Annotated in this window: 92 protein-coding genes, 1 pseudogene and 1 other annotated feature (1 of these 94 cut by a window edge); of the genes and pseudogenes, 59 read left to right on the forward strand and 34 right to left on the reverse strand. The window is 51.3% G+C overall.

All coding sequences use genetic code 11. The features are described from left to right. Positions 1–1,540: the 5' portion of a phosphoethanolamine transferase gene (locus D6029_RS00575; protein ID WP_120062886.1), read on the reverse strand. Its footprint begins 80 nt before the window's first position; the window shows 1,540 of its 1,620 coding nt (coding positions 1–1,540); the start codon lies at positions 1,538–1,540; its stop codon lies beyond the left edge, outside the window. 320 nt (positions 1,541–1,860) lie between these two features. Here D6029_RS00575 and arnB point away from each other — a divergent pair, with 320 nt between their 5' ends. The 8 genes from arnB (at position 1,861) to ompW (ending at position 10,278) form a co-directional block, all read left to right on the forward strand. Then, on the forward strand, positions 1,861–3,000 hold the full coding sequence (gene arnB / locus D6029_RS00580; RefSeq protein WP_120062887.1) for a UDP-4-amino-4-deoxy-L-arabinose aminotransferase: 1,140 nt from the start codon (positions 1,861–1,863) through the stop codon (positions 2,998–3,000). Between the two features lies 1 nt (position 3,001). Continuing rightward, the gene (gene arnC / locus D6029_RS00585) at positions 3,002–3,985 is read left to right on the forward strand and encodes an undecaprenyl-phosphate 4-deoxy-4-formamido-L-arabinose transferase (protein ID WP_120062888.1); all 984 of its coding nucleotides are present in this window, start codon (positions 3,002–3,004) and stop codon (positions 3,983–3,985) included. Beyond that, positions 3,982–5,964 carry a bifunctional UDP-4-amino-4-deoxy-L-arabinose formyltransferase/UDP-glucuronic acid oxidase ArnA gene (gene arnA, locus D6029_RS00590; protein WP_120062889.1) on the forward strand — a complete coding sequence of 661 codons (1,983 nt, stop codon included), beginning with the start codon at positions 3,982–3,984 and terminating at the stop codon, positions 5,962–5,964. Before arnC ends, arnA begins: the two co-directional genes overlap by 4 nt. Next, entirely contained in the window at positions 5,961–6,857 is an 897-nt protein-coding gene (arnD, locus tag D6029_RS00595) for a 4-deoxy-4-formamido-L-arabinose-phosphoundecaprenol deformylase (RefSeq protein WP_120062890.1), read from the forward strand. Before arnA ends, arnD begins: the two co-directional genes overlap by 4 nt. A gap of 4 nt (positions 6,858–6,861) precedes the next feature. Beyond that, positions 6,862–8,523: a lipid IV(A) 4-amino-4-deoxy-L-arabinosyltransferase gene (arnT, locus tag D6029_RS00600; RefSeq protein WP_120062891.1), complete on the forward strand. Its 1,662-nt coding sequence runs from the start codon at positions 6,862–6,864 to the stop codon at positions 8,521–8,523. Positions 8,524–8,633: 110 nt separating this feature from the next. After that, positions 8,634–8,957 carry a 4-amino-4-deoxy-L-arabinose-phosphoundecaprenol flippase subunit ArnE gene (arnE, locus tag D6029_RS00605; protein ID WP_120062892.1) on the forward strand — a complete coding sequence of 108 codons (324 nt, stop codon included), beginning with the start codon at positions 8,634–8,636 and terminating at the stop codon, positions 8,955–8,957. Next, positions 8,957–9,337 carry a 4-amino-4-deoxy-L-arabinose-phosphoundecaprenol flippase subunit ArnF gene (arnF, locus tag D6029_RS00610; protein WP_167455950.1) on the forward strand — a complete coding sequence of 127 codons (381 nt, stop codon included), beginning with the start codon at positions 8,957–8,959 and terminating at the stop codon, positions 9,335–9,337. The genes arnE and arnF overlap by 1 nt, the downstream gene beginning before the upstream one ends. A 308-nt stretch (positions 9,338–9,645) precedes the next feature. Continuing rightward, positions 9,646–10,278 carry an outer membrane protein OmpW gene (ompW, locus tag D6029_RS00615; protein ID WP_120062893.1) on the forward strand — a complete coding sequence of 211 codons (633 nt, stop codon included), beginning with the start codon at positions 9,646–9,648 and terminating at the stop codon, positions 10,276–10,278. Positions 10,279–10,324: 46 nt separating this feature from the next. Here the strand turns inward: ompW and trpA are convergent, their stop codons facing one another. The 5 genes from trpA to D6029_RS00640 are packed head-to-tail and all read right to left on the reverse strand — an operon-like array spanning position 10,325 to position 16,857. Further along, on the reverse strand, positions 10,325–11,134 hold the full coding sequence (gene trpA / locus D6029_RS00620; protein WP_120062894.1) for a tryptophan synthase subunit alpha: 810 nt from the start codon (positions 11,132–11,134) through the stop codon (positions 10,325–10,327). Continuing rightward, positions 11,134–12,327: a tryptophan synthase subunit beta gene (trpB, locus tag D6029_RS00625; RefSeq protein ID WP_120062972.1), complete on the reverse strand. Its 1,194-nt coding sequence runs from the start codon at positions 12,325–12,327 to the stop codon at positions 11,134–11,136. The genes trpA and trpB overlap by 1 nt, the downstream gene beginning before the upstream one ends. A 7-nt stretch (positions 12,328–12,334) precedes the next feature. After that, positions 12,335–13,696, reverse strand: a complete 1,362-nt coding sequence (gene trpCF / locus D6029_RS00630) for a bifunctional indole-3-glycerol-phosphate synthase TrpC/phosphoribosylanthranilate isomerase TrpF (protein ID WP_120062895.1) — start codon at positions 13,694–13,696, stop codon at positions 12,335–12,337. Positions 13,697–13,699: 3 nt separating this feature from the next. Then, a complete protein-coding gene (gene trpD / locus D6029_RS00635) occupies positions 13,700–15,295 on the reverse strand; it encodes a bifunctional anthranilate synthase glutamate amidotransferase component TrpG/anthranilate phosphoribosyltransferase TrpD (protein ID WP_120062896.1) in 1,596 nt (531 codons plus the stop codon). After that, positions 15,295–16,857 carry an anthranilate synthase component 1 gene (locus tag D6029_RS00640; RefSeq protein WP_120062897.1) on the reverse strand — a complete coding sequence of 521 codons (1,563 nt, stop codon included), beginning with the start codon at positions 16,855–16,857 and terminating at the stop codon, positions 15,295–15,297. Before D6029_RS00640 ends, trpD begins: the two co-directional genes overlap by 1 nt. Before the next feature lie 22 nt (positions 16,858–16,879). After that, positions 16,880–16,977: a sequence feature (Trp leader region), on the reverse strand. A gap of 118 nt (positions 16,978–17,095) precedes the next feature. Between D6029_RS00640 and rnm the strand changes: the two genes are divergently transcribed. From rnm to rluB, 3 genes are all read left to right on the forward strand, one after another. Further along, a complete protein-coding gene (gene rnm / locus D6029_RS00645) occupies positions 17,096–18,016 on the forward strand; it encodes an RNase RNM (RefSeq protein WP_418230215.1) in 921 nt (306 codons plus the stop codon). Between the two features lies 1 nt (position 18,017). After that, the gene (locus D6029_RS00650) at positions 18,018–18,638 is read left to right on the forward strand and encodes an L-threonylcarbamoyladenylate synthase (protein ID WP_120062898.1); all 621 of its coding nucleotides are present in this window, start codon (positions 18,018–18,020) and stop codon (positions 18,636–18,638) included. Positions 18,639–18,734: 96 nt separating this feature from the next. Then, positions 18,735–19,616 (forward strand): 23S rRNA pseudouridine(2605) synthase RluB, encoded by an 882-nt coding sequence (gene rluB / locus D6029_RS00655; protein ID WP_120062899.1) that lies wholly within the window; start codon positions 18,735–18,737, stop codon positions 19,614–19,616. Positions 19,617–19,651: 35 nt separating this feature from the next. Here the strand turns inward: rluB and cobO are convergent, their stop codons facing one another. Together cobO and D6029_RS00665 are read right to left on the reverse strand one after the other, a co-directional pair. Continuing rightward, entirely contained in the window at positions 19,652–20,242 is a 591-nt protein-coding gene (cobO, locus tag D6029_RS00660; RefSeq protein ID WP_120062900.1) for a cob(I)yrinic acid a,c-diamide adenosyltransferase, read from the reverse strand. Further along, the gene (locus D6029_RS00665; RefSeq protein ID WP_120062901.1) at positions 20,239–21,000 is read right to left on the reverse strand and encodes a YciK family oxidoreductase; all 762 of its coding nucleotides are present in this window, start codon (positions 20,998–21,000) and stop codon (positions 20,239–20,241) included. The genes cobO and D6029_RS00665 overlap by 4 nt, the downstream gene beginning before the upstream one ends. A gap of 260 nt (positions 21,001–21,260) precedes the next feature. On the opposite strand from D6029_RS00665, the gene sohB reads away from it, so the two are divergent. Beyond that, positions 21,261–22,310 (forward strand): protease SohB, encoded by a 1,050-nt coding sequence (sohB, locus tag D6029_RS00670; protein WP_120062902.1) that lies wholly within the window; start codon positions 21,261–21,263, stop codon positions 22,308–22,310. A 51-nt stretch (positions 22,311–22,361) separates the two neighbouring features. Here sohB and D6029_RS00675 read toward each other — a convergent pair whose 3' ends face one another. Beyond that, positions 22,362–22,613 carry a YciN family protein gene (locus tag D6029_RS00675; protein WP_120062903.1) on the reverse strand — a complete coding sequence of 84 codons (252 nt, stop codon included), beginning with the start codon at positions 22,611–22,613 and terminating at the stop codon, positions 22,362–22,364. A 401-nt stretch (positions 22,614–23,014) separates the two neighbouring features. On the opposite strand from D6029_RS00675, the gene topA reads away from it, so the two are divergent. The 6 genes from topA to acnA all read left to right on the forward strand — a co-directional run bounded on the left by topA (position 23,015) and on the right by acnA (position 30,547). Then, positions 23,015–25,612, forward strand: a complete 2,598-nt coding sequence (gene topA, locus D6029_RS00680; protein WP_120062904.1) for a type I DNA topoisomerase — start codon at positions 23,015–23,017, stop codon at positions 25,610–25,612. 190 nt (positions 25,613–25,802) lie between these two features. Further along, entirely contained in the window at positions 25,803–26,777 is a 975-nt protein-coding gene (cysB, locus tag D6029_RS00685; RefSeq protein ID WP_034495664.1) for an HTH-type transcriptional regulator CysB, read from the forward strand. A 317-nt stretch (positions 26,778–27,094) separates the two neighbouring features. Then, on the forward strand, positions 27,095–27,256 hold the full coding sequence (locus D6029_RS00690) for a YmiA family putative membrane protein (protein WP_120062905.1): 162 nt from the start codon (positions 27,095–27,097) through the stop codon (positions 27,254–27,256). Between the two features lie 2 nt (positions 27,257–27,258). Continuing rightward, on the forward strand, positions 27,259–27,429 hold the full coding sequence (locus tag D6029_RS22455; protein ID WP_167455951.1) for a hypothetical protein: 171 nt from the start codon (positions 27,259–27,261) through the stop codon (positions 27,427–27,429). 161 nt (positions 27,430–27,590) lie between these two features. Continuing rightward, positions 27,591–27,689, forward strand: a complete 99-nt coding sequence (gene ymiC, locus D6029_RS22750; protein WP_272482830.1) for a small membrane protein YmiC — start codon at positions 27,591–27,593, stop codon at positions 27,687–27,689. 182 nt (positions 27,690–27,871) lie between these two features. Beyond that, the gene (acnA, locus tag D6029_RS00695; protein WP_120062906.1) at positions 27,872–30,547 is read left to right on the forward strand and encodes an aconitate hydratase AcnA; all 2,676 of its coding nucleotides are present in this window, start codon (positions 27,872–27,874) and stop codon (positions 30,545–30,547) included. Positions 30,548–30,583: 36 nt separating this feature from the next. On the opposite strand, the gene ribA is transcribed toward acnA, so the two are convergent. After that, positions 30,584–31,177: a GTP cyclohydrolase II gene (ribA, locus tag D6029_RS00700; protein WP_120062907.1), complete on the reverse strand. Its 594-nt coding sequence runs from the start codon at positions 31,175–31,177 to the stop codon at positions 30,584–30,586. Positions 31,178–31,399: 222 nt separating this feature from the next. On the opposite strand from ribA, the gene pgpB reads away from it, so the two are divergent. From pgpB to yciH, 5 genes are all read left to right on the forward strand, one after another. After that, the gene (pgpB, locus tag D6029_RS00705) at positions 31,400–32,164 is read left to right on the forward strand and encodes a phosphatidylglycerophosphatase B (RefSeq protein WP_120062908.1); all 765 of its coding nucleotides are present in this window, start codon (positions 31,400–31,402) and stop codon (positions 32,162–32,164) included. 140 nt (positions 32,165–32,304) lie between these two features. Further along, the gene (locus D6029_RS00710) at positions 32,305–32,610 is read left to right on the forward strand and encodes a LapA family protein (RefSeq protein ID WP_120062909.1); all 306 of its coding nucleotides are present in this window, start codon (positions 32,305–32,307) and stop codon (positions 32,608–32,610) included. Between the two features lie 6 nt (positions 32,611–32,616). Continuing rightward, a complete protein-coding gene (lapB, locus tag D6029_RS00715) occupies positions 32,617–33,786 on the forward strand; it encodes a lipopolysaccharide assembly protein LapB (RefSeq protein ID WP_120062910.1) in 1,170 nt (389 codons plus the stop codon). Between the two features lie 204 nt (positions 33,787–33,990). Then, positions 33,991–34,728, forward strand: coding sequence for an orotidine-5'-phosphate decarboxylase (pyrF, locus tag D6029_RS00720; protein WP_120062974.1), 738 nt, complete (start codon positions 33,991–33,993; stop codon positions 34,726–34,728). Then, positions 34,728–35,054, forward strand: coding sequence for a stress response translation initiation inhibitor YciH (gene yciH, locus D6029_RS00725; RefSeq protein WP_120062911.1), 327 nt, complete (start codon positions 34,728–34,730; stop codon positions 35,052–35,054). The genes pyrF and yciH overlap by 1 nt, the downstream gene beginning before the upstream one ends. Before the next feature lie 153 nt (positions 35,055–35,207). Here yciH and osmB read toward each other — a convergent pair whose 3' ends face one another. The 4 genes from osmB to D6029_RS00745 all read right to left on the reverse strand — a co-directional run bounded on the left by osmB (position 35,208) and on the right by D6029_RS00745 (position 39,857). Then, on the reverse strand, positions 35,208–35,426 hold the full coding sequence (osmB, locus tag D6029_RS00730) for an osmotically-inducible lipoprotein OsmB (protein WP_120062912.1): 219 nt from the start codon (positions 35,424–35,426) through the stop codon (positions 35,208–35,210). A gap of 266 nt (positions 35,427–35,692) precedes the next feature. Further along, the gene (yciT, locus tag D6029_RS00735; protein ID WP_120062913.1) at positions 35,693–36,478 is read right to left on the reverse strand and encodes a DNA-binding transcriptional regulator YciT; all 786 of its coding nucleotides are present in this window, start codon (positions 36,476–36,478) and stop codon (positions 35,693–35,695) included. Between the two features lie 42 nt (positions 36,479–36,520). Beyond that, the gene (locus D6029_RS00740) at positions 36,521–38,953 is read right to left on the reverse strand and encodes a formate C-acetyltransferase/glycerol dehydratase family glycyl radical enzyme (protein WP_120062914.1); all 2,433 of its coding nucleotides are present in this window, start codon (positions 38,951–38,953) and stop codon (positions 36,521–36,523) included. Positions 38,954–38,957: 4 nt separating this feature from the next. Further along, the gene (locus tag D6029_RS00745; protein ID WP_120062915.1) at positions 38,958–39,857 is read right to left on the reverse strand and encodes a glycyl-radical enzyme activating protein; all 900 of its coding nucleotides are present in this window, start codon (positions 39,855–39,857) and stop codon (positions 38,958–38,960) included. Between the two features lie 133 nt (positions 39,858–39,990). Here D6029_RS00745 and fsa point away from each other — a divergent pair, with 133 nt between their 5' ends. Further along, positions 39,991–40,653: a fructose-6-phosphate aldolase gene (gene fsa, locus D6029_RS00750; RefSeq protein ID WP_120062916.1), complete on the forward strand. Its 663-nt coding sequence runs from the start codon at positions 39,991–39,993 to the stop codon at positions 40,651–40,653. A 29-nt stretch (positions 40,654–40,682) separates the two neighbouring features. Here the strand turns inward: fsa and yciZ are convergent, their stop codons facing one another. Continuing rightward, entirely contained in the window at positions 40,683–40,865 is a 183-nt protein-coding gene (yciZ, locus tag D6029_RS00755; RefSeq protein ID WP_120062917.1) for a protein YciZ/DeoL, read from the reverse strand. Between the two features lie 218 nt (positions 40,866–41,083). Between yciZ and D6029_RS00760 the strand changes: the two genes are divergently transcribed. After that, on the forward strand, positions 41,084–41,953 hold the full coding sequence (locus D6029_RS00760; protein WP_120062918.1) for a crotonase/enoyl-CoA hydratase family protein: 870 nt from the start codon (positions 41,084–41,086) through the stop codon (positions 41,951–41,953). A 56-nt stretch (positions 41,954–42,009) separates the two neighbouring features. Here D6029_RS00760 and D6029_RS00765 read toward each other — a convergent pair whose 3' ends face one another. After that, the gene (locus D6029_RS00765) at positions 42,010–42,900 is read right to left on the reverse strand and encodes a LysR family transcriptional regulator (RefSeq protein ID WP_120062919.1); all 891 of its coding nucleotides are present in this window, start codon (positions 42,898–42,900) and stop codon (positions 42,010–42,012) included. 86 nt (positions 42,901–42,986) lie between these two features. Here D6029_RS00765 and D6029_RS00770 point away from each other — a divergent pair, with 86 nt between their 5' ends. Continuing rightward, positions 42,987–43,361 (forward strand): carboxymuconolactone decarboxylase family protein, encoded by a 375-nt coding sequence (locus D6029_RS00770; protein ID WP_120062920.1) that lies wholly within the window; start codon positions 42,987–42,989, stop codon positions 43,359–43,361. A 22-nt stretch (positions 43,362–43,383) separates the two neighbouring features. On the opposite strand, the gene pdeR is transcribed toward D6029_RS00770, so the two are convergent. The 4 genes from pdeR to fabI form a co-directional block, all read right to left on the reverse strand. Next, the gene (gene pdeR / locus D6029_RS00775; RefSeq protein ID WP_120062921.1) at positions 43,384–45,375 is read right to left on the reverse strand and encodes a cyclic di-GMP phosphodiesterase; all 1,992 of its coding nucleotides are present in this window, start codon (positions 45,373–45,375) and stop codon (positions 43,384–43,386) included. 298 nt (positions 45,376–45,673) lie between these two features. Next, positions 45,674–47,608: an exoribonuclease II gene (locus tag D6029_RS00780; RefSeq protein WP_120062922.1), complete on the reverse strand. Its 1,935-nt coding sequence runs from the start codon at positions 47,606–47,608 to the stop codon at positions 45,674–45,676. Positions 47,609–47,709: 101 nt separating this feature from the next. Continuing rightward, on the reverse strand, positions 47,710–48,870 hold the full coding sequence (locus D6029_RS00785; RefSeq protein WP_120062923.1) for a CMD domain-containing protein: 1,161 nt from the start codon (positions 48,868–48,870) through the stop codon (positions 47,710–47,712). Positions 48,871–49,057: 187 nt separating this feature from the next. After that, entirely contained in the window at positions 49,058–49,849 is a 792-nt protein-coding gene (gene fabI, locus D6029_RS00790; RefSeq protein ID WP_034495629.1) for an enoyl-ACP reductase FabI, read from the reverse strand. Positions 49,850–50,107: 258 nt separating this feature from the next. Between fabI and D6029_RS00795 the strand changes: the two genes are divergently transcribed. Continuing rightward, a complete protein-coding gene (locus tag D6029_RS00795) occupies positions 50,108–50,515 on the forward strand; it encodes an SRPBCC family protein (RefSeq protein ID WP_120062924.1) in 408 nt (135 codons plus the stop codon). 46 nt (positions 50,516–50,561) lie between these two features. On the opposite strand, the gene sapF is transcribed toward D6029_RS00795, so the two are convergent. The 6 genes from sapF to pspF all read right to left on the reverse strand — a co-directional run bounded on the left by sapF (position 50,562) and on the right by pspF (position 56,968). Then, positions 50,562–51,368, reverse strand: coding sequence for a putrescine export ABC transporter ATP-binding protein SapF (gene sapF / locus D6029_RS00800; protein WP_120062925.1), 807 nt, complete (start codon positions 51,366–51,368; stop codon positions 50,562–50,564). After that, positions 51,368–52,360 carry a putrescine export ABC transporter ATP-binding protein SapD gene (sapD, locus tag D6029_RS00805; protein WP_120062926.1) on the reverse strand — a complete coding sequence of 331 codons (993 nt, stop codon included), beginning with the start codon at positions 52,358–52,360 and terminating at the stop codon, positions 51,368–51,370. Before sapD ends, sapF begins: the two co-directional genes overlap by 1 nt. Continuing rightward, positions 52,360–53,250, reverse strand: coding sequence for a putrescine export ABC transporter permease SapC (sapC, locus tag D6029_RS00810; protein WP_120062927.1), 891 nt, complete (start codon positions 53,248–53,250; stop codon positions 52,360–52,362). Before sapC ends, sapD begins: the two co-directional genes overlap by 1 nt. Further along, entirely contained in the window at positions 53,237–54,202 is a 966-nt protein-coding gene (sapB, locus tag D6029_RS00815) for a putrescine export ABC transporter permease SapB (RefSeq protein WP_120062928.1), read from the reverse strand. The genes sapC and sapB overlap by 14 nt, the downstream gene beginning before the upstream one ends. Then, positions 54,199–55,839 (reverse strand): ABC transporter substrate-binding protein SapA, encoded by a 1,641-nt coding sequence (gene sapA, locus D6029_RS00820; RefSeq protein WP_120062929.1) that lies wholly within the window; start codon positions 55,837–55,839, stop codon positions 54,199–54,201. The genes sapB and sapA overlap by 4 nt, the downstream gene beginning before the upstream one ends. Before the next feature lie 127 nt (positions 55,840–55,966). Next, entirely contained in the window at positions 55,967–56,968 is a 1,002-nt protein-coding gene (gene pspF / locus D6029_RS00825) for a phage shock protein operon transcriptional activator (RefSeq protein WP_120062930.1), read from the reverse strand. Between the two features lie 158 nt (positions 56,969–57,126). On the opposite strand from pspF, the gene pspA reads away from it, so the two are divergent. The 15 genes from pspA (at position 57,127) to D6029_RS00900 (ending at position 71,737) form a co-directional block, all read left to right on the forward strand. Next, positions 57,127–57,798, forward strand: a complete 672-nt coding sequence (pspA, locus tag D6029_RS00830) for a phage shock protein PspA (protein ID WP_120062931.1) — start codon at positions 57,127–57,129, stop codon at positions 57,796–57,798. Positions 57,799–57,861: 63 nt separating this feature from the next. Next, positions 57,862–58,089: an envelope stress response membrane protein PspB gene (pspB, locus tag D6029_RS00835; RefSeq protein ID WP_120062932.1), complete on the forward strand. Its 228-nt coding sequence runs from the start codon at positions 57,862–57,864 to the stop codon at positions 58,087–58,089. Beyond that, positions 58,089–58,448, forward strand: coding sequence for an envelope stress response membrane protein PspC (gene pspC / locus D6029_RS00840; RefSeq protein ID WP_120062933.1), 360 nt, complete (start codon positions 58,089–58,091; stop codon positions 58,446–58,448). Before pspB ends, pspC begins: the two co-directional genes overlap by 1 nt. 89 nt (positions 58,449–58,537) lie before the next feature. After that, positions 58,538–58,768: a phage shock protein PspD gene (pspD, locus tag D6029_RS00845; RefSeq protein ID WP_120062975.1), complete on the forward strand. Its 231-nt coding sequence runs from the start codon at positions 58,538–58,540 to the stop codon at positions 58,766–58,768. Positions 58,769–58,957: 189 nt separating this feature from the next. Next, on the forward strand, positions 58,958–60,643 hold the full coding sequence (locus tag D6029_RS00850) for a sugar phosphorylase (protein ID WP_120062934.1): 1,686 nt from the start codon (positions 58,958–58,960) through the stop codon (positions 60,641–60,643). Between the two features lie 15 nt (positions 60,644–60,658). Continuing rightward, complete coding sequence (locus tag D6029_RS00855; protein WP_120062935.1) at positions 60,659–61,951, forward strand: ABC transporter substrate-binding protein; 1,293 nt, start codon at positions 60,659–60,661, stop codon at positions 61,949–61,951. Positions 61,952–61,969: 18 nt separating this feature from the next. Continuing rightward, on the forward strand, positions 61,970–62,842 hold the full coding sequence (locus tag D6029_RS00860) for a carbohydrate ABC transporter permease (protein WP_120062976.1): 873 nt from the start codon (positions 61,970–61,972) through the stop codon (positions 62,840–62,842). After that, the gene (locus D6029_RS00865; protein WP_120062936.1) at positions 62,839–63,684 is read left to right on the forward strand and encodes a carbohydrate ABC transporter permease; all 846 of its coding nucleotides are present in this window, start codon (positions 62,839–62,841) and stop codon (positions 63,682–63,684) included. The genes D6029_RS00860 and D6029_RS00865 overlap by 4 nt, the downstream gene beginning before the upstream one ends. Before the next feature lie 116 nt (positions 63,685–63,800). Then, positions 63,801–64,850, forward strand: a complete 1,050-nt coding sequence (locus D6029_RS00870; RefSeq protein ID WP_120062937.1) for a zinc-dependent alcohol dehydrogenase — start codon at positions 63,801–63,803, stop codon at positions 64,848–64,850. Positions 64,851–64,865: 15 nt separating this feature from the next. After that, positions 64,866–65,654, forward strand: a complete 789-nt coding sequence (locus D6029_RS00875; protein ID WP_120062938.1) for a sugar phosphate isomerase/epimerase family protein — start codon at positions 64,866–64,868, stop codon at positions 65,652–65,654. 13 nt (positions 65,655–65,667) lie between these two features. Further along, on the forward strand, positions 65,668–66,708 hold the full coding sequence (locus D6029_RS00880; RefSeq protein ID WP_120062939.1) for a Gfo/Idh/MocA family protein: 1,041 nt from the start codon (positions 65,668–65,670) through the stop codon (positions 66,706–66,708). Beyond that, entirely contained in the window at positions 66,705–68,987 is a 2,283-nt protein-coding gene (locus D6029_RS00885) for a glycoside hydrolase family 65 protein (RefSeq protein WP_120062940.1), read from the forward strand. Before D6029_RS00880 ends, D6029_RS00885 begins: the two co-directional genes overlap by 4 nt. Then, positions 68,984–69,661, forward strand: coding sequence for a beta-phosphoglucomutase (pgmB, locus tag D6029_RS00890; RefSeq protein ID WP_120062941.1), 678 nt, complete (start codon positions 68,984–68,986; stop codon positions 69,659–69,661). The genes D6029_RS00885 and pgmB overlap by 4 nt, the downstream gene beginning before the upstream one ends. Positions 69,662–69,676: 15 nt before the next feature. Then, positions 69,677–70,756, forward strand: coding sequence for an ABC transporter ATP-binding protein (locus D6029_RS00895; RefSeq protein ID WP_120062942.1), 1,080 nt, complete (start codon positions 69,677–69,679; stop codon positions 70,754–70,756). Between the two features lie 69 nt (positions 70,757–70,825). Beyond that, positions 70,826–71,737, forward strand: coding sequence for an OmpG family monomeric porin (locus D6029_RS00900; protein WP_120062943.1), 912 nt, complete (start codon positions 70,826–70,828; stop codon positions 71,735–71,737). Between the two features lie 74 nt (positions 71,738–71,811). On the opposite strand, the gene D6029_RS22805 is transcribed toward D6029_RS00900, so the two are convergent. The 4 genes from D6029_RS22805 to D6029_RS00920 all read right to left on the reverse strand — a co-directional run bounded on the left by D6029_RS22805 (position 71,812) and on the right by D6029_RS00920 (position 74,640). Continuing rightward, complete coding sequence (locus D6029_RS22805) at positions 71,812–72,147, reverse strand: DUF2645 family protein (protein WP_120062944.1); 336 nt, start codon at positions 72,145–72,147, stop codon at positions 71,812–71,814. Continuing rightward, positions 72,144–72,857, reverse strand: coding sequence for a hypothetical protein (locus tag D6029_RS00910; protein WP_120062945.1), 714 nt, complete (start codon positions 72,855–72,857; stop codon positions 72,144–72,146). The genes D6029_RS22805 and D6029_RS00910 overlap by 4 nt, the downstream gene beginning before the upstream one ends. Before the next feature lie 31 nt (positions 72,858–72,888). Beyond that, a complete protein-coding gene (locus tag D6029_RS00915) occupies positions 72,889–73,368 on the reverse strand; it encodes an Hcp family type VI secretion system effector (protein WP_120062946.1) in 480 nt (159 codons plus the stop codon). A 261-nt stretch (positions 73,369–73,629) separates the two neighbouring features. Then, positions 73,630–74,640 carry a LacI family DNA-binding transcriptional regulator gene (locus D6029_RS00920; protein WP_120062947.1) on the reverse strand — a complete coding sequence of 337 codons (1,011 nt, stop codon included), beginning with the start codon at positions 74,638–74,640 and terminating at the stop codon, positions 73,630–73,632. A gap of 182 nt (positions 74,641–74,822) precedes the next feature. On the opposite strand from D6029_RS00920, the gene D6029_RS00925 reads away from it, so the two are divergent. The 14 genes and pseudogenes from D6029_RS00925 to tyrR all read left to right on the forward strand — a co-directional run bounded on the left by D6029_RS00925 (position 74,823) and on the right by tyrR (position 86,730). Next, positions 74,823–76,220, forward strand: a complete 1,398-nt coding sequence (locus tag D6029_RS00925; RefSeq protein WP_120062948.1) for a YcjX family GTP-binding protein — start codon at positions 74,823–74,825, stop codon at positions 76,218–76,220. Beyond that, positions 76,217–77,275 (forward strand): YcjF family protein, encoded by a 1,059-nt coding sequence (locus D6029_RS00930; protein WP_120062949.1) that lies wholly within the window; start codon positions 76,217–76,219, stop codon positions 77,273–77,275. Before D6029_RS00925 ends, D6029_RS00930 begins: the two co-directional genes overlap by 4 nt. A 103-nt stretch (positions 77,276–77,378) precedes the next feature. Beyond that, positions 77,379–77,504 (forward strand): hypothetical protein, encoded by a 126-nt coding sequence (locus tag D6029_RS22755; RefSeq protein WP_272482831.1) that lies wholly within the window; start codon positions 77,379–77,381, stop codon positions 77,502–77,504. After that, positions 77,504–77,687 (forward strand): annotated as a pseudogene (locus tag D6029_RS22635) (MFS transporter); the annotation flags it as partial. The gene D6029_RS22755 and the pseudogene D6029_RS22635, both read left to right, overlap by 1 nt. A gap of 164 nt (positions 77,688–77,851) precedes the next feature. After that, on the forward strand, positions 77,852–78,967 hold the full coding sequence (hybO, locus tag D6029_RS00935; protein ID WP_120062950.1) for a hydrogenase 2 small subunit: 1,116 nt from the start codon (positions 77,852–77,854) through the stop codon (positions 78,965–78,967). A gap of 3 nt (positions 78,968–78,970) precedes the next feature. Then, the gene (gene hybA, locus D6029_RS00940; protein WP_120062951.1) at positions 78,971–79,975 is read left to right on the forward strand and encodes a hydrogenase 2 operon protein HybA; all 1,005 of its coding nucleotides are present in this window, start codon (positions 78,971–78,973) and stop codon (positions 79,973–79,975) included. After that, positions 79,968–81,161, forward strand: coding sequence for a Ni/Fe-hydrogenase cytochrome b subunit (gene hybB / locus D6029_RS00945; RefSeq protein WP_120062977.1), 1,194 nt, complete (start codon positions 79,968–79,970; stop codon positions 81,159–81,161). Before hybA ends, hybB begins: the two co-directional genes overlap by 8 nt. After that, positions 81,139–82,833, forward strand: coding sequence for a hydrogenase 2 large subunit (gene hybC / locus D6029_RS00950; RefSeq protein WP_120062952.1), 1,695 nt, complete (start codon positions 81,139–81,141; stop codon positions 82,831–82,833). The genes hybB and hybC overlap by 23 nt, the downstream gene beginning before the upstream one ends. Further along, positions 82,833–83,330 carry a HyaD/HybD family hydrogenase maturation endopeptidase gene (locus D6029_RS00955; protein WP_120062953.1) on the forward strand — a complete coding sequence of 166 codons (498 nt, stop codon included), beginning with the start codon at positions 82,833–82,835 and terminating at the stop codon, positions 83,328–83,330. The genes hybC and D6029_RS00955 overlap by 1 nt, the downstream gene beginning before the upstream one ends. Beyond that, the gene (hybE, locus tag D6029_RS00960) at positions 83,317–83,793 is read left to right on the forward strand and encodes a hydrogenase-2 assembly chaperone (protein ID WP_120062954.1); all 477 of its coding nucleotides are present in this window, start codon (positions 83,317–83,319) and stop codon (positions 83,791–83,793) included. The genes D6029_RS00955 and hybE overlap by 14 nt, the downstream gene beginning before the upstream one ends. Further along, positions 83,786–84,127: a hydrogenase maturation nickel metallochaperone HypA gene (hypA, locus tag D6029_RS00965; RefSeq protein WP_120062955.1), complete on the forward strand. Its 342-nt coding sequence runs from the start codon at positions 83,786–83,788 to the stop codon at positions 84,125–84,127. Before hybE ends, hypA begins: the two co-directional genes overlap by 8 nt. Before the next feature lie 20 nt (positions 84,128–84,147). Further along, positions 84,148–84,384: a hydrogenase maturation factor HybG gene (gene hybG, locus D6029_RS00970; RefSeq protein ID WP_120062956.1), complete on the forward strand. Its 237-nt coding sequence runs from the start codon at positions 84,148–84,150 to the stop codon at positions 84,382–84,384. 33 nt (positions 84,385–84,417) lie between these two features. Further along, a complete protein-coding gene (locus tag D6029_RS00975) occupies positions 84,418–85,008 on the forward strand; it encodes a HupE/UreJ family protein (RefSeq protein WP_120062957.1) in 591 nt (196 codons plus the stop codon). 159 nt (positions 85,009–85,167) lie between these two features. Next, a complete protein-coding gene (tyrR, locus tag D6029_RS00980; RefSeq protein ID WP_120062958.1) occupies positions 85,168–86,730 on the forward strand; it encodes a transcriptional regulator TyrR in 1,563 nt (520 codons plus the stop codon). A 96-nt stretch (positions 86,731–86,826) separates the two neighbouring features. On the opposite strand, the gene tpx is transcribed toward tyrR, so the two are convergent. Then, the gene (tpx, locus tag D6029_RS00985; protein WP_120062959.1) at positions 86,827–87,333 is read right to left on the reverse strand and encodes a thiol peroxidase; all 507 of its coding nucleotides are present in this window, start codon (positions 87,331–87,333) and stop codon (positions 86,827–86,829) included. 150 nt (positions 87,334–87,483) lie between these two features. Here tpx and ycjG point away from each other — a divergent pair, with 150 nt between their 5' ends. Further along, on the forward strand, positions 87,484–88,449 hold the full coding sequence (gene ycjG / locus D6029_RS00990) for an L-Ala-D/L-Glu epimerase (RefSeq protein WP_120062960.1): 966 nt from the start codon (positions 87,484–87,486) through the stop codon (positions 88,447–88,449). Between the two features lie 7 nt (positions 88,450–88,456). On the opposite strand, the gene mpaA is transcribed toward ycjG, so the two are convergent. Continuing rightward, positions 88,457–89,164, reverse strand: coding sequence for a murein tripeptide amidase MpaA (gene mpaA / locus D6029_RS00995; protein ID WP_120062961.1), 708 nt, complete (start codon positions 89,162–89,164; stop codon positions 88,457–88,459). Between the two features lie 276 nt (positions 89,165–89,440). On the opposite strand from mpaA, the gene D6029_RS01000 reads away from it, so the two are divergent. Further along, positions 89,441–91,063 carry a peptide ABC transporter substrate-binding protein gene (locus D6029_RS01000; protein WP_120062962.1) on the forward strand — a complete coding sequence of 541 codons (1,623 nt, stop codon included), beginning with the start codon at positions 89,441–89,443 and terminating at the stop codon, positions 91,061–91,063. A gap of 78 nt (positions 91,064–91,141) precedes the next feature. On the opposite strand, the gene D6029_RS22380 is transcribed toward D6029_RS01000, so the two are convergent. Then, positions 91,142–91,240: a YoaK family small membrane protein gene (locus D6029_RS22380; protein ID WP_147365209.1), complete on the reverse strand. Its 99-nt coding sequence runs from the start codon at positions 91,238–91,240 to the stop codon at positions 91,142–91,144. A gap of 7 nt (positions 91,241–91,247) precedes the next feature. Continuing rightward, positions 91,248–92,342 (reverse strand): GGDEF domain-containing protein, encoded by a 1,095-nt coding sequence (locus D6029_RS01005; protein ID WP_120062963.1) that lies wholly within the window; start codon positions 92,340–92,342, stop codon positions 91,248–91,250. Positions 92,343–92,558: 216 nt separating this feature from the next. Between D6029_RS01005 and zntB the strand changes: the two genes are divergently transcribed. Continuing rightward, the coding region (zntB, locus tag D6029_RS01010) for a zinc transporter ZntB (protein ID WP_120062964.1) at positions 92,559–93,399 on the forward strand (841 nt) is incomplete at its 3' end.

The following is a 93,399-nucleotide window of genomic DNA, read 5'->3' on the forward strand; positions in this document are numbered from 1 at the left end:
AGAACAGATTGTCATGGGAATATTCATTCTTAAGGGCATTATTTTTCAGGCACGTCATATCGATGTGTTTATCGGCAATAAAGCCAGGTGACATCCACACTTGCATCGGAATATGCGTTTGTTCCTGAGGGGCAATTTTGTATGGCGTACCGTGCAGGTACAAACCGTCTTCACCCAGCGACTCGCCATGGTCAGAAACATACAGCAGCACGGTGTTGTAACGGTCGCTATATTGTTTGAGCTTCTCAATTGTTTGTGCCAATACACGATCGGTATTACGAATGGTGTTGTCGTAGGAATTGACTAACTGTTCATGGGTACAGTTTTCAATATCGCTACGGGCGCACTCTGGCATGTAATGGCGTTGATCCGCTGGATAACGCTGGAAATACGTTGGGCCATGGCTGCCGATAAGATGGAAAGTCAGCATTTTATCGCCCGTCATTTTGGCAATATCCTCGTCGATATTGTCCAGCATCACCTCGTCAAAACAGGTTTCGCCATCACAAAGTTTTGGGTCTGCTGTGGGTTTTATATCGATTGTCGGAATGCGAGTGCACGCCCCTTTACAGCCGCCATCATTATCCTTCCAGAGCATTGAAACGCCCGTTTTCTGCACCACATCAAGCAGACCTTCGCTGTTCGCGGCTTTTTTGTGGTCATAGTCGGTGCGATTCATATCCGAGAACATGCACGGCACAGAAATCGCGGTGGCGGTGCCACAAGAATGCACATTCGCAAACGAGATAACGTCGCCTACCTGGCTGGTAAAGGCGTTGGTGTCGCGTGGATAGCCGTTCATCGAGAAGTTTTGGCTACGCGCCGTTTCACCAATCACCAGGATCATCAGCGTCGGTTTTTCTTTATTGGCGACACGTTTAGCGTCATCACCCAACGTCTGGAACGGTTCTTTGGTCGTAAAGTAAGTGTCTTTCACATATCCAAAGGTGCTGTAGACGTAGTTCGACGGAATAATTTCTTTGTTCAACGTGGAGTTATTACGGCCTACGGAGGCGTAATCCTGGTAATACAGCGCCGCAACGCCTGCGATAAGTACCAGTGACGCCGCCATTGAAAGCAGGCGGTATGCGATGCCTTTATACCATTTTGCCGGGTATTCTATTTTTATTAAAAACAGCAAGATAGCCGGGAGAACACCGGTCAGCAGCAACCATAAAATGATGGAGCCGTTCAGGTAGGAATGGGCTTCTTGCGGATTGGTTTCAACGATGTTTTGGATCATCGACTGATCAAACATCACTTTATATTTGAGCGTCGAGTAACTGACCATCGACCCGGTAATCAGCAACAGCGCAAAGAAAGGCTTGAGCAGAAAACGGATTGAGAAGGGCATAAACACGAAGTTGAGCGCCGCGACCAGCACAAACGGGATAGAGATGACGAAACCGGCTTTGACGTGCTCAAGATGCGACAAAATGTCGTAAAAATGCAGCAGCACAGGCCAGTTGAGTAAAAAGGCAAATACCACTGCCAATAGCAAAACCAGAGGGACAACCTTCATCCTGAAAAGTACAGGCATTAACATCTCCAGGGATATTGATTCTGAGAGCAATTAAAGGGAATTAACAAATTTTCATACTCGTTCACTAATGTGATTTTTTCATCTGCAAACCACACTGTGTATTATTAACCATAAACCTTAATTTAACCTTAATCCTCCCAAACTAAATTTCCTCCCTGATTACAGCTGTCTTAATATTGCGCTAAGGAATCTCTGTTAGGTTGGTTTTGTTTTAATCCGGTTTAATTTGAAAGGCTGTTACGCGATCGTGTTGCGCTTTCATTTAATTAAACTGTCTCATGATTAAAAAAGCGACTTAATAATTACAGGGATATCCGATGAGTGAATTTCTGCCTTTCTCACGTCCTGCGATGGGACAAGAAGAAATCGACGCAGTGAGCGAAGTTTTGCAGTCAGGATGGATAACAACGGGCCCCAAAAATCAGGCACTTGAACAAGCATTTTGCGAGTTAACCGGCAATAAGCACGCTATTGCGGTGAGTTCTGCAACGGCCGGTATGCACGTAGCGTTGATGGCGTTGGGAATTGGGGCGGGCGATGAAGTGATTACTCCTTCGCTGACCTGGGTTTCCACCCTCAATATGATTGTGTTACTGGGCGCTGAGCCAGTGATGATTGACGTTGACCGCGACACATTGATGGTCACCGCGCAGGCGATTGAAGCCGCGATCACACCTCGCACCCGCGCCATTATTCCCGTGCATTACGCGGGAGCTCCGGTCGATATCGATGCCATCCGTGCGGTTGGCGAACGCCACGCAATCCCTGTTATTGAAGACGCTGCGCACGCCGCGGGAACCCACTACAAGGGCAAACATGTCGGCGATAAAGGAACGGCCATTTTCTCCTTCCACGCCATCAAAAACATGACCTGCGCAGAAGGCGGATTGATTGTTACCGACGATGAGCAACTGGCGAATAAAATGCGCAGCCTGAAGTTTCACGGCCTGGGCGTTGATGCGTTTGACCGCCAGACGTTGGGACGTGCTCCGCAGGCAGAAGTGATTTCACCTGGGTACAAATACAATCTCGCGGATATCAATGCGGCCATTGCTCTGGTGCAGTTAAAAAAACTTGAGCAAAACAACGCGCGTCGCAAGGAAATAGCCGACCGTTATTTAGACGAATTAGTGAGTATGCCGTATTTACCGCTCATTCAGCCGAGTTGGGCGCATAAACATGCCTGGCATCTTTTTATTTTGCGCATAGACGAAACTCGCTGCGGAATTTCCCGTAATGAATTTATGGATGCTTTAAAAGCAAAAGGTATTGGAACCGGTCTGCATTTCAGAGCCGCACATACGCAAAAATATTACCGCGAGCGTTATCCCGCACTTTCTTTACCCGATACCGAATGGAACAGCGAGCGTATTTGTTCCATTCCTTTATTCCCAACGATGACCGATGAAAATGTCACTCACGTTATTACCGCATTGCGTGAAGTGGCCGGAAAATAATATGACCAAACCAGAAGCAATCCACAAAGTTTCTGTCGTTATCCCGGTTTATAACGAACAGGAAAGTTTGCCCGAGCTTATCAGGCGAACCACTGCCGCTTGCGAAACGCTGGGCAAAGATTACGAAATTCTGCTGGTGGATGACGGCAGTAGCGATGAATCCGCCGCCATGTTAAGCGACGCTGCTGAAGCGCCTGGCAGCCATGTTGTCGCGGTTTTGCTCAACCGAAATTACGGGCAACACAACGCGATTATGGCCGGTTTTAGCCACGTCACCGGAGATTTAATCGTCACGCTGGACGCCGATTTGCAAAATCCGCCTGAAGAAATTCCGCGTCTGGTCGCTAAAGCCGATGAAGGCTACGACGTGGTCGGCACCGTGCGCCAGAATCGCCAGGACACCTGGTTTCGCAAACGGGCTTCCCGCCTGATCAACCGCCTGATTCAAAGCACCACAGGTAAAGCGATGGGTGATTATGGCTGCATGCTGCGCGCCTATCGTCGCCACATTATCGACGCCATGCTGCACTGCCACGAACGCAGCACCTTTATTCCGATTCTGGCGAATACCTTCGCCCGTAAAGCGATTGAGATCCCCGTTCATCACGCCGAGCGTGAATTTGGCGAGTCGAAATACAGCTTTATGCGCCTGATTAATTTGATGTACGACCTGGTCACCTGCCTGACTACCACGCCGCTGCGTATGTTGAGCGTGTTCGGCAGCATTATCGCGGTACTGGGTTTTACGCTGTCGGTATTGCTGGTGGTTTTACGTTTTGCCTTTGGGCCGCAATGGGCGGCGGAAGGGGTCTTCATGCTGTTTGCGGTGCTGTTTATGTTTATCGGCGCGCAGTTTGTCGGCATGGGCCTGTTAGGAGAATACATCGGGCGAATTTACACCGATGTCCGCGCTCGCCCTCGTTACTTTATTCAGCGCGTAGTTAGCCGCGACTCAGTTTCAACTTCAGAGGAAAATCAGCAATGAAAGCTGTCGTATTTGCTTATCACGATATGGGTTGTGCGGGCGTTAACGCCCTGGTCGCTGCCGGTTATGACATCACCGCAATTTATACCCATCCCGATTCACCTGCTGAAAATCAGTTCTTTGGCTCAGTAGCACGCACCGCTGCGGAACACGGTATTCCGGTTTATGCCCCAGACGATGTGAATCACCCGCTATGGGTTGAACGTATTAAGTCAGCGCAGCCCGATGTCATTTTCTCTTTTTATTATCGCAACTTGCTGAGCGAAGAAATTCTAAATAGCGCATCCGTCGGCGCATTCAACCTGCATGGGTCCTTGCTGCCAGCATACCGTGGCCGCGCGCCGCTGAACTGGGCGTTGGTGAACGGCGAAACTGAAACGGGCGTGACGATTCATCGCATGGTTAAACGTGCGGATGCCGGTGCGGTTGTAGCGCAGCTTTCGGTGGCGATTGCTTCGGATGACACGGCGTTAACGTTGCATCACAAACTGACCGAAGCCGCGTCTGACCTGCTGGAAGATATGCTACCGGTGATCAAAACCGGGCATTTCCCGCAGACTGAACAGGATCACAGCAAAGCCACTGTTTTTGGACGCCGTACCCCGCAAGATGGCTGCATTAACTGGCAATCAAGCGCACGTGAAATCAATAACCTGGTGCGCGCGGTGACTGACCCATGGCCGGGTGCGTTTGGCTATGTTGGCGGCAGCAAGTTTATCGTCTGGAAATCTCGCGTGCTGCAAGGCTTGCAGGCAGCGAAAGCGGGAACCGTGTTGTCTGTCAGCCCGCTGGTGATTGCGACCGGCGATGGTGCGCTGGAAATCCTCACCGGGCAAACCGAAAACGGCGTTTACATGCAAGGTTCGCAACTGGCGCAAAGTCTGGGCTTAGTAGCGGGCGCGTTGCTCAGTAGCAAACCTGTTTGTGCTATTAAGCGTCGTACCCGCGTATTAATTCTTGGGGTGAACGGTTTTATCGGCAACCACCTGACCGAGCGCCTGTTGCAGGACGACAATTTTGAAGTGTACGGGCTGGATATCGGCTCTGACGCTATCAGCCGCTTCATCGGCAACGACCGTTTCCACTTTGTGGAAGGGGATATCAGTATTCACTCCGAATGGATTGAATATCACATCAAAAAATGTGACGTGGTGCTGCCGCTGGTGGCGATTGCGACGCCGATTGAATACACCCGCAACCCGCTGCGCGTATTTGAGCTGGACTTTGAAGAGAACCTGAAAATTATTCGCGACTGTGTGAAATACCAGAAACGTATTATTTTTCCTTCTACGTCAGAAGTTTATGGCATGTGCTCCGACAAAGTATTCGATGAAGATAACTCGAACCTGGTTGTCGGGCCAATCAACAAACAGCGCTGGATTTACTCGGTATCCAAGCAATTACTCGACCGCGTTATCTGGGCTTATGGCGAGAAAGAGGGTTTGCGCTTCACGCTGTTCCGTCCGTTTAACTGGATGGGGCCGCGCCTCGATAACCTGAATGCCGCGCGTATCGGCAGCTCTCGTGCGATCACCCAGTTGATTCTCAACCTGGTGGAAGGCTCGCCGATCAAGCTGATTGATGGTGGCCGTCAAAAACGTTGCTTCACCGATATCAGCGACGGTATCGAAGCGCTGTTCCGCGTTATCGAGAATAAAGATAACAATTGTGACGGGCAAATCATCAACATCGGCAACCCGGATAACGAAGCGAGCATCAAAGAGCTGGCTGAAATGCTGCTGGTGAGCTTTGAAAAACACCCGCTGCGCCACCATTTCCCGCCGTTTGCTGGTTTCCGCGAAGTGGAAAGCAGCACTTACTACGGCAAAGGTTATCAGGATGTTGAGCACCGTAAGCCTAGCATCCGTAATGCTCAGCGCTTGCTAAACTGGACGCCAACGGTGGAGATGGACAAAACCATCGACGAAACCCTGGATTTCTTCCTTAAAACAGTTGAACTGACGGAACCTCAGGCATGAGAAAAGTTGGCCTGCGCATTGATGTAGATACCTGGCGGGGCACCCAGCAAGGGGTTCCGCATCTTCTTGAGATCTTAAGTTTGCACGGTATTCAGGCCACATTTTTCTTCAGCGTTGGCCCGGATAACATGGGCCGCCATTTGTGGCGGCTGATGAAACCGAAATTCCTGTGGAAGATGCTGCGCTCAAATGCGGCATCGCTCTACGGCTGGGATATTCTGCTGGCGGGAACCGCATGGCCGGGCCGAAAAATCGGCGAAGGTAATGCGGAAATCATTTCGGCGGCGGCGGATCACCATGAGGTCGGCCTGCACGCCTGGGATCACTTTGCCTGGCAAACCTGGGCTGGCGTCTGGGATAACAAACAGCTTGAGAAGCAAATTCGTCTTGGGATGGCGTCGTTAAGCCAGATTATCGAACAGCCGGTGACTTGCTCAGCGGTTGCCGGTTGGCGTGCCGATCAGCGCGTTGTGCGGGCAAAAGAGTCGTTTGGTTTTAGCTACAACAGCGACTGCCGTGGCAGCGCGCCATTTCGCCCGCTTTTAGCCGATGGCAGCAGCGGAACGGTACAAATTCCGGTGACGCTCCCAACCTGGGATGAAGTGATTGGCGATGGCGTCAGTCGTGAAAGCTATAACCGTTTTATTCTCGACCGCATCAAACAAGATACCGGGACACCGGTTTATACCATCCACGCGGAAGTGGAAGGGATCGTGATGCATAAAGGTTTTAGTGAATTGCTGACTATGGCCGCGCAGGAGGGTATCCAGTTTTGCCCATTGAGCAAACTGTTACCGGAAGATTTATCCACGCTGCCCTTGGGCAAAGTGGTGCGCGGTTACATTCCTGGCCGCGAAGGGTGGTTAGGATGCCAACAATTAATCGAGCGTTAAACAGATGAAATCAGCAAAGTATCCGCTAGTTTTGTTATTAGGTTTTGTTCTGCTTTACCTGCTTCCTATTGAATTTAGAGCGCTCTGGCAGCCAGATGAAACCCGTTATGCGGAGATCAGCCGTGAAATGCTGGCGGCGGGAAACTGGATTGTCCCGCATTTTCTGGATGTGCGTTATTTTGAAAAACCGGTCGCCGGATACTGGATTAATAATCTCAGTCAATTGATCTTCGGTCATAACAACTTTGCGGTGCGGTTTGGCTCGGTATTTTCCATCACGCTAAGTGCCTTGTTAGTCACCTGGCTGGCATTTCGTTTGTGGCGTGATAAACGCGTTGCGGTGCTTTCAGGTGTGATTTTCCTCACCTGTTTGCTGGTTTACGGCGTCGGCACTTATGCGGTTCTCGACCCGATGATCACGCTGTGGCTGGTGGCGGCCATGTGCAGCTTCTGGCTGGCGTCACAGGCGCAAACCACGGCGGGGAAAGTGGGCGGATATGTGCTGCTCGGCCTGGCTTGCGGCATGGGCGTGATGACCAAAGGTTTCCTGGCGCTGGCCGTGCCGGTATTGGGCGTGTTGCCGTGGGTGATTGCACAGAAACGCTGGAAAGAAGTGCTGCTGTTCGGGCCGCTGGCGGTGATTAGCGCCACGCTGATCACGCTGCCGTGGGCGCTGGCGATTGCCAAAGCGGAACCGACATTCTGGCACTACTTCTTCTGGGTCGAACATATTCAGCGTTTCGCTGAAAAAGACGCCCAGCACAAAGCGCCTTTCTGGTATTACATTCCGTTCCTGATTGCCGGATGTTTGCCGTGGGTGGGGTTATTGCCGGGGGCGTTAAAACGCGGCTGGCAAGAGCGCAAAGTCGAAAGCGGTTCGCTCTATTTACTCGGTTGGGTGGTGATGCCGCTGCTGTTTTTCAGTATCGCAAAAGGCAAGTTGCCGACCTACATTTTGCCGTGTTTTGCGCCGTTGGCGATTCTTCTGTCGCGCCATGCGACGCAGTTGCTGGCATCGTCGCGCACGCTGAAAATTAACGGCTGGATTAACGTCATTTTTGGCGGCATCTGTACGTTAGTGGTGCTGATTGCACTGGCTCCGTGGGGTGTGGCGAAACATCCGGTTTATGCCAATGATGAAGTGCTAAAAGTCGTGCAGGCGGCGGTGGCATTTTTGGTGTGGTCGCTGGTGGGTTATCTGACCACGCGTAGTAACGCCCGGCAATGGCAGTGGGCGGCGATATGCCCGTTGGGTATCGCGTTGCTGGTCGGCGGTGTGATCCCTGACAAAGTGATCAACTCTAAGCATCCACAAGCGTTTATTGATGTGGTGCGTCCTGAGCTAGAAAACAGTCGCTATATTCTTGCCGATAGCGTTGGCGTCGGGGCTGGCGTTGCATGGGAATTAAAGCGTGCAGATATTACGCTATATGCCCAACCCGGCGAGCTGAGTTATGGCCTGACGAATTTCGATGACGCGAAAGATAACTTCGTCTCACGAGAAGATTTTGCGCAATGGCTGGCGGTTCATCGGAAAGAAGGAAATGTTTCTTTGGTGATGTTGTTGTCGAAAGACAAAGTGCCAGAAGACCACGATGTGCCAACGCCTGATGACCTTTATCGCAAAGGGCGGTTCGTGCTCTTCTTCTATGAAAAAACGCCATGAGTTTTTCGTTTTGTAGGGTGGAGATGCGTTAGCGACATCCACCATTTGCAGCGCTTTGTCGGATGACGCTGACGCTTATCCGACCTACGAAAAGGTTTGTCATCAGTCTCATGAGTTATCTGTTGATCGTGTTGGCAAGTTTACTGAGTTGTGGGGGCCAGCTTTGCCAGAAGCAGGCCACCTGGCGACCAGGGCGTCGCCATTTAATCTTCTGGCTGGCTTTCAGCGTGTTGCTACTGGGCTGTGCGATGCTGCTGTGGTTACTGGTTTTACAGCGCATCCCGGTCAGCGTGGCGTACCCGATGCTCAGCCTGAATTTTATCTTTATTACCTTCGCTGCCCGCTTCATCTGGCATGAGCGCGTTTCCCTGCGCCATTGGCTCGGCGTAGTGCTGATCATTGCAGGTATTTCTATCCTTGGAGGTGCCGCCTGATGGGCTACTTCTTGGCGTTGATGAGCGTGCTATTGGTCAGTGGTGCGCAGTTGATTATGAAATGGGCGATGGTTGAACTGCCTCTGGTGAACCGACCTTATGAGCTGATAACCGCAGTGATAACACTCACTCCAGGCGCTATTGCGTTGCTGGCTGGGCTGTTTGCTTACGTCTGTTCGATGGGCTGCTGGTTTCTGGCTTTGCGCCGCATGGCACTGAGTAAAGCATATCCGTTGCTCAGTTTAAGCTACGTGCTGGTGTGGGCTGCCGCTATCTGGCTGCCGTGGCTGCATGAAAGTTTTAGCATGGGGAAGTTAGTCGGCGTGTGCGTGATTTTTATCGGCCTGTTATTTGTCTGCATCCCTGGCAAGAAACGGTAAGGCAACCGCTCAACACGGTTGCCTCTTGTTTTTAAGATTTTGGGAAAATCCAGCCATGCTTTCAGGTAGCGCCAGATGCTGGAGCGGGTCACGCATCTCATCGGCAAATGAAGGCGCTCCGGTGATTCCGCCTTTATCCTGCTAATAGGGGACTAACCCGGTTTTAGGGTTTTTAGCAAAATGACGAAAAATTAATCTAGATCATTAAATGTTAAATTAGCCAGCGAAGTGTGATCGGTGTTAAATCAATTTGTACTCCAAAATGAGTATATTCAGCCCGCTTATAAAACCATAACAAGGAGAGGGCTATGAAAAAATTGTCTGTGGCATTACTCGCGTTAACCTGTTTGTCTGGCGAGGTTCTGGCGCATCAACAAGGTGAATTCTTCATACGTGCGGGTTCTGCGACCGTTCGTCCAACGGAAGGCTCTGATAATGTGCTTGGCATGGGCGGTTTTAACGTCAGCAACAATACTCAACTGGGGCTGACATTTGATTATATGGTGACGGATAACATTGGTATCGAGCTGCTGGCTGCGACAGCGTTCCGTCACAAAGTCGGCTTAGGCCCGACGGGCAACCTGGCAACAGTTCGCCAGTTGCCACCCACTTTAATGGCGCAGTGGTACTTTGGTGATTCGAAGAGCAAAGTGCGCCCTTACGTTGGTGTGGGTATTAACTACACCACTTTCTTTGATACCGATTTTAATCAGAACGGCAAAGATAAAGGTTTAAGCGATCTTAGCGTGAAAGATTCCTGGGGCGCGGCTGGGCAGGTTGGCCTGGATTATATGATTAACCCAAACTGGCTGTTGAACATGTCCGTCTGGTACATGGATATCGACACCGAAGTGAAGTTTAAAGCCGGTGGCGAGCAGCAGAATATCAACACACGCATCGATCCGTGGGTGTTTATGTTCTCGGCGGGTTATCGTTTCTAATGTGTTGGTGATGAAAAGAGGCCGGAGTTGCTCCGGCCTTTTTGATTTACGCAGTGAGGGTTGCGGCTTTCAGACTCTGCACAAAGGCTTTCAGCTCACTCAGCATCACGTCAGGCTTATCAAGGTTCTTCTCAATAATCTTCACGATGGCAGAGCCAGAAATTGCTCCCGCAGCGCCAGCATCAATGGCATCTTTCACCTGCGACGGTTCAGAAATCCCGAAGCCTTGCAATGACGGTGCCGCACCAAACTCAGTCAGTTTTTCTACCAGATGATGCAACGGCAATTGCGCGCGCGTTTCTGCACCCGTCACACCAGCACGAGAAAGCAGGTACGTATAACCCCGTCCATGGGTCGCGATTTCACGCAGCAGCGCATCATCAGCATTTGGCGGGCAGATAAAGATTGGCGCGACATTATGGCGCATCGCCGCCTGGCGGAATGGCGCAGACTCTTCAATCGGCACGTCAGCAATCAGCACGGAATCGACACCGACTTTTGCGCACAGTGCGTAGAACTCATCAATGCCCCGGTTAAACACCAGGTTGGCGTACATCAGCAGACCGATTGGGATCGTCGGGTGCTTCTGGCGAATCGCCGCCAGCATTTCAAAACACTGAGTCGGCGTCACACCTGCTGCGAATGCGCGCAGTGCCGCATTCTGAATCGTCGGGCCATCGGCCAGCGGGTCAGAGAAAGGAATGCCTAGTTCTAGCGCGTCGGCACCGGCTTCAATCAGCGTGTCGATAATTTTCAGCGATTGCTCAGGTGACGGATCGCCCAGCGTGACGAAGGGAACAAATGCGCCTTCTTTACGCGCTTGCAGCTTTTCAAAAGCGTGTTGATAACGTTCCATTAAATTTCCCCTCGTGCTTTCAAAATGTCGTGAACGGTAAAGATGTCTTTGTCACCACGGCCAGAGAGGTTCACCACCAACAGCTGTTCTTTTTCCGGGTTTTCTTTGATCATTTTCAGCGCGTGAGCCAGCGCGTGAGAAGATTCCAGCGCCGGGATAATCCCTTCGCTGCGGCACAGTGTTTTGAAGGCTTCGAGCGCTTCGTCATCGGTAATCGACACATAATCGGCACGACCGATGCTGTTCAGGTGCGCGTGCTGCGGCCCAACAGACGGGAAGTCCAGACCGGCAGAGATTGAATAAGATTCTTCAATCTGACCCTCATCGGTTTGCATCATCGGCGATTTCATGCCGAAGTAGATGCCGACGCGACCATGTTTAAGTGGCGCACCGTGTTCGCCGCTTTCAATGCCGTGCCCGGCTGGCTCAACGCCAATCAAACCGACTTTAGAATCGTTGATGAAATCAGCAAACATGCCGATGGCGTTGGAGCCACCGCCAACGCAGGCGATAACGGCATCCGGCAGACGGCCTTCTTTTTCCAGAATTTGCGCTTTGGTTTCTTCGCCGATCATGCGCTGGAATTCACGCACGATAGTCGGGAACGGGTGCGGGCCAGCGGCGGTGCCGAGCATGTAGTGCGCGGTGTCGTAGCTGCCAGACCAGTCGCGCAGCGCTTCGTTACAGGCATCTTTCAACGTTGCAGAACCGCTGTGCACAGGAATCACTTCTGCACCCATCAGGCGCATACGGAACACGTTTGGCGACTGGCGCTCAACGTCTTTGGCACCCATATAAATGCGGCATTTCAGGCCGAGCAGGGCGCTGGCTAATGCAGAGGCTACACCGTGTTGACCGGCACCGGTTTCAGCGATGATTTCAGTTTTGCCCATTTTCTTGGCAAGCAATGCCTGGCCGAGAACCTGGTTGGTTTTGTGTGCGCCGCCGTGCAGCAAATCTTCACGCTTTAAATACAGCGTAGTTTTGGTGCCCGCCGTCAGGTTGCGGCATTTGGTCAGCGCCGTTGGGCGACCGGCATAGTTCTTCAGTAAATCGTTAAATTCAGCCTGGAACTCCGCATCGCTTTGCGCGGCTACAAACGCTTCTTCCAACTGACGCAGCGCAGGCATCAGGATTTGCGGCACATACATGCCACCGAACTCGCCAAAATAGGGATTAAGTAAAGTCATGATATTTTCCTTAGTAAGCCCGCAGCGTCTGGAAGACGGCAGCCAGCTTGTTAGCATCTTTAATACCCGGTGCGCTTTCGACACCTGAGTTGAAATCTAAACCGATGCAGCCCGTTTTCGCTGCTTCTATGCAATTATCTGCGCCCAGTCCGCCAGCCAGAATCACGTTTTCCAGATTCTGACCTGCAAGGAGTGACCAATCGAAACGTTGGCCGCTGCCGCCCTGGCCGTTGTCGAACAGGTATTTATCGACGTGGTTTAAATCACGGGCAGGCAAGCTCTCTTTCACGCTCAACGCTTTCCAGATTTGCACCTTTTCTGGAAGGGCAGCGCGCAGTTCGTCGATATACGCCTGGTTTTCATCGCCATGCAGTTGAACGGCATTCAGCGAAAACGTCTCTGTTTTTTGCACGACTTCATTAACCGGAGTATTGCGGAACACGCCGGCATATTTCAGCGGTGCGCCAGCAATCACCGCGGCGGCGGTTTCATCGCTGACAAAACGCGGTGAGGTTGTCACAAAAATCAGTCCGCCATAAATCGCACCCGCTTCATAAGCGGCGCGAGCATCCTGGGCACGCGTCAGGCCGCAAACTTTGTTGTTGCCTAGCGTGACGCGGCGAACCGCAGCATTAAGATCGTCTTCGCCCATTAACGCGGAGCCAATCAGGAAGCCGTTGGCAAAATGGCTCAGTTCACGAATCTGGCCGTAATTGCTGATGCCTGATTCGCTGATGACCGTCACACCGTGGCCTAAACGCGGCGCTAGCTGGCGCGTGCGGTTGAGGTCGATGGATAAATCACGCAGGTCACGGTTGTTGATACCAACCACTTTTGCTTTCAGCTCAATCGCGCGTTCCAGCTCTTCTTCATTACTCACTTCGGTCAGCACGCCCATATTCAGGCTGTGCGCAACGGCGGCGAGCTGGCGATATTGCTCGTCGTCGAGCACTGAAAGCATCAGCAAGCAGGCATCGGCCTGGTAAAAACGCGCCAGATGAATCTGATAAGCGTCGATAATAAAGTCTTTGCACAGCACCGGCTGCGTGACAATGTCACTAACAATCGGCAGGAAATCAAAACTGCCCTGGAAATACTTCTCGTCAGTCAGTACTGAAATCGCCGAAGCGTAGTGCTTATAAACGTTTGCAATGCGCGCTGGGTCGAAATCATCACGAATCACGCCTTTGGACGGAGAGGCTTTTTTGCACTCCAGAATAAAGGCGGTACGGGCACCTTGCAGCGCGTGATAAAAGTTACGTGTAGCCGGAACAATCTTGTTCTGGAAACTGGCCAAGGGTTGTTGTTGTTTGCGTGCTTCAACCCAAATCGCCTTATCGTCGACGATCTTCTTTAATACGGTTTCCTGCATGACTTATCCTCTTCCTGCAAGTGCTGTGACGCGGTCGTAGGCTGCACCGCTGCGCAACACTTCCAGCACTCGTTGTGCGTTCGCTTTGAGATCTTCTTGCCCATGCAGACGCATTAACATCGCGACGTTTGCCGCCACCGCAGACTCATGAGCTGTCTCTCCTTTACCTTGTAACAGGCGGGTGAGAATGTCACGGTTTTCTTCTGGCGTGCCGCCTGCAAGCTGGTCCTGGTGATAAGCGGGCAGGCCGAAATCGGTGGCTTCGAGCTGATAGCTTTTGATTTCACCTTCGTTCAGTTCCGCCACTTGGGTGGTGGCATGCAGAGACACTTCATCCATTCCACCGCTATGTACCACCGCCGCACGTTTGTAACCCAAGACGCGCAGGGTTTCGGCAATCGGCAACACCAGTTCCGCACTGTAAACGCCAATCAGCGCCATTTGCGGGTGAGCCGGGTTGATCAACGGCCCCAGCACGTTAAACAAGGTGCGGGTTTTTAACTGCTGGCGCACAGGCATCGCGTGGCGGAAACCGGTGTGGTATTTCGGTGCGAACAGGAAACACACACCTAAATCATCGAGCGCTTTACGGGAAGCATCAGCACTCATTTCCAGATTAATGCCGAAAGCGGCCAGTAAGTCCGATGAACCGGATTTACTGGAAACGCTGCGATTACCGTGTTTCGCGACTTTCAGGCCCACAGCGGCGGCCACAAAGGCGCTGGCGGTGGAAATATTAATGCTGTTGCTGCCATCACCGCCTGTGCCAACGATATCGGCAAATGGATAATCCGGGCTTGGGAATGGCGCGGCGGCTTCGAGCATCGCTGTCGCCGCACCGGCAATTTCATTCGGATGCTCACCGCGCACTTTCATGCTCACCAGCGCCGCAGCCAGTTGTTCTGGTTTCAGCTCGCCGCGCACAATCGCAGCAAATAGCTGGTGGCTTTCTTCACGGCTCAGCGTCTGCGCTTTGTACAGCTTGTCGAGAATCGGTTGCAGCGTGTTGGCTTGTTTCAACTTCAACAGCGCCCAATCGAGCGTTTGTTCCAGCAGACGCGCACCGTGCGTGGTCAGAATCGATTCCGGGTGGAACTGGAAACCACACACGCGGTCAGCGTCGTGACGAACCGCCATCACCATGCCATCGAAATGCGCGTTAATCGTCAAACCTGCTGGAATGTTGCTGCCAACCAGAGAATGGTAACGGGCAACCGGCAACGGATTCGGTAAACCGGCAAACATCGCTTCGCCATCGTGGGAAATAATCGACGCTTTACCATGCAGGATTTCACCCGCCTGGCCGACATAACCGCCATACGCTTCCACAATCGCCTGGTGACCGAGGCAGATACCGATAATCGGTAATTTACCGCGCAGACGCGTCAGCAATTCAGGCATACAGCCCGCTTCGCTTGGCGCTCCTGGGCCTGGGGAAAGCATCAGCACCGGGTTGTCCATGGTTTCCAGACGCTCAATTAAGGTTTGCGCCGGAACATGGTTGCGATAGATGACGACGTTGTGTCCGTTGGCACGCAGCTGATCGGCCAGGTTATAAGTAAACGAGTCGATGTTATCGAGCAGCAGAATGTCAGCCATCAGAAAATCTCCTGTGCGTGATGCGCGGTGGCGATAGCGCGCAGTACAGCGCGGGCTTTATTGCGGGTTTCGTCGGCTTCGGATTGCGGCACAGAGTCCAGCACCACGCCAGCGCCAGCCTGAACGGTCGCGATGCCGTTTTCGACGTAGGCGGAGCGGATAACGATGCAGGTGTCTAAATCACCGTGCGCGGTGAAGTAGCCCACAGCACCGCCGTAGCTGCCACGGCGCACACCTTCGGCTTTGGCAATCAACTGCATGGCGCGAACTTTTGGCGCACCGCTCAGGGTGCCCATGTTCATACAGGCGCGGTAAGCGTGCAGCACGTCCAAATCTTTATGCAGCTCGCCAACCACGCGGGAAACCAGGTGCATCACAAAGGAATAACGGTCGACTTTGGTCAGGTCGGCAACATAACGGCTGCCAGGGGTGCAAATGCGCGCCAGGTCGTTACGGGCCAGATCAACCAGCATTAAATGTTCGGACATCTCTTTATGGTCGGTGCGCATTTCCAGCTCGATGCGGCTGTCGAGGTCACGATCTAAAGAACCATCGGCACGGCGACCGCGTGGACGCGTTCCGGCAATCGGGTAGATTTCAATCTGGCGCGAATCGGCATCGTATTTCAGCGAGCTTTCCGGGGATGCGCCAAACAGGGTGAAATCATTGTCCTGCATAAAGAACATGTACGGGCTTGGATTGCTCTTTTTCAGCGTCTGGTAAGCGGCCAGTGGAGAAGGGCACGGCAGCGAGAAACGGCGCGATGGAACCACCTGGAAGATTTCACCGATGCGAATGGCTTTCTGCATTTTGCGCACTACATCGCCAAACTCTTCATCGCTCTGGTTGCATTCGCAGGTCATACGCTCGACTTTTTGTACTGGCAGCGGCGCAGGTTCCTGCTCCATTTGTTTGCTCAATTGCGCGGTGCGCTGAATCAAACGCTGTTTTTCTGCTGCTGACGGAGTGAACAAGCTCGCCTGAATACGGGTGTGCTTTTTCTGGTGGTCGATCACCAGCAGCGTTTCAGCGAGGTAGAAACAGTAATCAGGGCAGTTGTTGTCTTGCTTGAGAGCCGGCAAATCTTCAAATCCTGCTACCAGGTCGTAAGCAAACAGGCCGCCGAAGAACATCGCTTCGCGCTCGTTTTCCGGCGCTGTGACTAATTCCTGCATAATGCGGAAGGCGTCAAAAACGGAAAGTGAACACAGGCGCGCGTCTTCATCCAGCAGGGAACTCACCGCCGGGAACCGCAGCACGCGGCCTTGCGGCGAGTGTTGATTCTCAACACCTGATGGCAGCGCGGCATCCAGCAAGGGAAGTAACGACGCACCGTTTTCAGAAAGCGCATGAATCGTGACGGTGTCACCTAAGGCGGTAATGCGCAGCGCGCTGTCGACTAACAGCAGGCTTTTTAAATCGTTTTTGCTGTCGATATCGGCTGATTCGAGCAACAAGGTCGCCGGGCGAGCGCCGCATAACTGATGGAAAACCGCTGTTGGGTTATCACGATAAGGCGCGTCACTGGTCAGTAATTCGAGCGCTGGTTTTTGTGTTTGCATTTTCTGCTCTCATATTTTGTTCAAAAAAAAGCCCGCTTCATTGGCGGGCCTGGTATCTGGGCTGAATTTCAGCCATAGCGATGACACTGCCCGTTATCAGGAAGTACGCCACCAGCTGTGCATGCGGATTATCGCTTTCATTTTCAGATACCTTTCTCGTGTGAACTTGCGTACTAGTTAACTAGTTCGATGAATCAAAGTCAATAGCGATTTTTAGTTATTGCCGAATATCGTTATCATGAGCGGCGTTTTTCTATTTATTAACCTATCCGGAGCCATTTTGACTGAACCGACACTTGCGGTGATTTACGACTTACATAGCCATACCACCGCGTCAGATGGCCTGCTAACGCCCGAGGCGTTGGTGCAACGTGCTGTAGATATGCGTGTTGGGATTCTGGCAATCACCGACCATGACACAGTAGCCGGAATTGCCGCCGTAAGGGAAGCAGTATCACGCCTGCAATTGCCATTGCGTGTGATAAGCGGTGTCGAGATCTCCACCGTTTGGGAAAACCATGAAATTCATATCGTTGGTCTCGGTGTTGATGAGCATCATCCCGTTCTGACAGAATTTTTAGCACAGCAAAGCGAAAGACGCATTCAGCGTGCGGCGTTGATCGCAGAACGACTGGAAAAAGCGCATATCCCTGACGCGCTGGAAGGGGCGATGCGCCATGCCAACGGCGGTGAAGTCACGCGCGGGCATTTCGCCCGTTACCTCGTTGAATGTGGCAAAGCCAAAAACATGGCGGATGTGTTTAAGAAATATCTGGCAAAAGGGAAAACCGGTTACGTTCCGCCACAGTGGTGTACAATAGAACAAGCTATTGATGTGATTCATCATTCTGGCGGGCAAGCGGTTCTGGCGCATCCAGGCCGCTATGACCTGACCGCTAAATGGCTGAAAAGATTGCTGGCGCAGTTTGCCGAGAGTGGTGGCGATGCCATGGAAGTCGCGCAGTGCCAGCAAGCCCCCAATGAGCGCACCCAGCTTGCCAGCTATGCAAAGCAGTTTAATTTGCTGGCTTCGCAAGGCTCAGATTTCCATATGCCGTGTGCGTGGATTGAGCTTGGTCGCAAGCTCTGGCTGCCCGGCGGTGTGGAACCTGTCTGGCAGAATTGGGGCGAAGGCCATACAGTAAAAGAGAGAGGGTAGAATGAGTCAATTTTTCTATATTCATCCAGATAATCCGCAGCAGCGCCTGATCAATCAGGCGGTGGAAATTGTTCGCAAGGGCGGCGTGATTGTTTATCCAACCGACTCGGGTTACGCGCTGGGCTGTAAGATTGAAGATAAATCGGCGATGGAACGTATTTGCCGGATTCGCCAGTTACCTGACGGCCACAATTTCACCCTGATGTGCCGTGATTTGTCTGAGCTTTCGACCTACGCATTTGTCGATAACGTGGCGTTTCGTTTAATCAAAAATAACACGCCGGGCAATTACACCTTTATTCTCAAAGGCACCAAAGAAGTTCCGCGTCGTTTATTGCAGGAAAAGCGCAAAACGATTGGTTTGCGTGTGCCTTCAAACCCGATTGCGTTGGCATTGCTGGAAGTGCTGAACGAGCCGATGTTATCGACGTCGTTAATGCTGCCGGGCAATGAATTTACCGAGTCCGACCCGGAAGAAATTAAAGACCGCCTCGAGAAGGTTGTCGATTTAGTGATCCACGGCGGCTATCTGGGCCAACAACCTACGACGGTGGTGGATTTGACCGAGGATTCACCCGTTGTTATCCGCGAAGGCGCGGGCGATGCAAAACCTTTCTTATAAGTGCGTCTGCGGCTATACTGTCCGGCCTAAAATGGGGCTAGCAAGTCCCATTACCCCCTATTCGACGCCTGTGAAGGCGACACCCGAGGAAGCTCAATGAGCGATAAGAGCGAAAAGTTACAAAAAGTTTTAGCCCGTGCTGGTCATGGTTCCCGTCGTGAGATTGAAACAATTATCTCCGCAGGCCGTGTCAGTGTGGATGGCAAAATTGCCAAACTAGGCGACCGTGTTGAAGTGACACAGGCGCTGAAACTCCGTATTGATGGTCACCTGATTTCCATTAAAGAATCCGCTGAACAGATTTGCCGCGTGTTGGCTTACTACAAGCCAGAAGGCGAATTGTGTACGCGTAACGACCCGGAAGGCCGTCCAACCGTATTCGACCGTTTACCAAAACTGCGCGGCGCGCGCTGGATTGCGGTCGGTCGTCTGGATGTGAACACCTGTGGTCTGCTGCTTTTCACCACCGATGGTGAACTGGCAAACCGCCTGATGCACCCAAGTCGTGAAGTTGAGCGTGAATACGCGGTTCGTGTATTTGGCGAAGTTGACGACGTTAAAGTGAAGCAGTTAGGTCGTGGCGTGCAGCTCGAAGATGGCCCTGCGGCATTCAAAACCATCAAGTTTACCGGTGGTGAAGGGATCAACCAGTGGTACAACGTCACCCTCACTGAAGGCCGTAACCGTGAAGTGCGTCGCCTGTGGGAAGCTGTGGGTGTGCAGGTTAGCCGTCTGATTCGTGTGCGTTACGGTGACATTCAGTTACCGAAAGGCCTGCCGCGTGGCGGCTATACTGAACTTGATCTGGCGAAAACTAACTACCTGCGTCAATTGGTAGAATTGCCAGAAGAGACAGAAAGCAAAGTGGCGGTTGAAAAAGATCGTCGTCGTATGAAGGCGAACCAGATTCGTCGTGCGGTTAAACGCCATACGCAAACTACGACTGGCGGCGGTCGTCGCGGTGGACGTAGTAGCTAAAATTAAAAACCCCTCAGCTGAGGGGTTTTTGTTATCTAGTAATCAATGCCGATTTGCGCTTTAACGCCCGCATCAAACGCGTGCTTCACTGGTCGTAATTCACTGACCGTATCTGCGACTTCCAGAATATCCCGATGACACCCACGCCCGGTAATGATCACCGTCTGGCTTTCTGGACGCTGTGTCAGCGCCGTGAGCACTTCTTCCAGCGGTAAGTAGTCGTAGGCCACCATGTAGGTGATTTCGTCGAGAATAACCATATCCAGCGAGCTATCCGCCAGCATACGTTTTGCATGTTCCCAGACTTCGACACAGGCGGCGGTATCCGTTTCGCGGTTTTGCGTATCCCAGGTAAAACCGGTCGCCATTACCTGAAACTCAACGCCCAAAGGTTCGAGTAAATTACGCTCGCCGTTCGGCCACTGGCCTTTGATAAACTGGATGACACCGACTTTTTTACCGTGCCCGACGGCGCGAGTGGCGGTGCCGAAAGCGGCTGTTGTCTTACCTTTACCGTTTCCGGTAAAGACAATCAAAATACCGCGTTCTTCTTGTGCTGCCGCGACGCGGGCATCGACTTTTTCTTTCTGGCGCTGCTGGCGTTGCTGGTAACGATCTTCACTCATTCGGAAATTCCTGGTTTACGATTGGGTTGAGCATCAAAGCTCATGCCTGTTTTACGGCGGCTGTCATCGCCCATTAGCCAAAGATAGAGCGGCATTAAATCACGTGGCGTTTTCAGTTTATCTGGGTCTTCAGTCGGGAATGCGCTGGCGCGCATGGCGGTGCGCGTGCCGCCTGGGTTGATGCAATTAACGCGTAAATTATGCTGTTTATATTCTTCTGCGAGCACTTGCATCATGCCCTCAGTGGCGAATTTTGATACCGCATAAGCGCCCCAACCGGCACGACCCTGGCGGCCAACACTTGAGCTGGTAAATACCAGTGAACCCGAGTCGGATTGCAGTAATAAAGGAAGAAGTGCCTGGGTCAGGAAGAAGGTGACATTCACATTTACCTGCATCACGGCTTGCCACGTTTGCGGATCTTGTTCGTCCATTGGCCGAATATCGCCGAGGATCCCGGCATTGTGCAGCACTCCGTCGAGGCGAGGTATCAGCCCTGAAAGTTTGTGCGCAAGACTTTGGCAGTCTTCAGGTGTCGCACTAGCGAAGTCGAGAGTAAACCAGTGGGGAAGACTGCCGCGAAGGGCATTAATTTCATGGGCTACGCTGCGTAGTTTTTCTTCGTTACGACCCAATAATATGACGCTGGCGCCATAGCGCGCATAGGTTAACGCGGCTTCACGGCCGATGCCATCGCTGGCCCCGGTGACTAAAATGATGCGGTTTTGCAGTAAATCCATCTTCGGTTGATAGTGCACGTCCAACTCCTCGCGTGATGCTCAGGCTCACGTCTTATTTCTCGGATATATGATCTTTAGGCTTTATGCCTGAAAGCCATCATGATTTCAATCAGGCAACAGGAGACAATACCTTTGATTAACATTTTGCAAAAGTTTCATTTTATTAAAAGCATTCAGGAAGCAGGCTCGCAGCATTTATAGTTGCATGCAGACGCGGAATCAGCGCTCGGGTACACTGAGCGACAGATATTTAATGCACTGAACGGAAGGCGGAAAGCGTGGATTTGATTGCAAACTATGGGCTTTTTTTAGCGAAAATCGTGACGGTCGTTGCGGCTATTGGCATTCTTATTACCATTATTGTGAATGTGGCCGGGCGTAAAAGACATCAGCGCGGGGAACTGCGTCTCACCAATTTAAGCGAACAATACCAGGAAATGCAGGAAGAAATGCAGGTCGCAAGGCTTGATGATCACCAGCAGAAACTCTGGCATAAAACCCAAAAGAAAAAACATAAGCTGGAAGCTAAACAAGCCAAAGCACGCGCTAAACGTGGCGAAACGGTTATTTCTGACAAGCCGACGCTTTATGTTCTGGATTTTAAAGGCAGTATGGATGCCCACGAAGTCACTTCTCTACGCGAAGAAATCACCGCCGTGCTGGCGGTAGTCAAACCCGAAGATGAAGTTTTACTGCGTCTGGAAAGCCCTGGCGGCGTGGTTCATGGTTATGGCCTTGCAGCGTCACAGTTGCAGCGTCTGCGTGAAAGCAAAGTGCGCCTGACGGTAGCTGTCGATAAAGTTGCGGCCAGCGGCGGTTATATGATGGCGTGTGTGGCAGACAAAATCGTTGCCGCGCCGTTTTCTATTATTGGTTCAATTGGCGTGGTGGCACAGGTGCCAAACTTCCATCGCCTTCTGAAACGCAATGATATCGACGTCGAACTGCATACTGCCGGGCAGTACAAACGCACGTTGACTTTGTTTGGTGAAAACACCGAACAGGGGCGTGAGAAATTCCGTGAAGACCTCAATGAAACGCATCTGCTATTTAAGCAGTTTGTGCATGACATGCGCCCATCGCTGGATATTGATTCAGTCGCAACGGGTGAACACTGGTACGGCACGCAGGCACTGGAAAAAGGCCTGATTGATGCAGTCAGCACCAGCGATGATTTGCTCATTAATCTGATGAAAAATCACGAAGTGATTAATGTGCATTACACGCGTCGCAAAAAAATGATGGACCGTTTCACCGGGAGTGCGGCTAACAGCGTCGATAACCTGTTGATGCGCTGGTGGCAACGCGGCGAAAAACCGCTGTTGTAAAAATATTAAGCACGAAATTAAAAACGAGGCCTGATGGCCTCGTTTTTTTACTTAGTCTTGCAGGTGATATTTATCTGCAAACACATGTGCAAGATGCTTAAACATATTAAATATCGCGGTGCTTTTCCCGGTCGGTAAGCCTTGCTCATCAAGGAAGTATTCACCTTTGAACACCAACACTCCGTTTTTTTGCTCGACATCCGTTGCTTCCATGCCATGCATGAAGTCTTCATGTGCGCGGATGACCTTGTTGGCTTCAACGAGTAGCGACTGTTTATCGATCGGTTGAGTGGTTTCTTGCATGATTTCCTCCTATAAAAACCGGCGCTAGTGTACTTCCGCTATACTGCAAAGGGCAATATCTCCCTGTAAACCTAAGGTGATTTATTCAGTTTACTGTGCTGGCGAGAATCCGTGTCGCATGCTAATAAAGTTGCGTAACTCATTTTATCAGGTAGAGTGTGACGCTTTCGCAAATCTGGCAACGGAATTGCTTGACATTCAACCAAAGTTCCGTCGTGCTATGTCACCGGTGCGAAAGACTCGTTATCTCAATCACCTGCGAATGTTCGCTAATCAGCCGGTGGATGAAAAAAGAGTTGATATCCATTGACGCTACCGCAATATAGAAAAGCGTGTCGCCAGTGGAAGGTGTGATAAGTGTGCGACGTCTCCTGGAAGAATTACATTAGGTAAAGGTGAATATGGGTAAAGCTCTCGTCATCGTTGAGTCCCCGGCAAAAGCCAAAACGATCAACAAATATCTCGGAAATGACTACGTGGTTAAGTCCAGCGTCGGTCACATCCGTGATTTGCCGACCAGTGGATCAACCACCAAGAAGAGCGCTGACTCCGCCTCCACCAAAGGGACCAAAAAGGTCAAAAAGGATGAACGCGGCGCGCTCGTAAATCGTATGGGTGTCGATCCATGGCACAACTGGGAAGCACAGTACGAAGTGCTACCGGGTAAAGAAAAAGTGGTTTCGGAACTGAAATCACTGGCTGAAAAAGCCGACCATATCTATCTCGCAACCGACCTTGACCGCGAAGGGGAAGCCATTGCGTGGCACCTGCGGGAAGTTATCGGTGGTGATGACACGCGTTACAGCCGCGTGGTGTTTAACGAGATTACAAAGAATGCAATTCAACAGGCGTTTGAAAAGCCGGGCGAACTGAATATTGACCGTGTTAACGCACAGCAGGCGCGTCGTTTTATGGACCGCGTTGTGGGTTACATGGTGTCTCCGTTGCTGTGGAAGAAAATCGCCCGTGGCCTTTCTGCTGGCCGCGTACAGTCCGTTGCTGTGCGTCTGGTGGTTGACCGCGAACGCGAAATCAAAGCGTTTGTGCCAGAAGAATATTGGGAAGTTGACGCGAACCTGACAACGCCGAAAGGCGACAGTCTGCCGGTTCAGGTCAGCCACCATAAAGACAAGCCGTTCCGTCCGGTCAACCGTGAACAGACCATGTCTGCGGTTAGCGAACTGGAAAAAGCGCGTTACACCGTGCTTGAGCGTGAAGATAAGCCGACCAGCAGTAAGCCTGGCGCGCCGTTTATCACCTCCACGTTGCAGCAGGCCGCCAGTACACGTCTTGGTTTTGGTGTTAAGAAAACCATGATGATGGCACAGCGTCTGTATGAAGCGGGCCATATCACCTACATGCGTACTGACTCAACCAACTTGAGCCAGGATGCAGTGAGCATGGTGCGCGGCTATATCGAAGAGAGCTTCGGTAAGAAGTATCTGCCGCCAGCGGCTAATCAGTACTCCAGCAAAGAAAACTCTCAGGAAGCGCACGAAGCGATTCGTCCATCTGATGTAAGTATCATTGCTGATTCGCTGAAAGATATGGAAACCGATGCGCAGAAACTTTACCAGTTGATCTGGCGTCAGTTCGTGGCGTGTCAGATGACGCCTGCGCAATACGATTCCACTACCTTAACGGTGCAAGCGGGTGACTTCCGCCTGAAAACGCGCGGTCGTACGCTGCGTTTTGATGGCTGGACGAAAGTCATGCCTGCGCTGCGCAAAGGCGATGAAGATCGTACATTGCCAGCCGTTGAGCAGGGTGATGAACTGGCTCTGGTTGAGATCATTCCAGGCCAGCACTTCACTAAACCACCGGCTCGTTTTAGCGAAGCCTCATTGGTTAAAGAACTGGAAAAACGTGGCATTGGCCGTCCGTCTACCTATGCGTCGATCATTTCCACCATCCAGGATCGTGGTTATGTGCGTGTAGAGAACCGCCGCTTCTACGCTGAAAAAATGGGTGAAATTGTTACTGACCGCCTGGAAGAGAACTTCCGTGAGCTGATGAACTACGATTTCACCGCGCAGATGGAAAGCAGCCTTGACCAGGTGGCCAATAATCAGGCCGAGTGGAAAGGGGTATTGGATAACTTCTTTAGCGATTTCAGTGAACAGCTTGGTAAAGCTGAACTGGATCCGGAAGAAGGCGGTATGCGTCCAAACCAGATGGTTCTGACCAGTATTGATTGCCCGACCTGTGGTCGTGAAATGGGTATTCGTACTGCCAGTACCGGTGTGTTCCTTGGTTGCTCCGGCTACGCATTGCCAGTGAAAGAACGCTGCAAAACCACCATTAACCTGGTGCCAGAAAACGAAGTCCTCAACGTGCTTGAAGGGGATGACGCGGAAACTAACGCGCTGCGTGCGAAACGCCGTTGTGTTAAGTGTGGCACCGCGATGGACAGCTATCTCATCGATCCAAAACGTAAACTTCACGTCTGTGGTAATAACCCGACCTGTGATGGCTACGAAATCGAAGAGGGCGAGTTCCGTATCAAAGGTTATGACGGCCCAATCGTTGAGTGTGAAAAATGTGGTTCTGAAATGCACCTGAAAATGGGGCGTTTTGGTAAGTACATGGCTTGTACCAACGACGATTGCAAAAATACCCGTAAGATCCTGCGTAATGGCGAAGTGGCACCACCGAAAGAAGATCCGGTTCCATTGCCAGAATTGCCTTGCGAGAAGTCAGACGCTTACTTTGTTCTGCGTGATGGCGCGGCCGGTGTTTTCCTTGCGGCAAACACTTTCCCTAAATCTCGTGAAACGCGTGCGCCGTTGGTCGAAGAGCTTTATCGCTTCCGCGACCGTCTGCCAGAAAAATTGCGTTATCTGGCCGATGCGCCACAGCAAGATGCAGAAGGCAACAAAGCGGTTGTTCGCTTTAGCCGTAAGACCAAACAGCAGTATGTTTCTTCTGAAAAAGAAGGCAAAGCGACTGGCTGGTCAGCATTCTTTGTTGATGGTAAGTGGGTTGAAGGTAAGAAGTAACTGATCTTCTGATATGAAAAACCGGGGCAAATGCTCCGGTTTTTTTATATCTGCATATATAACCTGATTATTATTTTTTCTTTCAAACTATACATAGATGATATAAGTGATATAGTGATTCAAGAGAATTTTCCTCGTCTGAATCCCTGCCACGGTGTGTCGGGGCTGTTTTTACTGCGGATGGAACGTCATGAAATTACAGCAACTTCGTTATATCGTCGAGGTGGTCAACCATAACCTCAACGTCTCGTCGACGGCAGAAGGGCTTTACACTTCTCAACCGGGGATCAGTAAACAAGTTCGTATGTTAGAAGACGAACTGGGGATTCAGATTTTTGCGCGTAGCGGCAAACACCTGACTCAGGTTACGCCTGCGGGGCAGGAGATTATCCGTATCGCTCGCGAAGTGTTATCAAAAGTTGAGGCGATTAAGTCTGTGGCGGGGGAGCATACCTGGCCGGACAAAGGTTCTCTGTATGTCGCCACGACGCACACACAAGCGCGTTACGCGCTGCCTAACGTGATTAAAGGGTTTATTGAGCGCTATCCTCGCGTATCGCTTCACATGCATCAGGGTTCGCCTACACAAATTGCTGAAGCAGTATCGAAAGGCAATGCCGATTTTGCGATCGCGACCGAAGCGCTGCATCTTTACGATGATTTAGTGATGTTGCCGTGCTACCACTGGAACCGCTCGATTGTCGTAACGCCAGACCATCCGCTCGCGTCTAAAGAATCTGTCTCAATTGAAGAGTTGGCTCAATATCCGCTGGTGACATACACCTTCGGTTTCACCGGGCGCTCCGAGTTAGATACAGCATTTAACCGCGCCGGTTTAACGCCGCGAATTGTCTTCACGGCAACTGACGCCGATGTGATTAAAACCTACGTGCGTTTGGGCTTGGGCGTGGGGGTTATTGCCAGCATGGCGGTTGACCCGGTATCAGACCCGGATTTAGTGCGTATTGAAGCGCAGGGCGTATTTAGCCACAGCACCACCAAAATTGGTTTCCGCCGCAGCACCTTCTTGCGTAGTTACATGTATGATTTTATTCAGCGTTTTGCCCCGCATTTGACGCGCGACGTTGTTGATACCGCTGTTGCGTTGCGTTCAAACGAAGATATTGAAGCCATGTTTAAAGATATTAAGTTGCCGGCTAAATAATATCGGAAGGTATCTTTTCGCCCTGAAAAGATACCTCTTCTCATTCGCAGTAAAAAATATGTTTTATCTCTTCTGGTATTAAATATCCCTTCAGTCTTAATTACCCATGCAATATAAGTGGTTAATCTGTCTCAATTAAGAGACAAACGTAGATAATAATTAACCACTCTGCAAATTTGTCGTTTCAATTATTTATTTCAGGTCAAAAGATTAAATATTTTCCTCCAATCGGGAAGTAATTTCGCTGGCTTTTGTACTAGAGTTTCTTTAGGATTAATCCCATCAGGCGATTAATTATACCGATTGTTTAAGATTTTATGATAAGTGGTGCCGATTGTATGAGGTTAGCAATGCCTTCAGGAAGTGAAGAACCGCAGACGGAAACAGGGCTGAAACGTAAAGCCTGGATGGCGGTGTTTTTGGTATCAGGTCTGTTCTGGCTTGTCGTCGCAGTCGCTGCCTGGCATTTTTGGGGGTAATAATGACTTCCCTTGCTCAAACACAAGTACAGAAAACGGTGCGTCAGAAAGATGACAAACCGCAACAAGAAGCGAAAGCCACCAAAGTTCAGGTTCCAGAATCGTGGCAACTGACGCAACAACAAAAAGATTTCATCGATCTGTTTTCAACAGACGAACATATTAAACAATAAATATAATTTTCATTTACCTTTATTTAACTTGCTGTCAGTCACATTTTATAAATATGCGTGACTAAGAGCACACTCTTTAAGTAATCACTATACACAGCAATATTCAAACTGACTGATTAATTATTCAGTCACAGTGTTTACCAGAATAAAGAGAGCCGATTATGAATACTCACTGTAGCGTCAAGTACTGGTCATGGTTCACCGCATTTACTGTTTCGCTAGCATTCTGGGCGCAAACGGCCTGGATGCTGACTCACTAACCCCTTCTTGCTTATGCCCTGGTGCTTCGCCGGGGCATTGATTCACTTCTCCTTTCTGTTTACACCTCTCGATTTATCAATTTGGGTTGTTATCAAATCGTTACGACATCTTTGTGTTATCTTTAATACTGTCCCTGATCTTCATCCGGGATACCGCTATCCCTGAAATTTAAGGAGGAGCTATGTCGTTAACCCTACGAGAGGCCAGTAAGGACACTCTACAGGCGCTGGATAAAACCTATCACTATTACAGTCTGCCGCTGGCCGCAAAGGAACTTGGGGATATCACACGTTTACCCAAGTCGCTCAAAGTTCTGCTCGAAAATCTACTGCGCTGGCAGGATGAAAACTCTGTCACTCAGGAAGATATCCATGCCCTGGCTGGCTGGCTGAAAGACGCCCATGCCGACCGTGAAATTGCCTATCGCCCAGCCCGTGTGCTGATGCAGGATTTCACCGGTGTGCCGGCGGTCGTTGATTTAGCCGCCATGCGTGAAGCCGTGAAACGCCTGGGCGGTGATGTAGCCAAAGTAAATCCACTTTCCCCTGTCGACCTTGTGATTGACCACTCCGTGACCGTCGATCACTTTGGGGATGACGATGCCTTTGAGGAGAACGTGCGCCTCGAAATGGAGCGCAACCACGAGCGTTATGTCTTCCTGCGTTGGGGGCAACAGGCCTTCAGCCGCTTCAGCGTCGTGCCACCGGGAACCGGCATTTGCCACCAGGTTAACCTGGAATATCTCGGCAAAGCGGTGTGGAGCGAAATGCAGGGGGATGAGTTGGTGGCTTATCCTGACACGCTGGTCGGCACAGATTCCCACACGACAATGATCAACGGCCTCGGCGTTTTAGGCTGGGGCGTGGGCGGCATAGAAGCGGAAGCAGCGATGCTCGGCCAGCCGGTTTCGATGCTGATTCCCGATGTTGTCGGCTTTAAGCTGGACGGCAAACTGGGTGAAGGTATCACCGCAACAGACCTTGTTTTGACCGTGACGCAAATGCTGCGTAAGCACGGTGTGGTGGGCAAATTCGTTGAATTTTACGGTGACGGCCTGGATACATTGCCATTGGCTGACCGCGCTACAATTGCCAACATGGCACCTGAATATGGCGCTACCTGTGGTTTCTTCCCGATTGACGCCGTGACGCTGGATTACATGCGGCTAAGTGGACGCAGTGAAGAGCAGGTCGCACTGGTCGAAGCGTATTCCAAAGCGCAGGGCATGTGGCGCAATACTGGCGATGAACCCGTATTTACCAGCACACTCTCGCTCGACATGAATGAAGTTGAAGCCAGCCTTGCGGGGCCGAAACGCCCACAAGACCGAGTGGCGCTTGGCGATGTGCCGAAAGCGTTCAATGCCAGCAATGAACTCGAACTCAATTCCTCGCATAAAGATCGCGCACCAGTGAGTTACATCATGGGTGGGCGCGAATATCAGTTGCCGGACGGCGCGGTGGTTATTTCCGCCATTACGTCTTGTACGAACACCTCAAACCCAAGCGTTTTGATGGCGGCAGGGTTACTGGCTAAAAAAGCGGTGACGCTAGGTTTGAAACGCCAGCCGTGGGTTAAAGCGTCACTGGCGCCGGGTTCAAAAGTGGTATCGGATTATCTGGCGAAGGCGCGCTTAACGCCTTATCTCGATGAACTCGGTTTTAACCTGGTGGGTTACGGATGTACCACGTGTATTGGTAACTCTGGCCCGCTGCCGGATCCTATTGAACAAGCGATCAAGAAGGGCGATTTGACCGTCGGGGCCGTGCTTTCAGGGAACCGTAACTTTGAAGGGCGCATTCATCCGCTGGTGAAAACCAACTGGCTCGCCTCACCGCCGTTAGTGGTGGCTTATGCGCTGGCGGGGAATATGAACGTCAATCTGACTACCGATCCGCTGGGGCACGATCGCAAAGGCGATCCGGTTTATCTCAAAGATATTTGGCCGAGCAGCCAGGAAATTGCCCGCGCGGTCGCACAAGTTTCAACGGAAATGTTCCACAAAGAATATGCTGAAGTCTTTGAAGGAACGCCTGAATGGCAAAACATTGAGGTGGATCGTTCGAATACTTACGGCTGGCAAAGTGACTCCACTTACATCCGTCTGTCGCCATTCTTTGATGATATGGAAGCTACGCCGAAACCCGTGCAGGACATTCATGGCGCGCGCGTTCTGGCCATTCTGGGCGATTCGGTCACCACCGACCATATTTCGCCTGCCGGTAGCATCAAGCCAGACAGTCCGGCGGGGCGTTATCTGCAAAACCATGGCGTTGAGCGCAAAGACTTCAACTCCTACGGTTCACGTCGCGGCAACCATGAAGTGATGATGCGCGGTACTTTCGCCAACATTCGTATTCGTAATGAAATGGTGCCCGGCGTGGAAGGTGGCATGACGCGCTTGCTGCCGGGGGAAGAGGTTATCTCGATTTACGATGCGGCAATGAAATACCGCGATAAAGGGATCCCTTTGGCTGTGTTCGCCGGTAAAGAATATGGCTCGGGTTCCAGCCGTGACTGGGCGGCGAAAGGGCCACGTTTGCTGGGCGTGCGGGTCGTTATCGCTGAATCCTTCGAGCGTATTCACCGCTCAAACCTGATTGGTATGGGGATTTTGCCGTTGGAGTTCCCGCAAGGCGTGACGCGTAAAACGTTGGGTCTGACGGGGGAAGAGTTTATTGATATCAGCGGCCTGAACGACCTGGTGCCAGGCGCGACGGTGCCGGTGTCATTAACCTTTGCTGACGGTAGAAAAGAGGTGGTTGAGTGTCGCTGCCGAATTGATACCGGCAATGAACTGACGTACTTCAAAAACGATGGCATCTTGCATTACGTGATTCGTAACATGCTGAACTAGCGAAAATTCTCCCCCAGCGATGGGGGAGAAAACGGCTTAATCTTTGGAGAGAAGGTGGCCCATTTTGGCCGCTTTGGTATCCAGATAATGCGCGTTCTTCGGGTTGCGTCCCACAATCAGCGGGACTCGCTCAGTGATATTAATTCCTGCCTCAGACAGAATCTCAACCTTTTGCGGATTATTGGTCAGCAAGCGCACGGCATTAATGCCCAATAATTTAAACATGTCAGCGCAGAGCGTGAAGTCGCGCTCATCGGCAGCAAAACCGAGCTGGTGGTTGGCTTCCACGGTGTCGTAGCCTTTATCCTGCAACGCATAGGCGCGGATTTTATTCAGCAGACCAATGTTTCGACCTTCCTGGCGGTGATACAGCAACACACCACGGCCTTCTTCGGCAATTTGAGTCAGCGCAGCTTCAAGCTGGAAACCGCAGTCGCAGCGCAGGCTGAAAAGGGCATCGCCCGTCAGACACTCTGAATGTACGCGCGCCAGAACAGAATCATTTCCAGTAATGTCACCAAAAACCAAAGCAACGTGATCTTGCCCGGTTGCCAGTTCTTCAAAACCCACCATCAGGAAATCGCCCCATGGGGTTGGCAGTTTGGCTTCTGCCACACGTTTAAGCTGCATGTGATTCTCCAGGTACTCAATTGGCTCACGAAGTAAAGACTCGCGTGATACCTGCCAGCTTTCTGGCTTGTTAAATTACTTCGGGCTATTTTGCCACAACGCCGGGCACTTCGCCTAATTGGCTGGGCGCACTCCTATTTTTACGCGTAAAGGTACGCCACGTTTTCCCATCGGTGCGCTTTATCGGGTATTCTTAATGCTCAAATTGCATAAGGAAAAGTGATGCGGGCAATAGCGAAACGAACAACGATTGGGGCCGGAATACTTTTAATCATGCCGATGGCCGTCTGGATCTCAGGCTGGCAATGGGTTCCTGGTGCGCAGGGCGCCTGGCTTAAAATGATGTATTGGGTGACAGAAACCGTGACCCAACCCTGGGGCATCATTACCCATGTTTGTTTGTGTGCCTGGTTTTTATGGTGCCTGAGGTTTCGCCTAAAAGCGGCTGTCATGTTATTTGCCATCCTCGGCGCGGCTATTCTCGTTGGGCAGGGGGTTAAATCTGTCATTAAAGATAAAGTCCAGGAGCCTCGTCCTTTCGTAGTATGGCTGGAAAAAACACAACATATTCCGACAGATGAGTTCTACAATTTAAAACGTAAGCAACGCAGTGAACTGGTAAAAAGTCAGCTTGAGTCGCAGTCGCAAGTGCCGGGGTGGTTGCGTAAACACTGGCAAAAAGAGACGGGCTTTGCTTTCCCTTCTGGCCACACCATGTTTGCGGCGAGTTGGGCATTATTGGGCGTGGGTCTTTTATGGCCGCGTAGACGCACCTGGACCATTGCGCTGTTATTAGTTTGGGCTACCGGTGTGATGGGGAGCCGTATGGTGCTCGGTATGCACTGGCCGCGCGATTTAGTGGTCGCAACATTAATCTCCTGGATATTAATTACCCTGGCGACCTGGCTTGCTCAGAAAATATGCGGGCCGCTATCGCCGCCAAGGCAAGAAGCTGAGGAAATAGCCGAACGAGACGCTGAACCTTGAGAATCTTGATTTAATCCCCATTTCTTATGAATTGGACGTCGCTAATGGATTCCACGAACCACAGGGAAATGGTAGTTTATACAGTTGGAAATGCATTAGGGCATAATTTAGTCGCGTAAGACCACATGACGGGAAGTAATGTGAAATATTTATTCATTTTCTTACTGGTGCTAGCGATATTTGTGATTTCTGTCACTCTGGGCGCGCAAAACGATCAGGTTGTACATTTCAATTATCTGTTGGCACAAGGCGAGTATCGCGTCTCCACCTTACTGGCGACTCTTTTTGCTGCGGGTTTTTTACTGGGCTGGATGATTTGTGGCCTGTTCTGGTTGCGTTTGCGTGTTTCAATTGCCCGCGCCGATCGCAAGATCAAACGCCTCGAACAGCAAATTAGCACCGCTTCTGACGCCACCACAGTGGTTGTACCGGCTGTGAAGGAATAACCTGCCATGCTGGAATTGTTGTTTCTGCTGCTGCCTATTGCTGCCGCTTATGGCTGGTACATGGGGCGCAGAAGCGCGCATCAAGACAAGCAACAAGAAGCTAACCGCCTGTCGCGTGATTACGTGGCGGGGGTTAACTTTTTGCTGTCTAACCAGCAAGATAAAGCCGTAGATTTATTCCTCGACATGCTCAAAGAGGATACCAGCACCGTTGAGGCTCACCTCACGCTGGGTAACCTGTTCCGTTCTCGCGGTGAAGTTGACCGCGCCATTCGTATCCACCAGTCATTAATGGAAAGTGCCTCGTTAACTTACGAGCAGCGCCTGCTGGCGGTTCAGCAGCTGGGCCGTGACTATATGGCTGCCGGTTTGTACGACCGCGCAGAGGATATGTTTGGGCAATTGATCGACGAAACAGATTTCCGCATTGGTGCCTTGCAACAATTGCTGCTGATTCATCAGGCCACCAGCGACTGGCAAAAAGCCATTGATGTCGCCGAACGTCTGGTGAAGCTGGGTAAAGATAAACAGCGTACCGAAATTGCACACTTCTACTGCGAGCAAGCTTTGCAACTGATGGGCAGCGACGATCTTGATCGCGCCATGTCGCTGCTGAAGAAGGGCGCAGCGGCAGATAAAAACTGCGCACGGGTTTCCATCATGATGGGCCGAATTTTCATGGCTCGAAATGAATACGCAAAAGCGGTTGAATCACTACAGCGCGTAATCAATCAAGATAGCGAGCTTGTGAGCGAAACCCTCGAAATGCTCCAGACCTGCTATCAACAACTGGATAAACCGGAAGAGTGGGAGACATTCCTCAAACGTTGTGTTGAAGAGAATACGGGTGCCGGGGCAGAACTGATGCTGGCGGAAATCCTTGAGCACAAAGAAGGGTCTGAAGTGGCGCAAGTTTATATTAATCGCCAGCTTCAGCGCCATCCCACTATGCGAGTGTTCCACCGTCTGATGGATTACCACTTGCAAGAAGCGGAAGAAGGGCGCGCGAAAGAAAGCCTGATGGTGTTACGAAACATGGTTGGCGAGCAAGTGCGCACCAAACCGCGTTATCGTTGCCAGAAGTGCGGGTTTACGGCTTTCACCATGTACTGGCATTGCCCATCTTGCCGTGCATGGTCAACCATTAAACCAATACGTGGCCTGGACGGGCAATAACGCGTCGATGCCTTAAGTTATAAAAAAAGCCCGTACTTTAGTTACAACATACTTATATTTATTAAGCTTACGGATACTTCGGCACCGAGTCGTTTATGCCATGCAGTGTGCAATGGCAGCTGTGATTTTCTGCCCACCGCGAGTAGAATGCTTGCCGTTTATCTCTTGCGCCTCGATGGTGCCCAACAGTCAGAAGGTTTAGCCATGAATTCAACCGCATCCTCCTCCTCCCGTGTTGCCACCGATTCCCCTATAGTCGTTGCACTTGATTACGATAATCGTGATAACGCTTTGGCTTTCATTGATCGCATCGACCCGCGTGATTGCCGTCTGAAAGTGGGCAAAGAGATGTTTACTCTGTTTGGGCCGCAACTGGTGCGTGATATCCAACAGCGTGGTTTCGATGTTTTTCTCGACCTGAAATTTCACGATATCCCGAATACCACGGCGCGAGCGGTTGCGGCAGCAGCGGAACTTGGCGTGTGGATGGTGAACGTTCATGCCAGCGGCGGGGCGCGCATGATGAGTGCGGCGCGAGAAGCATTACAACCATTTGGCAAAGACGCGCCACTGCTGATTGCTGTGACCGTTCTGACCAGTATGGAAGCCAGTGATCTGGCCGATCTCGGTATCACCACCACGCCTGCGGAATATGCAGAACGTCTGGCGCGTTTAACGCAAAATTGCGGGTTAGATGGCGTGGTATGTTCAGCTCATGAAGCTGTACGTTTCAAATCTGAACTGGGCAAGGCGTTTAAACTGATTACTCCAGGCATTCGTCCGGCAGGAAGTGACGCAGGCGATCAGCGCCGCATCATGACGCCGCAACAAGCACAGAGTGCAGGAGTCGATTACATGGTAATTGGACGCCCGATCACCCAATCTGCAAATCCAGCTCAGACTCTGCGTGAAATCCGTGAGTCATTACAGCAGGGGGCATGATGAAAGACGACAACAGCCGTTTAGTTTATTCCACCGAAACAGGCCGTATTGACGAACCCAAAGCCGCACCGGTTCGCGAAAAGGGGGATGGCATCGTTCGCATTCAGCGCCAGACTTCTGGCCGTAAAGGCAAGGGCGTATGCCTGATCACCGGAATTGATGCAGATGACGCCACGCTTACGGCAATCGCCGCAGAACTTAAGAAAAAGTGCGGCTGCGGTGGCTCACTGAAAGATGGCGTTATTGAAATTCAGGGCGACAAACGCGACCTGATTAAATCGCTGCTGGAAGCGAAAGGCATGAAGGTAAAATTAGCAGGCGGTTGATTTATCTAAACTATACCCAAAATAATTTGAGTTGAAAATAGTTAGGCCACGGTAAATATACCGTGGCCTTTATTATGACTGCTGTAAGTCAGACCTGAATATTAACGCTTTTATAATTATTCAAAGCAATTAAGCTGTTACTGGCATCAAGCTTTATTTACCTACCTGATGGCCGATAATACCACCGACTGCTGCACCACCTAATGTACCCAGAGTGCTTCCGTCAGTTAATACAGCACCACCAAGAGCACCGGCACCTGCACCAATCGCGGTGTTACGGTCACGTTTAGACCAGTTAGAGCAAGCGCTCAGAGACATCGCAACGGTCAAAGCCAGAACAACGGCGGCAATTTTTTTGTTATTAAAGGTCATAATACTCTCTCCTGAATTATTGATTCACGGAAATAAGTCTCTTTAAAAGTATAGTGGCTAAAGCCTGCTTATAAAAAGTCTCCGTGAACGGCATGACGATATAAGACCTAAAAGATAACGCCAGTGATTATCACTTCCTGTTATATCGCTATATGAATAGTTTAATTTCTTCATCAGATAACAACAGGTAAATAGTCTTAAAGGATGAGCAGGATAATTCTGATAAGAATACTGCCTGCACGGGTGGCAGGCAGTTAAAAATGGAATTACTCGAGGGGGAATTGTTTAACGATGTTAACCTGAACGCCGCTGTCCTGAATCTGCTGAATCTGCTGAATCTGCTGAATCTGCTGCATCGCAAGTTCGCTCAGGCCATCATCGGTGATCACGCGATTAATGCGTGAGACAGGGCCAAGCGTGTAGGGGTGCATCGCACCAAATTTACTGCTGTCCGTCAGCACGATGGCTTCGCTGCCTTTTTCCAGCACGGTGTTCACCACATCGGCACGCATCATATCGCGACTGGTAAACCCGGTTTCAGGCAAAAAGCCGTCAATCCCAATGAACGCTTTGCTGAAATGCACTTGCTGGATAAACTGGCGCGTCAGCGGCCCAACCATGCTTTCACTTTTCTTCTGATAAATCCCGCCAAGCAACACCACTTCGCAATCAGTATCTTTCAAAAGATGGGCAATGTAGCTGCTTACGGTTATCAGCGTGATTTTTTTCTGCTCGGCTAATGCGCGTGCCAGTAGGGCATTACAGCTACCATTTTCGATAAAAATAGTCTCGCCGTCGTTAACCAACGTCGCAGCAAAATCAGCAAGTTGACGTTTCAACGAATAATTGTTCATCATTCGCGTTTCAACATCTTCGCTATCGAGCGGCACAGCGTAACCGTGAGCACGGCGCAGGTAGTTTTTTTTCTCCAGAAGATTGAGATCCTGGCGAATGGTCACTTCTGAAACACCGGTTGTTTTAGCGAGCGAGGCCACACTCATGCGGCCTTGATCGATAACCATTTGTAAGATTATTTGTTGTCTGGAGTTCATGTCAGCCAATTATGGGCGGTGCTTAATGCACCGCCGGGATTATCAAAGTGTATGTTCTGTACGGGCTATAATATCATCCTGAGCGTCTGGAGATAAGGCAGTAAAGAAAGCAGAGTAACCTGCTACACGCACCACCAGATCACGATATTTATCAGGATGTTGTTTGGCATCTAACAGGGTTTCACGGGAAACAATGTTGTATTGCACATGCCAGCCTTTGTGCGCCTCAAAGAAAGTACGCAGCATAAACATCAACTTCTCGCGGTCACGTGGGTTATCCAGAGTGGCCGGATTCAGTTTCTGATTCAGTAAAACACCGCCCAGAATTTTGCTGGTTGGCAATTTGCCGACGGAACTGATCACCGCAGTTGGCCCGAGGCGATCGGTGCCTGAAGCTGGGCTTGCGCCTTCCGCCAGTGGCGTTGTCGCTTTGCGTCCATCCGGCGTTGCCATAGTAGCAGCACCAAACGGCACGTTTGCAGAAATAGACGATGTGCCTGCGTAGTAAGTCCCGCCGATCGGGCCACGGCCAAAGCGCGTGTTGTGATACTGCTTCAGCTCATCGATATAAGTCTGGTATGCGCGGGCTAACAACAAATCCACTTCATCTTCATCGTTACCATATTTTGGCGCGCCGTTAATCAAACGCTGGCGTAACTGCTCACCGGTTAAACCATCAAAATCATTCGCCAGTGCTTCTGCTAACTGCTGCTGCCCAATGGCACCTTGCTCAAACACCAGTTTTTTGACAGCGGCGAGGCCGTTACCGAGGTTGGCGATACCGACTTGCAGGCCAGAAACCCAGTCGTATTTTGCGCCACCTTGTTTGACGCTCTTACCGCGTTCGATGCAATCATCCACCAGCGCTGAACACAGAATATCGTGAGCATTCTCTTCAAGAACCGTATCCACAACGCATTCTATTTCGATAGATTTCTGGGTGTAGTAGCGAATTTGTGTGTCCCATGCGTCCATCACTTGCTCAAACTGGGAGAAATTCCCTGCGGAAAGAGCATGTTCCTGCGGCAGGAAAACTTTGCCACTGGTTGCATCACGGCCACTTTCAAGCGCCGCCAGCATGACACGCGCGAAGTTGATGAAGCTCATGCCGGTGCAACGATAACCCCATTTGCCGCCAACTGCTGTTTCGATGCACCCGATGGCTGCGTAATCGTAGGCATCTTCGCGGCTGACACCCAGTTTGATAAATTCATCGATGACGATCTCATCATTGTTAAAGGCCGGCATCCCGAAACCACAGCGAATCACCTGCACACAGGCATCGAGGAAATCATTGCTCATGCCCGCATGGTAACGCACGCTCAAGTTGGGTTGTGTGGATCGTAACTGGCCGCAAGACTCCAGAATGGCGTAGGAGAGTGGGTTAACCGCGTCAACCGCTTCGCCATTCACCAACGTTTGACCGCCAATCGTCACGTTCTGGTAAAGCGGGCTACCGGCTGATGCTTTGGAGTGCGAGCCGGAGCGAATTTTGTTCACTTCAAGCAATTTCAACCAGCAGCTTTGCAGAAGTTCAATGGCCTGGTCGCGACCCAGCGTTTGCTCAAGCTCAACATCACGGCGATACCACGGATACAGGAACTGATCGAGGCGACCAAACGACACAGAGTGGCCGTTAGATTCAATTTGCAATACCAGTTGAACAAAGTAGCTCAACTGCAATGCCTGCCAGAAAGAAGTCGGTTTGTTATGGGCGATCAGTTCGCAGTTTTCAGCAATGGCCAGTAATTCATCACGACGCGCCACGCGTTTTTCGGTTGCTGCCATTTCTTTGGCAAGAACCGCGAAACGACTGATATGGTCGCTTAATGCCACAAAAGTAATATCGATGGCTTTAAGGAACTGTTCTTTGTGCAAATCTTCCCAATCGGTGAGATGTAAACGCGAACGGCGTTCAGCCACTTTTGCACGCAAACCGTCAATGCCTAACTCCAGCAGCAGCGGGAAGTTGACCGCAAGGTGCGCATCGCCTGAAGTCATGTTGCCTTCAGCTTTAATAATCCCACTCGCCAGCAGCTCTTTTTGCTCGTCAGTAAACATGCCGTAGCAACGATCTTGCACGGTCTGGCCGCGCCACCATGGGCAAATCTCATGCATTACTGCCTTATCAGCTTCTGAAATAGAGAAGCCTGCGCCAGGGCGGTCGCCCAGTTCGTCGATCTCAGTTTCAATCCAGCCAACCGTATATTCCGGGAAGAACGGCGCACCGCGCACGTGGCTGGCCTGGTTGCCGACGATCAGCTCGTCGTGTTTGATCCAAATGGTGCGTTCCGCCAGATGATGGGCGAGGGCCAATGCGCGGCGCACCGGCAAAGGTTTGTCCTGGTGCTGCTGATAAATCGCCGTGTAATGTTGCGCACGTTCGGTGCAAACCGGTGGCTTAACGATATGAATTAACGCTTCTTTATGGTCTTTGATGCGTTGGCTTAAGGTGTTCAGGTTCAGTTGGGTCATCGGTTTATCCTCTTATCCAGGCGGTCATCCCTTTTTGGCTTGCGTACTGCTGGGCAAATTCCAGCAATTCCGGCGCATCAAGGGGTTGCTGCGCGGCCAGATAAGGGAGATTCAGGAGTTTGTATTTGTTGATACCTAAGGTGTGGTAAGGCAAAAAGTGAATCGCTTTCACGCCGAGTTCATCGGCGGCAAAATCACTGATGGCGCGAATAGACTGCTCATCAGCATTAAAATCAGGGATCAGCGGCACGCGAATGGTCATTTCTACATTTCGTGCCGCCAGTTTGCGGAAGTTATCCATCACGCGTTCGGCGCTGCCGTCGGTCCATTGTTTAAAACGCGTTGCGTCAACGTGCTTGAGATCGGCGAGCAGTAAATCCAAATGCTCAATCGACGGCTCGATATATTTCCATGGCACGTGAAGACAAGATTCGACCGCCGTGTGAATGCCTGCGTCTTTGCTTTTTCTCAGCAATTGTTCCGCGATTTCAGGCTGCATAAACGGCTCGCCACCAGAAAGCGTAATCCCGCCACCGCTACGGTCATAAAACGGTTTATCACGCAGGACTTTCTGCATGATGGCATCAACGCTTTGGCTTTCACCGCAAACGCTTAACGCCTGAGTCGGGCAGCAGTCGGTCAACGTTGCCATGTCTTCGGCCATTAATTTTTCGCGGGCGATCACCAACGCATCGTCAACACGACTGATTGCATGTGGCGCGGCCTGCGGGCAAAGTTCGCAACCTGCAAGACACAGCCGTTCATCAAACAACACATCCTGATCACGCGCACGGTTCTCTGGGTTTTGGCACCAGCGGCAGCCTAACGAGCAGCCTTTCAGGAAAACCACGGTGCGGATCCCTGGGCCATCATGTGTTGAGTAACGTTGAATATTAAATAGCATAAGCCCGTCCTTATCTTCTGTTCGTAAATTAGATTACTTTCGAATGAAAGTTTTATTGATTTTGATCAGATAAAGAACAGACAGTGGCGTTATCATGTCGGCAATGAGATAGATGACCCATCTGGAGAGTTTTATGGAACTGTATTTAGACACGGCGGATGTAGCCGCCGTTAAGCGCTTAGCGCGCGTTTTGCCTTTGCAGGGTGTGACCACCAACCCGTCGATTGTGGCAAAAGCCGGTATTTCGCTGTGGGAAGTGTTGCCCGCATTACAGGATGCGTTAGGCGGTGAGGGGAAATTATTTGCCCAGGTGATTGCAGCACAAGCCGACGAAATGGTGAAAGAGGCTGAATTGCTGGTGAAACGCGTTCCGGGCCTGGTCGTGAAAGTTCCGACCACGGTGGAAGGCCTGGCGGCCATGAAGCAGTTGAAAATTGCGGGGATCCCAACGCTGGGTACGGCGGTTTATGGCGCTACGCAGGGTTTGTTAGCGGCACTGGCGGGGGCTGAATATGTCGCGCCATATGTGAATCGCCTCGATGCACAAGGCGGCGACGGTATTCAGATGGTTCAGGATTTACAGCAGTTACTGACGTTACACGCGCCACAATCCAAAGTGCTGGCTGCCAGTTTCCGCACGCCGCACCAGGCAATGTCTTGCCTGCTGGCGGGTTGCGAAGCGATTACGTTACCCGTTGATGTGACTGAACAGCTATTAACGACCCCAGCCGTGAATGCGGCAATCGCGACATTCGAGAAAGACTGGCAGGGCGCGTTCGGTTCTTTAAGCCTGTAAAAAAACGCCGGTATTTACCGGCGTCAGACTCAAATCTCCCAGGGCGACTTTTTCAAGTCGCTTTCTTTTTGCTCTTCGCCATTAGCGATGGCGAGCAATTCAGCTTTTAAAATTTCCAGATTATTAATGGCAGATGCGTGATCGCCTCCCACCAGAATATCCAGCACGGTATCAATACGTTTTGCGAGTTGAAGCGGGTTAACTGTAGGCATCGTGCATCCTGTAATTTCAAAAAATCGTTGTTTTCATAATGCTAAAAAAGCCGCGAAAAGAGAAGGAGCGGGTACGCTTTATTTGCCTTAGCCATCAATCAATTATCGAACAATATATAAGTAATTATTATTAGTTGTCCCGATACATTCATGCAAAAGCAGTAGTGGATTAGTCTGATCCTGCGTGTAACGCGCTTTCATAACATGAGGATAAGATAATGACAGTGATTAACCAACCTACTTGCAAATTGTTCACGGACACTTCTCGATTCACTCAGTTATCAGGCTATTACGAAGCTGAACGCCGCACGGTGTGGATGATGCTCAGAGCGCAACCGCGTCCTTGTTTCAATCATCAATTGATCGAAGAAATTATGAACCTGCGATACCTCGTTCAGCAGGAGGGATTTGTGGTTGATTTTTGGGTGACCGGATCATTAGTTCAGGGAATGTATAACACGGGTGGCGATTTGGGATTTTTTGTTGAATCCATACAACAAGGGCGGCGCGAGGCTTTGCGCGCGTACGCCCGCGCCTGTGTTGACTGCGTCCATGCTGCTTCTCGCGGTTTTGATAGTGGCGCAATTAGCCTGGCGATGGTGGAAGGCAGTGCATTGGGCGGCGGTTTCGAAGCCGCGCTCGCGCACCATTTCATCCTGGCACAACGAGATGCACGCCTCGGGTTCCCGGAAATTGCTTTTAACTTGTTCCCCGGAATGGGCGCATATTCGTTGGTTGCCCGCCGTTCCGGGATGAAACTGGCAGAAGAGTTAATTTATAAGGGAGAGTCGCACACTGCGGAGTGGTTCGAGCAATTTGGCCTTGTGGATCAGCTTTTCGAACCCGGCCAGGGGTATCTCGCGACCCGAACATTCATTGATACGCTACAACCCAAACTCAATGGCGTTCGGGCGATGCTGCGGGCGCGCCAGCGTGTCCTGCAACTCCCGCGTGCAGAATTAATGGATATCACCGAAGACTGGGTGGATGCCGCTTTCTGCCTTGAACCTAAAGATATCGCGTATATGGAAAGACTGGTGCAACTGCAAAACCGCCACAGTTCGACGGCTTTGCGTAAAGCGAGTTAATGCGAATTTCTGACCTGATACGGGGCGCCATTCGTTGTTTGAATGGCGTCCTTTTTTTAACGTCGAAGCAATTCAAGAAATGTTTGCAGAACGGGAGATTTATTTTGCTTCGACCAGGCGACAGCAATACCCATTGAGAGTGGATGTGCCTCTTGTTTCAGCTTGCGGAAAACAACACCTTGCCGCTTGATACATTGTAGCGATGCGGGAACAAGCGCAACGCCTTTCCCTTCAGCAATCAGCCCCAACAGGATGTGATGGTCTGGCGGTTCTGGAATGACATGAGGTTTAAAATCGATCTTCTGGAAAAATGCCTGGCAGTGATCATAAAAACCGGGGTTGAGTCGCCGCTCAAACCAGAACATGGGTTCATCGCGAAGCATGTCGAAACTAATAAGGCGTTTATTCGCCAGTCTGTGCCCCGACGGTAAAGCGACGACCAGAGGATCATCAATAATTTTTTCAACTTGCAGATCCTGAACATCCGTGTGTAAACCCACAAATGCCACGTCCATTGCGCCTTTACTTATTTCACGAACCAGATTAATCGAATAGCTTCCCGTGGTCAGGATTTGCCAGTCAGGAAAACGTTGGCGCAACTCGTCCATCACGTCTGGAATAGCACTTCGCTCAAATACGGTCGTGTAACCAACGACAAACTTTCCTCGATTTTTACTCTGCATTTTCTGGGCGACAGCAATCGCCTTTTCAGCCTGTAAAAGCGTGCGTTTTACTTCTGGTAAGAATGCTGCTCCCGCCTCAGTCAGCGTCACGCCCGTTTTGCTGCGCAAAAATAGCTGAACGCCAAGTTGTTCTTCTAACTGGCGAATCTGCCTGCTCAACGGCGGCTGAGAAATATGCAAGCGCACGGCGGCGCGGCTGAAGTTCAGCTCTTCGCACACCGCCATAAAATAACGGAATTGACGTAAATCGATGGATTCATTCATACCAAAAAGGTATCACAAAAAGGGTATTGGATGCACCGCGTAAGAAATTTTAGAGTGCGTTCACGACTCAACAACAAGGAATGAAAATGGAAAACGAACGTTATTTACGTGGTCTTGCGAAATTAAAAGAAGTGGATGGGCAGGCAGGGGATAATGTCATTAATAGCCTGAAAGATATTGCCCCCGATTTTGCGCGCCTGCTTATTGAGTTTCCTTTTGGCGATATTTATTCAAGACCCGGCCTCGATTTAAAGTCTCGCGAAATTGCGGTGGTTGCCGCACTCACTGCACTCGGCAATGCAACGCCGCAGCTTAAAGTCCATATCGAGGGCGCACTGAATGTGGGGTGCTCGCAACAAGAGATTATAGAAGTGATGATGCAAATGGCGGTCTATGCAGGATTTCCCAGCGCACTAAATGGATTATTTGCCGCCAAAGAGGTGTTCGCACAAATAAAATAGCCAGGTTCCCTGGCTAGATTTCTTACCGCGCCGTTCTGGCGAGATATCGCTTAAGCCAGCGCTCGAATACGGCGGCGGGCATCGGTTTAGCAAATAAATAACCTTGCCGTTCGTTGACGCCATTCTTGGTTAAGAAGGCGTCTTCTTTTTGATTTTCCACGCCTTCAGCAATCACCTGTAAGTTTAGTGCCTGGGCAACCGCGACGATTGCGCGCACCAGCGATTGGGACACGGATTGTTTGTGAATATCGCGCACAAAACTTTGATCGAGTTTAATCGCGTCAATCGGGAAACGGGCAAGTTGGGAAAGCGAAGAATATCCGGTTCCGAAGTCGTCTAAATGCACTTGTGCGCCCAAACGGCTGAATTGCTGAATCACCGACAGCGCCAGTTCTTCATTTTCAATCAGGCAACTTTCAGTCAGCTCAACATCAATCGGGCAGTATTCAAAATTGAGATCTTTCAACGCTTGTTTCAGGTCGCTGAAGATAGTCTGGTCGGCTAACTGACGCGCAGAAACGTTCACCGCTACGCGCAAATTAATGCCTTTGTCGCGCCATTTCGCCACTTGTTGAACCACACTGAGCATCACCCAACGGCCAAGCGGTACGATCAAACCGGACTCTTCTGCATAAGAGATAAAATCCAACGGTGGAATTAACCCGCGCTCCGGCGATTGCCAGCGCACCAGGGCTTCCAGGCTTCGCACTTCACCGCGCCAGGTCATTTTCGGCTGATAATGAATCACCAGCTGGTCGTTTTCCAGCGCTTTACGCAGGTTGGTATCGAGCCACAAATACTCAAACACCCGCTGATTCATTTCTGGAGAGAACACGCAAAACTTGCCGCGACCGCTCTCTTTAGCGGTGTACATTGCCGTATCGGCGTTACGAATCACGCTTTCACGGTCTTCACCATGCTGTGGTGCGAGTGAAATACCGAGCGAACAACCGGAATAGACTTCAATCAAACCGATGCGGAAGGGCTGTTTCAGGCGAGTCAGAATGCGAGAAGACATCGCTTCCAGCGTGGCTTGCGAGGTATCTGTAGCCAGAATGATAAACTCATCACCGCCCAGGCGCGCCAGAATTTGCCCTTCATCAAGACAGCTCAGAATCGCTAATGACACCGCCTGCAAAAGCTGGTCGCCAAACATATGGCCGTAGGCGTCATTGACCTTTTTGAAGTTATCGAGGTCGAGATAAACAATGCCCACCTGAGTATCCCCGCGAGTATCAATGGCGGCAGTGATTAAGTCATTGATGGCGTTGCGGTTGGGAAGGCCGGTGATGGTGTCAGTATTTGCCAGAACGCGCAGCCGTTCCTGAGCGCGGCGTTCTTCGGTAATATCAGAGCCGGAGCAAATCAGATAGATTTCGTTTTTGCCGCTGCCGCTATGGACGAATTTATTGCGGAATAAAAACAGACGCTGGCCTTTACGCGTTTTAACCCAGCGCTCGACTTCATAAGAGTTTCCATTACGAAAGAAACCACTAATATTGCGTTTTGAAGCAGCGGCCTCGCTGCGGCTCATAAACAGCTTAAAGACGTTCTGCCCGATGACTTCATGTTCTTTAAGCCCGGTATATTCTTCGCTCAAACGATTGAAGCGCTGAATATTCCCCAGGCGGTCGAGGATCACGATGACCGAATTGGCCTCGGAAACCACCTGTTCAGCAAAGGAAAGCCCCTGAACTAAATCGCGCGCCACGGAAGGGGTGTCGTTCCAGGCTGATGCCGTGCCTGCCCACTCTTTCTTCGAAACCTTGCGCCCGACCAAATGCACAGGAACCTCACTGCCAAACAGTGAAATTGAAAGGGTGACGCTGGACGTAATCACCGACATCTGGCGAATTTGGTTTGCCTGCTCTGGCTCGAGTGCTACCACCTGACTGACGTCTGAACTTTCGCTGGCCGCTAATTGCAGCGCATTGCTATCGTTCGGTAAACGCCAATATGGGCTGGTTGTCCCTAAGTAACGGTAGAGCAGATTCTGCTCCAATTCGTCTTTCATGCTCTCTCCTGAACCGGGCCGACATGCGTGTCAGTCTCTAATTTATATTAGCAATACAAAACCGATCTTGAAGCGGCAACCCTGAGTAAAAGACATTGTTTTTGCAGAAGATGTGCGAAATCTGAATCTTCGCCGCTAGATTGACCGTTTTCCAGGCGCATTGGCAAGCAAAAAAGGAGTTATAACGCTAATCATTTTCCTTGTGTGATTATCAACCGTAAATCAGCCGCAGAGAAATAAAACCAAAAAAAAGCCGAACATAAAGTTCAGCTTTTTAAGATGCTTCACAAACCAGGCGTTAGATTGCCGGACGCGCAATCACGCTACGGGTTTCCATACGCACTTCTGCAATCGTCACATCAATCACGTCAGTCACTTTGAAAGCCACTTCGCCTTTGATTTGCACGGTGCCCAATTCCTGGCTGCACACCATTTCATCACGCACAGAGTGAATGAACGGGGCAGGGATAAAGGCGACCGCGCCGTTCTCAATCAGGCGCACACGCATTCCACCACGGCTGACATCAATAATCTCAGCGGCGAATTTGGCATCAGTTCCTGCTTTGTCACTCAGGAAGCGAGCATACAGCCAGTCGCTGACATCGCGTTCTGCCATGCGGTTCAGGCGGCGGCGCTCAGCCATCTGTACGGTGATGTCATCTTGTGGACGATTCGCCGTTTCACCTTTGATAATCGCTTTCAACAGACGATGGTTGATCATATCGCCGTATTTACGAATCGGTGAAGTCCAGGTGGCGTAAGCTTCCAGGCCCAGGCCGTAATGCGGCCCAGGTTCGGTGCTGATTTCGGCAAATGACTGATAACGACGAATACGGCTATCGAGGAAACCGGTTGGCTGCGCATCGAGTTCACGACGCAGTTTGCAGAAGCCGTTCAGCGTTAGCACTTCTTGCGCGTCAACTTCCAGGCCGTGACCTTGCAGCATGGTCGCCAGTTGTTCGATATTGGCCGGATCAAAACCGGTGTGGACGTTATAAACGCCGAAACCGAGTTTTTCGCGCAGCACAATTGCGGCACAGACGTTGGCAGCAATCATCGCTTCTTCAACAATGCGGTTTGCAATGCGGCGCGGCTCAGAGACGATATCCAACACTTCGCCTTTCTCGCCTAACACAAAGCGGTAATCAGGGCGGTCTTTGAACACCAGCGCGTGAGTGCGACGCCATTCAGCGCGGCTATGGCAAACGCGTTCCAGCAGGCGAATTTGCTTAGCAATGGCTTCAGACTGTGGTTGCCAGTCGCCTTTTTCTTCCAGCCAGTTCGACACATCGTCATAGGCCAGTTTGGCTTTTGATTCGATGGTGGCAACAAAGAAGTTAATCTCGCTCTCAATGCTGCCGTCCTGCGCGATAACCATGCGGCAAGCCACAACAGGGCGCGTGACATTAGGGCGCAGCGAGCACAGATCGTCTGACAATTCGCGTGGCAACATCGGGATATTAAAGCCCGGCAGATAGTTGGTGAAGGCGCGAACTTTGGCGATACCGTCAAGTTTGCTGTCTTCGCTAATCCACGCAGTCGGGTCGGCGATAGCCACGGTCAGTTGTAATTTGCCATCGGCAAGCTCTTCAACAAACAGCGCATCGTCCATATCTTCGGTGCTGGCGCTATCAATGGTGACAAAATCCAGGGCGGTTAAATCTTCACGCACCAGGCCTTCGTCGAGCATTTCCGTCGCCACACCATTTGGCGCTTCACGCTCAAGATTGTGGCGTGACAGTGTCACCCACCATGGCGCAAGGTGATCGTCACCAGAGGTGATGAACTGCGTCAAATCCGCGTAGAAACCCCGGTCGCCTTTCAGCGGGTGGCGTTTCATTTCCGCAACGGCCCAGTCGCCATTCTGGAAATCATGAGTCACGTTACGGTCTGCACGACACTGAATCGCATCGCGCAGTAATGGGTGATCCGGAACAATAGTCAGACGGTCGTCTTTACGTTGTACACGGCCAACAAACCGGCTGAGGAACGGTTCGATAAGCTCTTCTGGCTCAGCGGTTTCGCGGTCCTTGTCGGTATGAATCACCGCGCTCACGCGGTCACCGTGCATCACTTTTTTCATCTGCGGAGGCGGAATAAAGTAACTTTTTTGGGAATCCACTTCGAGGAAGCCAAAGCCTTTTTCCGTGCCTTTAACCACGCCTTCAACGCGTGGAGTTTGGGAATGCAGTTGCTGTTTAAGCTGCGCGAGCAGCGGGTTATCCTGGAACATGATTATTAGTTTTCGTGGCCAAAAGAGCGGCTGACAGTTTTACGCGAAACCACCCTTTGCGGCAAGCGCTGTTTGCCGCAAAAGCACGGGCTGTCTTAGGTTTAGCTGGCATTACCCAGCCCGATTTTTAGCCGGTTCAGCCAGCCGTAAAGCCCTGAACTCACCAGCAATTGTAGGATCTCACGTTCGTTAAAACCCTGCTCGAACAAAGGTTGAAGCTGGGCGGCGCTAAAGCTGCCGGGCGAGCGGGTTAAAACTCGAACGGCCTGGATAATCGCGCGCTCACGCGGATGATTGTGACACCAGGCCTGTAACGCTCTTTCACCATTGCGCATGGCTTCCGGCAGATGACTCTCACCGCGCCACGCCCGTGCAAAATCGCTGAAGCAACTGACGCTGCCGTTAATCCGCGCGGTCAGCAGGCCGACAAGAATCGTATCGTCATCTTCCTGCGCGACAGCCGGGTAAAATAATGGCGTCAACTGGCTCAATGAATGCAGCGCTATGGCATCGTTGACCAGCAGGCCGCTCAACTCACGCAACGCGGGTTGAGTCTCACTAAAATTGAGCACGTCGAGTTGCTCAGTATTGGCATAGCGCAGTTCTACCTCCGGGAAAGCAGGCTGCCAGGATTTATCACCCTCGAGAAACAGCTCTGCGCTGGCATCTTGTTGCATATCAATGCCGGGTAACCAGCGCACAGGAAGCCCCTGAAGGGCCTGAAACACCGCTATCACGCGGGCCTGAAAGCCGATAAAACCGATGAGCTGGTTAAACGTGACGATGTCATTAACCGACAGGGCGACTTCATCAAGCTGCTGGCGGGAATTGTCATCAATCAGTGTGGGCTGGCTCGCAAGCTGGCGGGCGTATTGCGTAATTTGTGTCAGGCGGCGATTACTTTCACGGGAAGAATCCGGCCCCGGTTGCGGAGCAAGGCGGGCGGCATAGTGGTTACATAGACGCTGGACGCCATAAACCTGCGCCACCGTCAGCGCGGTACTCAAGCGGTCATAGCAACTGAGCGTATTCAAACGTGTCACCGGGCTGTTTTCCGGCAGCAAGCATTCAGCGGCTTTTCGCGCGATGGATAGCCAGTTCGATTCAACCCCGCGTTGTTCATCACTGAGCGCCAGATCGAGCAAAAAGCGATCCTGAATAAAAGCAGCCTCAGGAACTAACGGTAAAACGGCGTCGTCGCTGCGGCTGGATTGAGTTTCATGATACCAGTGGCCTTTGCCAGAGATTCGGCGTTGTTCCATGGTCGTTCCTTGGTCAAAGAGTTGACAAGCCCGGGGAAAACACCTGACGGCCTGGTTAGCTGCTTTATCCTGGCGTAAGCATGGAATGCGACAAAAGAATGATAGGTGATAACAAATATCGGAAAGGTATAACTAAGAAGGGGAACAGCAAAACAGGGCGACGGACGCCGCCCCGTGGCGAACGGAATTAGTCTTTCAGTTCCAGTTCGTTCATTGCAGCGATGCTGAAACCGCCGTCAACGTGCAGAACTTCACCGGAAACACCGGCAGACAGGTCTGAACACAGGAACGCAGCAGAGTTACCCACATCTTCGATGGTCACGGTACGACGAATCGGCGTTACCGCTTCGCAATGTGACAGCATTTTACGGAAATCTTTAATGCCAGATGCTGCCAGCGTACGGATTGGACCCGCAGAAATCGCATTCACACGCACACCTTCTGGACCCATCGCGTTCGCCATGTAGCGCACGTTAGCTTCCAGAGACGCTTTAGCCAGACCCATCACGTTGTAGTTAGGGATAGCACGCTCAGCGCCCAGGTAAGACAGAGTCAGCAGCGCAGAACCTGGGTTCAGCATTTCACGGCAAACTTTAGCCATTGCTACGAAGCTGTAAGAGCTGATGTCGTGAGCAATTTTGAAGCCTTCACGGGTTACCGCGTTCACGTAATCGCCATCTAACTGGTCGCCAGGAGCGAAGCCAATTGAGTGAACGAAACCGTCAAACTTCGGCCAGCTTTTCGCAAGCTCAGCAAACATCGCGTCGATGCTTGCATCTTCTGCCACGTCGCACGGCAGAACCAGGCTTGAGCCCAGATCCGCAGCAAAACCTTCCACACGGCCTTTCAGTTTTTCATTCTGGTAAGTGAAAGCCAGTTCAGCACCTTCGCGGTGCATAGCCTGTGCGATACCGTAGGCAATGGAGAGTTTACTGGCGACGCCAGTGATCAGAATGCGTTTACCGGTAAGAAAACCCATAGCTTTGAATCCTTATAGTTTCTGCTAATTTTATGCCTTGCCAATCATAATGTTACGAATGGTTAGTCACAATTTTTCAACACGAAAGTGAAATTATATCCCACTCCGCGCAAGTTGTGTCAGCTTATTTTACGGGGCCTGGCTAACTGGTTATCACATCGCCAGAGGTCATTCCTGTTGCACTGCCGCCAAAGCAAAATATAAAAGGCGCAGTACACTTAATTCTCACCCTACAAACAGAGTCACCGGAGAGTATCGATGAAAATCACAGTTGAAACTCACGTTAACGCGCCTGTTGAAAAAGTCTGGCAGGCATACATTAATCCGGAAGATGTAAAGCAATGGAATACGGCTTCACCCGACTGGCACACGCCAACCGCCGCCGCTGATTTCAGGGAAGGCGGCGCGTTTTCATTCCGTATGGAAGCCAAAGACGGCAGCATGGGGTTTGATTTTGCGGGCGTTTATACGCGCATCATCCAGCATAAATTAATCGAGTACACTTTCGGCGACCGCGAAGCGAAAGTGGAATTTACGCCAGCCGGAGAGGGCGTTGATGTGCGGCTGGAATTCGACCCGGATAAGCAATATCCGGTCGAGCATCAAAAGGGCGGCTGGCAGGCGATTCTGGAAAACTTTGCGCGGTATGTTGAGGCGCAGGGGTAATCATAAAAACGCTGCCGGGTAGCGGAAAGTTACCCGATAGCGCTGATTAACGGTCTTTACGCCACGCATCCGCCGTTAACGCTTCACCAAAGTGACTGGCAATCAGGCGCTTAGTCAAATCATGCAACGGCGAGGCGAGTACTTCAGCGGTGCTGCCACGTTCAACGACTTCGCCCTGATGCATCACGATAACTTTGTCGCTGATGTGCTTCATCATGCCGATATGCTGCGTGACATAAATATAGGCAATACCGTGTTTTTCCTGCAGTTCCAGCATCAGGTTAATCAGTTGCGAACGCATCGACATATCGAGCGAGGCCAGCGCTTCATCGGCAATCACCACCTTCGGGCGCAAAATCATCGCACGGGCTAAACCCAGACGCTGTTTCTGACCTGGCGCCAGCATATGCGGATAATAACTGGCGTGGTCGGGCAGCAAACCGACCATGCGCAGCGTTTCGATAATCTGCTTATGGCGCGCTTCCGGTTCAAGATTGGTATTGAGGCGCAGCGGGAAATCCAGAATCTGCGAAATACGCTGGCGCGGATTAAGCGACGTGCTTGGGTCCTGGAAAATCATGCGAATATGTTGGCTACGGTAGGTATAGTCGCCGTACTCCAGCACATGGTCGTCAATCACCACTTCGCCCGTCGTCGGCTCAACCATCCCCGCCAGCATTTTCGCCAGCGTAGATTTGCCTGATCCATTCTCGCCAATTATCGCCAGCGTCTGTTTCTCTCGCAGGGTGAAACTCAACGGTTTCACGGCATCAACATGCTGGCGACGGAACAAGCCGGTGCGGTAGCGAAACGTCTTACTTAAATTACGAACTTCGAGCAGCGTTTCGACCATTACTGACTCTCCATATTCAGCGGGAAGTGGCAGGCGTACAGATGGGTTTTAGCGCCCATCAGGCGTGGCGTTTCGATACATTCACGCTGCGCGTAAGGGCAGCGCGGCCCGAGTCGGCAACCCATCGGTAATTGTTCCAGTAAAGGAATCGCGCCTGTCATGGTATTGAGGCGGCTTTTATGCGGCATTGGGCTACCGAAATCAGGGATCGCGCGAATCAGCGCCTGGGTGTAAGGATGATGCGGCGTGGCAATCAGATCTTCGCTGGTCGCACTTTCCACCGTTTGCCCGCAGTACATCACGTTAATTTTATCCGCCCATTTACTGAGCATTTGCAGGTCATGGCTGATAAGCAAAATCGTGGTGTTGTTGTACTGATTCAGGCGCGTCAGCAGTTTGAAAATCTGCAATTGCGTGGTGGGTTCCATCGCATTGGTTGGCTCATCGGCAATCAACAAACGTGGCTGATTCGCCAGCGCAATGGCAATCATCACCTTCTGGCATTCACCGTCGGTCAACTCGTACGGATAACTGCGCATCGCATCTTTGTGATCTTTAATCCCGACGCGGTGCAGCAGTTCAATTGCCCGACGTTTTCGCCAGCCAAAGCGCTTCCACCAGCGGCCTTTATACGTCCAGCCGGGAATATTCTGCGTCAGCTGGCGGCCAACACGTTCTGATGGATCCAGACACGACTGTGGCTCCTGGAAAATCATCGACACGTTATGGCCGACTAAGCGGCGGCGCTCGCGTCCACTCAAACGCAACAGGTCGATGTCATCAAAGCGCATACGGTCTGCCGTCACGCGCCAGTTGTCTTTAGTAACGCCACAAATGGCTTTGGCAATCAGGCTTTTGCCGGAGCCAGATTCGCCCACCAAACCGCGAATCTCCCCTTCGTTCAGGGTCATACTCACGCGGTCTACGGCTTTAACCCAGCCATCGGAGGTCATAAATTCGATGGTCAGATTTCGAATATCAAGTAATGGCATTATTGCACCCCCGCGTTGATTGCACGGCGTAAACCGTCACCCAGCAGGTTGACCAGCAGCACACTGATCATAATAGCCACTCCTGGCAGCATAACTGTCCACGGAGCGACATAAATCAGCTCCAGTGCGTCACCCAGCATAGAACCCCATTCTGGCGACGGAAGCTGTGCGCCCAAATCCAGGAAGCCCAAAGCGGCGATATCAAGGATTGCCATCGACAGCGCGCGCGTAATTTCGGTGACCAGAATCGCGGCGGTATTGGGCATCACGGCAAACCAGAGAATATTCAGCGTTGATGCGCCATCCAGACGGGCGGCAATAACGTAATCTTTCTCCAGCTCATCGTGAACGGCGCTATAAACCGAGCGCACCATGCGCGGCAGAAGTGCGAGCCATACCGCAAACATGGCGTGAACCAGATGCGGCCCGACAAACGCCACCACAATAATCGCCAGCAACAGGGAAGGGATTGACAAAAGCGTGTCGAGAATATGGTTCATCACCGCCGAGCGTAAGCCATGCGTTGATCCGGCAAACACGCCCAGAATCACCCCGAAAATAGCCGCCGCCAGCGTCACCACGAACGCGCCGCCCACGGTTGGGGCGGCGCCGCTCAATAAACGGCTTAATACATCGCGCCCGAGGTCATCCGTGCCGAGGAAGAATGACACATCGCCATACCGTGACCACGAAGGCGGTAACAATTGGTAGCCGAGGAACTGCTGGTCGATGCCATACGGCGCAAACACGCTGCCAAAGACGCACAACAGCACCAAAGCCCCGCAGCCGTACAGGCCAATCATTGCCGTGGTGTCGCCGTAAAATTTGCGCCAGGTCAGGCGCAGCGTGCTCGGCGGTCGCTTCTCGCGATAGACGCTATCGTAAGGCATACCATTCCTTATGTGTCAGTGGGTTTGCCATAGCACCCAAAATATCGGAAATCACGTTCACAATGATGACCAACGAACCGATGACCATCACCCCGGCAGAAATTGCCGTGTAATCTTGTTGACGAATCGCGTTGATCAGCCAGCGTCCGAGGCCTGGCCAACTGAACACCACTTCAGTGATCATCGCCAGCGTCAGCATGGTTGAAAATTGCAGGCCGAGGCGCGGAATAACCGGCGGCAGCGCGTTATGCAGAACATGGCGATGCAGAATCGTCAGGCGTGATAAACCGCGAGTCGCCGCCGCTTTAATATAGTTTTGGTCAAACACTTCGATGGTGCTGATACGCATCAAACGCACCACTTCGGTGGTTGGCGCAACGGCCAGCGCAATCACTGGCAAGATCATATGGCGAATGGCGCTGATGATCATTTCATCGCGGTAAGGCGAGTCCGAAAGCCAGGCATCAACCAGCGCGAAACCGGTTTCCGATTTCACTTCATAAAGCAAATCGAAACGCCCGGAAACCGGCAACCAGCCGAGCGTCAGTGAGAAGAACATCGTCAGCAGTAGCGCGAACCAGAACACGGGAATGGAAAATCCGACCAATGCCAATGCGCTGATCAACTTATCTTGCCATTTGTTACGCATGATCCCGGCTAACATTCCGACCGGAATACCCACCAGCAAGGCGAGGCCAAACGCCAGCAGGCACAACTCCATGGTGGCCGGGAACACCATGCGTAACTGTTCGTTAATCGACTGGCCGTTAATGCTCGACACGCCGAAATCCCAGTGCAGGATACTTTCAAACCAGAACACCCAGGCATTCCACAGCGACGCGCCCTGAAGCGGCGCGTGCGGGGTGAAATAGTTGAGGCTAAAGCCGATAAAGGTCAGAAAAAACAGCGTCACCAGCAGCAACAGCAGGCGGCGCAGGGTGTAAATAATCATGGTTTTTTCACCTCAACATTCTCACGGGAAACCCCGGCAAACGATGCGTTGCCAAACGGACTCAGCACCAGCCCTTTAATGTCATAGCGATAGGCTTGCAAACGCAGCGATGACGCTAACGGTAAAACAGGCAACTGCTCCGCCAGAATATCCTGCGCTTCACGATACGCTTCAATGCGCGACGCCAGTTGCTGAGAAGCCAGCGCCTTTTGCAGCACTTCATCAAACTTAGGGTCACACCAGCGAGCATAGTTGGTCTGTGAGCGAATCGCCGCGCAGCTCAACATTGGGCGGAAGAAACTGTCCGGGTCGTTACTGTCCGTTGCCCAACCTGCGAGGGTTAAATCGTGGTTCATGTCCATCAAACGCGCTTCCTGGAAGCGGCCTTCGACCGGCACAATAATCACCTTCACACCAATTTGCGCCATATCCGCCTGGATAAGTTCTGCGGTTTTCAACGGGCTTGGGTTCCAGGCTTGAGAACTGGTCGGCACCCAAAGGCGCAATTCCAGATTATGCAGCCCCAGCGCTTTGAGTTGCTGACGCGCTTTTTCCGGGTTGTATTCGGTAATTTTAGAATCACTGTCATACGCCCACGACGCACGCGGCAAAATAGAGGCCGCCGTTTCCGCTGTGCCGTAATAAATCGACTGCATCAGGCGCTGGTTATTAATCGCCAGAGCTAACGCATGGCGCACCGCCGGATTATTTAACGGGGCTTTATTAGTGTTAAACGCCAGATATGCAATGTTCATCCCTGGGCGCAACGTCAGGCGCAAACGCGGGTCATCGCGCAAAATCGTCAACTGGCTGGCGGCAGGATAGGCGAGTACATCGCATTCACCGGTCAGAAGTTTGGATAAGCGCCCGGTGCCGCCGGAACCTAAGTCCAGAACGACTTGCGGCATTAATGGCACGCCGCGCCAGAATTTCGGGTGGCGAGCCAGGCGAATATACTGCCCGGCACGATATTCGCTAATCTGGAATGGCCCGGTGCCCACCGGCTGGCGGTCCATCAATTCCTGACGATCGGCTTTGGTTAACTGCGCCGCATATTCAGCAGACATCACAGACGCGTAATGCGTTGCCATGTGCCATAAGAAGGAGGCGTCGGGTTTTTCGAGACGAAATTCGACGGTGTTCTGATCCAGCTTGCGCACACTTTTCACAGAGTCCGGGAACTGAAGACTGTCGAAATAAGGATAGTTGCCGCCGTTAACGTTATGCCACGGGTGCTTGCGGTCAAATACGCGTTGGAAACTGAACACCACATCATCGGCATTCAGTGCGCGAGTCGGTTTAAACCACGGCGTGGTCTGGAACTGCACATTGGAGCGTAAATGGAAGCGATAAGTCGCGCCGTTATCCAGCACTTCCCAGCTTTCCGCCAGTTCCGGCACCAGGCGATAAGTGTACGGATCGACATCCAGTAACCGGTCATATAACTGTGCGGCGAGGGTGTCCACAGTCAAACCGCCGCTGGCCATTTGCGGATTAAAGGTATTTACCTGACCGTTGACACAATAAACAAATCCGCTGTTACGGATATCGGTTGGCTTTTCAACAGGTGATTCGGCGAATGCCGCGCCACTCAGGCAGCTAACCGCCAGTAACAGGGAGGAGATAATTCCGCGCATAAGTTTTTGAGTTTTCTCGGGTGATAGCCAAAGTGTATCGCACTCTGGAGGGCTTCCCAAAATATGTCAGGCTATTTTGCTTTTTTTATAAACAATGCCGGTAAAAAAGGTAAGGAAATGCTGTTTTTTACGGCAACTCCGTCTGCACAACACCGTGCTTTTTAAGCAACGCGCGTAATTGGTGGTACGTCAACCCGAGCAAATCTGCGGCTTTACGCTGGTTGAATTTCGCCTGTTTCAGGCTTTGCTCCACCAGTGTTTTTTCCTGCTCGTTTTGCCAGCCGCGCAGATCCATTGGCAACGCTAATGGTGATTCGCTTTTTTGTACCGTGACGGCAGGTTTTCTGGCGAAGGGATCGAGAATGACATTATCGACCGGTTCATCACTGGAACCGTGGCGATAAACCGAACGTTCCACCACATTTTTTAATTCGCGGATATTCCCCGGCCAGGCGTAATTCAACAGCGTCGCTTGCGCTTCTTCGGTAAATCCAGGGAACAGCGGGAGCTGTAATTCGCGGCACATCTGAATCGCAAAGTGCTCGGCCATTAACATGATATCGGGCTGGCGCTCGCGCAGCGGGGGAAGCGTCACCACATCAAATGCCAGCCGGTCGAGTAAATCAGCACGGAATTTCCCTTCTTCGGCCAGTTGCGGCAGGTCGGCATTGGTCGCGCACACCAGTCGCACATTCACCTGCAACGGCTGGCTGCCGCCCACGCGCTCAAGCTCGCCGTATTCCACCACGCGCAGCAGTTTTTCCTGCACCATCATCGGCGCGGTGGCGAGTTCATCAAGAAAGAGTGTGCCGCCATCAGCACGTTCAAAGCGGCCTGGATGGCGTTTTTGCGCGCCGGTAAAGGCTCCCGCTTCATGGCCGAACAGTTCTGAATCCAGCAGATTATCGTTCAGTGCGGCGCAGTTCAGGGAAATAAACGGCCCTTGCCAACGACGTGAAAGAAAGTGCAAACGGTTAGCAATCAGCTCTTTACCCGTGCCACGCTCGCCTATCACTAACACCGGTTTTTCCAGTGGTGCCAGGCGCGAAACTTGCTCAAGCACCTCAAGAAAACTGTTCGCCTCGCCAATCAGGTTATCTTTGCTCTCTACCATGATGAAATTAACCAATAGTTAGTGAATTAAACCACTATAAACGTAATTTGAAACGAGTCAAATTTAATCATTTTCTTTAAAATCAATGAAATAAAAAGTTGGCACACCGCTTGCAATATTCTTGTCGTGCAGGGTGCCAGGCACCTGAAATAATGACTAAAGAGGATTGAATTATGGGTATTTTTTCTCGTTTTGCCGACATCGTGAATGCCAACATCAACTCACTGCTGGAAAAAGCAGAAGATCCACAGAAGCTGGTACGCCTGATGATTCAGGAAATGGAAGACACGCTGGTTGAAGTGCGTTCCACCTCGGCTCGCGCGCTGGCTGAAAAGAAACAGCTTTCTCGTCGCGTAGAACAAGCGACCGCACAGCAGGCGGAATGGCAGGAAAAAGCCGAGCTGGCATTGCGTAAAGATAAAGAAGATCTGGCGCGTGCGGCATTGATCGAAAAGCAAAAAATGACCGATATGATTGCCACCCTGGAAGATGAAGTGGTGCATGTCGATGAAACCCTGGCGCGCATGAAAAAAGAAATTGGCGAGCTTGAGAATAAACTCAGCGAAACCCGCGCGCGCCAGCAGGCACTGACATTACGTCACCAGGCGGCTTCTTCTTCACGTGATGTTCGCCGCCAGCTTGATAGCGGCAAAATTGACGAAGCGATGGCACGTTTTGAATCCTTCGAGCGTCGTATCGACCAGATGGAATCCGAAGCGGAAAGCCACGGTTTTGGCAAACAAAAAAGCCTCGCGACCGAATTTGCCGAGCTGAAAGCAGATGATGAAATCAGCGAACAACTGGCTGCGCTGAAAGCTAAAATGAACAACCAGGATCGTGGGTAATTAACTTTGCTGCGGCGTGCTCAGATTGCGCGCCGCAGCAGGCTAGACTTGTAAGGAGTACACATGAGCGCGCTTTTTCTTGCCATTCCGTTAACGATTTTTGTGTTGTTCGTCGCCCCCATCTGGTTGTGGCTGCATTACAACAACCGCGCTGCGAATGGCGGGCAGTTATCCCAGGGCGAACAGCAACGTTTGGCACAGTTGACTGATGAGGCACGTCGTATGCGTGAACGTATTCAGACGCTGGAGCAGATTCTTGATGCAGAACATCCGAACTGGAGAGACAAATAATGGTGAATACATTTTCCGGTCGTAAATTATGGCGTATCCCTGAAAAGGGCATGGTGAAAGGGGTGTGTGCGGGTATCGCGCAATACCTTGATGTTCCGGTAAAACTGGTGCGCCTGATTACCGTTTTAGCGATGATTTTTGGCCTGTTCTTCTTTGTTTTGGTCGCTTACATCGCACTGACTTTTATCCTTGACCCGATGCCTGCGGGCGCGGAGCAGGGTAAACCACAACCGACAAGCCGCGATTTGCTTGATGAAGTGGATGCCGAATTAGCGGCGGGTGAGCAGCGTTTACGTTCCATGGAACGCTATATCACGTCTGATACGTTCACGTTGCGTAGCCGTTTCCGTCAGCTTTAACCTCAGACTTTCTCCCTCTCCAGGGGAGAGGGCCGGGGTGGGGGCGAACAGATCTCATGCAAATTCTTAACCGTTACACCGGAGATAACATGTCCAAATTCCAGACGGCTGCAAACAAAGCAAAGCCAGGCCTGAAAATCGTTGGCAAATTAGTGCTGCTGACGGCTTTGCGTTATGGCCCCGCAGGCGTCGCGGGTTGGGCGGTTAAATCCGTGGCGCGTCGCCCGTTGAAAATGCTCTTAGCGTTAACGCTTGAGCCCATCATGGCGAAAATTTTGCGCAAGGTTTCAGCGCGTTACAACGGTCCTTCAGTTAAATAACCCTTCTTCTGAACCTGTTCCGCTCCTTCAGGAGTGGAACAGTTCCTTTTCTACGATTCCATTCCCGTTGTTTCATTTAAATTTGCGTTACCTCACAAATATTAATCTTCAGATTCCCCCGCGTTGACACAAAAATAAACCGAGAGTAGTCTCGCTTCTCGTGGTACCGCTCCCATGAGAAAGCTAAAAATGCAAAAAATTAAAGAATTGCTATCCAGCATTTACGACAACACGTTAAATGAACGCGTCATAGACGAATTTATTTCAAGGGTAGAACAGGGCAAGCGTTCCGCTATGAACGCCCGCAAACAAGGCTGGGACGAGAGTGATGTGGTGCTCATTACCTATGCCGATCAGTTTCATCAGCAGAATGAAAAAACCTTAAATACACTTAACGATTTTTATAATCGCTGGCTCAATAAGAGTTTCTCTCATATACATCTTCTGCCATTTTACCCATGGTCATCGGATGATGGTTTTTCGGTGATTGATTATCATCAGGTTGATCCCGTTTGTGGCAACTGGAACGATATTGCAAAGTTAAACAAATCGACAAAATTAATGTTCGATTTTGTTTGCAACCATATATCAGCGAAAAGCAATTGGTTCCAGCAATATCTGGCAGGCAATCCAGAATTTAAGAATTTCTTTATTGCGGTTAATCCAGAATCTGATTTATCAGCGGTGACGCGCCCACGGGCGTTACCGTTGCTTTCGCCATTTACACTGGCAGACGGCACAAAACAACATATCTGGACAACGTTCAGCGATGATCAAATTGACCTCAACTTTGCTAATCCGCAGGTGCTATTGGCAATGGTTGATGTGCTGCTGCACTACCTGAAAGAAGGCGCGGATTACATTCGCCTGGATGCCGTGGGATACATGTGGAAAACCATCGGCACAAATTGTATTCACCTGGAAAAAACGCATCAACTGGTGAAATTATTCCGTGCGGTTGTCGATGAAGTTGCCCCTGGTACCGTGCTGATTACCGAAACCAACGTCCCGCATAAAGATAATATTTCTTACCTCGGCAACGGTCATGACGAAGCGCACATGGTGTATCAGTTCCCACTGCCGCCGTTAGTTCTGCATGCCATTCATACCGGTTCTGCCAAAGTCTTAAGCCAGTGGGGCGCATCATTAGGAAGTAACGGAAACAGGGATACGACCTGGTTTAACTTCCTCGCATCCCACGACGGTATTGGCCTGAACCCACTGCGCGGAATCCTACCAGAAGAGGAAATCTTACAACTGGTGAATCAGCTGCAAGAAGAAGGGGCCTTGGTCAACTGGAAAAATAATCCGGACGGGACGCGTAGCCCGTATGAAATAAACGTCACTTATATGGATGCGTTAAATCGTCGTGATAGCCACGATGAAGAACGCCTGGCGAGATTTATCTTAGCTCACGCCATATTACTGGCTTTCCCTGGCGTCCCGGCAATATACATTCAAAGTATTCTCGGCTCGCGTAACGATTATGCGGGTGTTGAACGGTTGGGTTATAACCGCGCAATAAATCGCCAGAAATATGATTTGAATGAAATCGAAAGCGAATTATCGAGTGAAAATACTTTACGCGAACAGGTCTACAAAAAATTATCTCATCTGATCAATGTTCGTAAAAAACAGCCCGCGTTCCATCCCGACAGTGCCTTTAATGCAGATTGTATCAATGACAGTCTGCTAATGATTAAACGTCATTCAGATAATGGCCATAATGTTCTGGCGTTATTTAATTTGAGCAGTAAACCTCAGTCTCTTGAGCTGCCAGATAATAATTTTGAAGATTTAATTACCGGGTTAAAAATTAACGCAAATCAATCTTACAACATGCAGCCTTATCAGGTGTTGTGGCTTAGCTATTAATATAAGGGAATAACAATGAAAACTTCCAAAACAGTGCTGTTAACAGCACTGATAGCCGCTGCTTTACTCTCAGGATGTAAACAGGACGATCCTGAACAGGTCACGATTGAGTTTATGCACTCATCGGTTGAACAGGAACGCCAGGCCGTCATCAGCAAATTGATCGAGCGCTTCACCCAGGAAAACCCGCAAATTATCGTCAAACAAGTGCCGGTTGAAGAAGATGCCTACAACACCAAAGTGATTACGCTTGCTCGTTCCGGCGCGCTGCCAGAAGTGATTGAAGTCAGCCATGACTATGCAAAAGTCATGGATAAAGAACAGCTTATCGACAGAGATGCGGTAAAAAAGGTTGTGACTAGCGTTGGCGAAAACAGCTTCTACGACGGCGTTCTGCGCGTGGTGCGCACCGAAGATGCAACGGCATTTACCGGCGTGCCTATCAGCGCCTGGTTGGGCGGCATTTGGTATCGCAAATCCGCGCTGGCGAAAGCGGGAATCGCCGAGCCGAAAAACTGGACTGAATTGCTCGATGCCGCACGTAGCATGACCAATACGGCCAACAAGAAATATGGCATTGCGCTGCCAACCGCCGAAAGCGTGATGACTGAGCAGACGTTCTCACAGTTCGCACTGTCCAACGGCGCCAACGTCTTTGACGCAAACGGCAATGTCACCGTGAACTCGCCCGCCATGCTCGCCTCCCTCAATTACTACCGCGACCTTGCGCAGTACACCATGCCGGGTTCCAACGACGTGATGGAAATTAAAGACGCCTTTATGAATGGCACCGCGCCAATGGCCGTCTATTCCACCTACATCCTCCCGGCCTTCTATAAAGACGGTTCGCCGCAAGATTTGGGCTTTGTGGTGCCAACGGAAAAATCTCCAGCGGTATACGGCATGTTGACCTCGCTAACCATTACCTCTGGCCAAAGCAAAGAAGAAACCGCAGCGGCTGAAAAGTTCGTCACCTTCCTTGAAAAGGCACAGAACTCCGCCGATTGGGTGTTGATGTCGCCAGGTGCCGCGCTGCCGGTCACCAAGGCCGTGGTGGAAACCGACAGTTATAAAAACAACGAAGTAATCAAAGCCTTTGGTTCATTGCCTTACGAGCTGATTGCCCAATTCGCCAACGTGCAGGTTTTTGGTTCTGTCGGTGAGAAGAACTTTACCCGCATGGGCGATATCACCGGCTCAGCCATTTTAAGTGAAATGGTCAACCAGGTGACGGTAGGGAAGCAGGCTACCGCCCCGGCACTCGATAAGAGCCAGGGTCGCATCGTTGAGTTAATGAAACAACACTGAACCACAGGATAAGTCATGATGAAAAAGTGGTTTTCAGGCCGCTCTGACATGCCATTTGCCATGATGCTACTGGCCCCCAGCTTGTTATTGCTGGGGGGATTAGTGGCCTGGCCGATGCTGTCGAATATCGAAATTAGTTTCCTGCGTTTGCCGCTGAACCCGAACATCAGTTCGCGGTTTATCGGCCTGGAAAACTACATCAATATCCTGACGGATGCGGCTTTCTGGCACTCGTTGTGGACCACATTCTGGTACACCGCGTTGGTCGTTCTGGGCAGCACAGGTTTAGGACTGGGTGTGGCGCTGTTTTTCAACCGCGAATTTCGGATGCGTAAAACGGCGCGCTCGCTGGTGATCCTTTCCTACGTCACGCCATCTATCTCGCTGGTGTTTGCGTGGAAATACATGTTCAACAGCGGTTACGGCATCGTGAACTTCCTCGGCGTGGACGTGTTGCACATGTTTGATGAAGCGCCGCTGTGGTTCGATAACCCCGGCAGCAGCTTCTTCCTGGTGGTGCTGTTCGCCATCTGGCGCTACTTCCCGTATGCGTTTATTTCGTTTCTCGCCATTTTGCAGACCATCGACAAATCCTTGTACGAAGCCGCAGAAATGGACGGGGCCAACGGTTGGCAGAAATTCAAAATCGTTACGCTGCCCGCGATTATGCCGGTGCTGGCAACCGTGGTGACGCTGCGCACCATCTGGATGTTCTACATGTTTGCCGATGTCTGGTTGCTGACCACCAAAGTCAACATTCTTGGCGTCTATCTGTATAAAACCGCCTTTGCCTTTAATGACTTAGGGAAAGCAGCGGCTATTTCCGTCGTGCTGTTCGTCATTATCTTCGCCGTCATCCTGCTGACCAGAAAACGGGTAAATCTCAAATGACCGCAAACAACCGCAAACTCATTGGCCGCATCGGCTTTTATCTGGGGCTGGCGCTATTCCTGGTGGTCACGTTATTCCCGTTCTTTGTGATGCTGATGACGTCGTTCAAAAGCCCGCGAGAAGCGATTTCGTTGCATCCGACCATCTTCCCGCAGGAGTGGACGCTGCAACATTACATCGACATTTTTAACCCGACCATTTTCCCGTTTTTGACCTATTTCAAAAACAGCCTGGTGGTGTCGCTAACCTCTTCAGCGATCGCCGTTTTCATCGGCATTTTAGGGGCTTATGCGCTGTCGAAACTGCGCTTTAAAGGGCGCATGACCATCAACGCCAGTTTTTATGCCGTATACATGTTCTCGGGAATTTTGCTGGTGGTGCCGCTGTTCAAAATCATCACCGCGCTGGGGATTTACGACACCGAACTGGCGCTGATTATCACCATGGTGACGCAAACCCTGCCGACAGCCGTATTCATGCTGAAAAGCTACTTCGACACCATTCCTGACGAAATCGAAGAAGCGGCAATGATGGATGGGCTGAACCGCCTGCAAATCATCTTTTACATCACCGTGCCGCTGGCGATTTCCGGCCTGGTGTCGGTGTTCGTCTACTGCTTTATGGTGGCGTGGAACGACTATCTGTTCGCTTCCATTTTCCTTTCCAGTTCCGCGAACTTCACCTTGCCAGTTGGCCTGAGCACGTTGTTCAGCACGCCGGATTACGTATGGGGAAGAATGATGGCCGCGTCGTTAGTGACCGCGTTGCCAGTGGTTGTGATGTATGCGCTTTCCGAACGTTTTATCAAGAGTGGCCTGACGGCAGGCGGCGTGAAAGGTTGAACAATGTCGGATGGCGCTTGCGCTTATCCGACCTACGAGAATCATCTGAATGCTTTTGTAGGGTGGATAAGCGCAGCGTCATCCACCAAAAATATTTTAAATATCGGAGTTAAAGAATGAAGAAGTTAATCGCAACCGCACCGCGCGTCGCGGCATTAGTGGAATACGAAGATCGCCCGGTTCTGGCCCACGAAGTGAAAATCAAAGTCGCCTTTGGCGCACCAAAACACGGTACCGAAGTCGTGGATTTCCGCGCCGCTAGTCCTTTTATTGATGAAGAGTTCAACACCGAATGGAACCTGTTTGTGCCACGCGCCGAAGGTGCTGCTCGCGGTATCGAATTCGGGAAATTCCAGCTCGGAAACATGGTAGTTGGCGAAGTCGTTAAACGAGGTTCGGACGTGACCGACTACCAAATCGGCGACTCCGTTTGCACTTACGGCCCATTACAAGAAACCGTAATCGCCAACGGCGTTAACAACTACAAATTGCGCAAAATGCCTGCCGGTTCGAGCTGGAAAAACGCGGTTTGTTACGACCCGGCGCAATTCGCCATGAGCGGCGTGCGTGATGGAAACGTACGCGTGGGTGATTTTGTGGTGGTCGTTGGGTTGGGCGCCATCGGGCAAATTGCGGTTCAACTGGCGAAGAAAGCCGGTGCATCCATTGTGATTGGTGTTGACCCTATCGAACACCGCTGTGATATCGCCAAACGCCACGGCGCAGATTTCTGCTTTAACCCCATCGGCACCGACGTGGGCCTGGAAATCAAAAAAATCACCAACAAACTGGGCGCGGACGTGATCATCGAAACCAGCGGTAACGATCAGGCGTTACAGGCCGCTCTGCGCGGTATCGCTTACGGCGGCACTATCTCTTACGTGGCCTTCGCCAAACCGTTCCATGATTTTAACCTCGGTCGTGAAGCGCACTTCAACAACGCCAAAATCGTCTTTTCACGCGGCAGCAGCGAACCGAACCCGGATTATCCGCGCTGGGATCGCAAACGCATCGAAGAAACCTGTTGGGAATTGCTGATGAACGGTTATCTCAATTGTGAAGACCTGATTGACCCGGTGGTGACGTTCCATGACAGCGCTGAAAGCTATATGAAGTACGTGGATCAGCATCCGGATCTAAGTATCAAAATGGGCGTTGTTTTTTAATTTAAGGATTTAATCATGAAAATCGGTACTCAGAATCAGGCATTTTTCCCGGCAGACATTTTAGAAAAGTTTAAATACATCAAAGCGATGGGATTCGATGCTTTCGAAATCGACGGCAAATTGTTAGTTGAAAACGTTCTGGCCGTTAAAGCCGCTATCGCGCAAACCGGCCTGCCAGTGACCACCGCATGTGGCGGTTACGATGGCTGGATTGGCGATTTTATTGAAGAGCGCCGCCTGAACGGCCTGCAACAAATCACCCGCATTCTGGAAGCGCTGGCAGAAGTGGGCGGCAAAGGAATCGTGGTGCCTGCGGCATGGGGCATGTTTACCTACCGTTTGCCGCCGATGAACTCGCCGCGCAGCCAGGCAGGCGACCGTAAAGCAGTCAGCGATTCGTTGCGTTATCTCGATGAAGTGGCGGCGCGTACCGGCACCGTGGTTTATCTCGAACCGCTTAACCGCTATCAGGATCACATGATCAACACCCTGGCGGATGCGCGTTCCTACATCGAAGAAAATCAGCTGAAACACACGCAAATCATCGGCGATTTCTATCACATGAACATCGAAGAAGACGATATCAGCGAAGCCTTCCATAAAAATCGCGATCTGCTGGGCCACGTGCATATTGCCGACAATCATCGTTACCAGCCGGGCAGCGGCAGCATTGATTTCAAAAAGCATTTTGAACAGCTTCGCACCGATGGCTATGACGGCTACATCGTCTACGAAGGTCGCATTCGCGCAGAAGATCCGGCGGCGGCCTATCAGCAATCGCTGCAATTTTTGCGTACCTGCTAAGGGGCAACGTGAAATGAATGAAAAACTCAGGGTGGCGATAATCGGTGGCGGCCAGGTCGCAGAAACCGTCCATGCGTCGTATTACCTGACAAGAAGCGAGCTGGAAGTGGTGGCTGTCGTTGACAGCCACCTTGATCGTGCGCAATCCCTTGCCAACCGGCTCGGCATTCCACACGCATTCACTGATGCGGACGAAATGTTCCGCCAGTGCCAGCCGGACATCATCAGCGTTTGTACGCCAAACCGCTTTCACCATCAGCATGTGATGCAAGCGCTGGAACATGGCTGCCACGTGATGTGTGAAAAACCTCCGGCGATGACGCCGGAGCAGGCGGCTGAAATGCGCGATTCCGCTCGCAAAGCAGGCAAAGTTCTGGCTTACGATTTTCATCATCGCTTTGCCAGCGATACGCAATTTTTACGCGAACAAGTGGTTGCCGGAACGCTCGGTGAAGTGTACGTCACCACCGCCAAAGCACTGCGCCGTTGCGGTGTTCCGGGCTGGGGTGTTTTCACCAATAAAGAGTTACAGGGCGGCGGGCCGTTAATCGACATCGGCATCCATATGTTGGATGCGGCGATGTACGTGCTCGGTTTCCCGGCGGTGCGCCGCGTGTACGCTCATTCATTCCAGAAACTCGGCACCCGCAAAAATAGCGGCCAATTCGGTGAGTGGGACCCAAAAACCTACACCGTTGAAGACGCGTTATTCGCCACTATCGAATTTCATAACGGTGGCATCCTGCGCCTGGAAACCTCATTCGCTTTGAATATCGAACCGATTTCAGTGATGAACGTGGAGTTTTGCGGGGTTAACGCTGGAGCGACACTTTTCCCAGCGCATATTTATCAGGATGAAGGCGGGAAGCTCGTGACGTTGTCACAACGCGAAACTGCCGACACCGAACGCCATTTCAAAAGCATGCGCGCCTTTGTTGACCACGTACTTGGCGCACCCGTCAGCATCGCCGATGCCGAGCAGGGATATCTTATTCAGCAACTGGTCGCGGCCATTTATCGCGCGGCAGAATCAGGAGCGAGCATCGACTTATGAGCACTTTAACGCGGCTTGATGAGCCGCAATTTAGCCCCCATACGCTGAATAAATTTGCCACCCTGATGGCGGCGGGAAATGGTTATCTTGGGCTACGTGCCAGCCATGAAGAAGCTTACACCGACCAGACGCGTGGCATGTATCTGGCGGGTTTCTACCATCGCAGTTCGTCTGTCGAAACCACGGAACTGGTCAATTTGCCGGACATCCTGCAAATGCGCATCGAGCTTGATGGTGAAATTTTTACCTTGATCTCCGGCTCAATACTCGATTATCAGCGTGAGCTGGACTTCGCCAGCGGCGAACTGCGCCGCCGCGTGGTCTGGCTTGCGCCTAACGGCAAGCGCTACCAGATTGAATGCCAACGCTTTTTATCTGCGGCGCAGCATTCACTGGTGTGTTCACGTATCGCCATTACTCCGCTGGATGACAGCGCGAATGTGACCATCAGCAGCGGTATCGATGCCACACAAACCAACTCGGGCCGCCAGCATCTTGATGAAACCAGCGTTCGTGTCTTTGAACAGCGCTATTTACAGGGCTGTTACCGCACACTCGACGGCAGCAACGAAGTGGTGATCAGCAGTTTTTGCGCGGTGCCTGCCGAAAGTTGCAGTAGTTTCTACGCGAAAAACCGCCGTCTGACGCAGCACTGTAGCGGCAAAATCGGGAAGGGCGAAGCGTTCAGCCTGGTGAAAACCAGCTGGATTGCCAGCTCGCTGGATGCGGATTATCACGCGCAAACGTGCAGTTATGTGACGATCAACAAACTGATTCAGTGTGTGGAGCAAGGTTATGACTCGCTACTGGCTGAATCTGCCGCAGTCTGGCAGAGCTACTGGCAACGCAGTCGCGTCATCGTTGAAAGTGAAAACAGCCAGGATCAAAGGGCGTTGGATTTTGCGCTTTACCATCTTTTCGCCATGACACCCACGCACAACGAACGTTGCAGCATTGCGGCAAAAGGGCTGACGGGCGAAGGATACAAAGGCCATGTGTTCTGGGATACCGAAGTATTCCTGCTGCCTTTCCATTTAATGACGCAGCCGGAAATTGCTCGCCAGTTGTTGAGTTATCGTTGGCATAACCTGCCGGGTGCGAGAAACAAAGCCAGTAAAAATGGTTTGCAGGGCGCGTTGTTCCCATGGGAAAGCGCATGGTCGGGTCAAGAAGAAACGCCAGAATTTGCGGCGATTAATATCCGTACCGGATTACGGCAGAAAGTGGCCTCGGCACTGGCGGAGCATCACCTGGTGGCGGATATCGCCTGGGCGGTAGATGCTTATTATCAGGCCACACGCGACGATGCGTTTATGCGCGAACGCGGTATTGAGCTGCTTTTGGAAACCGCACGTTTCTGGATAAGCCGCGCTGTTGACGTCAACGGCAGGCTGGAATTGCACGATATTATCGGCCCGGATGAATACACCGAGCACGTCGACAATAACGCTTACACTAACTCTCTGGCGCATTTCAATGTCGAGCGTGCGAAGCATTACTTGCAGCAATTCGAGATTAAGGATGTGTATTTCACCCGCCAGGCAGACGACTTCCTTGAACGTCTCTATGTGCCTGCTGCCAGTGGCGAAAACCTGATCCCGCAGGACGATACTTTCTTCCGTAAACCGACCATCGATCTCACGCACTATAAACAGCAGCAGGGAACGCAGGCGATTTTGCTCGATTACTCACGCGCTGAAGTCAACGAGATGCAAATTCTCAAGCAGGCGGATGTGGTGATGCTGACTTACATGTTGCCGGGGAAATTTACCGCTGAGCAGATGCAGGCCAATCTCGATTATTACGAGCCACGTACCATCCATGACTCTTCATTGAGTAAAGCTATTCATGGCGTAATTGCTGCACGTTGTGGCCGCCCGGAGCAGGCTTACGCGTTCTGGCAGCAGGCGTGTCTGATTGATTTGGGTGATGAACCGCATAGTTGCGACGACGGAATCCATGCCGCAGCGACGGGTGCTATCTGGCTGGGTGCGGTGCAAGGTTTTATCGGGCTGACCGTTGAGCAGGGCGAGTTGCATCTCAACCCGCGTTTACCTGCGCAGTGGCAATCTGCCTCGCTGCCATTTTATTGGCAAGGTGCGCGCATTCATCTGAAGCTGACCCCGCAGCAGGTGGCGATTTCTGTCTTTGGTAAAAACCCTGTCACGCTCCATTTGGGTGAAAAGCAGGTATCGGTATTGGGCTCACAAACTTACTTATTGGCGGATTTCTTTGCGCCTGTTACTGGGAGCGGTACCACAAAGGGAGCCAAACCATGAAACCTCAGGCAGTGATTTTTGACTTAGATGGAGTGGTCACTGATACCGCGCATCTGCACTTTCTGGCCTGGCAAAGTATCGCAGCGGAACTCGATATAACTGTCGACGAACAGATCAATGAACAGTTGAAGGGCATCAGCCGGATGGATTCTCTGGCGCGTATTTTACGTATTGGCGGCGCTGAACAGCGGTACAGCGAGCAGGAAAAAAACCGTCTGGCAGAGCGTAAAAATGCGTTGTATGTCGCATCGCTGCAACAGTTGAGTCCGGCGTCCGTCTTGCCGGGTATTGCGGCATTGCTCGAAGAACTTCATCGCCAGGATGTGCGCGTGGGCCTGGCCTCGGTTTCGCTCAATGCGCCGCGCATTATAAAGGCGCTCGGTTTAGTCGAACAATTCGATTTTTGCGCCGATGCCGGGCAAATCAAGCATTCCAAGCCTGACCCTGAGATTTTCATCGCGGCTTGCGCGGGGCTGGGCGTGTCACCGGCAAATTGCATCGGCATTGAAGATGCGCAGGCTGGCGTCGAAGCAATTAACGCAAGCGGCATGCTTTCGTTGGGCATTGGTGAGCAACTTAAACACGCAGATTTATTACTGCCCACCACCGCGCAGTTGAACTGGCCGCTTCTGCAAACATTCTGGTTAAACCAGCACAGCGCACACGCTGTGTGAGAAAAGGAACACGTGATGGCACAACTTTCGTTGCAGCACATACAGAAAATTTATAATAACAACGTTCATGTGGTGAAAGATTTCACCCTCGAAATCGAAGACAAAGAATTTATCGTCTTTGTGGGGCCGTCTGGCTGTGGTAAATCGACGACGTTACGCATGATTGCCGGGCTTGAAGAGATTAGCGGCGGCAAACTGCTGATTGACGGCGTGTGCATGAACGATGTTCCTGCCAAATCACGCGGCATCGCCATGGTGTTCCAGAACTATGCGCTGTACCCGCATATGTCGGTGTACGACAACATGGCGTTCGGGCTGAAAATGCAAAAGCTTGATGCCAAAATTATCGACGAACGTGTGCAGTGGGCGGCCTCCATTCTGGGGCTGAAAACCTATCTCGATCGCAAACCGGCAGCACTTTCCGGCGGGCAACGTCAGCGTGTGGCGCTGGGTCGCGCCATTGTGCGCGAAGCGGGGGTATTCCTGATGGATGAACCGCTGTCAAACCTCGATGCCAGGTTGCGCGTCCAGATGCGTGCGGAAATCAGCAAGCTACATCAAAAACTTAACACCACCATGATTTACGTCACGCACGATCAAACCGAAGCCATGACCATGGCAACGCGCATCGTGATTATGAAAGATGGAATTATTCAGCAAGTTGGGGCGCCTAAAACCGTTTATAACCATCCAGCAAATATGTTTGTCGCTGGGTTTATTGGCTCGCCTTCTATGAACTTTATCCGTGGCACGCTGGATAACGGTTGTTTTGTTACCGAAACATTGAAGCTGGCGATACCACAAGACAAATATGCCGCCATGAAGCTGGAAAATTACCAACATAAACCAGTGATCTTAGGGATTCGCCCGGAAGATATTTTGGCGTCTCCACAAGAGACGGGAATTGATGCCACTATTTCCGTCGCTGAATTAACCGGTGCGGAATTTATGTTATACGCCACAGTCGGCGGGCATGAATTAACGCTGCGCGCTAACTCTGACGTTGATTATCGAGCGGCACAAACTATAAAAATAGCCTTCGATATGAATAAAAGTCATTTCTTTGATGCTGAAACTGAAATCGCCATTAATTAAATACTTATTGCTGCACAACGCCGGGAAGTCATTCCCGGTTTCTTAGTTATATTTGACAAGGACATCATAATGAAAAAGTTAATCCAATGTACGGCGCTGGCTCTCTGCGCTGGAGCGACCTACGTTCAAGCCGCAGAAACTGAATCATGGCATTATAATATCGGTGCCATGTACGAAATAGAAAACGTTGAAGGGCAGGCGGATGATAAAGACGGGCTATATGAGCCATCGGTCTATTTCAATGCCAGTTACGGCGACTGGACTATTGCGATGACCATGTATCAGGAAGGTTCTGCTGATTATAGTAATTTCACCCGCGGTACTTATTTTAACCGACCTGAATTAGATATTCGCTATCAGATTATTGATAATGACGACTGGTCATTAGGCTTCACCGGTGGTATGCGTAATTACGGCTACCACTTCAAAAATGATGATGGTTCTAATAACGGAACGGCTAATACTCAGCGTTACAAATTCCAGCCTGACTGGAATGTGAATATCAACCAGGACTGGAGCTTCAGCGGCTGGTTGGCGTACTACCGCTTTGATAACGACCTCGACCAGACCGGCTATTCAGACAGCCGTGTTGAAACCGAAACCGGCTTTACCTGGAAAATTAATGAAACCGTCTCGCTGCGCACAAACTACTATTTAGAACGCGGGTTTAATACCGACAGCGATAAAAACAACGGCGAGTTCTCGACCCAGGAAATACGCGCTTATTTACCGATTGCCTTAGGGAATACCACCCTGACGCCATACACCCGTTTAGGGCTGGATCGCTGGACGAACTGGGATTGGTCAGACGATATTGACCGCGAAGATCACGACTATAACCGCCTCGGAATGCTTTACGCCTACGATTTCCAGAACGGACTTTCAATGACGCTGGAATACGCCTACGAGTGGGAAAACCATGATGAAGGTGGGAATGATAGATTCCATTATGCGGGCGTAGGTGTGAATTACGCGTTTTAACCCATATACCCACAACTCGAATTATTTGGGGTATAACCAATTCAATTGGCGGGGTTGCATTCCCGCCAATTGTTTTAGCATGAATAATAAACACCAAAAAAAGACCACAACAAATAGACCAGAAGCAAGGCAATCAATATGGACGGTGTAAACTGCCTGGCGACTAATGACCGCCATAATTTGATGAACAGAGGCAACATAAAAAGCAATGAGACAGGAACCGTAAAAGCCCGACTGTCATCACCACTTTCAAGTATGGTGCAATATGTATGTACCGCATCGTCACCATAAGTCGCTGGAGAATCAATATAAGCAAAAAATGTTATGATCGCTAAACATAGCAAATACCATGCAAGGAAAAATGGATTAATTAGCTGACATAACGTTATGGGTTGTGTGCTTTTCATCATTGAATACCCATCAGTTTTTTTATCCTTTCCCTTCTTTTTATTATCGCTAACCCATATGAAATATAATCTCTTTTAATGTCATCTTTTGGTAGGTAAAGGGCAGTGGTAAAATCCTCCAGGTTTCTTTCGATTCCACGATTATACCTGGACCCAGCTAATACTATTTGAGCATCATTCAAATTCAAAGTATCCGCATCTGGAAAATCATGAATAATTAAACTATGCAGATGAAGTGCCACCATCCTCAAGTTGAAATCATCATCCTGTAGGCATCGACTTATCTGAAGTTGTTGTCTGTTGGATAAATTTCTGGGATTGATTCCAAGAGTTTCCGCGACAACTCTTATTTGCATAGCAACAATCCCGACAGACACTCTATTTGAGTAATCATTGTTGTTTTTGAAGGAATCAATCAGTTGCCTGAAAAGGAGTACCTGAGGTTTTAGATTATCTGGCTTACCACCCGCTTCTTGCCATGCAATACTTGCAAGTAAAAGCGGAGATATCTTTGCTTCGTTTGAATATTTAATGATCGTTTCTTTATGGAACTTTATATATGAGTCTTTGTAGAGATAAAGATATGATTGCCCCCAGTAATTATCAGGATCATCTTGATACATTTTCCATATAGAAAGATCCACTACATCCCACTTAGGGAAATTGTAGCTCTTTATATCACAGTATTTATCTTCAAGATTAGGGTCACGCAAAATGCACTCCTTAGCTTACGTTTTTTGAAAATTAATAAATTCTTTCTTCCCAAAAACTATACCCTGAAGTTCCAGCGATATGATGCTCCCAGGTTATACTTTCATAATTCACAGAGACCATTTCCTCAGGCTGATCTCCCGAATGATCTATTGCATGCGGATACACTATACTTAAAGCGCTTAAATAAACCTTTCTGAGAGTTATAGAATAATAAAGTTCGTTGGTGCCTGAAAATGACGTTCTAAAGATATCAAATTTCATATCCAGTTCTTCATTGTTGGAAATGGCAACACCTAACAATGGTGAAGATTTATCAATAAGTTTGATAAAGGACAATGGGCCATGGTTGACATTTTGTGCTCTGGTGACGGCATGCTCCATCGACATCACTAATATTTGATCTCTATGGGATGTTTGATATTTATTACCAATTGATTCGTAAGATGAACATCCAGAAGATATTAGCCCTTGTTTTGCCCCTGTAACAGTAACATAAATCATATTGCTCATAAAAACCTTCCTGATTTTGTAATGGTTAGAGTTATGTAGAGTAATAGACGTATGGTCAATGTATTAACCATAAAGAACAAGGTTGACGAGTGATAATATGAGGTGAAGATCCTGCTTTGAAAACATTAAATTGTAATGGGAAATGTTCTTATAACTCAGGTGAATTTATCTACTCAACAGCATTCATAGATGTTGATTAAACAGATTTACTTTATAGAAAGTGGAAGGGCGGGTTTAGAAAAGTTACCCGCCTTATTCAGATTAGGTAATCGAATCCGTAAACGTTATCACCGTAGGAATTATCGTTCTTGCCGCCGCTGCTTTCCCGGTTATTTTATCAAATAGCAGCGCACTTCCTGAGGTACCTAATTCCAGCGTCGGGACTTCAATACCGCCCGGCGGTGGGGAAAGTAAAAAACTCAGCATGTCATTGCTATAACCGACAACCGAAAGCTGTTCGGGGATTTTAATCCCTTTCTCTTGCGCAATGCGATAAATGCTCATTAACTTCAGGCTGTCAGTGGCAAATATGGCATCAGGGAGATTTGAGCGGCTTAATAGTTTATTGGCGGCTTCGAGTGCGGTTTCGTTGGTATATCCCCCATCAACCACCCATTCTTCCGGCAGGCTAATATTTTGCTGTTGCAGGCAATCTTTAAATCCGGCAAGTCGGTCTACGGAAACGTGGTAATCGAGTGGGGCATGCAGGCAAGCTATTTTTCGATGGCCTTTATTAAGCAGGGTTTGCGTGAGCTTGATGCTGTCCTGGTAATTATCGGTATCCACCGAGCAAACGTGTTTGAAATTCCCGTCTACTTTTCCAATTACCACCACCGGAATAGCGTACTGATCTAACTCTTCAAAAAAGGATTCATCGGTCGGTGAGCTGAGCATAATTATGCCCTTAATCATTTTCTGTTTGATTTTACTCACGCACTTTTGCAGATCTTCTTTGCTGTTTTTAGATGTCTGCAAAATGACGTCAAAACCTTCCAGTTCTGCACGAGCGGTAATAGCATGCAGCACTTCTGAGAAGAAAGGATTGCCTGCGGTCGTTTTTGTTGAACGCGTGGAGATCACCATAATCGCGTCAAAGCCAGAGGACGTCAGCGCACGGGCTAATTTATTCGGCTGATAATTTAACTCTTCAATCGCTTTTAAAACACGTTCGAGCGCTTCCGGGGAAATATTAGTCTGCTTATTCAGCACACGCGATACGGTAGATTTGGAAACATTTGCCAAACGGGCAATATCATAAATGGTGGGCGACATGACTGAACCGGTCCTGTTCTGCGCCAAAAGATAACGCATATTACTTAACGAGATAGAGACTGTCTATGCACGATGCGTCTGTGTAAATAGGGTGTAAAATTGAGCTATGCACTTTGATTTATCAACATTTACCCCCATAACTTCTCCCATTGAAGTTTCAGAAGGGTGCAACCAGGACGCATATGAACAGAATCAAGAATGAACTGAATGCCCTGATGAACCGGGGCGTGGACCGGCATTTACGCCTGGCCGTGACGGGGTTAAGCCGTAGCGGCAAAACGGCGTTTATCACCGCGATGGTGAACCAATTATTGAGCGTGCATAACGGCGCACGTTTGCCGCTGCTTAATGCGGTGCGTGAAGAACGCCTGCTGGGCGTGAAGCGTGTGCCGCAGCGTGATTTAGGGATTCAGCGTTTCACCTACGACGAAGGACTGGCGCAGCTTTATGGTTCGCCACCGAGTTGGCCGACGCCGACGCGGGGCGTGAGCGAAATGCGCCTTGCGCTGCGTTATCGTTCTAACGATTCCCTGTTACGCCATTTCAAAGACACATCCACGCTGTATCTGGAAATTGTCGATTATCCGGGCGAGTGGCTGCTGGACTTGCCGATGCTGGCGCAAAATTACCTCACCTGGTCGCGCCAGATGACCAGCCTGTTGACCGGCTCGCGGGCTGAATGGTCGACGCAATGGCGCAAACTGTGTGAAGGGCTGGATCCGTTAGCGCCCGCAGATGAAAACCGCCTGGCGGAAATTTCAGAAGCCTGGACGGATTACCTGCTGCGTTGCAAGCGGGAAGGTTTGCACTTCATCCAGCCGGGGCGTTTTGTACTGCCCGGCGATATGGCGGGTGCGCCAGCGCTGCAATTCTTCCCGTGGGCGGATGTGGACACGATTGGCGAATCAAAACTCGCGCAGGCAGATAAATCCACCAATATCGGCATGTTGCGCACGCGCTTTGATTATTACTGCGAAAAAGTCGTAAAGGGCTTTTATAAGAACCATTTCCTGAAATTTGACCGCCAGATAGTGCTGGTCGATTGCCTGCAACCGCTAAACAGCGGCCCGCAGGCGTTTAACGACATGCGGCTTGCACTCACGCAGTTAATGCAAAGTTTCCATTACGGCCAGCGCACGTTGTTCCGCCGCCTGTTTTCGCCGGTTATCGACAAACTGCTGTTTGCCGCCACCAAGGCTGACCATGTGACCGTCGATCAGCACGCCAATATGGTGTCGCTGCTTCAGCAACTGGTGCAAGACGCCTGGCAAAATGCGGCGTTTGAAGGCATCGACATGGACTGCATGGGGCTTGCCTCGGTGCAGGCTACCCAAAGCGGCCTGGTGGATGTGCGCGGGGAGCAAATCCCGGCGTTACGCGGCAATCGTTTAAGTGATGGTGAGCCATTAACGGTTTACCCTGGCGAAGTGCCTGCGCGTTTGCCGGGCAGCGCATTCTGGGAAAAGCAGGGCTTTCAGTTTGAACAGTTCCGCCCGCAAGTGATGGATGTGGACAAGCCAATGCCGCACATTCGGATGGACGCGGCGCTGGAGTTTTTAATCGGGGATAAATTGCGATGAACGAACCATTAAAACCGCGTATCGATTTCGCGCAACCACTGGATGTGGAAAAAGAAGATATCTATAAAGCGCCGCATGCGTTCAGCGAGCCAGAGGCTGAGAAATTTACGCCAGCGCTCAACTCGTTCGACGACGTTGACGTTGACGATGGCGGGCAAGCGGAAGCGGTGATTGAAGCGGCATTGCGCCCGAAACGCAGCTTGTGGCGGCGGATGGTTCAGGTCGGGCTGGGGCTGTTCGGCGTCAGCGTGGTGGCGCAAGGCATTCAGTGGACACATACCGCGTATGTCACGCAGGACTGGATTGCGCTGGGTGGTGGTATTGCTGGTGGCTTGATTATCGCCGCAGGCGTAGGTTCGGTGGCAACCGAGTGGCGGCGTTTATGGCGTTTGCGCCAGCGTGCGGAAGAACGCGATGAAGCGCGTGAATTGATGCACAGCCACGGTATGGGGAAGGGGAAAGCCTTCTGCGAAAAACTGGCACGCCAGGCCGGGCTTGATCACGGGCATCCTGCGCTGCAACGCTGGTATGCGGCGATTCACGAAACGCAAAACGACCGCGAAGTCGTTGAGCTGTATGCGCGTTTAGTTCAGCCGGTACTGGATAACCAGGCGCGCCGGGAAATCAGCCGTTCGGCGGCTGAATCCACGCTGATGATTGCTGTCAGCCCACTGGCGATGGTGGATATGGCGTTTATCGCCTGGCGTAACTTGCGCCTGATCAACCGTATTGCCACGGTTTATGGCATTGAGTTAGGTTACTACAGCCGCATTCGCTTATTCCGCCTGGTGTTGTTGAATATCGCCTTTGCCGGAGCCAGCGAACTGGTGCGCGAAGTCGGTATGGACTGGATTGGTCAGGATCTCGCGGCAAGACTTTCAACACGCGCCGCGCAGGGGATTGGTGCCGGTTTGCTGACCGCTCGCTTAGGCATTAAAGCGATGGAACTGTGCCGCCCATTGCCGTGGATTGACGGTGATAAACCGAAACTCGGTGATTTCCGCAAGCAGTTAATCGGGCAATTGAAAGAGACCATCAGCAAACGCCCGTCGTAAATCCGCAAGTCCCGCTGATGTAATTATTCAATATCGGTCGGTGAGTTCTCAGTTTTTCAGCGTCGGGTTCCTAAAATGGAAGGAATTTCATCCGGAGGGAACCATGAAGCCTGAAAACAAAGTGCGCGTACTGGAAAGGATCTCGCCGCAGATGAGCGAGATCCTTGAATTTCAGAAGGTTCATCCGCAGCCCGTAGTTGCCTCAAATGATTATCCCGCTGTTGGTTAGGCATTTTACAGTGGCTTTATCCCAACGAACCCTTCCCATCGAATTTTCGCGCGTCTGCTGTCGGGGTCATTACGTCTATTAGTCGGCCTGATTGTTTCTATTTTATTTGCCCCCGAAACCAAAGGGCTGTATTTAAATGAGGCGGGAAAAATATCACTGGCACGAAAATCCCCATTGAAATGAAGTAAATATTTTTTTTGCTGACTCGATTTTCTTCATATTCCTGAAAGGAACTCTTTGTATTCACCCTCTAAATTGATGTGCATCAATAGACTCGCCTTTGAACCCACGTCTATTAAGGTGCTTATCGTGCATTAAGACAAGTTTTTATAAAAGGTAAGAAAAGAATGGAGCATCCGTTAATTTTGCCTGAAGGTGTGAGCCGTCGTGATTTTATGAAGCTGTGTGCTGCATTAGCCGCGACGATGGGGTTGAGCCAAAAGGCGGCGGCGCAGATGTCGACGGCGGTGGTTTCAGCCGAGCGTCCGCCCGTTATTTGGATAGGCGCTCAGGAGTGCACCGGTTGTACCGAGTCGTTATTACGTTCAACCCATCCCACCCTAGAGAATTTGCTGCTTAACGTGATTTCCCTTGAGTACCACGAAGTGCTTTCGGCGGCGTTCGGTCATCAGGCGGAAGAGAATAAACTGCGGGCGACGGAGCGCTACAAAGGGCGCTATGTGCTGGTTGTTGATGGCTCGATTCCGCTTAAAGACGGCGGGATCTACTGCATGGTGGCCGGGAAACCGATTGTGGAGCACATCCGCGAAGTGGCGGAACATGCGGCGGCGGTGATTGCCATCGGTTCTTGTGCCGCGTGGGGCGGCGTGGCGGCAAGCGGCGTCAACCCAACCGGTGCGGTTAGTCTGCAAGAAGTTTTGCCTGGTAAGACCGTTATCAATATTCCGGGCTGCCCGCCGAATCCGCATAACTTTTTAGCCACCGTCGCACACATCATTACTTACCAACGGCCTCCGGCGCTGGATAGCAAAAACCGCCCGAAATTTGCCTACGGGCGACTCATTCATGAAAACTGCGAGCGCCGCCCGCACTTTGATGCCGGGCGCTTTGCGAAGCAGTTTGGCGACGAAGGCCACAGACAGGGATGGTGTCTTTATCATCTTGGCTGTAAAGGGCCAGAAACTTATGGCAACTGTTCGACGCTGGAATTTTGCGACATCGGCGGCGGTATCTGGCCGGTGGGCATCGGCCATCCTTGCTACGGCTGTAATGAGAAAGGCGTCGGGTTCACCAAAGGCATAGCTCAACTGGCGAATGTAGAAAACCCAACACCGCGCAGCGCTAAACCTGAAGTAACCAGTCCGGAGGGCGGGAATATCAGCCTGACGTCGGTAGGGCTGCTGGGCGGTGTGGTTGGGCTGGTCGCGGGCGTTAGCCTGATGACGGTGAAAGAACTTGGGCGGCAGCAGAAGGATCGTCAGGATCCGCCTGAGGGGGAATAAGCCGTGAACAGACGCAATTTTTTAAAACTCGCCTCCGCAGGTGCGTTGCTTGTTGGCGGCACCTCAACGGCTCGGGCGAGCGCAGAAAACAAGCCGCCGATCCCCGGTGCGCTGGGGATGCTTTATGATTCCACGCTGTGTGTCGGTTGCCAGGCCTGCGTTAGCGAATGCCAGCGCGTCAATCACACCGACGCGCCACACGGCGACACCTATGCCTACGCGGGAACCGAATCGACCTGGTCGAACAACGACAAACTCAGCCCCTACACCAATAACATTATTCAGGTGTGGCGCAGCGGCAAAGGCGAGCATAAAGACCAACTGACCGACGGCTTCGCCTACATCAAAAAGCAGTGTATGCATTGCGTTGATCCTAACTGCGTGTCGGTCTGTCCGGTGCAGGCGATGCGCAAAGATCCCAAAACCGGCATTGTTCATTACAACCCCGACGTGTGCACCGGCTGCCGTTACTGCATGGTCGGCTGCCCATTCAATGTGCCGAAATACGATTACGACAACCCGTTCGGCAAAATCCATAAATGCGAACTGTGCAACCAGAAGGGCGTTGAGCGCCTTGATAAAGGCCAGCTTCCCGGATGCGTTGAAGTTTGCCCTACCGGGGCGGTGATTTTCGGCACTCGCGAAGAGTTGCTGGACGAGGCAAAACGGCGGCTTAACAGTAAAGCCGGTGAAAATTATCGTTACCCGCGCCAGACACTCCACCACGATCTCTATGAACACCCGGTCGCTCACTACCAGCCACATCTCTATGGCGAAAAAGAGGGCGGCGGCACTCAGGTGTTAGTGCTGGCGGGCGTGCCTTTCGACAATCTGGGTTTGCCTGCGTTGGCGGAGCTGTCTACCGGGGCGCGTTCGGAGCATGTTCAGCACTCCTTGTACAAAGGCATGGTGTTGCCGTTTGCGGCGCTGGCGGGGATCACTTTTATGGTTCAGCGCAATATGCGTAATGAGCAGCGCAAGGAAAAAGAGGGTAGCGATGATGCATAACACGAAGCCTCTCGGTGGGCGGCTGGTGAGTTGGCCGGTCATGCTGCTGGCGCCTTTTGCCGTACTTTGCTTGCTGCTGATCGTCAAACGTCTGGTCTTTGGGCTGGGGAATGTTTCGGACTTAAACGGCGGTTTTCCATGGGGCATCTGGATAGCCTTTGATCTGCTGGTGGGAACCGGTCTTGCCTGCGGCGGCTGGGCACTTGCCTGGGCGGTGTATGTGTTCAATCGTGGTCAATATCACCCGCTGGTGCGCCCGGCGTTATTAGCCAGCCTGTTCGGCTATTCCCTCGGCGGTTTGTCGATAACCATTGACGTTGGGCGCTACTGGAACCTGCCGTATTTCTATATTCCAGGCCATTTCAATACCAATTCGGTGCTGTTTGAAACCGCCGTCTGCATGACGATTTACATCGGTATTGTGACGCTGGAATTTGCCCCGGCGCTGTTTGAACGCCTCGGCTGGAAGAAGCCGCTGCGCGTGCTGAACAAAGCGATGTTTTTGATTATTGCCCTTGGCGCGTTACTGCCGTCGATGCACCAGTCGTCGATGGGGTCGCTGATGATTGCTGCGGGTTATAAGGTGCATCCGCTGTGGCAAAGCTATGAAATGCTGCCGCTGTTTTCATTGCTGACCGCCGCGATCCTCGGTTTTTCAATCGTTATTTTTGAAGGCTCGCTGGTGCAGGCCGGGCTGCGGGGAAGAGGGGTAAATGAAACGCCGCTGTTTGCCCGTCTGACGCGTCTCACGGAGATCTTTTTGCTGCTGTTTATTGTGTTGCGCGTGGGCGAAATCCTCGTGCGCCATAAAACGACTTATCTCTGGCACCTCGACCGTTTTGCGCTGTCGTTCTGGGCCGAAATGGCGTTGATGTTGTTCCCGCTGGTGATTTTCCGCTGGAAGCGCAACCGTAAAGATCCCCGTCTGCTGTTTCTCGGTGCCTTGAGCATGGTGTGCGGCGCGGCATTCTGGCGACTCAATTATGCTTTGCTCGCGTACAACCCCGGCAATGGTTACGGCTATTTCCCGACCGCCAGCGAATTGATTATCTCCATTGGTTTTATTGCCATCGAAGTGTGTGCCTACATCCTGCTCATCAGACTGTTACCTGTCCTGCCAGAGCAACATCGCCATAACGAAACTAAAAATTCAGGGGAAGTTCATGAGCCAACGCATCACCATTGATCCCGTCACGCGCATTGAAGGGCATCTGCGTATCGACTGTGAAATTGAGCAGGGGAAAGTCGTTAAGGCCTGGTCTTCCGGGACGATGTGGCGCGGCATGGAAGAGATTGTCAAAGGTAACGACCCGCGTGATGCGTGGATGATCGTCCAGCGTATTTGCGGGGTTTGCACCACTATTCATGCGTTAGCCTCGGTGCGTGCCGTGGAAAATGCGTTAGGAATGGAAGTGCCAGTCAATGCGCAATACATTCGCAATATTATTGCCGCCGCCCACAGCATTCACGACCACATCGTGCATTTCTATCAGCTTTCGGCGCTGGATTGGGTCGATGTGACCTCCGCCCTCAAAGCTGACCCGCAGAAAGCGGCACAGATGTTGAACGGCCTTTCCGAATGGCCTCTTAACAGCGCCGCCGAATTTCTGGCGGTGCAGAACAAAATCAAAGCGCTGGTGGAGAGCGGGCAACTGGGTATTTTTGCCAACGGTTATTGGGGGCATCCGGCGATGACGCTGCCGCCGGAAGTTAACCTGATCGCCGTCGCACACTATCTACAGGCGCTGGAGTGCCAGCGCGATGCAAACCGCATTGTCGCGGTGCTCGGCGGAAAGACGCCGCACATCCAGAACCTGGCCGTGGGCGGTGTGGCAAACCCGATTAATCTGGACTCCCCTGGCGTGCTGAACCTCGAACGCCTAATGTACCTGAAAAGTTTTATCGACAAGCTCGGGGATTTTATCGAGCAGGTTTATCTGGTCGATACCGCGATCATCGCCGCGCATTATCCGCAGTGGCTGACAATGGGTAAGGGCGCAGATTGTTATCTGTGCGTCCCTGAATTGCCGATAGACCGTAAAAGTGAGCAATACCTGCTACCGGGCGGCTACATGGAAAACGGTCAATTCCGGCCGATTACCACGCAGCATGATAAGTATCTGCAACAGGGTATTGAGGAAAGCGGCAAACACGCCTGGTATCAGGACGACAAACCGCTGGCACCGTGGGAAGGGCTGACGCGGCCAAACTACACCGGATGGCAGGAAGACGGAAAATACTCCTGGGTGAAAGCCCCGACGTTTTACGGCAAAACGGTGGAAATGGGGCCGCTCGCCTGGCTGCTGTGCAGTCTGCAAGCGGGGCATCAACCCACTCAGCAAGTGTTCGGCCAGTTCGCCAGTATGATGAAAACTCTGACCGGAGAAGCGGTGCGCACCGAACAACTCGAATCGACGCTCGGGCGCGTGGTCGGGCGCACGGTTCATGCCTGCGTGCTGCATCAAACCCTCAGCCAGCAATGGCAGGCGCTGGTGACTAATATTGGCACCGGCGACCACGAAACCTTTATTCCACCGAATATTCCGGCTACTGGCGAAATTCGCGGTGTCGGTTTTATCGAAGCACCGCGCGGGGCGTTGTCGCACTGGGTGGTGATCAAAGACGGCAAAATTGCTAACTATCAGGCAGTTGTGCCTTCGACGTGGAATGCCGGGCCGCGCAACTTTAATGATGAGCCCGGCCCGTATGAGCGTGCGCTGGTCGGTACTCCCGTTAGCGACCCGGCCAAACCTCTGGAAGTGGTGCGAACCATCCATTCGTTTGATCCCTGCATGTCGTGTGCCGTTCACATCGTCGATGCTACGGGCGGCGAAGTGAGCCTTGTGAAGGTGATGTGATGAGTATTCTGGTGTTGGGCATCGGCAATTTACTGTTGGGTGACGAAGCGATTGGTGTGCGAATTGTCGAGGTGCTTGAACAACGCTACTTACTGCCGCCGCACGTTGAGGTGCTGGATGGCGGCACGTCGGGTATGGATCTGCTGGATGTGATGGCTAATCGCGACCATTTGATTGTCGCCGACGCGGTATTAACCGGAGACGAGCCGGGGAGTGTGGTGATGCTCCATGACGATGAAATCCCGGCGATGTTTACGCGCAAGGTTTCGCCCCATCAGATTGGGCTTGCCGATGTGTTGATGGCGCTGCGGTTAACCGGCGAATTTCCGGCGCGTCTCACATTAGTGGGCGTAGTACCGCAGACTCTGGAGCCAGGGATCGCCTTATCGCCCGTCGTTCAACAGGCACTTGAACCTGCGTTGCAGCAAATTGTGGTGGCGTTAAAACAAGAGGGTGTAAAGGTGATACCGCTTGAGGTGGCTGATGCTAACGCATAATCCTTCGACCGTTTTGGAAAAAGCATTCCAGACCGTGGCAGAGTCGCAAATGTGCCAGTTGCCATTTTATCGGGCGCATATTCCGGTGCGAGCCTGCGGTTTTCAGCTTTTCGAGCATCAATGGTTGGGCTGCATGCTCACGCCGTGGATGCTGAGTCTGCTGGTGTTACCAGGGCCTGGACAGGTATGGACGACGCGCACCGTTGGGGAAAAACTGGCGCTCACGCTGCCGTGCGGCAATGTCCGTTTTACGGTTGGGGAAATGGACGGTTGCGGGCAATACCTCGCGTCGTCGCTGATGTCGCCGCTGGAAAAACACACGTCAGCAGGGACGATGATTATGCTCGCAGAACAGACCGCCAAAATGGCGCTCTCTTTCCCCATTGCGGATTGCACCCAGCCTGCGGATCCCACGCGTAGAGCGCTTTTCCGCATACCGACAAGGAGCCACGAGCGTGCATGAACTCAGCCTGTGTCTCAATATGGTGGAGCTTATTGAACAGCAAGCGAAGCAGCACGGCGCGCAACGGGTGACGCAAGTGTGGCTGGAGCTTGGCGCACTCGCCTGCATTGAAGAACAGGCGCTGCGCTTTGGTTTTGCCAGCGCCACTCGCGGCACATTGGCAGAAAACAGCGAATTGCGCCTAAGCCACCTTCCGGCTCGGGCGTGGTGCTGGGATTGCAGCCAAAGTGTCGAGATTGAACAACACGCCAGCCCGTGTCCACAGTGCGGCGGCCACAAGTTGCACATTGAGAATGGCGACAGTCTGCGCATAAAACAGTTGGAAATCGAGTAACAACTCGCGGAGGAATAAGCATGTGTATTGGCGTACCCGCAAAAATCATTGAGGTGGGCGAGGATTGCCATCATTTCGCCAGCGCAGAAGTATCGGGCGTGACGGTCAAAATCAATATCTCGCTGGTGTGCGAAGGTTCGCCACAGGCGTTAGTCGGGCGTTGGGTGCTACTGCATGTGGGTTTCGCCATGAGCCTGCTAGACGAGGAAGAAGCGTTGAACACGCTCGAAGCGCTTAAAACGATGCAGATGATTTAATGGGGCAATGGATAACAATTCACAGGGGAATGAATGATGCGATTGATCACTAAGGCTGTTGTTTCACTGTTAGTCTTTTTCCCGGCATTGGCTTTGGCGCATACGGGCCATGATGGCGGGGCACACCACACGTTAAGTTTTACCGAAGGATTTCTACACCCGCTGACCGGTGCCGATCATCTGATTGTTATGCTGTTGGTGGGCATCTGGAGTGCCATGAACACCCGGCAGTGGTGGCTCGCGCCGCTGGTATTCGCCTGGCTGTTATTGACCGGCGCACTCGCAGGAATGGCGGGGCTGACTCTGGGCGTAACGGAATTTATTGTTGCCACTTCGTTGTTGGGGCTTGGCGCGATGGTTGCGCTGCAAATGAAGCTGCCGGGAGCGAGCGGTGCGTTAGTCATCGGCGCTTTTGCACTTTTCCATGGGCTGGCACACGGAGCAGAACTCTCGCACTCTTTAACCGCACTGTCGGGAATGGTTATCGCCACCGCAGGGCTGCATCTGGCCGGACTTGGCCTGGGCTGGTTGATGATGCGTTCAGCAATCCGACAAGGCGCTGCGCGTCTGGTGGGCGGTTTTGCCACGTTGATTGGAGTGGGTCTGCTCACTGGGGTTATTTAAAACGATTTAACCTTTTTCTTTGTATGCTCTTTACGGGCAACTTTACGGCAAAGCGCCTGATTTTCCATCAGGATGTCAATATTTGTTGACAGAGCGCTTCCCGCCGCGTGGGAACTGTCTTATCATCCAAAGGTTATTGGCTATGAGGATGATATTCCCATGCGTCTTGAAGTCTTTTGTGAAGACCGTCTCGGTCTGACCCGTGAATTGCTTGATCTGTTAGTGCTGCGCAGCATCGACCTGCGCGGTATCGAAATTGATCCCATTGGGCGAATCTACCTTAATTTCTCGACTCTCGACTTCGATACATTCAGCAGCCTGATGGCTGAAATTCGTCGTATTCCGGGAGTTACGGATGTGCGTACCGTGCCGTGGATGCCGTCCGAGCGCGAACATCGCGCCTTAAGTGCGTTGCTTGAAGCGCTGCCAGAGCCGGTTCTTTCTCTGGATATGAAAAGCAAAGTTGAGCTGGCGAACCCGGCGAGCTGTGCGCTGTTCGGCCAGAACGCAGACAAGATGCGTAACCACAACGCCGCAAGTCTGGTGAACGGTTTCAACTTTATGCGTTGGCTGGAAAGTGAGCCGACGGAATCTCATACCGAACACGTGGTGATTAACGGGCAGAATTTCCTGATGGAAATCACGCCGGTTCACCTTGATAGCGAAAACGAAAACTCAACGTTGGTTGGGGCGGTAGTCATGCTGCGTTCCACCGTGCGTATGGGCCGCCAGCTCCAGAACCTCTCGAACACCGATGTTGGCGCCTTTAGCCAGATTGTCGCGGTCAGCCCGAAAATGCGTCATGTGGTTGATCAGGCACATAAACTGGCACTGCTGAATGCGCCGCTGTTGATTGTTGGCGATACTGGCACCGGCAAAGATTTGCTGGCCCACGCTTGCCACCTCGGCAGCCCGCGCGCGCAGAAACCTTATCTGGCGCTGAACTGCGGTTCGATGCCGGACGATGTAGTAGAAAGTGAATTGTTTGGTCATGCGCCAGGCGCTTACGCCAATGCCGTCGAAGGCAAAAAAGGCTTCTTCGAGCAGGCAAACGGCGGCTCGGTGCTGCTGGATGAAATCGGTGAGATGTCGCCGCGTATGCAAACTAAACTGCTGCGTTTCCTTAATGACGGCACATTCCGCCGTGTGGGCGAGGAGCACGAAGTTCACGTTGATGTGCGCGTGATTTGCGCCACGCAGAAGAACCTGATTGAGATGGTGCAGAAAGGCGAGTTCCGTGAAGATCTCTATTATCGCCTGAATGTGCTGACGCTGAATCTGCCGCCGCTGCGCGACCGCCCGCAAGATATCATGCCGCTGACGGAACTGTTTGTGGCGCGTTTTGCCGATGAGCAAGGCGTACCCCGTCCAAAACTAGCCAATGATTTAAGCAATGTGCTGACGCGTTATGGTTGGCCGGGTAACGTGCGCCAGTTGAAAAATGCGATATATCGCGCATTAACGCAACTCGAAGGCTTCGAGCTACGCCCACAAGATATTCTGCTGCCGGACTTTGATACCGCGAGTTTAGTGGTTGGCGAAGAGGCGATGGAAGGGTCGCTGGATGACATCACCAGCCGCTTTGAGCGCTCGGTGCTGACGCAGCTTTATCGCACTTATCCAAGTACGCGTAAACTGGCTAAACGGTTGGGGGTTTCGCATACCGCGATTGCGAACAAACTACGTGAATATGGCCTGAGCCAGCGTAAAACCGAAGAGTAAAACAAAAAATGCCCCCGATTTCGGGGGCATTCACGCTGATGATAAATCTCTGCGTAGGTCGGATAAACGCAACGTCATCCGACAAAATTGTCACACTTAAGCCTTCAGAGCTTCCAGTGCTGCGGCATAATCTGGCTCATTAGTGATTTCATTCACTAACTCGCTGAATACCACTTCATCTTGCTCATTCAGAACCACAACAGCGCGAGCCGTCAGGCCTTTCAGTGCGCCTTCAGAAATGCCAACGCCATAAGCTTGCTGGAATTCTGGGTTACGCAGAGTAGACAGAGTCACAACATTGCTCAGGCCTTCTGCGCCGCAGAAGCGAGACTGGGCAAATGGCAGGTCAGCGGAAACACACAGTACAACGGTGTTATCCATTTCAGTTGCCAGTTGGTTGAATTTGCGCACGGATGCCGCACAAACGCCGGTGTCGATGCTTGGGAAAATGTTCAGTACTTTACGTTTTCCGGCGAACTGGCTCAGTGCAACATCAGACAGATCTTTTGCAACTAAAGAGAAAGCTTCTGCTTTGTTACCAGCTTGTGGGATCTGACCTGCAACCGCTACAGGGTTGCCCTGGAAATGAACGATTTGTGACATGTTTGATTTTCCTTTTTACATATAATTAACGCCGCCAACAGTGTATGTCAGTATTCATCGTCTGAATATAAAAAACTGATAGTGCAAGTAAAAGTGTTCGCTGGCTATACTCTGCGAAGGATACAAACAACGACGACAGGCAAAACAATAATGAGATCAGTCAAGGTTTACCAGGAAGCGTGGCCCCTCCATACACCGTTTGTCATTTCTCGCGGAACGCGCAGCGAAGCGGTAGTTGTGGTGGTTGAGCTGGAAGAAGATGGAATTAAAGCGGTGGGCGAATGCACGCCGTATCCGCGTTACGGCGAAAGCGTGGAATCCGTGCTGGCGCAAATCACTACCGTGATTGCGCAACTGGAAACAGGGATGACGCGCACGCAATTGCAGGATGCACTGCCTGCGGGGGCGGCGCGTAATGCCGTTGATAGCGCATTATGGGATTTAGAAGCCCGTCGCCATAAGCGCACGTTGTCGCATATCGCGGGCGTTCAACTCCCGGAAATGGTGACTACCGCACAAACGGTCAGCATCGCCGAGCCGGAACAAATGGCGGCGGCGGCCAAACTGCTGTGGGATAAAGGCGCGCGTCTGTTAAAGGTCAAAATTGACGACCGACTGATTACCGAGCGCATGGTGGCGATTCGTGCAGCCGTGCCGGAAGCGGTCATTATCGTGGATGCCAACGAAGCCTGGAAAAGTGACGGGCTGGCGGCGCGTTGTCAGTTACTCGCCGATCTCAATGTCGCCATGCTTGAACAGCCGTTGCCTGCGGGGCAGGACAGCGCGTTATCGAATTTCATCCACCCGTTGCCGATTTGCGCCGATGAAAGCTGCCATACCCGTGAAAGCCTGGCCGAGCTGAAAGGGCGCTACGAAATGGTAAATGTGAAGCTGGATAAAACCGGCGGGTTAACCGAAGCGCTGGCCTTAACGCAAGCCGCTCGCGAAGCCGGTTTTGATGTGATGTTAGGTTGTATGTTGTGTACTTCCAGAGCTATCGCCGCCGCATTACCGCTGGCGGCGAAAGTCCGCTTTGCCGATCTTGATGGCCCGACCTGGCTCGCGGTAGATGTCGAGCCAGGCTTGCACTTTGAAACCGGCAAACTCTATCCGTAACTTCTGGCTATTTATGCCAGTGTAATAAACCCATCATGGCATCCAGATACCGCTCACTCGCTTCGTCAGCCGAGATGGGCGGGAATTCTGCGGTGATACACGGCAAGTCCAAATCTGCGCACCAGCTTCCAAAAGAGCCCGGCGTTTCGTAACCCACGCTGGTCACCAGTGGCAATTCAAATTTCTCAGCAAGCCATGCGCCAAGCGGCGAGTTATCAGGATCTTCGATACAGCCTAATGGATCGTGGAACGAGACAATCCATGCGGGTTGCAAGGTGTGGATCAACTGGCAAAGCGCGGCGGTTTCTGGTTCAGAACCTGGCTTTTTGCCGGTTGAAAGCACTACGTCACGCTCGTCGGCGCTGCTGTTCCAGCGATACACCGTCTCGCCTGACTTCCAATTAGCCGCCGGGAAGTTACGATTTAAATCCACACCGTTGGCATTAGCACGTAAACCGAGCTGGCAGCCGTCGGGATTCACCGCCAGCACCACATGATGACGGCGGTGTTCTGGCTCCAGCGTGCGCAAAGCGCAAGAAAGCGTGACCATCGCCGCGTTTTCATCGCCATGCGTCCCCGCAATAATTAAGCCGCTGCGTTGTTCACTCGGCGCTGCCGGGAACCAAATAAGCGGTGCGCCGAAAACCGATTTTCCGTAACGCTCGCTGCCCGGAGGCAAATGGCCGCGTTGTGAACGAGGGCGGTGGGCTGTCATAGTGTTCCTTAGATCTCTTAGATTGTTCTTGCGGATAGTAATAGCAGTGATTTAAAAAAAACTCATCTGAAACAATCTCCTGTCTGACCAGTTCAGAAAATATCAGGACATTAAAATAGCCTCTCACTGATTTCCGAAAAAAACACAATTCTGGGCGATTTTCGTCACGTTATTTATTTTTGTTATTGGCAAAACAGTTGATTGCGTTACATTGTTTGTCTGTCACTGGCGTGAGCGTCGTGCTGTCCCACACAAAATTATTCATAAGGGTAAAACATGAAAAAGCGTTTTTTGACTACTTGTTGCGCGTTAGCCATCGCCAGCCTCTTTTCTAACGCATGGGCGGCCGACGTCCCTGCTGGCACCAAACTTGCGGCTGACCAAAGTCTGGTTCGCCATATCAAAGATGAACCTGCTTCGCTTGATCCGGCAAAAGCGGTGGGATTACCGGAAATTCAGGTGATCCGCGATTTGTTTGAAGGCCTGGTCAACCAAAACGAGAAAGGGCAGCTAGAACCGGGTGTTGCGACCAAATGGCAAAGCAATGACAACCGCACCTGGACGTTTACTCTGCGTGATGATGCGCGCTGGTCTGACGGCACGCCGGTTACTGCACAAGATTTTGTCTACAGCTGGCAACGTCTGGTTGACCCGAAAAACACCTCGCCATTTGCCTGGTTTGCGGCACTGGCGGGCATCAACAATGCACAGGCGATTATCGACGGCAAAATGCCTGCGGATAAACTGGGCGTGACGGCGGTGGATGCCAAAACCCTGCGTGTGAGTCTCGACAAACCCGTTCCGTATTTCCCAAATCTGACGGCCAACTTCTCGTTCTATCCGGTGCCAAAAGCGGTGGTTGAGAAATTTGGTAATGACTGGACTAAGCCAGGAAACCTGGTCGGTAACGGCGCGTATACGCTGAAAGACCGCATCGTGAATGAAAAACTGGTGGCGGTGCAGAATAAAAACTACTGGGATAATGGCAAGACGGTCATCACTCAGGTGACGTTTATTCCGATCAACCAGGAATCTTCCGCAACCAAGCGTTATCTGGCGGGAGACATTGATATCACCGAGTCATTCCCGAAAAATCTCTATCAAAAACTGCTGAAAGATATTCCAGGCCAGGTTTATACCCCGCCGCAGTTGGGCACGTATTATTACGCCTTTAACACCCAGAAAGGGCCGACGGCTGACCAGCGTGTGCGCCTGGCTCTGAGCATGACGATCGACCGTCATATTATGGCGGATAAAGTGTTGGGTACCGGCGAGAAACCGGCGTGGCGCTTTACTCCAGACGTCACGGCTGGCTTTAAACCCGAGCCTTCACCGTTTGAGGAAATGAGCCAGGAAGAAGCCAACGCGCAGGCAAAAACCCTGCTGCAAGCGGCAGGCTATGGCCCGAACAAACCACTCAAATTAACGCTGTTGTATAACACTTCCGAAAACCACCAGAAGATTGCCATCGCGGTGGCGTCCATGTGGAAGAAAAATCTCGGCGTGGATGTGAAGCTGCAAAACCAGGAGTGGAAAACCTACATCGACAGCCGTAACACCGGTAATTTTGATGTGATTCGTGCTTCGTGGGTGGGGGATTACAACGAACCGTCTACTTTCTTGTCGTTGTTAACGTCATCGCACAGCGGCAATATTTCGCGCTTCAACTCGCCGGAATACGACAAAATTCTGGAGCAGGCAAGCCAGGAAACCACGGACGCGGCGCGTAATAAAGACTACAACATGGCTGAGAAAATCATCCAGGAGAAAGCGCCAATCGCCCCGATTTATCAGTACACCAATGGCCGCTTAATCAAACCATGGCTGAAAGGTTATCCGATTAATAACCCGGAAGATGTCGCTTATAGCCGTACGATGTACATTGTGGCGCACAAATAAATGAAGGTCTTGTAGGTCGGATAGCAGCGTCATTCGACAAAACCTTTTTAAAGGCCCCTGACGGGGCCTTTACTGTTTTTACGAAGCGGAAGTTGCGTAGCCACCGACAATAAACCAGGTAATAAACACAATTGCGGCAATGATGATTGCTATCGGAAATAGAACGCCAATTTTCATTATTTTCTCATTCTTCAGTGTGGGAAAGTTGCCACTGGTTACGCCCCTGTGCCTTGGCCCGATACAGCGCCTCATCAGCCTGCGCAATTAGCCGCGTAGCAGAAATATCGGGCGTCCAGCTCGCGATACCCAGGCACATTGTGACGTAAGGTGAGACTGGCGATTCGGCATGAGGAATTTCCAGCGCCTTTAAGTTCTGTTGAATGCGCTTTGCGACTTCAATCGCTTGCTGCGCGGTGGTATCCGGCAGCAGCATAATAAATTCTTCGCCACCAAAACGCGCCGCCACATCTTGTGTCGAACGCGTTGCCTCTTCAAGGCATTTGGCGACTTTTATCAGGCATTCATCACCGGCCTGATGGCCGTAATGGTCGTTATATTTTTTGAAGTGATCCACATCCAGCATAATCAATGACAGCGGCGTGCTGCATTGTTCCTGACGTTGCAGCGCTTTATCCAGCAGCAGATGGAATACACGGCGATTGGCAATGCCGGTTAACGGATCGTGGTTTGCTAACGTTTGTAACTGATGGATTAAATCTCTGTTTTCATGCTCACTGCGAACGGCCAGAATAAACCAACCGCATAAAATACGTCGCCCAGACTCAAACAAACCCGCCAGAAGAATGTACAACACCGCGTTCAGCACGGTCAGGTCAGAAGGATAAACAAAATTACAGACCAGAATGACCACCCAAATGGGCAAGGTAAAACTGAGCAGCACACGGGTATCAAAATAGAGAGAAATCAACGCCGTGAAAATGAGTAAGGCTGCGAAGGGGAAAACAATCCGTGAATCGCCGCTAACCAGGAAGATATAAAAACACACTACCCATAGAGCGCTGATGCAAAGTAACGCCACATGTAAGCATTTGCTCAGCCACTCGGCGTGTTGATCGGGGGCCATGCGCAAAAGAAAAATCACCGAAGAGGTGATGGCCAGTATCAGCCCCATTAGCACTTCGAGAACAGGATATGACTGCGTAATGCTGGCAATTTGTTGTATCGGTGAAAAGTAATGTCGGCCTAAAATGAATAAGCAAAACACCAGGTTAATCCACAAAAACCAGACACCACTAGTCGTGATAGCGCGCTGACGCATCACCTTAAGGCGAAAATCTAAGTTGGTATAATTTCTGCGTCTATCAAGCAAACATTTTCTCCGTATGCCGTTGTGGCAAAGCTATATCTGAAACCAACAGAAATGTAACATTTTTTATTCAGTAAATTCAGCTAGTTTGCCTATTTTTCCGAGTTACATAACAAAAGAAGACGGCTAGACTGACAACAGAAATGTGGCAATACATGGAGAAATGCATTGGAAACCATTAAAGGGCACGATCTTCAAGTGCCGGATGCCGTATTAGCCTGGCAGTTGGATGGTAAAGGCGGCGTCGATACTATCGAAGATAACGACACCATCGATGCTGAGCATCCTGGTTGGTTGCATTTAAATTATACCCACTCCGAAAGCGCAAACTGGCTGGCGACGACTCCGTTACTGCCTAATTATGCCCGCGATGCGCTGGCTGGCGAAAGTTTACGTCCTCGCGTGACGCGCATTGGCGAAGGGACGCTGATCACGCTGCGTTGTATTAACGGCAGCACCGATGAGCGCCCCGACCAACTCGTCGCGATGCGGTTATACATTGATGAACGGCTTATCGTTTCAACGCGTCAGCGTCGAGTATTAGCGCTGGATGACGTGGTCAATGATCTCAAAGAAGGCGCCGGCCCGCAAAATGCGGGGAGCTGGCTGGTGGATGTTTGCGATGCGTTGACGGATCATGCCAGCGAATTTATCGAACAGTTGCACGACAAAATTATCGATCTCGAAGATAATTTGCTCGATCAGCAAATCCCGCCACGGGGTTTTCTGGCGTTGCTGCGCAAACAGTTGATTGTGATGCGCCGATATATGGCACCGCAACGGGATGTGTATGCCCGTCTGTCGAGCGAGCGTTTGCCGTGGATGACCGACGATCATCGCCGCAGAATGCAGGATATTTCCGACAGGTTAGGGCGTGGATTAGACGAAATAGATGCTTGTATTGCGCGGACCGCGGTTATGGCCGATGAAATCGCGCAAGTGATGCAAGAAGCGATGGGGCGACGAACGTATACCATGTCGTTGATGGCGATGGTGTTCTTGCCGAGCA

Source organism: Buttiauxella izardii, from assembly GCF_003601925.1.
GTDB lineage: Bacteria > Pseudomonadota > Gammaproteobacteria > Enterobacterales > Enterobacteriaceae > Buttiauxella > Buttiauxella izardii.

Coding starts and splice junctions, on each gene's coding strand:
- arnB (WP_120062887.1), top strand. CDS start 1,861: ATGAGTGAATTTCTGCCTTTCTCACGTCCTGCGATGGGACAAGAAGAA.
- arnC (WP_120062888.1), top strand. CDS start 3,002: ATGACCAAACCAGAAGCAATCCACAAAGTTTCTGTCGTTATCCCGGTT.
- arnA (WP_120062889.1), top strand. CDS start 3,982: ATGAAAGCTGTCGTATTTGCTTATCACGATATGGGTTGTGCGGGCGTT.
- arnD (WP_120062890.1), top strand. CDS start 5,961: ATGAGAAAAGTTGGCCTGCGCATTGATGTAGATACCTGGCGGGGCACC.
- arnT (WP_120062891.1), top strand. CDS start 6,862: ATGAAATCAGCAAAGTATCCGCTAGTTTTGTTATTAGGTTTTGTTCTG.
- arnE (WP_120062892.1), top strand. CDS start 8,634: ATGAGTTATCTGTTGATCGTGTTGGCAAGTTTACTGAGTTGTGGGGGC.
- arnF (WP_167455950.1), top strand. CDS start 8,957: ATGGGCTACTTCTTGGCGTTGATGAGCGTGCTATTGGTCAGTGGTGCG.
- ompW (WP_120062893.1), top strand. CDS start 9,646: ATGAAAAAATTGTCTGTGGCATTACTCGCGTTAACCTGTTTGTCTGGC.
- trpA (WP_120062894.1), bottom strand. CDS start 11,134: ATGGAACGTTATCAACACGCTTTTGAAAAGCTGCAAGCGCGTAAAGAA.
- trpCF (WP_120062895.1), bottom strand. CDS start 13,696: ATGCAGGAAACCGTATTAAAGAAGATCGTCGACGATAAGGCGATTTGG.
- trpD (WP_120062896.1), bottom strand. CDS start 15,295: ATGGCTGACATTCTGCTGCTCGATAACATCGACTCGTTTACTTATAAC.
- D6029_RS00640 (WP_120062897.1), bottom strand. CDS start 16,857: ATGCAAACACAAAAACCAGCGCTCGAATTACTGACCAGTGACGCGCCT.
- rnm (WP_418230215.1), top strand. CDS start 17,096: ATGAGCGGCGTTTTTCTATTTATTAACCTATCCGGAGCCATTTTGACT.
- D6029_RS00650 (WP_120062898.1), top strand. CDS start 18,018: ATGAGTCAATTTTTCTATATTCATCCAGATAATCCGCAGCAGCGCCTG.
- rluB (WP_120062899.1), top strand. CDS start 18,735: ATGAGCGATAAGAGCGAAAAGTTACAAAAAGTTTTAGCCCGTGCTGGT.
- cobO (WP_120062900.1), bottom strand. CDS start 20,242: ATGAGTGAAGATCGTTACCAGCAACGCCAGCAGCGCCAGAAAGAAAAA.
- D6029_RS00675 (WP_120062903.1), bottom strand. CDS start 22,613: ATGCAAGAAACCACTCAACCGATCGATAAACAGTCGCTACTCGTTGAA.
- topA (WP_120062904.1), top strand. CDS start 23,015: ATGGGTAAAGCTCTCGTCATCGTTGAGTCCCCGGCAAAAGCCAAAACG.
- cysB (WP_034495664.1), top strand. CDS start 25,803: ATGAAATTACAGCAACTTCGTTATATCGTCGAGGTGGTCAACCATAAC.
- D6029_RS00690 (WP_120062905.1), top strand. CDS start 27,095: ATGATAAGTGGTGCCGATTGTATGAGGTTAGCAATGCCTTCAGGAAGT.
- D6029_RS22455 (WP_167455951.1), top strand. CDS start 27,259: ATGACTTCCCTTGCTCAAACACAAGTACAGAAAACGGTGCGTCAGAAA.
- ymiC (WP_272482830.1), top strand. CDS start 27,591: ATGAATACTCACTGTAGCGTCAAGTACTGGTCATGGTTCACCGCATTT.
- acnA (WP_120062906.1), top strand. CDS start 27,872: ATGTCGTTAACCCTACGAGAGGCCAGTAAGGACACTCTACAGGCGCTG.
- ribA (WP_120062907.1), bottom strand. CDS start 31,177: ATGCAGCTTAAACGTGTGGCAGAAGCCAAACTGCCAACCCCATGGGGC.
- pgpB (WP_120062908.1), top strand. CDS start 31,400: ATGCGGGCAATAGCGAAACGAACAACGATTGGGGCCGGAATACTTTTA.
- lapB (WP_120062910.1), top strand. CDS start 32,617: ATGCTGGAATTGTTGTTTCTGCTGCTGCCTATTGCTGCCGCTTATGGC.
- pyrF (WP_120062974.1), top strand. CDS start 33,991: ATGAATTCAACCGCATCCTCCTCCTCCCGTGTTGCCACCGATTCCCCT.
- yciH (WP_120062911.1), top strand. CDS start 34,728: ATGAAAGACGACAACAGCCGTTTAGTTTATTCCACCGAAACAGGCCGT.
- osmB (WP_120062912.1), bottom strand. CDS start 35,426: ATGACCTTTAATAACAAAAAAATTGCCGCCGTTGTTCTGGCTTTGACC.
- yciT (WP_120062913.1), bottom strand. CDS start 36,478: ATGAACTCCAGACAACAAATAATCTTACAAATGGTTATCGATCAAGGC.
- D6029_RS00740 (WP_120062914.1), bottom strand. CDS start 38,953: ATGACCCAACTGAACCTGAACACCTTAAGCCAACGCATCAAAGACCAT.
- D6029_RS00745 (WP_120062915.1), bottom strand. CDS start 39,857: ATGCTATTTAATATTCAACGTTACTCAACACATGATGGCCCAGGGATC.
- fsa (WP_120062916.1), top strand. CDS start 39,991: ATGGAACTGTATTTAGACACGGCGGATGTAGCCGCCGTTAAGCGCTTA.
- yciZ (WP_120062917.1), bottom strand. CDS start 40,865: ATGCCTACAGTTAACCCGCTTCAACTCGCAAAACGTATTGATACCGTG.
- D6029_RS00760 (WP_120062918.1), top strand. CDS start 41,084: ATGACAGTGATTAACCAACCTACTTGCAAATTGTTCACGGACACTTCT.
- D6029_RS00765 (WP_120062919.1), bottom strand. CDS start 42,900: ATGAATGAATCCATCGATTTACGTCAATTCCGTTATTTTATGGCGGTG.
- D6029_RS00770 (WP_120062920.1), top strand. CDS start 42,987: ATGGAAAACGAACGTTATTTACGTGGTCTTGCGAAATTAAAAGAAGTG.
- pdeR (WP_120062921.1), bottom strand. CDS start 45,375: ATGAAAGACGAATTGGAGCAGAATCTGCTCTACCGTTACTTAGGGACA.
- D6029_RS00780 (WP_120062922.1), bottom strand. CDS start 47,608: ATGTTCCAGGATAACCCGCTGCTCGCGCAGCTTAAACAGCAACTGCAT.
- D6029_RS00785 (WP_120062923.1), bottom strand. CDS start 48,870: ATGGAACAACGCCGAATCTCTGGCAAAGGCCACTGGTATCATGAAACT.
- fabI (WP_034495629.1), bottom strand. CDS start 49,849: ATGGGTTTTCTTACCGGTAAACGCATTCTGATCACTGGCGTCGCCAGT.
- D6029_RS00795 (WP_120062924.1), top strand. CDS start 50,108: ATGAAAATCACAGTTGAAACTCACGTTAACGCGCCTGTTGAAAAAGTC.
- sapF (WP_120062925.1), bottom strand. CDS start 51,368: ATGGTCGAAACGCTGCTCGAAGTTCGTAATTTAAGTAAGACGTTTCGC.
- sapD (WP_120062926.1), bottom strand. CDS start 52,360: ATGCCATTACTTGATATTCGAAATCTGACCATCGAATTTATGACCTCC.
- sapC (WP_120062927.1), bottom strand. CDS start 53,250: ATGCCTTACGATAGCGTCTATCGCGAGAAGCGACCGCCGAGCACGCTG.
- sapB (WP_120062928.1), bottom strand. CDS start 54,202: ATGATTATTTACACCCTGCGCCGCCTGCTGTTGCTGCTGGTGACGCTG.
- sapA (WP_120062929.1), bottom strand. CDS start 55,839: ATGCGCGGAATTATCTCCTCCCTGTTACTGGCGGTTAGCTGCCTGAGT.
- pspA (WP_120062931.1), top strand. CDS start 57,127: ATGGGTATTTTTTCTCGTTTTGCCGACATCGTGAATGCCAACATCAAC.
- pspB (WP_120062932.1), top strand. CDS start 57,862: ATGAGCGCGCTTTTTCTTGCCATTCCGTTAACGATTTTTGTGTTGTTC.
- pspC (WP_120062933.1), top strand. CDS start 58,089: ATGGTGAATACATTTTCCGGTCGTAAATTATGGCGTATCCCTGAAAAG.
- pspD (WP_120062975.1), top strand. CDS start 58,538: ATGTCCAAATTCCAGACGGCTGCAAACAAAGCAAAGCCAGGCCTGAAA.
- D6029_RS00850 (WP_120062934.1), top strand. CDS start 58,958: ATGCAAAAAATTAAAGAATTGCTATCCAGCATTTACGACAACACGTTA.
- D6029_RS00855 (WP_120062935.1), top strand. CDS start 60,659: ATGAAAACTTCCAAAACAGTGCTGTTAACAGCACTGATAGCCGCTGCT.
- D6029_RS00860 (WP_120062976.1), top strand. CDS start 61,970: ATGAAAAAGTGGTTTTCAGGCCGCTCTGACATGCCATTTGCCATGATG.
- D6029_RS00865 (WP_120062936.1), top strand. CDS start 62,839: ATGACCGCAAACAACCGCAAACTCATTGGCCGCATCGGCTTTTATCTG.
- D6029_RS00870 (WP_120062937.1), top strand. CDS start 63,801: ATGAAGAAGTTAATCGCAACCGCACCGCGCGTCGCGGCATTAGTGGAA.
- D6029_RS00875 (WP_120062938.1), top strand. CDS start 64,866: ATGAAAATCGGTACTCAGAATCAGGCATTTTTCCCGGCAGACATTTTA.
- D6029_RS00880 (WP_120062939.1), top strand. CDS start 65,668: ATGAATGAAAAACTCAGGGTGGCGATAATCGGTGGCGGCCAGGTCGCA.
- D6029_RS00885 (WP_120062940.1), top strand. CDS start 66,705: ATGAGCACTTTAACGCGGCTTGATGAGCCGCAATTTAGCCCCCATACG.
- pgmB (WP_120062941.1), top strand. CDS start 68,984: ATGAAACCTCAGGCAGTGATTTTTGACTTAGATGGAGTGGTCACTGAT.
- D6029_RS00895 (WP_120062942.1), top strand. CDS start 69,677: ATGGCACAACTTTCGTTGCAGCACATACAGAAAATTTATAATAACAAC.
- D6029_RS00900 (WP_120062943.1), top strand. CDS start 70,826: ATGAAAAAGTTAATCCAATGTACGGCGCTGGCTCTCTGCGCTGGAGCG.
- D6029_RS22805 (WP_120062944.1), bottom strand. CDS start 72,147: ATGATGAAAAGCACACAACCCATAACGTTATGTCAGCTAATTAATCCA.
- D6029_RS00915 (WP_120062946.1), bottom strand. CDS start 73,368: ATGAGCAATATGATTTATGTTACTGTTACAGGGGCAAAACAAGGGCTA.
- D6029_RS00920 (WP_120062947.1), bottom strand. CDS start 74,640: ATGTCGCCCACCATTTATGATATTGCCCGTTTGGCAAATGTTTCCAAA.
- D6029_RS00925 (WP_120062948.1), top strand. CDS start 74,823: ATGAACAGAATCAAGAATGAACTGAATGCCCTGATGAACCGGGGCGTG.
- D6029_RS00930 (WP_120062949.1), top strand. CDS start 76,217: ATGAACGAACCATTAAAACCGCGTATCGATTTCGCGCAACCACTGGAT.
- D6029_RS22755 (WP_272482831.1), top strand. CDS start 77,379: ATGAAGCCTGAAAACAAAGTGCGCGTACTGGAAAGGATCTCGCCGCAG.
- hybO (WP_120062950.1), top strand. CDS start 77,852: ATGGAGCATCCGTTAATTTTGCCTGAAGGTGTGAGCCGTCGTGATTTT.
- hybB (WP_120062977.1), top strand. CDS start 79,968: ATGCATAACACGAAGCCTCTCGGTGGGCGGCTGGTGAGTTGGCCGGTC.
- hybC (WP_120062952.1), top strand. CDS start 81,139: ATGAGCCAACGCATCACCATTGATCCCGTCACGCGCATTGAAGGGCAT.
- D6029_RS00955 (WP_120062953.1), top strand. CDS start 82,833: ATGAGTATTCTGGTGTTGGGCATCGGCAATTTACTGTTGGGTGACGAA.
- hybE (WP_120062954.1), top strand. CDS start 83,317: ATGCTAACGCATAATCCTTCGACCGTTTTGGAAAAAGCATTCCAGACC.
- hybG (WP_120062956.1), top strand. CDS start 84,148: ATGTGTATTGGCGTACCCGCAAAAATCATTGAGGTGGGCGAGGATTGC.
- D6029_RS00975 (WP_120062957.1), top strand. CDS start 84,418: ATGATGCGATTGATCACTAAGGCTGTTGTTTCACTGTTAGTCTTTTTC.
- tyrR (WP_120062958.1), top strand. CDS start 85,168: ATGCGTCTTGAAGTCTTTTGTGAAGACCGTCTCGGTCTGACCCGTGAA.
- tpx (WP_120062959.1), bottom strand. CDS start 87,333: ATGTCACAAATCGTTCATTTCCAGGGCAACCCTGTAGCGGTTGCAGGT.
- ycjG (WP_120062960.1), top strand. CDS start 87,484: ATGAGATCAGTCAAGGTTTACCAGGAAGCGTGGCCCCTCCATACACCG.
- mpaA (WP_120062961.1), bottom strand. CDS start 89,164: ATGACAGCCCACCGCCCTCGTTCACAACGCGGCCATTTGCCTCCGGGC.
- D6029_RS01000 (WP_120062962.1), top strand. CDS start 89,441: ATGAAAAAGCGTTTTTTGACTACTTGTTGCGCGTTAGCCATCGCCAGC.
- D6029_RS22380 (WP_147365209.1), bottom strand. CDS start 91,240: ATGAAAATTGGCGTTCTATTTCCGATAGCAATCATCATTGCCGCAATT.
- D6029_RS01005 (WP_120062963.1), bottom strand. CDS start 92,342: ATGCGTCAGCGCGCTATCACGACTAGTGGTGTCTGGTTTTTGTGGATT.